The organism is Carnimonas bestiolae (genome assembly GCF_051251145.1).
GTDB classification, from domain to species: domain Bacteria; phylum Pseudomonadota; class Gammaproteobacteria; order Pseudomonadales; family Halomonadaceae; genus Carnimonas; species Carnimonas bestiolae.
Map to the genome: position 1 here is coordinate 1 of NZ_JBPCZK010000009.1, position 103,137 is coordinate 103,137.

89 protein-coding genes, 2 tRNA genes and 1 rRNA gene are annotated in these 103,137 nt (G+C 56.0%); 43 read left to right on the forward strand and 49 right to left on the reverse strand.

Annotated elements, in window-relative coordinates; all coding sequences use genetic code 11:
- Positions 1–336 precede the first annotated feature (336 nt).
- Positions 337–452: ribosomal RNA gene (gene rrf / locus R84865_RS10785) — 5S ribosomal RNA — on the forward strand.
- A 560-nt stretch (positions 453–1,012) separates the two neighbouring features.
- Positions 1,013–1,729: a Bax inhibitor-1/YccA family protein gene (locus tag R84865_RS10790; protein ID WP_435632314.1), complete on the forward strand. Its 717-nt coding sequence runs from the start codon at positions 1,013–1,015 to the stop codon at positions 1,727–1,729.
- Positions 1,730–1,805: 76 nt separating this feature from the next.
- Here the strand turns inward: R84865_RS10790 and R84865_RS10795 are convergent, their stop codons facing one another.
- The 3 genes from R84865_RS10795 to R84865_RS10805 all read right to left on the reverse strand — a co-directional run bounded on the left by R84865_RS10795 (position 1,806) and on the right by R84865_RS10805 (position 4,231).
- Positions 1,806–2,645: a 4'-phosphopantetheinyl transferase family protein gene (locus R84865_RS10795; protein ID WP_435639671.1), complete on the reverse strand. Its 840-nt coding sequence runs from the start codon at positions 2,643–2,645 to the stop codon at positions 1,806–1,808.
- Complete coding sequence (gene lpxO, locus R84865_RS10800; RefSeq protein WP_435632316.1) at positions 2,588–3,508, reverse strand: lipid A hydroxylase LpxO; 921 nt, start codon at positions 3,506–3,508, stop codon at positions 2,588–2,590. Before lpxO ends, R84865_RS10795 begins: the two co-directional genes overlap by 58 nt.
- Positions 3,509–3,643: 135 nt before the next feature.
- Positions 3,644–4,231, reverse strand: a complete 588-nt coding sequence (locus R84865_RS10805; protein ID WP_435637659.1) for a hypothetical protein — start codon at positions 4,229–4,231, stop codon at positions 3,644–3,646.
- Between the two features lie 66 nt (positions 4,232–4,297).
- Here R84865_RS10805 and R84865_RS10810 point away from each other — a divergent pair.
- Positions 4,298–4,374 (forward strand) — tRNA-Ile (locus tag R84865_RS10810).
- A 237-nt stretch (positions 4,375–4,611) separates the two neighbouring features.
- Here R84865_RS10810 and R84865_RS10815 read toward each other — a convergent pair.
- Positions 4,612–6,759 carry a TonB-dependent siderophore receptor gene (locus R84865_RS10815; protein WP_435632318.1) on the reverse strand — a complete coding sequence of 716 codons (2,148 nt, stop codon included), beginning with the start codon at positions 6,757–6,759 and terminating at the stop codon, positions 4,612–4,614.
- 481 nt (positions 6,760–7,240) lie between these two features.
- On the opposite strand from R84865_RS10815, the gene R84865_RS10820 reads away from it, so the two are divergent.
- Positions 7,241–7,498, forward strand: coding sequence for a hypothetical protein (locus R84865_RS10820; RefSeq protein WP_435639672.1), 258 nt, complete (start codon positions 7,241–7,243; stop codon positions 7,496–7,498).
- A gap of 92 nt (positions 7,499–7,590) precedes the next feature.
- Here the strand turns inward: R84865_RS10820 and R84865_RS10825 are convergent, their stop codons facing one another.
- Positions 7,591–7,938, reverse strand: coding sequence for a hypothetical protein (locus tag R84865_RS10825; RefSeq protein WP_435639673.1), 348 nt, complete (start codon positions 7,936–7,938; stop codon positions 7,591–7,593).
- A gap of 224 nt (positions 7,939–8,162) precedes the next feature.
- On the opposite strand from R84865_RS10825, the gene R84865_RS10830 reads away from it, so the two are divergent.
- Positions 8,163–8,588, forward strand: coding sequence for a copper resistance protein NlpE N-terminal domain-containing protein (locus R84865_RS10830; RefSeq protein ID WP_435632320.1), 426 nt, complete (start codon positions 8,163–8,165; stop codon positions 8,586–8,588).
- Positions 8,589–8,737: 149 nt separating this feature from the next.
- Here the strand turns inward: R84865_RS10830 and R84865_RS10835 are convergent, their stop codons facing one another.
- Together R84865_RS10835 and R84865_RS10840 are read right to left on the reverse strand one after the other, a co-directional pair.
- Entirely contained in the window at positions 8,738–10,252 is a 1,515-nt protein-coding gene (locus tag R84865_RS10835; RefSeq protein ID WP_435639674.1) for a peptidoglycan DD-metalloendopeptidase family protein, read from the reverse strand.
- 562 nt (positions 10,253–10,814) lie between these two features.
- A complete protein-coding gene (locus R84865_RS10840) occupies positions 10,815–11,267 on the reverse strand; it encodes a YaiI/YqxD family protein (protein WP_435639675.1) in 453 nt (150 codons plus the stop codon).
- A gap of 454 nt (positions 11,268–11,721) precedes the next feature.
- Between R84865_RS10840 and R84865_RS10845 the strand changes: the two genes are divergently transcribed.
- The 3 genes from R84865_RS10845 to R84865_RS10855 all read left to right on the forward strand — a co-directional run bounded on the left by R84865_RS10845 (position 11,722) and on the right by R84865_RS10855 (position 15,787).
- The gene (locus R84865_RS10845) at positions 11,722–13,428 is read left to right on the forward strand and encodes a DEAD/DEAH box helicase (RefSeq protein WP_435637665.1); all 1,707 of its coding nucleotides are present in this window, start codon (positions 11,722–11,724) and stop codon (positions 13,426–13,428) included.
- A gap of 300 nt (positions 13,429–13,728) precedes the next feature.
- On the forward strand, positions 13,729–14,301 hold the full coding sequence (locus R84865_RS10850; RefSeq protein WP_435632324.1) for a hypothetical protein: 573 nt from the start codon (positions 13,729–13,731) through the stop codon (positions 14,299–14,301).
- A gap of 202 nt (positions 14,302–14,503) precedes the next feature.
- Entirely contained in the window at positions 14,504–15,787 is a 1,284-nt protein-coding gene (locus R84865_RS10855; protein WP_435632325.1) for a carbohydrate porin, read from the forward strand.
- A gap of 114 nt (positions 15,788–15,901) precedes the next feature.
- Here R84865_RS10855 and cydC read toward each other — a convergent pair whose 3' ends face one another.
- From cydC to gltA, 4 genes are all read right to left on the reverse strand, one after another.
- Complete coding sequence (cydC, locus tag R84865_RS10860; RefSeq protein WP_435637667.1) at positions 15,902–17,641, reverse strand: thiol reductant ABC exporter subunit CydC; 1,740 nt, start codon at positions 17,639–17,641, stop codon at positions 15,902–15,904.
- Positions 17,638–19,464: a thiol reductant ABC exporter subunit CydD gene (gene cydD / locus R84865_RS10865; RefSeq protein ID WP_435639676.1), complete on the reverse strand. Its 1,827-nt coding sequence runs from the start codon at positions 19,462–19,464 to the stop codon at positions 17,638–17,640. The genes cydC and cydD overlap by 4 nt, the downstream gene beginning before the upstream one ends.
- A 591-nt stretch (positions 19,465–20,055) precedes the next feature.
- A complete protein-coding gene (gene gltX, locus R84865_RS10870; RefSeq protein ID WP_435632328.1) occupies positions 20,056–21,546 on the reverse strand; it encodes a glutamate--tRNA ligase in 1,491 nt (496 codons plus the stop codon).
- Between the two features lie 196 nt (positions 21,547–21,742).
- Entirely contained in the window at positions 21,743–23,035 is a 1,293-nt protein-coding gene (gene gltA / locus R84865_RS10875) for a citrate synthase (protein ID WP_435637669.1), read from the reverse strand.
- A gap of 465 nt (positions 23,036–23,500) precedes the next feature.
- Between gltA and sdhC the strand changes: the two genes are divergently transcribed.
- The 13 genes from sdhC (at position 23,501) to pcsA (ending at position 39,539) form a co-directional block, all read left to right on the forward strand.
- A complete protein-coding gene (gene sdhC / locus R84865_RS10880; RefSeq protein ID WP_435632330.1) occupies positions 23,501–24,004 on the forward strand; it encodes a succinate dehydrogenase, cytochrome b556 subunit in 504 nt (167 codons plus the stop codon).
- Positions 23,998–24,345 carry a succinate dehydrogenase, hydrophobic membrane anchor protein gene (gene sdhD / locus R84865_RS10885; RefSeq protein WP_435632331.1) on the forward strand — a complete coding sequence of 116 codons (348 nt, stop codon included), beginning with the start codon at positions 23,998–24,000 and terminating at the stop codon, positions 24,343–24,345. The genes sdhC and sdhD overlap by 7 nt, the downstream gene beginning before the upstream one ends.
- A gap of 5 nt (positions 24,346–24,350) precedes the next feature.
- On the forward strand, positions 24,351–26,123 hold the full coding sequence (gene sdhA, locus R84865_RS10890) for a succinate dehydrogenase flavoprotein subunit (RefSeq protein ID WP_435639677.1): 1,773 nt from the start codon (positions 24,351–24,353) through the stop codon (positions 26,121–26,123).
- 21 nt (positions 26,124–26,144) lie between these two features.
- Positions 26,145–26,855, forward strand: a complete 711-nt coding sequence (locus R84865_RS10895) for a succinate dehydrogenase iron-sulfur subunit (RefSeq protein WP_435632333.1) — start codon at positions 26,145–26,147, stop codon at positions 26,853–26,855.
- A gap of 173 nt (positions 26,856–27,028) precedes the next feature.
- Positions 27,029–29,866 (forward strand): 2-oxoglutarate dehydrogenase E1 component, encoded by a 2,838-nt coding sequence (locus tag R84865_RS10900; RefSeq protein ID WP_435639678.1) that lies wholly within the window; start codon positions 27,029–27,031, stop codon positions 29,864–29,866.
- A gap of 91 nt (positions 29,867–29,957) precedes the next feature.
- Positions 29,958–31,568, forward strand: a complete 1,611-nt coding sequence (odhB, locus tag R84865_RS10905; RefSeq protein WP_435639679.1) for a 2-oxoglutarate dehydrogenase complex dihydrolipoyllysine-residue succinyltransferase — start codon at positions 29,958–29,960, stop codon at positions 31,566–31,568.
- Between the two features lie 177 nt (positions 31,569–31,745).
- The gene (lpdA, locus tag R84865_RS10910) at positions 31,746–33,185 is read left to right on the forward strand and encodes a dihydrolipoyl dehydrogenase (RefSeq protein ID WP_435632336.1); all 1,440 of its coding nucleotides are present in this window, start codon (positions 31,746–31,748) and stop codon (positions 33,183–33,185) included.
- Positions 33,186–33,407: 222 nt separating this feature from the next.
- On the forward strand, positions 33,408–34,580 hold the full coding sequence (sucC, locus tag R84865_RS10915; protein WP_435639680.1) for an ADP-forming succinate--CoA ligase subunit beta: 1,173 nt from the start codon (positions 33,408–33,410) through the stop codon (positions 34,578–34,580).
- Positions 34,577–35,449, forward strand: a complete 873-nt coding sequence (sucD, locus tag R84865_RS10920; protein WP_435639681.1) for a succinate--CoA ligase subunit alpha — start codon at positions 34,577–34,579, stop codon at positions 35,447–35,449. The genes sucC and sucD overlap by 4 nt, the downstream gene beginning before the upstream one ends.
- A 279-nt stretch (positions 35,450–35,728) precedes the next feature.
- A complete protein-coding gene (locus R84865_RS10925; RefSeq protein WP_435637674.1) occupies positions 35,729–36,838 on the forward strand; it encodes an S-(hydroxymethyl)glutathione dehydrogenase/class III alcohol dehydrogenase in 1,110 nt (369 codons plus the stop codon).
- A gap of 190 nt (positions 36,839–37,028) precedes the next feature.
- Entirely contained in the window at positions 37,029–37,901 is an 873-nt protein-coding gene (gene fghA, locus R84865_RS10930; protein WP_435632340.1) for an S-formylglutathione hydrolase, read from the forward strand.
- A 96-nt stretch (positions 37,902–37,997) separates the two neighbouring features.
- On the forward strand, positions 37,998–38,714 hold the full coding sequence (gene mtgA / locus R84865_RS10935) for a monofunctional biosynthetic peptidoglycan transglycosylase (protein WP_435637675.1): 717 nt from the start codon (positions 37,998–38,000) through the stop codon (positions 38,712–38,714).
- A gap of 54 nt (positions 38,715–38,768) precedes the next feature.
- Positions 38,769–39,539, forward strand: coding sequence for a phosphatidylcholine synthase (gene pcsA / locus R84865_RS10940; protein ID WP_435632342.1), 771 nt, complete (start codon positions 38,769–38,771; stop codon positions 39,537–39,539).
- Between the two features lie 83 nt (positions 39,540–39,622).
- On the opposite strand, the gene R84865_RS10945 is transcribed toward pcsA, so the two are convergent.
- Both R84865_RS10945 and pyrB read right to left on the reverse strand, forming a co-directional pair.
- Complete coding sequence (locus R84865_RS10945; RefSeq protein ID WP_435639682.1) at positions 39,623–40,402, reverse strand: TSUP family transporter; 780 nt, start codon at positions 40,400–40,402, stop codon at positions 39,623–39,625.
- 117 nt (positions 40,403–40,519) lie between these two features.
- Entirely contained in the window at positions 40,520–41,551 is a 1,032-nt protein-coding gene (pyrB, locus tag R84865_RS10950) for an aspartate carbamoyltransferase (RefSeq protein WP_435639683.1), read from the reverse strand.
- Positions 41,552–41,928: 377 nt separating this feature from the next.
- Here pyrB and R84865_RS10955 point away from each other — a divergent pair, with 377 nt between their 5' ends.
- The 3 genes from R84865_RS10955 (at position 41,929) to tusA (ending at position 43,921) form a co-directional block, all read left to right on the forward strand.
- Positions 41,929–42,324 (forward strand): DUF4168 domain-containing protein, encoded by a 396-nt coding sequence (locus tag R84865_RS10955; protein ID WP_435637678.1) that lies wholly within the window; start codon positions 41,929–41,931, stop codon positions 42,322–42,324.
- A gap of 166 nt (positions 42,325–42,490) precedes the next feature.
- On the forward strand, positions 42,491–43,585 hold the full coding sequence (gene rlmM / locus R84865_RS10960; RefSeq protein WP_435637679.1) for a 23S rRNA (cytidine(2498)-2'-O)-methyltransferase RlmM: 1,095 nt from the start codon (positions 42,491–42,493) through the stop codon (positions 43,583–43,585).
- A 96-nt stretch (positions 43,586–43,681) separates the two neighbouring features.
- The gene (tusA, locus tag R84865_RS10965; protein ID WP_435632350.1) at positions 43,682–43,921 is read left to right on the forward strand and encodes a sulfurtransferase TusA; all 240 of its coding nucleotides are present in this window, start codon (positions 43,682–43,684) and stop codon (positions 43,919–43,921) included.
- Between the two features lie 60 nt (positions 43,922–43,981).
- Here tusA and R84865_RS10970 read toward each other — a convergent pair whose 3' ends face one another.
- Positions 43,982–44,671, reverse strand: coding sequence for a hypothetical protein (locus tag R84865_RS10970; protein WP_435632351.1), 690 nt, complete (start codon positions 44,669–44,671; stop codon positions 43,982–43,984).
- Between the two features lie 322 nt (positions 44,672–44,993).
- Positions 44,994–46,421 carry an MATE family efflux transporter gene (locus R84865_RS10975; protein ID WP_435639684.1) on the reverse strand — a complete coding sequence of 476 codons (1,428 nt, stop codon included), beginning with the start codon at positions 46,419–46,421 and terminating at the stop codon, positions 44,994–44,996.
- Between the two features lie 191 nt (positions 46,422–46,612).
- Here R84865_RS10975 and R84865_RS10980 point away from each other — a divergent pair, with 191 nt between their 5' ends.
- Positions 46,613–47,197 (forward strand): elongation factor P hydroxylase, encoded by a 585-nt coding sequence (locus tag R84865_RS10980; RefSeq protein WP_435639685.1) that lies wholly within the window; start codon positions 46,613–46,615, stop codon positions 47,195–47,197.
- 42 nt (positions 47,198–47,239) lie between these two features.
- Here R84865_RS10980 and R84865_RS10985 read toward each other — a convergent pair whose 3' ends face one another.
- Both R84865_RS10985 and R84865_RS10990 read right to left on the reverse strand, forming a co-directional pair.
- Positions 47,240–47,758 (reverse strand): hypothetical protein, encoded by a 519-nt coding sequence (locus R84865_RS10985; protein ID WP_435637683.1) that lies wholly within the window; start codon positions 47,756–47,758, stop codon positions 47,240–47,242.
- Positions 47,759–48,002: 244 nt separating this feature from the next.
- Entirely contained in the window at positions 48,003–48,848 is an 846-nt protein-coding gene (locus tag R84865_RS10990; RefSeq protein WP_435639686.1) for a TatD family hydrolase, read from the reverse strand.
- 166 nt (positions 48,849–49,014) lie between these two features.
- Here R84865_RS10990 and R84865_RS10995 point away from each other — a divergent pair, with 166 nt between their 5' ends.
- The gene (locus R84865_RS10995; RefSeq protein ID WP_435639687.1) at positions 49,015–50,976 is read left to right on the forward strand and encodes an ATP-binding cassette domain-containing protein; all 1,962 of its coding nucleotides are present in this window, start codon (positions 49,015–49,017) and stop codon (positions 50,974–50,976) included.
- 98 nt (positions 50,977–51,074) lie between these two features.
- Here the strand turns inward: R84865_RS10995 and R84865_RS11000 are convergent, their stop codons facing one another.
- The 11 genes from R84865_RS11000 to miaB form a co-directional block, all read right to left on the reverse strand.
- Positions 51,075–51,533 carry a universal stress protein gene (locus R84865_RS11000; protein WP_435639688.1) on the reverse strand — a complete coding sequence of 153 codons (459 nt, stop codon included), beginning with the start codon at positions 51,531–51,533 and terminating at the stop codon, positions 51,075–51,077.
- Between the two features lie 125 nt (positions 51,534–51,658).
- On the reverse strand, positions 51,659–52,126 hold the full coding sequence (slyA, locus tag R84865_RS11005) for a transcriptional regulator SlyA (RefSeq protein WP_435639689.1): 468 nt from the start codon (positions 52,124–52,126) through the stop codon (positions 51,659–51,661).
- Between the two features lie 293 nt (positions 52,127–52,419).
- A complete protein-coding gene (holA, locus tag R84865_RS11010; protein ID WP_435639690.1) occupies positions 52,420–53,484 on the reverse strand; it encodes a DNA polymerase III subunit delta in 1,065 nt (354 codons plus the stop codon).
- Entirely contained in the window at positions 53,481–54,077 is a 597-nt protein-coding gene (locus tag R84865_RS11015; RefSeq protein WP_435632362.1) for an LPS-assembly lipoprotein LptE, read from the reverse strand. The genes holA and R84865_RS11015 overlap by 4 nt, the downstream gene beginning before the upstream one ends.
- A 105-nt stretch (positions 54,078–54,182) precedes the next feature.
- Positions 54,183–56,762, reverse strand: a complete 2,580-nt coding sequence (leuS, locus tag R84865_RS11020) for a leucine--tRNA ligase (RefSeq protein WP_435639691.1) — start codon at positions 56,760–56,762, stop codon at positions 54,183–54,185.
- A gap of 266 nt (positions 56,763–57,028) precedes the next feature.
- Positions 57,029–57,766, reverse strand: a complete 738-nt coding sequence (locus R84865_RS11025) for a YdcF family protein (protein ID WP_435639692.1) — start codon at positions 57,764–57,766, stop codon at positions 57,029–57,031.
- The gene (gene lnt, locus R84865_RS11030) at positions 57,763–59,310 is read right to left on the reverse strand and encodes an apolipoprotein N-acyltransferase (protein WP_435639693.1); all 1,548 of its coding nucleotides are present in this window, start codon (positions 59,308–59,310) and stop codon (positions 57,763–57,765) included. The genes R84865_RS11025 and lnt overlap by 4 nt, the downstream gene beginning before the upstream one ends.
- A gap of 143 nt (positions 59,311–59,453) precedes the next feature.
- On the reverse strand, positions 59,454–60,320 hold the full coding sequence (locus R84865_RS11035; RefSeq protein WP_435639694.1) for a CorC family transporter: 867 nt from the start codon (positions 60,318–60,320) through the stop codon (positions 59,454–59,456).
- Positions 60,321–60,407: 87 nt separating this feature from the next.
- On the reverse strand, positions 60,408–60,857 hold the full coding sequence (gene ybeY / locus R84865_RS11040) for an rRNA maturation RNase YbeY (protein ID WP_435632471.1): 450 nt from the start codon (positions 60,855–60,857) through the stop codon (positions 60,408–60,410).
- A gap of 29 nt (positions 60,858–60,886) precedes the next feature.
- Entirely contained in the window at positions 60,887–61,882 is a 996-nt protein-coding gene (locus R84865_RS11045; RefSeq protein WP_435632367.1) for a PhoH family protein, read from the reverse strand.
- A gap of 182 nt (positions 61,883–62,064) precedes the next feature.
- Complete coding sequence (gene miaB / locus R84865_RS11050; RefSeq protein WP_435639695.1) at positions 62,065–63,423, reverse strand: tRNA (N6-isopentenyl adenosine(37)-C2)-methylthiotransferase MiaB; 1,359 nt, start codon at positions 63,421–63,423, stop codon at positions 62,065–62,067.
- A gap of 488 nt (positions 63,424–63,911) precedes the next feature.
- Here miaB and R84865_RS11055 point away from each other — a divergent pair, with 488 nt between their 5' ends.
- The 6 genes from R84865_RS11055 to R84865_RS11080 all read left to right on the forward strand — a co-directional run bounded on the left by R84865_RS11055 (position 63,912) and on the right by R84865_RS11080 (position 69,832).
- Complete coding sequence (locus R84865_RS11055; RefSeq protein ID WP_435632369.1) at positions 63,912–64,244, forward strand: DUF1820 family protein; 333 nt, start codon at positions 63,912–63,914, stop codon at positions 64,242–64,244.
- 519 nt (positions 64,245–64,763) lie between these two features.
- Entirely contained in the window at positions 64,764–65,414 is a 651-nt protein-coding gene (locus tag R84865_RS11060; protein WP_435632370.1) for a TIGR04211 family SH3 domain-containing protein, read from the forward strand.
- Between the two features lie 440 nt (positions 65,415–65,854).
- On the forward strand, positions 65,855–67,348 hold the full coding sequence (locus tag R84865_RS11065; RefSeq protein WP_435632371.1) for an aspartate ammonia-lyase: 1,494 nt from the start codon (positions 65,855–65,857) through the stop codon (positions 67,346–67,348).
- Between the two features lie 403 nt (positions 67,349–67,751).
- Positions 67,752–68,732: an asparaginase gene (locus R84865_RS11070; protein WP_435639696.1), complete on the forward strand. Its 981-nt coding sequence runs from the start codon at positions 67,752–67,754 to the stop codon at positions 68,730–68,732.
- Positions 68,733–68,826: 94 nt separating this feature from the next.
- Complete coding sequence (gene rpe, locus R84865_RS11075) at positions 68,827–69,534, forward strand: ribulose-phosphate 3-epimerase (protein ID WP_435632373.1); 708 nt, start codon at positions 68,827–68,829, stop codon at positions 69,532–69,534.
- Positions 69,527–69,832 (forward strand): GIY-YIG nuclease family protein, encoded by a 306-nt coding sequence (locus tag R84865_RS11080; protein ID WP_435632374.1) that lies wholly within the window; start codon positions 69,527–69,529, stop codon positions 69,830–69,832. Before rpe ends, R84865_RS11080 begins: the two co-directional genes overlap by 8 nt.
- Before the next feature lie 40 nt (positions 69,833–69,872).
- Here the strand turns inward: R84865_RS11080 and gpgF are convergent, their stop codons facing one another.
- The 4 genes from gpgF to R84865_RS11100 all read right to left on the reverse strand — a co-directional run bounded on the left by gpgF (position 69,873) and on the right by R84865_RS11100 (position 75,050).
- Positions 69,873–70,907, reverse strand: a complete 1,035-nt coding sequence (gene gpgF / locus R84865_RS11085) for a glucosaminyl phosphatidylglycerol flippase (protein WP_435639697.1) — start codon at positions 70,905–70,907, stop codon at positions 69,873–69,875.
- A 77-nt stretch (positions 70,908–70,984) separates the two neighbouring features.
- Positions 70,985–71,755, reverse strand: coding sequence for an N-acetylglucosaminyl phosphatidylglycerol deacetylase (gene gpgD / locus R84865_RS11090; RefSeq protein WP_435639698.1), 771 nt, complete (start codon positions 71,753–71,755; stop codon positions 70,985–70,987).
- Complete coding sequence (gene gpgS / locus R84865_RS11095) at positions 71,752–72,885, reverse strand: N-acetylglucosaminyl phosphatidylglycerol synthase (protein ID WP_435632377.1); 1,134 nt, start codon at positions 72,883–72,885, stop codon at positions 71,752–71,754. Before gpgS ends, gpgD begins: the two co-directional genes overlap by 4 nt.
- A gap of 212 nt (positions 72,886–73,097) precedes the next feature.
- Entirely contained in the window at positions 73,098–75,050 is a 1,953-nt protein-coding gene (locus tag R84865_RS11100) for an exoribonuclease II (RefSeq protein ID WP_435637695.1), read from the reverse strand.
- A gap of 249 nt (positions 75,051–75,299) precedes the next feature.
- On the opposite strand from R84865_RS11100, the gene R84865_RS11105 reads away from it, so the two are divergent.
- Complete coding sequence (locus R84865_RS11105; protein ID WP_435639699.1) at positions 75,300–76,106, forward strand: Cof-type HAD-IIB family hydrolase; 807 nt, start codon at positions 75,300–75,302, stop codon at positions 76,104–76,106.
- A gap of 97 nt (positions 76,107–76,203) precedes the next feature.
- Here the strand turns inward: R84865_RS11105 and coaA are convergent, their stop codons facing one another.
- Positions 76,204–77,151, reverse strand: a complete 948-nt coding sequence (coaA, locus tag R84865_RS11110; RefSeq protein ID WP_435632380.1) for a type I pantothenate kinase — start codon at positions 77,149–77,151, stop codon at positions 76,204–76,206.
- Between the two features lie 338 nt (positions 77,152–77,489).
- On the opposite strand from coaA, the gene R84865_RS11115 reads away from it, so the two are divergent.
- From R84865_RS11115 to R84865_RS11135, 5 genes are all read left to right on the forward strand, one after another.
- A complete protein-coding gene (locus tag R84865_RS11115; RefSeq protein ID WP_435632381.1) occupies positions 77,490–77,741 on the forward strand; it encodes a GlsB/YeaQ/YmgE family stress response membrane protein in 252 nt (83 codons plus the stop codon).
- 168 nt (positions 77,742–77,909) lie between these two features.
- On the forward strand, positions 77,910–80,375 hold the full coding sequence (locus R84865_RS11120) for a heavy metal translocating P-type ATPase (RefSeq protein WP_435639700.1): 2,466 nt from the start codon (positions 77,910–77,912) through the stop codon (positions 80,373–80,375).
- A 535-nt stretch (positions 80,376–80,910) separates the two neighbouring features.
- Positions 80,911–82,287 carry an acyltransferase family protein gene (locus R84865_RS11125; protein ID WP_435637698.1) on the forward strand — a complete coding sequence of 459 codons (1,377 nt, stop codon included), beginning with the start codon at positions 80,911–80,913 and terminating at the stop codon, positions 82,285–82,287.
- Positions 82,288–82,308: 21 nt separating this feature from the next.
- A complete protein-coding gene (locus tag R84865_RS11130) occupies positions 82,309–84,591 on the forward strand; it encodes a DUF1266 domain-containing protein (protein ID WP_435639701.1) in 2,283 nt (760 codons plus the stop codon).
- Positions 84,592–84,828: 237 nt separating this feature from the next.
- Entirely contained in the window at positions 84,829–85,497 is a 669-nt protein-coding gene (locus R84865_RS11135; RefSeq protein ID WP_435632385.1) for an NlpC/P60 family protein, read from the forward strand.
- 273 nt (positions 85,498–85,770) lie between these two features.
- Here R84865_RS11135 and R84865_RS11140 read toward each other — a convergent pair whose 3' ends face one another.
- A complete protein-coding gene (locus tag R84865_RS11140; RefSeq protein ID WP_435632386.1) occupies positions 85,771–86,253 on the reverse strand; it encodes an FKBP-type peptidyl-prolyl cis-trans isomerase in 483 nt (160 codons plus the stop codon).
- A gap of 278 nt (positions 86,254–86,531) precedes the next feature.
- Here R84865_RS11140 and R84865_RS11145 point away from each other — a divergent pair, with 278 nt between their 5' ends.
- Both R84865_RS11145 and R84865_RS11150 read left to right on the forward strand, forming a co-directional pair.
- The gene (locus tag R84865_RS11145; RefSeq protein ID WP_435639702.1) at positions 86,532–87,170 is read left to right on the forward strand and encodes an MBL fold metallo-hydrolase; all 639 of its coding nucleotides are present in this window, start codon (positions 86,532–86,534) and stop codon (positions 87,168–87,170) included.
- Positions 87,171–87,280: 110 nt separating this feature from the next.
- Entirely contained in the window at positions 87,281–87,568 is a 288-nt protein-coding gene (locus R84865_RS11150) for a hypothetical protein (protein WP_435632388.1), read from the forward strand.
- Positions 87,569–87,758: 190 nt separating this feature from the next.
- On the opposite strand, the gene proP is transcribed toward R84865_RS11150, so the two are convergent.
- From proP to R84865_RS11175, 5 genes are all read right to left on the reverse strand, one after another.
- Entirely contained in the window at positions 87,759–89,261 is a 1,503-nt protein-coding gene (proP, locus tag R84865_RS11155) for a glycine betaine/L-proline transporter ProP (protein WP_435632389.1), read from the reverse strand.
- A 297-nt stretch (positions 89,262–89,558) separates the two neighbouring features.
- Entirely contained in the window at positions 89,559–90,443 is an 885-nt protein-coding gene (galU, locus tag R84865_RS11160; RefSeq protein WP_435639703.1) for a UTP--glucose-1-phosphate uridylyltransferase GalU, read from the reverse strand.
- A gap of 274 nt (positions 90,444–90,717) precedes the next feature.
- Complete coding sequence (gene scpC, locus R84865_RS11165) at positions 90,718–92,229, reverse strand: succinyl-CoA:acetate CoA-transferase ScpC (protein WP_435639704.1); 1,512 nt, start codon at positions 92,227–92,229, stop codon at positions 90,718–90,720.
- A 150-nt stretch (positions 92,230–92,379) separates the two neighbouring features.
- Complete coding sequence (locus tag R84865_RS11170; RefSeq protein WP_435632392.1) at positions 92,380–92,868, reverse strand: transcriptional activator RfaH; 489 nt, start codon at positions 92,866–92,868, stop codon at positions 92,380–92,382.
- A 96-nt stretch (positions 92,869–92,964) separates the two neighbouring features.
- On the reverse strand, positions 92,965–94,542 hold the full coding sequence (locus R84865_RS11175; protein WP_435639705.1) for a TerC family protein: 1,578 nt from the start codon (positions 94,540–94,542) through the stop codon (positions 92,965–92,967).
- A gap of 530 nt (positions 94,543–95,072) precedes the next feature.
- Here R84865_RS11175 and R84865_RS11180 point away from each other — a divergent pair.
- The 3 genes from R84865_RS11180 to R84865_RS11190 all read left to right on the forward strand — a co-directional run bounded on the left by R84865_RS11180 (position 95,073) and on the right by R84865_RS11190 (position 97,039).
- Positions 95,073–95,447 (forward strand): hypothetical protein, encoded by a 375-nt coding sequence (locus R84865_RS11180; protein ID WP_435637703.1) that lies wholly within the window; start codon positions 95,073–95,075, stop codon positions 95,445–95,447.
- Positions 95,448–95,553: 106 nt separating this feature from the next.
- A tRNA-Gly gene (locus tag R84865_RS11185) sits at positions 95,554–95,629 on the forward strand.
- Between the two features lie 159 nt (positions 95,630–95,788).
- Positions 95,789–97,039, forward strand: coding sequence for a tyrosine-type recombinase/integrase (locus tag R84865_RS11190; RefSeq protein WP_435639706.1), 1,251 nt, complete (start codon positions 95,789–95,791; stop codon positions 97,037–97,039).
- Between the two features lie 316 nt (positions 97,040–97,355).
- Here the strand turns inward: R84865_RS11190 and R84865_RS11195 are convergent, their stop codons facing one another.
- From R84865_RS11195 to R84865_RS11240, 10 genes are all read right to left on the reverse strand, one after another.
- Positions 97,356–97,661 (reverse strand): hypothetical protein, encoded by a 306-nt coding sequence (locus R84865_RS11195; protein WP_435639707.1) that lies wholly within the window; start codon positions 97,659–97,661, stop codon positions 97,356–97,358.
- Positions 97,662–97,729: 68 nt separating this feature from the next.
- Complete coding sequence (locus R84865_RS11200; RefSeq protein ID WP_435639708.1) at positions 97,730–97,930, reverse strand: DUF551 domain-containing protein; 201 nt, start codon at positions 97,928–97,930, stop codon at positions 97,730–97,732.
- Positions 97,927–98,349, reverse strand: a complete 423-nt coding sequence (locus tag R84865_RS11205) for a DUF7448 domain-containing protein (protein ID WP_435639709.1) — start codon at positions 98,347–98,349, stop codon at positions 97,927–97,929. Before R84865_RS11205 ends, R84865_RS11200 begins: the two co-directional genes overlap by 4 nt.
- A gap of 524 nt (positions 98,350–98,873) precedes the next feature.
- Positions 98,874–99,095, reverse strand: a complete 222-nt coding sequence (locus R84865_RS11210) for a hypothetical protein (RefSeq protein WP_435639710.1) — start codon at positions 99,093–99,095, stop codon at positions 98,874–98,876.
- 201 nt (positions 99,096–99,296) lie between these two features.
- Positions 99,297–99,602, reverse strand: a complete 306-nt coding sequence (locus R84865_RS11215; protein WP_435639711.1) for a hypothetical protein — start codon at positions 99,600–99,602, stop codon at positions 99,297–99,299.
- On the reverse strand, positions 99,599–99,835 hold the full coding sequence (locus R84865_RS11220) for a hypothetical protein (RefSeq protein WP_435639712.1): 237 nt from the start codon (positions 99,833–99,835) through the stop codon (positions 99,599–99,601). The genes R84865_RS11215 and R84865_RS11220 overlap by 4 nt, the downstream gene beginning before the upstream one ends.
- Before the next feature lie 120 nt (positions 99,836–99,955).
- Positions 99,956–100,792 (reverse strand): phage antirepressor N-terminal domain-containing protein, encoded by an 837-nt coding sequence (locus R84865_RS11225; protein ID WP_435639713.1) that lies wholly within the window; start codon positions 100,790–100,792, stop codon positions 99,956–99,958.
- A 601-nt stretch (positions 100,793–101,393) separates the two neighbouring features.
- Positions 101,394–101,906: a hypothetical protein gene (locus R84865_RS11230; RefSeq protein ID WP_435639714.1), complete on the reverse strand. Its 513-nt coding sequence runs from the start codon at positions 101,904–101,906 to the stop codon at positions 101,394–101,396.
- 64 nt (positions 101,907–101,970) lie between these two features.
- Positions 101,971–102,519 carry a single-stranded DNA-binding protein gene (gene ssb / locus R84865_RS11235; RefSeq protein ID WP_435639715.1) on the reverse strand — a complete coding sequence of 183 codons (549 nt, stop codon included), beginning with the start codon at positions 102,517–102,519 and terminating at the stop codon, positions 101,971–101,973.
- Positions 102,520–102,539: 20 nt separating this feature from the next.
- A partial coding sequence (locus R84865_RS11240) for a lambda exonuclease family protein (protein WP_435639716.1) occupies positions 102,540–103,137 on the reverse strand: 598 nt, incomplete at its 5' end.

Below are 103,137 nucleotides of genomic sequence, written 5' to 3' on the forward strand. Positions count from 1 at the left end.
GTAGAAGCGCTGCAAGGCGTTAAGCTAACGTGTACTAATGGTCCGTGAGGCTTGACCATATAACCCCAAGTGGTTATGTCGAGCCGATGAAAGCGAGTTAATCCGGATACGGAGAGACGCATCTCGCTCAGCATGATTTACCGAATTCGCTATTCCCCCTTTCACTGCTGGCAAGAACGCAGAGGGAGAGGAAAGGCTGTCGAGTGCAGTTGAGACAAGGCGGAGCAAGCCGAGAGCGCGGAGTTTAGCCAGACTAAATGAGCACTTGAGGCGACGCGACAACGCCGTATCAACAAACGCAGGCGATCTTTCCGCGGGGAATGGCAACCAGCTTTGCCTGACGACCACAGCAAGCGGGCACCACCTGATCCCATGCCGAACTCAGAAGTGAAACCGCTTAGCGCCGATGGTAGTGTGGGGATTCCCCATGTGAGAGTAGGTCATCGTCAGGCATTTATTCCGAACCCTCGATTGGTTAACACCGGTCGAGGGTTTTTCTTTGGCTAGAGGAAAGGCCGTACAGCGCGGAGGCTGGCTGGCGTTATTTACCTTTCGCCCCCCGACGGATGGCCGCCCCAATCATCGTCAGGCATTTATTCCAAACCCTCGATTGGTTAACACCAGTCGAGGGTTTTTCTTTGGCTGAAGGAAAGGCCGGAGAGCGCAGAAGCCGGCTGGCGAAGCGGCCACCACCGACCGGGGCCATTCTTCCTAAACTGCTAGAGCACCGAGGCGTGCGTGAGTACCTGGCACGCTCCACGGCTCACTCTAAAGACTCCGTCAACGTCACTCGCCACGGTCGGCGAGCAAAAGCCGAGCAGGGAACTTCTAACAGTTGCATGTGATCCTAACAGCAACACTGATAACAGCTTCGCTGGTATACACTAAAGCACTGTTGCTCAATAACGCTTGCGCTTTGGCCGATAAGAGTGAAAGCTTAACAACTGCCTAATATTGTTGACGATACGATATGGTATCCTGAGCTCAGTAAAATCCAACAGGAGTAGACTAAATGCCCAGGTTTGATTCTTCGCAAACACTGAGTAACCAACAATCCTCTGCCATCCAGAGTTTCATGACCCATGTATACGCTTGGATGTGCGGTGGCCTGGCCATTACTGCAGTTGTTGCGTTTTGGCTGGCCCAAAACCCGCAGCTGGTAGCTTCGATGGTAGGTAGCACCGGCGGAATTCTGGTACTAGCGGTTATCCAGCTCGGACTTGTCTTCGTGCTCTCCGGCATGGCGCACAAGCTATCTGCGCCGGTCGCCACAGCGATGTTCGTTGTTTACTGCGCGGTGACCGGCATAACGTTCTCCAGCATCTTTCTGGCATTCACCATGTCTTCGATTGCTAGCGTATTTGCTATTAGTGCCGGGATGTTTGGCGCCATGAGCCTCTACGGGATGACCACCAAGAAGGATCTGAGCGGCTGGGGCAGCTTCCTGTTCATGGGGCTTATCGGTGTGGTGATCGCATCTTTGGTCAACATTTGGTTGAAGTCAGAAGCGCTGATGTGGGTCGTTAGCTTCATCGGTGTGGTCGTCTTTACAGGCCTTACCGCCTACGACACCCAGAAAATCAAGCAGCTTGCTGTTGCTGGCGAAACCTCCTCCTCCAATGTCGGCATTAGCCGTCATAATGCGATTATCGTGGGCGCACTCACGCTTTATCTCGACTTCATTAACCTTTTCATTATGCTGTTGCGCATCTTCGGCGACCGCCGCTGATCGACAGACAGTCGAGACACAAGAAAGGGGCTTCGGCCCCTTTTTTATTGGTCACAGAACTAGCGACATCCAGCCGCTAGCGCGAGTCTTCAGCAGGCAGAGCGATTAGCGTTACCGCCATTTCATGTAACGATAAAGAGCGCGCTGAGCATATAAATCCTCGCGATAGTTCGTCGGATAGGTCGATTTCCAATCGCATCTTGAACCGCTCGGGACGTGCTTCATCGTAGATAACGCTCGCATCGTGGAAGTAGAAAGGCTTCCGAACCAGCGGGTATAGCGCTTTATAAAGACTTTCCTTGGCAGAAAATATGCGCGTCAACCACTGGCCGCGACTCTCCGGGCTTTCAATAGAATGCCAATAAGCCAACTCTTCTTCTCTAAGAATTGCCGGCGCTAGACGCTCCGCGCGTTGAGCAGCAATCCATCCCTCAATATCGATACCCACTGCGTTTAGTTCGGTGCCTCGCGCGATTGCGGCCGCTGCGATGCCATCGCTGTGGGTCAATGATCCCAGCCAACCTTCTGGCCAACACGGGCAGCGCTCTTCCGGCAACATCCATGGCAAAGACGCGACGCGGTGCCGCTGCAGTGCTGTTTTAGCACACAGCCGGGCGGCTAAATACTCGGCCTTGCGTTTGGCTACGGCTTTGCCGAAATGATCGGGTAGAGGAATGCCGTAGCGTGCGAAATCACTGGTATTGAACGAATCAACCGAAAAGTAAGTGGCGCTAAGCGTAATCGGTAGACGACCGATCAATTGTTGGGAGAGCGCGTTAAGCAGTTGCGTAGGCAGGGGGGAGATAAAGCTCTCGCCAACCGGAGCGGAAGGCGAGAGGGCAGCTAACGGCTGCATGCTTAGATAAGCCAGATAATGAAGATAAACAGCGCCAGCGGGATAAGAAAGATGATCCATTTGACCAACTGGTACAGCGGTTGGTTGAACTTCTTGAGCTCTTTGCCCTTGCCGCGAATTTTATAAAGATATTTGAACGCACGGTTAATACCGCCGGTACGATCGCTATCGTCGTTCGGCGAAGCGGCGGCCTTCATTACCGTGTTGCTGAACCAGTGGTTGAAGGCAGCGGCCCAGCGATATTTCATCGGGCGTTCCACGTCACAGAAGAAGATCAATCGATCACTCTCTGCCTTGTTTTCTGCCCAATGGATATAGGTTTCATCGAAAAATACCGCCTCGCCGTCACGCCAGCTATAAGGCATGCCATCGACATTGATGAAGCAGCGGTCATCGTTCGGGGTACGTAGCCCAAGGTGATAACGAATCGACCCCGCGTAAGGATCGCGATGCTTCATCAATTTACTGCCGACCGGAAGTTCTGTGAACATGGCCGCTTTAATGGAAGGAATCTTGCTCACGATTTCCGTGGTAACCGGGCACAGTTCCTTGGCGGAAGGGTGGGCATCGTCGTACCACTTCAGATAGAAACGCTTCCAGCCGCGACGGAAGAAGGAGTTGAATCCAGCGTCGTCTTTCTTGTCAGAGCCCTTGATGTGATTTTCGAGCGCTTCTGCTTCGGCCCGGATTTCTTCCCAGCGGCGAGTGACCTCTTCGAGTTCAGGAAACTCACTGGCGGGATGAAAAGGACGATCAGGTACCCGCGAAAACAGGTACATAATCATGTTAATGGGCGCCAAAAAGCTGGAATGGTCGGACAGCTGGCGGGTAAACCGGTGGCGAATTCGGCCGCGTGTATGCACATAGAGAATACTGGCGGCGATATACCCCAGTACCACGATGACAATAATCCACTTGATCATGCGAAAGTCCTGAATGGCGTGATGCGAAACCCACCATGTGGGGCGCAGTGCTCAACCCTATGGGGGAACGACAATAGTGTCGCACTAGGTGTTGATACACTGCAAGGTAGGTGCCCCAGTTGGTGGGGTCAGAGGTTATTTTTCCGTGTTCACAGTGGCGTCGAAGTTAAGCGGAATATTGTCGGCGAGGTTTTGGAAGCCGACAGCTTGCAATATTGGCTGCGCGTACTGCTGCTTCAGCAAGTCGTTGGTATGCAGAGACAGCGGTTTAGCCGTCTCGATGTGATAGCTGGAATTACCGGTCCGCTGCATTTTCAGCGGTACGGTGTCGCTGCTCGAATGGTGTTTGCTGGTAATCGTCAGCTTCACATCACGAGTAATCGACTTGCCTTCGGCAATATCAAACCACTTGGGATCGACGTCGCCAGTTATTTCCGCTTTTTGCTCGCCAAGCATACCCGTCAGCCATGCGGGTACCTGTTGCAGCAAATCCAGCTGCGACAGCTCGAGCGGAAGGCTTAGATGGCCATCGTTGCTGATAGTGCCGGCAAGGCGGTTGATGTGATACACCGATTTTACATCGCCGGACGAGCGTTGATCGATAAAGGTAGCGCTGACGCGGCTCTGGTCGGGATCGAATTTCCACGCGGCCTGGCTACTCGCGCTGAAAAACAATGCCGCTCCGGCAACCAGCAATGGAGTGAAACGCATGGATATCGCCATTGGACTTCCTTGTAGAAATAGGTAGCTCATTGAAAACGCTTTAGTTATCATACGCGAATTGTGATCGGGCCTATAGCTCAGTTGGTCAGAGCAGTCGACTCATAATCGATTGGTCGCAGGTTCAAGTCCTGCTGGGCCCACCAATCATACCTCCTCCTGTTGGGTGCCAGCGATCCGAAATGGTTCCCATAGCGTTGCAAGGCAGCGCACGCCAGCTCCCGGTACATTCCCTTATTTTAGTAATATTTCTGCCATTCTGCCGCCTAGGTAGAACGATCGGTAATTCTGGTCTGTCAGGTTTCAGCCGAGATGAAAAACGGTCGATAGCTATCGACCGTTTTTGTATTTGCTCGCTAAAAGATGCCCGATCGATGAGTCGCTTAGAAGCTCACCTTACCGGTAAAGCGGAACGTACGTCCTTCGCCCCAGGTCAGTCGTTTTGTATTCTCGCCTGAGCTCACGAAGTATTCGTTATTGGTCAGGTTAGTGGCATTAATCTGGAACGACGTCTCTTTGCCCAGCAGTTGTGTCGTATTCCATGAAATGAAGGCATCGGCCGTTTCATAAGAAGGGATACTAAACGAGTTGGCAGCATCGCCAGCGCGCTTGCCAACATAGCGGCCTCCCGCACCGAAACGTAGATTGCCGCCCGCCACGGGGTGTGGCAGTTGATAAGTGGCAAACAGACCGGCAGCGTTATAGGGCACGTTTGGCTGGCGATTTCCCTTGTTTTCACCTTCCTTGTTATCGGTGTCGGTATAGGCGTAGCTTGCCAAGATGCTCAGGTTATCAGTTACGCGACCGGTAACGCTGGCTTCAATACCGCTTGATTCGACTTTTCCTGCCAACCGTTGCGCAGGGTCGCCCGCCTCATCCAGAACCGAATAGGGCACGTTCTTTTTCGTGATGTGGTAGAGCGCTACGTTCGAACTCCAGGTGCCATTGTCGTATTTAACGCCACCTTCGTATTGCCTGCCGGTTTGCGGCTTATAGGATGACTCGAGAGGATCGCTGCCGGACATCTCGTTAGGACGGAACGACTCGCTATAGTCAGCGTAAAGCGATACGTCGTTGGTTACTTTGTAAACGAAACCAACGAACGGCAGCACTCTACCGTCGTGCTCATCGGTATATTGCTCATAAGGGTGATTGGCGCCATTTTTCACTTCGAAGTATTGGAAGCGAACACCAGGCGCAAAAATCAGCCGGTCGGTCAGGTGAATGCTGTCTTTGACATAAGCCGAGGCTCCCTCGATATCCTCGCGCTCGTACTCGTTGCCCACTCGCTCAACGCGGGTGCGCTCGAGGTTTCCATAAACCGGATGGTAAGGATCGAAAAGGGGGCCTTCGGAGTCGCCCGGCACCTGCTGATCCTTGCCTTGGTAAAATTTTCCGGTGCGATTTTTATACTTCTCATAATCGGCACCCACCACTAAATCATGCCGCATGCCCCAAAGCTGTTGCTGCGAGATGTAATCCAATGCCGCGTACCAATGAGTTCGCTGCGCACTATCCTGGCTGCGATAACGGCGGGTTAACGCATGCTGGTCGGGGAAGTAGGAACGCGAATCCACCTGCTGATCGCTGTAATTATCCTGGTTCCACGCTGCTGTCAGGCGAAGGCGATTATTATCGTTGAAACGATATTCGGTGGTGGTGTTAACGGTGTGTCGGTGGCTGCTACTTTTGGAAAAGGGCTCATCCAAGCGTTTCTTGTGGCTGCCTAAGTAGTGGCCTTGGTAGTACATCGAACCACGATCGATAGGGTTTTCATCATCAAGATACTGATACGACGCATCGAAGGAGAGGTGAGCATCCTGATACGATAATTCGGGCTGAATGAAATCCTGCTTGGTTTTTCCGAAGTTGCGCCAGTAGTTTTCGTTCTTTTTCTGCCCAATCAAACGGAATGCCCAGCCTTTACCTAGCGGGCCTGTGATATCCAGATAGCTGGTGCCACCACCATGACTGCTGGCCTGAGTGCCTATGGTGCTGCTCCACTGATACTGCGGCTTTTTCGAGATCATATTGATCACGCCGCCCGGCTCTTGCATGCCATAAAGCAGTGAGGCGGGGCCTTTCAGCACTTCGATATGGTCGGTGGCGGCAGGCAGAAAATTAAGCCCAATAGGCGACTTAACGCCGTCCAATAGCACGCCGCCATCGTTGGTCCCGCCACTGAATCCACGCCTTATCAGCCCCTCTTGGGCGCCCCCAAAGTTATTGCCGATGGCGACTCCTGGGATATACCCAGTGGCTTGCTCGATGTTTTGCGGCGCGAAGTCGCTTAGCTGGCGAGCGGTAACGGTATTTGTCGTTTGCGTTTGTTCCAGGTAGGGCGTGGGCGTTTTGTCGGCTATCGAGCTTTGGCCTGCGTGATAGCTGTCGTCATCATCCGCGCTGCGTGCGCCTTGCACCGTCACTGTATCCAGCGACGAGACAGGGGCTTGCTGGGCAAGCGCTGAGTTGGCTACTGAGCCAAGAGCTCCACTGGAAAGCACCATCAGCGTGATTGAAACCGATTTCATTATTTGATTGTCCCTATGCATGACAGAAAAATTGCTGCGTTGCTCCGCAGGGAAGCTGCAGGCTCAGCGGTGCGCGAATTGTTCTTGGTGATGTCGGTGTTGGCTTGCCGAGCTAGAACGACATGATAATGAGAGTTTTTTTCATGTAAATTAAAATATCGCGTGCTGCTTGGTTTAATCAGGCATAGCGTTATCGCTTTGCTTGGACATCATCAGCTGAGCAGCACGCTTATCACGTGCGCAATTGGGAGAGAGGCGCAGGGAACCACGGGGTGATAACGAAAGGGGGCTTGGGCCAAAAAGGCTCGCTTAGCAGACTCTCCGGCGATGGCTTAATCATTAAGGTAGGAATAGAACTGTTGAGCTCGCTTGAGCCATCACACGCCATGACGGACGGCCGCGATCGCCTGGACAGCGCTACGTTAACAACTTCCTTCGAGACATTGAGGATAGGTAAGCGAATAACCGAGAGCATGCTGCGATGGAACTTAGCTTTACTTTCACTGAAGAGAAAGTAACGGGAACGAGCGTAGGGGATCAGAAAATAAAAGTAGAGGGGCGTGATAATGTGCTCATCCGTGAGCTTGGAGTGGCTCCTTCCTTGGCGCCACGCACTACCACGCAAAATGAGTTTAAATTGTTACAGCACATTGTCAATTATATTGGTTGTCTTTTTATTATCGAATGCAATATTTATGTCGCTGGGAATTCTAATTGTAAAGTAATGTATTTTAAGTAACTCTAGCGTAGCGCTGGATCCGGATCCCATCGCGTATTAATCAGTGCCGTCAGTTCGTGCATGGGTTTTCTTCGTTGGTAGTGCTTGCGTTGTTATTTCGACGGCTGGCGGCTCTCTGGCGTGGGTGAGGCAATATCTACCGTCTCTTTAGTAGTCGCTTGGCGTGGACGTCCAGGGCTGTAGCGCGCGTTGTTTGGTTTGACCGTCGCACGAGCATTGGCCTCTTCTTCCGATGCCCACACGATAGCGACACACAGTAAGACGGTGACCATCACACCTACCCATGCCCAACCACCGATGGTGATCAAACAGCCAGTGATGATGCCCAACCCTGCCAGCATAACGATGCGCATTAGATTAGGATGAATATCGAGACGTCGACCAATAAATGCGCACAGCGTGGCAGCAAGGGCAACCCACAGCAGTGAATTGATAAGCATGAGGTTCTCCATGTTTTGCTTAGCTAATAATTAAAATAGGTAATTACCCTTAATCAAGGATCTATCTTGAGGCGGGTAGGGTTTAACGGCCGCTAGTGTACTTGACTCTTTTTCCTAATAATGGATACTGTGCGACGCCTTGGAGCATAAATGATGCTTGCGATACATCGTTTTAGCATCAACAATGAGTCCTGTGAAGCAGACTCAATTAAAGGAGATTACTGATGCGACTCAAACTGTTGGCTGGTGTAAGTGCTGTAGCAGCTCTCACTGCTCTCGCTGGATGTTCTAGTGCCCCGCAATCCCAGTACGGTAAAGCGGCTGGTAATTACCAAGGCGTTTTGCCTTGCGCCGATTGCGCAGGTATCCGCACTGACCTGAAAATTACTAACGATGACGATATTTCCGGCTCTTTCAACCTTCGCAGCATTCGTGAAGGCAAGAGCGACAAAGTCCTCGAAACCAAAGGTAACCTCCAGGTTCAGGAAAACGCTGGTCCTCAGAACCTGCCGACCGTTTATGTCCTGAAAGGTTCTGATGGCAACACCATCTACAACCTGCGTCCGCTCGACAACGGCGACCTCCAGCTGCTGAAGCCTGATCAGTCTACTGCTGAAGGCAACGATGCAGTTGTGCTGAAACGTCGCTAATCGGCGTTTCAAGGTAGAAATAGTCTACCGCATCATGAAAAACCCCAGCCAATTGGCTGGGGTTTTTTTATGGAACCGTTAGCGGTGCGGCATCACCTTCGTTCAGATCATGTGGCAGCGTTTCGAATCACGCCACCACATGCGGCCCTTTAGCTATTATCGCCTTTGGGACGCTTCTGGGATTTTGTGCTGGCGTAGGCCTCTCCATGACGTGCGTCGTCAAGCTTGGCAAGCAGATGCTGGCTTTTCTGCTGGAAGGCCGCCAATTGAGTTTTCGACAGCGTGCCGCCCTGAGGTAGCTTTATGCGCATCGGGTTTACCGGGCGGTTATCGACCATGATCTCGTAGTGCAGGTGAGGACCGGTGACGCGGCCTGTGCTACCGGAAAGGGCTAGGCGTTGTCCTGCGCTGACCTGTTGACCTTCCTTGACCAGCGGACGCGATAGGTGAAGGTAGCGTGTCTTTAAGCCATCGCCGTGGTCGACGACAACCATTTTGCCGGCGAAGCGATTGTAGGCGACTTGTACGACGCGTCCCGCTGAAGGGGCACTGACCACAGTGCCGCTCGGCATTGCGAAATCGGTGCCGTAGTGGGGCGAGGTTCGGCCGGTGACCGGATGGTGGCGATGCAGGTTGAACGGGGAGCTAATGCGATAGCTGCCAATGAACGGATAGCGTTTGAACGAAGGCTCGAGGCTCTTGCCGTCCGAGGTATAAAAGCTGTCGTTGTAGCGCACTATCTTGAGATTGGCTTTTGCACCTTCATACTGCGCGGCCATTAACCGAGAGCTAACCGGAACACCCTCGACAACATCAGACTGCACCAATACCTGGAAATGGTCGCCATCGCGGGTTTGGCGGTGGAAGCTCATCTTCTTGGCGAGCACTTTGGTGAGTTCTGCGACTTCAGAGCTGGATAGCCCCGTTGACTGCGCGGATTCCCCAAAGTTGCCGTTTACCGTTCCAGCGAAGAGACGCTCGGTCTTCTCTACTTTCCCGCTGACATTGGTGAATGCGAAGTCGTTGCTGGCCTTGCTGCGTGTAAGCTCAACGCCTTTGATCGGGGAGTTCATGATGCGCAGCCCCACCAGATCGCCACTGTCGTTCAAGCGATAGGACAGCGTGGAGCCATCGTGAATGTTGGTCATTGTTGAGCGTGTTTTGGAATCCGGCGCCGACTTCAAGAGGCGCATTACTTCCGAGTATCCCATGCCAAGATTCGCGCTGACGATTCCGGTGAAGGAGTCGCCTGGCTGCACGGTGTAAACACGCCAATCGTCGGCGCTGCTGCCTTTGGCATCAATCTGGTCGGCCAGAGTAGCAGGGCTGTCCTTGCGCGAATCGTATTCAGGCTCGGAAAAATCGGCGTCAGTCGCGCTGTCGTCCTGAACAGAAGCGGCATCGCTGGAAACGCTTTGCACGGAGGCAATCAGTGCTTGTCTGTCGAGGTCAGTTGCCACCTGACGCGACTTGCCCTCAACAGAATTAATCAGTGCTACCGCGCTGGCCGCATTAACATCGCTGCCGCCGGGCGCGCTATCGACAGTGTCGGCATAGCTGTCAGGCACTAATTGTTTGATGGATTCTTCAATGGAGCGCTGCTGATCTGTCGAATCATCCTGCTGGGAAGAAGTGAAATGATGGACACCCAGCACTGCCGCCATTGTAGTAACCGGGATGATTAAAAGTACCTGTTTGCGAGGTAGTGATGAAAAAAGAGATGACATATAAATAAATACCAAAAAGAAAGAAAAAACGTACAAAATCCCGTTGTAATGATAGCGGAACAGTCGGCGTCATGCTAGAGCAGCTCGGCCTTCACGCCGGATAATTAATGAATATGGCAAGAGCCTAACAATGTTCCGGATAGGATAGCCAAACCTTATGGAACCATGACGCTCGGCAAGTACACGAAGGCAGTGGTGGGGAGCCGCAGAGGGCGAACTGAGCTAAATGCGTGCTATATGTTTATCGATACATTTCGCTGGCAGGGAATATTGAGCAATTAAGATAATATTATGGAAGCCGGGATTGCTTAGATGGAGTCACAGCTGCTTTCCATAATGTAGAAAAAAGCCACTTAACCCCATCATTGATATTATTACGCCGCTACTGCGCATAAACGGTAGCCGCTAATTTAAGCACTTACCCTTTGGCTATTAACGAGTCTTCCATAGCCAGACCGCGACATCGGGCTGGCCTGCATTACTTTAGGGGTGGCTATTTTTAGCGGCAGAGGCGCGCCAGAATACGGTCAAAGGCGTTGGCAAATTCCCGAATATCCCTTTCATGCAGGGCCTTCTGGCCGCTGGTATGTTCGCCGCTGGCGCGCAGCGTCTCGAAGAAGTCGCGCATACCGAGGCGCGCCTTGATATTGTCACGGTCGAGCGCTTCACCACGCGGCGTGATTACCAGCGCGCCTTTCTCGATGGCGTCGTGCGCCATCGGAAGATCTGCGGTAATAATTAGATCGCCCGGGCTGGCGCGTTCGACAATCAGCTGGTCGGCGGCATCAGCGCCTTGGGGAACACTCAGTGCCGAGACGTACGGCGAGCGCGGAATTGGCAATGCGTGATTAGCCACAAACGTAGCGCTGGTACCAGTGCGATTCGCCCCCTTAAGAATAATCTCACGGATTGCCCTTGGGCAGGCATCGGCGTCGATCCAAATAGCGGGCATCATCTTAAGCCTTGGCTGATTTTAACGCGTGCATGATAAACCATTCGTTGATAGAATACGCGCTCCTCACATGTGAAGACCTTTCCATCCCGGCCATTGCGTTCATTCCCTCGCGGAATTTTTCGCTCCGTTGATAGCGAGCAGTCGTATTGACGGTGCTCGAGCGGCTCGGAAGGTTGATAGTGCAGTCAGGCCGAAGGCGCTGAGCTGCATTATTGGCAAACTAGATGGATGCGAACAGCGTACACACTGTACGTTTGATTTGCTTGATGGTCGCCGCAGGTGCGCGTATCGAGCCTGTTTTTGGCAGGGTCTATGCCAGGTGCGACCTGTTGCAATCGCCATGAGCGGCGTTTGCAACCTCTCTCCCCCCGCTGTGAATGCTGCGTTCTATTTTGCTCTGTCACCTGGGAATGGTGTCCGCGCAGATCGCACAGCCTACTCAAGGTGTGAAATGACCTCGAATTCCGACGTCTCTCCGAATACTCAAATCGCCAGCTTTTCCGAACTTGAACTGCTGCCGTCTCTTTTAAAAGCACTGGACGAGCTGGGCTACGAAACGCCTTCTCCGATTCAGGCACAAACCATTCCATCGCTGTTGAAGGGCCGTGATCTTCTCGGACAAGCGCAAACCGGTACCGGTAAAACCGCCGCTTTCGCACTGCCGCTGCTCACGCGTATCAACCCCGAAGAGCGCAAGACCCAAGTGCTGGTGATGGCGCCCACCCGCGAACTCGCCCAGCAGGTCGCCGTCAATTTTGAGCGTTATGGCAAGCATCTTGGCAATTTGCAGGTGCTTACGGTTACCGGTGGTCAGGAATATCGCGATCAGTTGCGCGGTCTTCGCGGTGGTGCTCAGGTTGTGGTCGGCACGCCGGGACGTATCATCGACCACCTCGAACGTGGCTCGCTGAAGCTCGAAGACCTGCAGGCGCTGGTGCTCGATGAAGCCGACGAGATGCTGCGCATGGGATTCATCGACGACGTAGAGCGCGTGCTGCGCGATACGCCTGAATCCACCCAGCGCGTGTTCTTCTCGGCAACACTGCCGCGTGAGATCGAGAAAATTGTCAACCGCTATCTGGTCGATCCGGTCAAGGTACAGATCGAAACCAAAGCGGTCACCACAACGATCAAGCAGAAAATGTGCCGCGTAGAAGGCAATTCCAAGCTTGAGGCGCTGTCGCGCATCATCGAAGTTGAAGATGTCGATGCTGCAATCGTATTCGTTCGTACCCGTGCGGCCTGTACGACAGTCGTCGAGCAGCTCACCGCTCGTGGTGTTTCTGCAGCAGCGCTTTCTGGCGATCTCGACCAGAGCCTGCGTGAGCGCACCGTGGCACGCCTTAAACGTGGCAAGGTTGATGTCGTTGTGGCGACGGACGTAGCTGCTCGTGGTTTGGACGTTCCGCGCATCACTCACGTTATCAACTTCGATCTGCCTCACGACACCGAAGCTTACGTGCACCGTATTGGTCGTACCGGCCGTGCTGGTCGCGAAGGTACTGCGATCACGTTTGTTACCGGGCGTGAGATGCGTAAAGTGCAGTGGCTTGAACGCGCTACCGGCCAGCCTATCGAAACCATGCCGCTGCCCGACGAGCAGGCGGTGCGTGCTCATCGCGATGAACGCTTCAAAAAACGTGCTGAAGCAGCACTGGCCGAGCCTGACAACCGTCAGCGTCAGTTGGTCGATGCGCTGCTCGCTGAAGGATACGACGCCGCTGATCTCGCCGTTGTATTTGCTCAGTTGGCGCGTGCCGATGAGGCGCCGATCCACGCTATTCGCAGCAGTTCACCGCGTGATCGTCGCGACGGTGATCGTGATCGTCGTGATTCGCGTCCGCCGCGTCGCAATCGAGACAGCGCGCCACGCGAAGGCATGACGCGCTACCGCGTTGCGGTAGGGCATCGTGACGGCGTGAAGCCCGGCCAACTGGTGGGTGCACTCGCTAACGAGGGCGGTATTGAAGGTGCGCGCATCGGGCGTATTGATATTCGTCAATCGCATAGCTTGGTGGAACTTCCCAACAGCTTGCCTGCCAGTATCCTTGGCAAAATGGCACGTGCGCGTGTCGCCGGGCGTTCGCTCGAAATCAGCGAGGATTCGCAGCGTTTCGATCGTCGCAGCGAGGGCAACAGCAGTCGTCGCACCGGCTGATCACTGCTGCTAAGCACGCAGGCCCCATGACGTTTATCGTCGTGGGGCTTTTTTTTGATCAAACGCAGCCGATGGGAAACTACGCATGCGTAGTTTGGGGCAGCCGTGCTAAGTAGCTTAGACGACTACCTTCGCGCAGAAGTATCAGACATCCTGCATTGCGAGGCGGACAGCGAAGCCGAGATAAGGGAAAATGGGCGACTACGTTAATGTTGACGTAAAGTCGCATTACACTTGAGCGCTCGATGGCAAGCAATGCTACTCTAGAGCCAACCTAGAATTTCAACAAGGAGACTTCCCATGGTTGCCCATTCGCCAGACTACACCGTTGAAAAACCCGTAGAGCACCGCGGGCGTCGCATCGGTGAGTTTTTTTTCGAACTAGTGCTGTGGCTGTTGATCGGCATGCTGGTGCAGTGGCTGATGCCCGATAGCACTCATTTGGCGCTGGCAGGCGGGGGAGAGCCATCCTTTTGGAATGCCCTGGGGCTGGTAGCGCTGTTTTTCACCGTGCTGGCGTTTTTGCTGCGTGATTTTTCCGGCACCAATGCTGCCGCCACTGCGCTGAGCCTGGTGGCTACTCGTGTATTGGCAACCACCTTTGATCTGGGAATGTTCGCCTTCGGCGGCTATCTACTGACGGTTATTCTGGGGCAGAGCAGCGATACCACGCTATGGCAGCAGCTGTTCTTCTCCAACATCATCGTCTTTGTTGTCAGCCTGGTGGTGCTAGGGCTGCTGCTTTTGGTACTGCGCTGCACCAATGTGTCGCTGCTGTCGCTTTCACCGCTGGAATACAAGCCGCTAGCGAGGTTTGGCATCTATGTTTTAATTCTCGTGGTACTGGTGCTGATCGCGCTGTTTTTAGTTTAAAACTTAAGTGTTCAATAAGTGTTTTGAACGAAGAGAGCCCTAGTGGCTCTCTTCTGCTATCTACATTGCGACTTTAGTCATAAAAACTCTATTTTAGTCTTTCGCTTAATACTTTCCCGGCGATTCTAAGTGTACGCTTGGCGTCCCTGTTTGAGCCCTTGCTCATAATAAATTTCGGGCTCTATTTTGAGGTGATCATTCCATGGGAAAATTTATCGTGGCGTGCGCCGGTGTGCTGTGCGTCGGTTGTTCTGCTGTATCTTCAAATGTATTGGCATACTCCGCATTCGATCCTGATTCTGAGTACATGTTTGGCGATTGGGGCGGGGAGCGCACGCGTCTGGAAGAATCGGGCATCTTCTTTGATCTGGACTTCACTGGTGAAGGTGCGCGCAACATCGGCGGCGGGGATCGATCCAGCAGTACCACCAAGTTCGCCGACCAATTTGGCGCAGGGGTAGGCTTCGACCTTGAGAAACTGCTCGGTGTGTCGGGCGCTGACGTCTACATGAGTATCACCAACCGAAATGGTCATAACATCGGTTCCCGATTGAATTCCCCCGATTCTCTGGTATCAGGCTCTTCCACTCAGGAAGTCGAGGGCCGTGGTCCCGTTACTCGTCTGACCTCATTTTGGTGGCACCAGCGACTGTTCAATGACGCACTGGAGTTGAAACTTGGGCGCATCCCAGCAGGCGATGATTTCGGCGTTATCATCAACCATTTCCAGAACCTGGCGTTTGGCGGTAACCAGGCAGGTAACTGGGGCAATAATATTTATAATTCGCCTATTGCCCAGTGGGCAGCAATCGTTCGCTATAACTTTGCTCCCGAGGCGTATTTCCAGGTAGGCGCGTTTAACGTTAACGACAGTAACCTTGAAAACGGGCACGGTTTCAATCTGACCACCAACGGCTCACAAGGCACCCATTATCCTATCGAGGTGGGGTATACACCCAAGATTAATGGGCTACAGGGGACGTATCGCTTCGGTTACTACTATAACAACGCTGACTCCCGCAGTTGGGGCGCTCGTGAGTCGTCAACCAACGACTCAAACTCCGGCCTTTATTATGTCGCTCAGCAGCAGGTAACTCGCCAGAATAATGATGATAACCGTGGGCTGACGCTGTTCAGTTTGGGGAATATCAACCACGGCGATACTGCCGGTGTCGATCGCTATATCTCCGGTGGTTTGACCTATAAAGGGTTGTTTGACGCACGTCCCAAGGACGATATGGGTATTGGTGTTGCTTACTTACACTTCAATAACGACGTTAACGACTTCGTTGATTGGTCCAATAGCCAACATGGCACCCACTATCTGCGTCAGGGGCACGAAATCGATGCGGAAATTTACTATGGCTTCCAGCTCACCAATTATCTGAGCATTCGCCCAAATATTCAGTATGTCGTGAATCCATCTGGCGCAAGCTCGGTAGATGATGGCTGGGTATTGGGCAGCCGTATCGAAGCTACCTTTTAAATCGCCGGCGCAAAGCATCGCATGAGATGCGCAACGCAAGGCTAGTAAGCGAAAGGGGAAGTCGTCGGACTTCCCCTTTTGTCGTTGTACGACACTGCTTTGCTGCTGTGTTTCTTAAAGGCTCATGTGATGCAGGTAACGGCTATTCGTCGCTTCAGCAGTGAGACCTTGCTCGATGATGGAACCGCCGTCCATTACGGCGTAGTGGTCGAACCACTGCAGGTCAGAGGCGCGATGACTAATCGCCAGCAGGGTTTTGCCTTGGCAGCGTTGCTTCACGAAGGTCATTACCTGCCGCTGAGTTTCAGCATCCAGTCCTTCGCTGGGCTCGTCGAGCAGTACTACCGGAGATTCCTTGAGCAGCGCTCGGGCAATTCCGAAACGCCGTAGCTGTCCTCCGGAGAGCGAAGCGCCGGACTCGTCGGGCCAACTGTCGAGCCCTTCGGGTAACGACTTAAGCCATGCCGTAAGCCCTAGTCCCTCCAGAACCTCGACAATGTCGTTATCGCTAATGCTGTTTCGTCCCATGCGCAAGTTATCACGGAAGTTGGCATTAAATACCTGCACCTGCTGGGGCGACACACTGAATAACTGTCGCAGCGTTGCTTCGTTTAGCGTGGTGATGTCGACACCACCGATACGAATCACACCGGCATCAGGATCGATGAAACGCACCAAACTGTTAAGCAGGGTAGTTTTACCGGTGCCGGAAGGGCCGCTCAATAACCAATGCTCGTTCTCACCGATACCGAGGCTTAGTTGATCGAGCGCGCGATTGCCTTGGAACGCCACCGTCAAACGTTCAATATCCACTCGATAGTGAGTGACCGGCGCAGCATCATGCTCAGGAAACCGAGTGCTTGGTACATTTTCCTGCAACTCGTTCAAGCGGCGCGCTGCGCGCTGAACCTTGCCTAGCTGTTGCCATGCCTGCGGCAGCATCATGATAGCTTCGAAGGTCGCTACCACCGTAAGCACAATCGCCGCTACCAGCGTGGCGGCCAAGCCATGATGGGTTGCTTGATAGGCCGCCAGTATAGCGGCGCCGGTAACGCTAACGCTCAGTAACACCAGCGATAGCCACAGCGCATCCCCCCATTGGCGGGCCAGCTTGAGCTGCTGTTGATCGCGCTCGTGCTGTTGCCTCAGCAGTGATTCACACTCCTGCTGCCACTGACCGTACAGAGACAATTCGGCAAACGCATCGAGGCGCTCGATCGTTTGTGCTCGTAGCGCTGTATCGAGCTGCTGATAGCGCGATGAGTGACGCCGGCCGCGATACCACGCGATCCAGGGGCCCATTGCGCCAGCAAACCCCAGTGACAGCGCGACAAAAAGGCCAATAGCGGGATCGAACAGCCCGATCAATACGCCGCTGGCGATGATGCTCAGCAGCGCCACGATAGAGGGCACCAGCACTCGTACGTAAAGCGCATCCAAGGCATCGATATCAGCCGTTAGGCGAGTGCTGAGCTCGCTGCTGCCGTAGTGCTGCAGTGCCGGCGGCGATAGCGGTTCGATTAACAGATAGGTACGTTTTCGCAGCTGCGATAGCAGCTTGAAAGTCCCCTGGTGAGTAATAACGCGTTCACCGTAGCGGGTGATCGTTCTTGAGACGGCGAAAAAGCGAACCCCCGATGACGGCAGCATATAGTTGAATGCCAACGCAGTAGCGACGCTGGCACCTGCAAGTGCAGAAGCGTTAAGAAACCAGCTCGAAACGGCCACCAGACCAATGCTTGAGAGCATCGCGAACAGGTTGAGCACCAGCCCCACAGCGAGTAGCGGTAGGTAGGGTTTCATCATCGCCAGATAGGGGGTGAGATCGCGCCATGATTCACGGCCAGACTTCATGGTGCACCTCCTGTTACGTTGCGCGCTGGATGTAGCGGGCCGCCTTCAGCGCTGAGCTCAGTGAAACTGCCTTGTGCAGTAATGTGTCCGTCGTCGAGCATCACGATGTGATCCGCCAGTTTGAGCAGCTCTAAACGGTGGGTCAGAATCACCAGTGAACGCTGCTGCTTGAGCGCTCGCAATGCATCAATGACCAAGCGTTCACTATCGGCATCCAGGCTGGCCGTCGGCTCGTCCAGCAGCGTTAGCGGTGCGTTTCTGATCAGCGCCCGCGCCACCGATAGCCGACGTGCCTGACCACCAGAAATGGGTTGGCCGCCTTCGCCAATAGGGGTGTCGAGCTGATGGGGAAGGCTCTCTACCCAGGCCTTCAAGTGCACCTTCTCAAGCGCGTCCCACAACATTTCCTTCTCAATGCTTGCGTGAGCGCCCATGCAAAGATTGTCCGCCAGCGATCCTTTGATGATCGCCGAATGTTGACCTACCCAGCCTAATGAGCGATGCCATTGGTCGCGGGGCAGCTGTGCGAGCGATTGTTGGTTGCAGCGTATTTCGCCCTTGGTCAGCGGCAGAAATCCCATCAGCGCAGATAAAAGAGTGCTTTTACCCGCACCACTCGGGCCTATAACAGCGAGTGTCTGTCCAGCCTCGAGGGCGAATGAGACGTCCTCCAAGGCGGCCTTGGCGCGGTTGGGATAGTGGGCAGTCACGCCGTTGAATGAAATGGATACCGGCGCTTGAGAGTTCCAATCAGACGTTGAGGACGACACGCTCTCGGTATGCTCGTTGGCATCGCTCTCGATGGGCATTAGCACCTCAGCAGAAGCCTCTGCCGCCGCCTTGGCATGATAGTGGGTGCCCAGATCACGTAATGGCTGATAGAACTCTGGTGCCAAAATCAGGATAAACAAGCCGGCTTGCAGGCTGAGCGAGCCGCCCCAGTTACCGAAGTGAAATTGTCCGAGATAAACGAAGCCAATGTATATCGCGAGGATGGCGATAGAAACAGAGGAAAAAAATTCCAACGCGGTAGAGGAGAGAAATGCCAGCTTCAGCACCTTCATTGAGCGTTTGCGGAAATCCTCCGATACGCGCTCTACGCTGCGCGCCTGGCGCTTTCCCAATCCAAATAGCTTGAGCGTGGGCAGGCAGCGAACCGTGTCGAGAAAGTGACGGCTCAATCTTCCCATCTCGACAATCTGGGCCTGCTGCAAGTTCTTCGCGCCCATGCCCACCATTGCCATATTGAGCGGAATCATCGGGCCGGTAATCAGAAGAATTACCCCAGCGGCCCAGTTGAGCGGCATGACCGCAACAATGATGATAAGGGGAATAATGCCGCACAAGTACATTTGCGGCACATAGTCAGCGTAGTAGCCATCCAGGGCATCAACGTCGTTGCACAAGTGGCTGCCGAGCGTGGCGCTGTGCTGGCTGCGCACCCACATCGGACTGCGCGTGGCGATACTGGACAGCAGCTCTGCGCGTACCGCTTGGCGAACCTGAATACCCGCGCGTGCACTGGCGATGGTCTTGAAGCGCAGGCAAAGTCCGCGCAGCACCATTGCCGCAGGCAGCAAGACAAAAAGGGAATAAAGGTGTGCAAATGGTGCTCGCTCAATCACCAACTGCTGGGCAATGGTCGCGATGGCATATGCCTGTACCAGCAACAGCACAGTTGAAAGCGACCCCATTGCAACCGCCGTTTTGGGCCATCTGCCCGCATGGTCAAGCTTACTGCGCAGCCACGTCTTGGCAGTGTAACGGGGTGGCGAATGGGTAGAGGTTGGTTCAGCAGCACGGTCAGTTACGGATGTTGTCATAGAAACTCCCCATCAGGCTGACCAGTGTAAAGGATAGTTTCGCCAAGTGGGCGAGACGATCTGTCGCACGAGCGGATAATTCGGGGTAATCGACGAGAGAAAAGTCGGCTGTTTATCCACTGGTAAAATCTGATTTATAGCTTGACTTTCAGGCTCGAGCCTAAATTTTCCGAGCGATTTGCCGTTGTCCACACTTTCTGTGGATAACCTTGTGAAAAACCTCCTTCCGCCGCCGCCTAATCTGCATCAATCAAGGGGTATCAGCGAATTGTGTATTTTTTAACCATATTTAAGTTGCTGATTTATAAGAAAATAGTGCTAAGTTGTTGATCTTTTATGACGGTGGGATGCGAGTTTTCTGAAAATGTTTAAAAAGGGTGCACGCAGTGGAAAAGTATCGGGTTGTCAAGCTCAACCAAGCAAAAAATTGATCTCGGAGGATTTTGGTAGCATCGTCCTTGATCGTGCGTAAAAGCGTCGGTTTAAGTTCGTTATCAACGAAAAAAAATGGCACCGACATCAGCCAAGCTGTCGGTGCCATTTCATCGCTGGTTGCGCTAAGCGTGCTGTTACTCGTTGGCGAGAGTGCAATCAGGCGTCAAATTCGATGCCCTTGTACTCCTTCTCCAATGCTTTGGCCTTTTTCTTCGAAACGCCGCCCAATATATCAATCGCGTTGCGCAGTCGCGCGCGAGTGATGTCGGAGCCGAGTATGGCCATGGCGTCCAGCACTGACGTTGAGCTCAGCTGGCCGGTAATCGCGACGAATACCGGGGCCAGTATCACCTTCATCTTGAGCTCGAAGTGAGCCGCCAATTGCTGGACCTGGTGCATGATCGACGCTTTGTTCCATTCCGGAAGCTGTTCCAAACGCCAGATCAAAAACTGCAGCAGTGCCACCTGACGATCCTGATCGATGTTGATGGCCTCAAAATCGTCGGCTTCGAGTGTTGGGATACCGGCAAAAAAGTGGCCCGCAAGCGGCATAACGTCGGACAGAAGCTGAACGCGTGGCCTGATCTCTGGCAGCAGCTGCTGAATGTAGTCGCTGTTGAACGCCCATTGCTGCATGGCGTTGATGAACTGTGCGTCGTCGAGATCGTCGCGTAGATAGACGCTGTTCAGCCAGCTTAACTTATCAAGATCGAATACCGGCCCGCCCAGCGATACGCGCTGAATGTCGAATTCGGCCTGCATCTCCTCAAGCGTGAATTTTTCGCGTTCATCGGGCATCGACCAGCCCATCCGACCCAGATAGTTGAGCACTGCCTGGGGCAGGAAGCCCATCTTGCGGTAGTAGTTAATTGAAGTGGGGTTTTTGCGTTTGGAAAGCTTGGTCTTGTCCGGGTTGCGCAACAGCGGCAGGTGACACAGCACCGGCATGTCCCAGCCAAAGTAGTCGTACAGCAGCTGGTGCTTGGACGCTGAGTTGATCCACTCTTCACCGCGCAGCACGTGAGTGATTTCCATTAAATGGTCGTCGACCACGTTAGCCAGATGGTAGGTGGGAAGGCCGTCCGATTTCATCAGGATTTGCGCATCGACCTGCGCCCAGTCGAGCTCGATGTCGCCGCGCAGCATGTCCTTGACGATACAGGTACCTTCAGTGGGTACCTTCATGCGCACCACGTAGGGCGCGCCGGCCGCTTCGCGTCGCGCGATTTCAGCTTCATCCAGCAGCAGGTCGTCCTGTTTCAGTGCGCTGAAGTTGCCTTCTGCCTTACGCTGCTCGCGCAGCTCATTGAGCTCTTCGGTAGTGCGGTAGCACTTGAAGGCATGGCCATCATCCAGCAGTTGCTGAACGTAGCGCTGGTAGATGTCGGCGCGCTCGCTCTGGCGGTAGGGGGCGTGGGGACCGCCTACGTCAGGACCTTCGCTCCATTCGATACCCAGCCACCGCAGTGAATCAAAAATCATTTGCTCGGAGGCGCGAGTCGAGCGGGTTTGATCGGTATCTTCGATGCGCAGGATGAATTCACCCTGATGCTGTTTGGCGAAGCACAGGTTGAACAGCGCCACATAGGCAGTACCTACGTGCGGATCGCCTGTTGGGGAAGGGGCTATGCGAGTGCGAACGGTCATGGAGCAGAACCTTGATGATAACGATAGAAACTAAGTGCTTCTTAAAAGAAGGTGATCGCGACGTATCCGATCCACTGCAAATGGTGGTAGAGCGGCGCGTCGGTGAAGTGTCGCTATTTTGGCATGATTGCCAATTGTCTGAAACTAAAAGCGCCAGCTCGAGGCTGGCGCTTTTGGGCATGCAGAGCGTGCAGGCTTATTTATCGGCGGGGTAGTGGCGGAAGTCGGAACCCACATAAAGCTGACGCGGACGACCGATTTTGACACTGCCGGGGCTGACCATTTCGTTCCAGTGAGAAATCCAGCCGATGGTACGAGCCATGGCGAAAATTACCGTGAACATATTGCTGGGAATACCAATCGCTCGCAGGATGATGCCGGAATAAAAGTCGACGTTGGGGTAGAGCTTACGTTCTACAAAGTAGTCGTCTTCGAGAGCGATCTGCTCAAGGCGCTTGGCTATCTTCAGTTTGGGATCGTCGGCAACGCCGAGCTCACTCAACACTTCGTCGCAGGTCTCCTTCATGACCTTGGCGCGCGGATCGAAGTTGCGATACACGCGGTGTCCAAAGCCCATCAGACGGAAGGGGTCTTCCTTGTCTTTGGCGCGATCGACGAAACGCTGAATGTTTTCTTCCGAGTCGTCGCCAATTTCATCGAGCATTGCCAGTACGGCTTCATTGGCGCCGCCGTGTGCAGGTCCCCATAGGGCAGCGATGCCAGCACTTATACAGGCGAACGGATTGGCGCCGGTGGAGCCAACCAAACGCACGGTGGAGGTGGAGGCATTCTGCTCATGGTCAGCGTGCAGCATGAAGATGCGGTCCATCGCCCGCGCCAGCACCGGATTCACCTTGTATTCCTCACACGGCGTACTGAACATCATGTGCAGGAAATTGGCGGCGTAATCGAGATCGTTACGCGGGTAGGAGAACGGCTGACCAATGCTGTACTTGTAGGTCATGGCTGCCAGCGTTGGCATTTTTGCCACAAGGCGATGGGCCGCCACCTTGCGATCGTGTTCGCTGCTGGCTTCAAGGCTGTCGTGATAAAAGCCTGCCAGCGCGCCGACGGTACCGCACATGATGGCCATCGGGTGAGCGTCGCGGCGGAACCCCTTGAAGAAGTTGTGAACCTGCTCGTGAACCAGCGTGTGATAGCGAATGATATTCGCAAACTGCTCGTACTGTTCCTTGGTGGGGAGTTCGCCGTAAAACAGCAGGTAACCGAGCTCCAGATAGTTGGAGTGTTTCGCGAGCTCATCAATCGGATAGCCGCGGTGCAACAGCATGCCTTTGGCACCATCGATGTAGGTAATGGCGGAGTTACACGCGGCTGTCGATACAAAGCCTGGATCATAAGTGAAGTAGCCGACTTTGCTCAGCGCTCTGACATCGATGACACGCGGGCCGACGGTGCCTGAGTAAACTGGCAACTCGATGCTTTCGTCGGTGCCTTCCAAGCTTAAATGGACAGTATTGTCAGCCATGTCGAACTCCTCATCTTTTAGTCTTTGGCGTGATTCCGCGCGCTAAACGGGCGTGCTGCTAGCACTGAAAAATAATGGGGCGTGCCGAATTACCAGCGCGGCAATCATGTTCGTTACTGCCCGCAAGGAATCACTTCTCTCTCGTATTCGAAGGCTAGTGTAACGCTGGTAGCCTCGTTTGTGTGCAACTCCTCCACTTTAGTCTTATGTCCAAGTGGCTGCATGCCATCTTATTTACACGTTTGCGCCCTAAACGACGCTGATGGCGTTGATGAAATGCAATATCTGCCATGTCTTCGCGTGCAGCGCTACCAAAGTAACTCATGGGCGCGGCGATGCATTCTCGTGTCGGGCGATAGCAATTTGTCATCCTGCCTTAGCAGGCATATACTTTTCGTCCGTCAAATAAAGACTTTGGGCTGCCTCTCGCTTCCCGGTCAATCGGCAGTTTGCCAGTGGTTTGGCGTGTCTCTCGATCTGTGGCTGCGAGTGCAGAACCTAAAAAGCAGTAAATCAACGCTAACCCTCACCGTCGCGCCGTGCGATGGTCAGGTCGAGAGAGTGATCACCGTGACTAGCAAAAAGCCTATAAAGGCTGCTAAACGTCCAGTCAATCTGGATCTTGGTACTATAAAGCAGCCGCTCCCCGCCCTTGTTTCCATTACCCACCGCGTGACTGGCGTCATGCTTTTCGTTGGACTCATCTTCGCGCTATGGGCGTTCGATGCGTCGCTGTCGTCCCAACAAGGGTTCGACGCGGTCAAGCACGCTCTTGAACACAACTTCTTTGCCAAACTGGTTGCCTGGGGCTTGCTCTCAGCGCTGGCGTGGCACTTCGTTGCGGGTGTTCGTCACCTGGCAATGGACCTTCACTACGCTGACGATCGCGAAGGCGGTATGCGTACTTCCAAAATCGTCGTTGTCGTAGCGGTTGTTGTCATTGTGCTAGCGGGGGTGTGGGTATGGTAACTGTCATTACAAATCTTGGACGCAGCGGTCTTTCCGACTGGCTGGTGCAGCGCATTTCGGCCGTGGTGCTGGCGCTTTATTCGCTGTTCCTCGTGGCCTATGTGTTGTTTCATCCCGAGCTCGATTACTCCACCTGGTCTGCGCTGTTCCAGGGCACCGGCATGCGTATCTTCACGCTTGCTGCGCTGCTCTCTATTGCTGCGCACGCCTGGATAGGTTTGTGGACAATCTTCACCGATTACGTCAAGTGCACCCGCCTGCGTCTCGTGCTTCAGGTGGTGGTTATTCTTGCGCTGTTTACCTTCGTAATCTGGTCCGTACAAGTGCTCTGGGGGGCATGATCTAAATGTCTGATCTTCATGAAATGAGTTTTGATGCCATCATCATTGGCGGTGGTGGCTCAGGCCTGCGCGCAGGCCTCGAACTTGCCAAATCTGGCAAGAATACCGCAGTGCTTTCCAAGGTGTTTCCTACGCGCTCTCACACTGTGTCTGCGCAGGGCGGCATCACCTGTGCCATTCAAAGCGCTGATCCCAACGACGATTGGCGCTGGCACATGTACGACACCGTCAAGGGCTCCGACTTCATCGGTGACCAGGAAGCGATCGAGTACATGTGTATGGAAGGCCCCAAGGCGGTGTTCGAGTTGGAACACATGGGCCTGCCGTTTTCGCGTTTCGACAATGGTCGAATTTATCAGCGCCCGTTCGGTGGTCAGTCGAAGGACTTCGGCAAGGGCGGTCAGGCTGCCCGTACCTGCGCCGCTGCCGACCGTACCGGTCACGCGCTGCTGCATACGCTCTATCAGAACAACCTGAAAAACGGCACCGTCTTTCTGGATGAGTGGTATGCCGTTGATCTGGTGAAAAATGCCAGCGGCGATATCGTGGGTGTGATTGCCTTCAGCATGGAAACCGGTGAAACCTGCCTGATCAAATCCAAGGCAGTGGTACTCGCCACCGGCGGCGCGGGCCGTATCTACGCTTCTACCACCAATGCCCTGATCAACACTGGCGATGGTGTTGGCATGGCGCTGCGCGCGGGCCTTCCAGTGCAGGACATGGAAATGTGGCAGTTCCACCCAACCGGTATCTACGGTGCTGGCTGTCTGGTCACCGAGGGCTGTCGTGGTGAAGGTGGCTACCTGATTAACGCTGATGGCGAGCGTTTTATGGAGCGCTACGCGCCCAACTTCAAGGATTTGGCAGGCCGCGATGTTGTTGCTCGTTCGATGGCTATCGAGATTCTCGAAGGACGTGGCTGTGGCCCCAACAAGGACCACATCCTGCTGAAGCTCGACCACCTTGGTCCAGAAGTGCTGCACAAGCGTCTGCCCGGCATTATCGAAATGTCGAAAACCTTCGCTCACGTCGATCCCGTGCAAGAGCCGATTCCCGTGGTGCCGACCTGCCACTACATGATGGGTGGTTTGCCCACCAACGTGCATGGTCAGGTGCTTACGCAAGACAAGGACGGCAACGATCAGATCGTTAACGGCCTGTTTGCCTGTGGTGAAGTGGCGTGTGTGTCGGTACACGGCGGTAACCGCCTCGGCGGCAACTCGCTGCTTGACCTAGTGGTGTTTGGCCGCGCAGCGGGCATGTACATCGAAGATGCGCTTAACCAGGGCGTTGAGCAGCTTGAGCCGACTGAATCCGACGTCGAACAGGCGCTCAAGCGTCTTAATCGCTGGAACGAGTCGACCGACGGCGAATCGGTGCCCGAGCTCAAACGTGAACTGCAAAGCATCATGCAGAACAACTTCGGCGTGTTCCGCAAAGAAGAGAACATGCAGAAAGGCCTTGATCAACTCGACGCCATGCGTGAGCGCATCGCCAATGCTTACCTGCCCGACAAGAGCACCACGTTCAACACGGCGCGCGTCGAAGCACTCGAGCTCGACAACCTGTTTGAGGTTGCGGAAGCAACTGCCTTTGCCGCGCTCAACCGTCGCGAGAGCCGCGGGGCGCATTCCCGTCCTGATTACCCCGATCGAGATGATGAAAACTGGCTGAAGCATTCGCTCTATTTCCCGCAGGAAAAAGAGCTGCGCAAGCGTGATGTCAACATGGCGCCGCGCACGATGGATCACTTCAAGCCTGTTGAACGTCACTATTAAAAAAGAGTGGGGAGACCGACAATGACTATGCTGACCGTTTCGGTATACCGCTATAACCCGGATACCGACGACAAACCTTACATGCAGGACTTTCAGGTCGACACCGAAGGGCGTGATCTGATGGTGCTGAACGTCATCATGATGATTCAGGAGCAGGACGCCAGCGTTGTGTTCCGTCGCAGCTGCCGCGAGGGCGTGTGCGGCTCTGATGGCGTTAACATGAATGGCCGTAATGGCCTGACCTGCATTACGCCGCTTTCGCAGGTGGTCAAGAATAACAAGCTGGTACTGCGTCCGTTGCCAGGACTGCCGGTTATTCGCGACCTGATCGTAGACATGCAAATGTTCTACCGTCAGTACGAAAGCATCCAGCCGTACCTGCAAAACGACACCACGCCGCCCGCCATCGAGCGTCTTCAGTCTCCTGAGGATCGTGACAAGCTCGACGGACTGTACGAGTGCATTCTGTGCGCCTGTTGCTCGACCTCGTGCCCGTCGTTTTGGTGGAACCCCGACAAGTTTGTGGGGCCAGCCGGGCTGCTGCAGGCGTACCGTTTCCTGGCCGACAGCCGTGATGAACACACCAAAGAACGATTGGCGCGTCTGGATGATCCGTTTAGTGTCTTCCGCTGCCGTGGCATCATGAACTGCGTTAGCGTATGTCCGAAGGGACTAAACCCAACGCATGCGATCGGTAAGATTCGTGAAATGCTGATGACTCAGGCAACCTAAGCTCAGCGTCATTTGGCGCGTTACCAGCGCCTTGTTCGGCACTGCTGCATGCAGACGGGCTGTCAGCAGCGGTGCAGTTCAATCAGCTGTAAGTCGAGAGAGTTGCTGCGAAGGCGAAGTATCTCCGCCGCAGCCCGAACAATAGCCCGTCACAGGATTTAGGGTAGATAACCATGTCACAAGGCACCATGGATTTGATGTGGCGAACGTCGCACATGAGTGGGGCGAATGTTCATTACGTTGAGGAGCTTTACGAGCAGTACCTTAACGACGCTTCATCGGTCCCCGATGAGTGGCGCCGCTATTTTGATACGCTGCCCACCTACGACGGGGGGCCTGCACAGGATGTGCCGTTGGCTCCCGTACGAGACGACTTCGAGCGTCTTGGCCGTCAGGGGCAGCGTACCAAAGCCGCCGGTGGAGGTTCTTCCGACGAAGAGTTCCGCCGTCAGGTACGCGTTCTGCAACTCATCAACGCCTACCGCTTCCGCGGTCATCAGCACGCCAACCTCGACCCACTCGGGTTGCGTAAAACAGAATCGGTGCCTGATCTGGATCTCGCTTTCCATCAGCTCTCCGACTCTGACATGAACACCGAATTTCAGACTGGCTCGCTTTTTATTGGTAAAGAGCGAGCCAAACTGTCTGAGATTGTCGCAGCGCTGAAGAATACCTACTGCCGTTCGATTGGCTGCGAGTTCATGCACATCGTTAACACCGATGAAAAGCGCTGGCTGGAAGAGCGCTTTGAATCGGTGCAGGGCAATCCCGGTTATTCGACCACTCAGCGCGAGCACATTCTTGAGCGTCTGACGGCGGCAGAAGGGCTCGAAAATTATCTGGCCAGCCGTTATCCCGGCACCAAGCGCTTCGGTCTTGAGGGCGGTGAATCCTTCATCCCCATGGTCGACGAGATGATCCAGCGTGCCGGCAGCTATGGCACCAAGGAAGTGGTCATCGGCATGGCGCACCGTGGTCGTCTTAACCTGATGGTCAACATCCTGGGCAAAAGCCCCGCCGATCTGATTGATGAGTTCGATGGCAAGCATCCCGAGCACAGCGGTCAGGGCGATGTGAAGTACCACAAGGGCTATAGCTCCAATGTCATGACACCGGGCGGTGAAATTCACCTGGCGTTGGCATTCAACCCTTCGCACCTCGAGATTGTTGGGCCGGTCGTCGAAGGCTCGGTGCGGGCGCGTCAGGATCGTCGCCGCGATGAAAGCGGTGATCTGGTGCTACCAATCTCGGTGCACGGTGACGCTGCCTTTGCCGGTCAGGGCGTGGTGATGGAAACCTTCCAGATGTCACAGACCCGCGGTTTTAAAACCGGCGGTACCGTGCACATCGTCATCAATAACCAGGTCGGCTTTACTACCTCGCGCCGCGAAGATGCGCGCTCGACTGAATACTGCACCGATATCGCCAAGATGGTGCAGGCGCCGATCTTCCACGTGAACGGTGACGATCCCGAAGCCGTTCAGTTGGTAACCCAAATCGCTATCGATTATCGCCGTCAGTTCCACAAGGACGTCGTTATCGATCTAGTGTGCTATCGCCGGCGCGGTCATAACGAAGCAGACGAGCCTTCCGGCACGCAGCCTTCCATGTACGCGGCCATCAAGCAGCACAAGAGCACGCGTGCGCTTTACGCCGATTATCTGGTCAAGGAAGGCGTTATCAGTGAAGCCCAGGCCAAGGGCATGGTCGATACCTACCGCACTCAGATCGACGAAGGCGATCAGGTGGTCAACGCCTTGGTGAAAGAGCCCAACACCGCGCTGTTCGTCGATTGGAGTCCATATGTGGGGCAGCGCTGGAGCGATGACGCTGATACCTCGTTCGATGCCAAGCGCCTTGCCGAACTGGCCGACAGCATGTGCACCATCCCGTCGGATGTGAGCGTGCAGCGTCAGGTGGCCAAGGTATACGAAGATCGCCGCAAGATGATTACCGGTGAGCTCCCCATGAACTGGGGCTTCGCCGAAACACTTGCTTACGCGACGCTGCTTGATGAAGGTCACTTCGTGCGTATTAGCGGTGAAGACAGCGGCCGCGGCACCTTCTCACACCGTCATGCGGTAGTGCATAACCAGAACGACGACTCGACCTGGATTCCTCTGCAGCATCTCAAGGAAGGGCAGCCGGACTTCTGGATTTACGATTCACTGCTGTCCGAAGAAGCGGTGCTGGCCTTTGAATATGGCTACGCCAACACTGCTCCTGATGGATTGGTGGCCTGGGAAGCGCAGTTTGGCGACTTTGCCAACGGCGCTCAGGTGGTGATTGATCAGTTTATCTCGTCAGGCGAAACCAAGTGGGAGCGCCTGTGCGGGCTAACGCTGCTGTTGCCACACGGTTATGAAGGTCAGGGCGCTGAGCACTCTTCTGCGCGTTTGGAGCGCTTCCTGCAGCTGTCGGCAGAGAACAACATGCAGGTAGTGCAGCCCACCACGCCAGCGCAAATGTACCATTTGCTGCGTCGTCAGGTGGTGCGTCCGCTGCGTAAACCGCTGGTGGTCATGCAGCCGAAAAGCCTGCTGCGTCACAAGGCGGCAATTTCCTCAATGGAAGAGCTGTCGAACGGCCAGTTCATGAGCCTGATTGATGATCAGGGCGGGCAGCCGCCGAGTGACATTCGTCGCGTTATCCTTTGCTCCGGTAAGGTGTACTACGATTTGGCGGCCTATCGCGAAGAGCAGCAGCGCAACGACGTTGCCATTATTCGTCTGGAGCAGCTTTATCCGTTCCCCGCCGACAAGCTGGAAGCGGCGCTGGCGCGCTTCGAGCAGCTTGAAAGCGTATGCTGGTGTCAGGATGAGCCGCGTAACCAAGGGGCATGGTTCATGATCAAGGATGAGCTCGAAGACGCTATCGTCAACAGTCATCCGGCGCTGGATCGCGTGCTTTCCTATGCTGGGCGTGCTTCTTCAGCTGCACCGGCGGCAGGCTACATGGCCGACCATCTGGCGCAGCAGAAAACGCTGATTAACGACGCATTCAACAACTAAAGGGGCGCTGCTGTAGTAAGCGCAGGAGCGCTCCTTTGAGGAACGCTCCACACCGACTGTCACAGACACGAGTGTTAAGGAACCAAATAACATGTCTACCGAGATTAAAGCGCCCAGTTTTCCTGAATCCGTAGCGGAAGGAACGGTCGCTGCCTGGCACAAGCAGCCCGGAGATAGCGTTGAGCGCGATGAGCTCATCGTTGAAATCGAAACCGATAAGGTGGTGCTTGAAGTAGTGGCCCCCGACTCCGGCGTACTGAGCGATATCAAGGTTCAGGAAGGCGAAACCTGTGATTCAGAGCAGGTGCTGGGTGTTTTGGGCGCAGCGCAGGAAGGCGGTGAAAGCGCAGCAAGTACAGAAACGCCGGCAAGCAGCGCTGATGCAGCCCCTGCGGCAGAAGCGCAGAGCGCTGACTCCTCTGCGCAGAGCACGGCAGCTCCGGCAGCCGCTGGTGGCGCTACGCATGAGGTGAAGGCACCGTCGTTCCCTGAATCAGTGGCCGAGGGCACCGTTTCCACGTGGCACAAGCAGCCCGGCGAGCAAGTGGCGCGAGATGAGCTGCTGGTCGACATCGAAACCGACAAAGTCGTGCTCGAAGTCGTCGCGCCCGCCGACGGCGCGATCAGCGAGATCAAGGCCAATGAGGGCGACCAGGTTACCTCTGAACAGGTGCTGGCAATCTTCACCGAAGGTGCAGGCGCGGCCGCTTCCGCAGCCAGCGACGCTCCGGCAGCCACCAGCGAGGCATCTTCCGGCGAGGCGCAAAGCGAAGAAGACGGCGCGTCTCAGGTAGGCAGCAAGTGGTTGTCGCCGGCAGCACGTCCGCTAGCAGCCGAGCATGATCTGGATGTCGAGAAAATTGCCGGCAGCGGTCGTAACGGCGTTATTCTCAAGGAAGACGTGCAGAAGGCCATCCAGTCGGGTAGCGCCGCTAAATCCAGCGCTGCCAGCAAGGCTTCTGCTCCGGCCGCCGCGAAAAGCGCTGAGCTGCCGCAGGGTGATCGCCCCGAACAGCGCGTGCCAATGAGCCGTCTGCGCCAAACCATCGCCAAGCGTCTGGTGAATGCGCAGCAAACCGCTGCCATGCTGACCACCTACAACGAAGTCGACATGAGCGCGGTGATGGGCCTGCGCAGCCAGTATCGTGACGTGTTCCAGAAGAAACACGACATCAAGCTGGGCTTTATGGGCTTCTTCGTCAAAGCCTGTACCGAAGCGCTCAAACGCTTCCCTGACGTTAATGCGTCGATCGACGGTACTGATATCGTCTATCACGGTTATCAGGACATCGGCGTAGCGGTATCTACTCCGCGCGGGCTGGTGGTGCCGGTTATCCGCGATACCGATACGCTGAAAGTGGCAGACGTTGAGAAGCAGATTGCTGACTTCGGCAAGCGTGGCCGCGACGGCAAATTGGGCATCGAAGACATGACCGGCGGTACTTTCACCATCACCAATGGCGGTATCTTCGGCTCGATGCTGTCGACGCCGATCCTGAATCCGCCGCAGACCGCCATCCTGGGCATGCATAACATTCAGCAGCGCCCGGTGGCCGTTGACGGCGAAGTGGTTATCCGGCCGATGATGTATCTGGCGCTGTCATATGATCACCGCATGATCGATGGCAAGGACGCGGTTCAGTTCCTGGTAGCCGTAAAAGAGCTGCTGGAAGATCCTGCTCGCTTCTTGCTGGACGTGTAAACAGCGCGTGACATAGCGCTCCGCCGGGCGGCCCTTGGGGGCGGCCCGGCCTTCATTCTTTTGGCACAGGCCAGGGTTATCGTTAAGGCCTCGGCAGCGATGCGGCGAGACGCCGTTCTGTCAGGCAGTTAATTTAGCTTGTGCCACACCTTTTCTTCTAACGACTGGAAAGATTTTATGGCCGATAAATTCGATGTAATCGTCATTGGTGCTGGCCCCGGTGGATACGTCGCTGCCATTAGAGCAGCGCAGCTTGGGCTCAAAACTGCCTGCGTCGAAAAGTGGGTGAACAAGGAAGGCAAAACCGTTCATGGTGGTACCTGCCTCAACGTTGGCTGTATTCCTTCCAAGGCGCTGCTTGAAAGCTCGCATAAATTTGTGGAAGCACGCGATCATTTCGCTGAGGTAGGTATCGAGGTCGGCGATATCTCGACCAATGTCAGCAAAATGCTCGAATTCAAACAGTCGGTGATCGCCAAGAATACGGGCGGCATCTCGATGCTGTTCAAGGCCAATGGCGTGACCGCTCTGGAAGGCTCCGGCAAGCTGCTGGCGGGTAAAAAGGTGGAAGTTACCGGCCACGACGGCGCTAGCGAAACCTATGAAGCCGACAACGTGATCATTGCGTCAGGCTCAGTACCGGTCAATATTCCGCCGGCACCGCTCACCGACGACATTATTGTCGATTCCACCGGTGCGTTGGAGTTCACCGAAGCGCCCAAGCGTCTTGGCGTTATCGGCGCGGGCGTGATCGGGCTCGAGCTGGGCTCAGTGTGGAGCCGCCTTGGCAGCGAAGTGACCGTGCTTGAAGCGCTCGATAGCTTCCTGCCGATGGTGGATGCACAGGTTGCCAAGGAAGCGCAGAAACTGCTGGGCAAACAGGGCCTTGATATCAAACTGGGTGCCAAGGTAACCGGCTCTAATATCAGCAACGGTGAAGTTGAAGTTAGCTACACCGATAGCGAAGGTGAGAAAACGCAAACCTTCGATAAGCTGATCGTAGCGGTTGGTCGCAAGCCTTATACCGAGAAGCTGCTGGCCGACGATGCTGGCATCGCGCTGGGCGAACGTGGCTTCATTACCGTTGATGACCAGTGCCGCACCAACGTCGATGGTGTTTACGCTATTGGTGATGTCGTGCGCGGCCCAATGCTGGCTCACAAGGCTTCCGAAGAAGGCGTAATGGTGGCTGACATTATCGCCGGTCACAGCAAGGCGCAGATGAATTACGACGCTATTCCTAGCGTTATCTACACCGCGCCGGAAGTGGCCTTCGTCGGCAAGACCGAGCAGCAGCTCAAGGAAGAGGGCGTCGAATACAAAACCGGCTCCTTCCCGTTCTCGGCCAACGGTCGTGCGCTTGCCAACAATGCGCCGGAAGGTATCGCCAAGGTCATTGCCGATGCCAACACCGATCGCATTCTGGGCGTTCATATTCTGTCGCAGCATGCTGGTGAGTTGATCGCGCAAGCGGTAACCGCAATGGAGTTTGGCGCCAGTGCCGAAGACATCGGCCTGATCTGCTTCGCGCACCCGACTACCTCAGAGGCTATCCACGAGGCTGCGCTGGCGGTAGACGGTCACGCTATTCATATGGCAAACCGCAAAAAACGCTGAGACTATTCTTAGGTTGAATACTCGGCAGGGGCCTTTGGAAGTAAAATTTTCGAGGGCCCTGCACTAAGCAGGGCGATGTGAAAACATCGCCCTGTTTGCGTTTGGGGGAGTTAAAACTCCAGAGCCGCATCGTCAAGCGGGACCGGTGGCGAGGTGGGTGGCATTATCGCTACCGGCCGAGCCTTGGCGACACAGACCTGGTTTGCTTGTGGAGTGGTTGCCATGCTGCTGCATGAATACCAAAGTAAGCAGTTGTTCAAGGAATATGGCCTGCCGGTACTCAATGGCCGCGCCATTGAATCTCCTCTCGAAGTCGCGGATGCATGCCGCGCGTTGGGAGGCAGCCGGTGGGTTGTCAAAGCACAAGTCCATGCCGGTGGCAGGGGCAAGGCGGGTGGCGTAACGATCGCCCAATCGCCGCAGGAGGCAGAGCAATTTGCCGAACGCTGGCTGGGCAAGCGATTGGTTACTCACCAAACCGGTGCTGAAGGTCAGCCGGTCAATCGTATTCTGATTGAGCCAGCCGCTGCCATAGACCGCGAACTCTATCTTGGCGCGGTCATCGATCGTTCCAGCCAGCGGGTGGTGTTCATGGCCTCTTCGGAGGGCGGCATGGACATCGAGGAAGTTGCGCGCGAGCGCCCCGAGCGTATCTTTACCGCGACCATCGATCCGCTAAGCGGCGCTCAGCCTTGGCAGGCAAGGGCGCTTGGCTATCAGCTTGGTCTGAACAAGGATCAGCTCAAGCAGTTTTGTCAGATATTCATCGCGCTGGCGCAGCTGTTCGTTGAACGCGATCTCTCGCTTGTTGAGATAAACCCGCTGGTAATCTCCAATGAAGGCAAGTTGTGCTGCCTTGATGCCAAGATCAACGTTGATAGCAACGCGCTATTCCGCCAGCCCGATATCGAGGCCATGAACGACACCTCCCAGGAAGATGAGCGCGAAGTGCGTGCCGCCGAGTGGTCGCTCAACTATGTGGCGCTCGAAGGCAATATTGGCTGCATGGTCAATGGTGCCGGGCTGGCGATGGGCGTCATGGACATCATCAAGCTTAACGGTGGTCGTCCTGCCAATTTCCTCGATGTCGGCGGTGGTACCACCCGCGAGCGTGTTGCCGAAGCCTTCAAGATTATTCTCTCCGATCAATCGGTCAAGGTGGTGCTGGTCAACATCTTTGGCGGCATTGTGCGCTGTGACCTGATTGCCGAAGGCATTATTGGCGCGATCAAGGAGATCGACGTTAAGGTCCCGGTAATCGTGCGCCTTGAGGGTACCCACGCCGCCGAGGGCAAGCGCCTTCTTGATCAAAGTGGCTTGGACATCATTGCCGCCCAGGGGTTGGAAGATGCAGCGCAGCGCGCTGTTGCATTGGCGGGGGGAAGCAGCGAATGAGTATTTTGATTGATCGTTCCACACGCGTTATCTGTCAGGGCATTACCGGTAGCCAGGGCAGCTTTCACTCCAAGCAGGCACTCGACTACGGCACCCAACTGCTGGGCGGCGTAACGCCGGGCAAGGGCGGCGAGCTGCATCTGGGGCTGCCGGTGTTTAACACCGTCGCTGATGCCGTTGCCGATACCCATGCCGATGCGACGCTGATTTTCGTGCCTGCACCGCTTTGCAAGGACTCGATTCTCGAGGCTGCCAACGCGGGAATCAAGCTGATCGTGTGCATTACGGAAGGTATTCCCACCCTCGATATGCTGGTGTGCAAAATCCGCTGCGATGAGCTGGGCGTGCGTCTGATTGGCCCTAACTGCCCGGGTATCATTACTCCCGGCGAGTGCAAGATGGGCATCATGCCGGCCAGTATTCATCAGCCCGGCAAGGTAGGCATCGTGTCGCGCTCGGGTACCTTGACCTATGAGGCCGTGAAGCAAACCACCGATTATGGATTTGGTCAGTCGACCTGCGTGGGCATTGGCGGCGATCCGATTCCCGGCACCAGCTTTATCGATATCCTGACGCTGTTCGAGCAGGACCCAGCCACTGAGGCGATCGTGATGATCGGCGAGATCGGCGGTACAGCGGAGGAGGAAGCCGCTGAATTCATTCGTCACCACGTCAGCAAACCAGTGGTGTCCTATATCGCGGGCGTTACTGCGCCGAAAGGTAAGCGAATGGGCCATGCCGGCGCGATTATCTCTGGAGGCAAGGGCACCGCGGAAGGCAAGTACGCGGCGCTGGAAGCCGCTGGCGTTGTCACGGTACGCTCGCTGGCTGATATTGGCGAAGGGCTGAAGCGTGCGACTGGCTGGTAACCGACGGCGCTCGCCGTAGGCTTCCGTTGATAGGCCATAACGCCGGGCGTGCTCCCGGCGTTTTTTTGTTCCGTATATACGTACGTTATTACATAACAAACAAGGGCTTATCAGGGATTTATGCGTGCGCCAGCCTTCTCTTCACTCTCCTTGGGCGTTAAGCTCTCGCTATAAAGCAGCGTCGTACCTTATCCATCCGGCTATCGGTTATCGCCGCGCCATCTTGGCGAGGGGCCGCATAGAGCGACGCTGACATTCCTAATGCGCTTGGAGAGCCCAATGAAATCACGTGCTGCTGTTGCGTGGGAGGCGGGCAAGCCGCTTTCCATTGAAGAAATCGACGTTGCAGGCCCTAAGGCGGGCGAGGTATTGGTGCGCATTGTTGCCACTGGCGTGTGTCATACCGACGCCTTTACGCTGTCGGGCGCTGACCCCGAAGGACTGTTTCCCTCCGTGCTCGGACACGAAGGTGCCGGTATCGTCGAGGAAGTGGGCGAGGGCGTTACGTCAGTAAAACCCGGCGATCACGTTATTCCGCTCTACACCGCTGAGTGTGGCAAATGTAAGTTCTGTCTATCCGGTAAAACCAACCTGTGTAGCGCGGTGCGTGCAACGCAAGGTAAAGGCGTAATGCCCGACGGCACCTCTCGCTTTTCGTTCGAAGGCAAGCCGCTCTATCACTACATGGGCACCTCAACGTTCTCTGAATACACCGTGGTGTCGGAATATTCGCTGGCTAAAGTGAGCCCCGATGCGCCGCTCGATCGCGTGTGCCTGCTAGGGTGCGGCATTACCACCGGCATCGGCGCGGTGTTTAACACTGCTAAGGTAGAGGAAGGCGCCACGGTCGCGGTATTCGGGCTAGGAGCGATTGGCCTCTCGGTCATTCAGGGAGCCAAGCTGGCCAATGCGGGGCGCATTATTGCGATTGATCTCAATCCGCAGAAGTTCGACTTCGCGCGTCAGTTAGGTGCCACCGACTGTGTTAACCCTGCCGATTACGATGCGCCGCTGCAGGACGTTATCGTTGATCTGACCGACGGTGGTGTCGACTACTCGTTCGAATGTATCGGCAACGTTAACGTCATGCGCCAAGCCTTGGAGTGCTGCCACAAAGGGTGGGGCGAGTCGATCATCATCGGTGTCGCAGGTGCCGGTGAGGAAATTTCGACGCGTCCCTTCCAGCTGGTGACCGGGCGCGTCTGGCGCGGTAGCGCCTTTGGTGGTGTGAAGGGGCGCACGCAGCTGCCGGGCTATGTATCGCGCTACATGGACGGCAAAATCAATATCGATGATTTTGTCACCTACGATCTTAAGCTCGAGCAGATCAATGAAGCCTTCGAGCTGATGCATGAAGGCAAGTCGATTCGGAGCGTGCTGCACTTTTAACGCCGCCAATCCACTCGTACACGGGCCTGCCTGGGAAGGAACGGCGGGTTGCTAGCGCTGTCTATGCTACGGCGGGCCCGTTGAGTAAATGTCATGGACGCGGAACGGTACGCTCTTATCCATGCCACTGCGGCGCTGTGCTGATGGGCCCAGCGTCGCTGTCGTTTCAATTCAAGGAGTGCTTCACGCGATGAGCAGTCGTCAGCCTTCCCATATCGAGATGGTGTCGTCTCACCGGAGTTTCGGCGGTTCGTATCGGCGCTATCGACACTATTCGCAGGTGCTCGATTGCGAGATGACCTTTGGTATCTTTTTGCCTGACGAGCGCAAGCATCCTGCGCCCAATCTGCTGTGGTGGCTGTCGGGACTAACCTGCAACGATGAGAACTTCATGCAGAAAGCAGGGGGGCAGCGGTTGGCCAGTGAGTTGGGCCTCGCCATTGTGTGTCCCGATACCAGCCCGCGAGGCACTGATTTACCGCACGAGCATGATAGCTATGATCTTGGCTCAGGTGCCGGTTTTTATCTGAACGCGACGCGCGCTCCGTGGAGCCAGCACTATCGCATGTACGACTACGTGGTAGACGAACTGCCCAAGGTGGTACGCCACAACTTCTCACTTGGCGAACGTGAATCCATTTTCGGCCATTCGATGGGCGGGCACGGTGCGCTGGTGCTGGCGTTGCGCAACGCGCAGCGCTATGCCTCGGTATCGGCCTTCGCGCCGATTGTGAATCCGTCGCAGGTGGCCTGGGGCGAGAAAGCCTTCTCGCACTATCTCGGCGACAACCGCGATGATTGGCAACAGTACGATGCGGTGGCGCTGGTGGCGGCGCAAGCACCCGGCAGTACCGGTATTCCGATGCTGGTCGATCAGGGCGACGCCGACAATTTCCTTGAGGAAGGGCAGCTCACACCGCAGCGTTTGGAGGAAGCATGTCGGCAGCAAGGTATTCCGCTCGAGCTGCGGATGCAGCCGGGCTACGACCATAGCTACTTCTTCATTGCCAGCTTCATCGATGATCATCTTAGGTTTCATGCGCACCATCTGGCGCAGCAATAAGCGGTAGCCTGTCGCCCGGGTGGCAGCGCGTCGACCTAGCGCTGCTATACTGGTGCTCCCTTATATCCATTAGCGCCTGAGTCTCGATAATTACCTATGTCTTCACCGTTCTCCAACACTGTGCGCGTGGCACGCAAAGTTGTCGCGATAGCGATCGTTGTGTTCGTGCTGCTGTCAGTGCTAACGGTGCTGCTATTTCGCTGGGTGCCTATTCCGGTGTCGTCGGTGATGGTCGAGCGGCAGATCGAGGCAGCGGTAGCGGGGCGCAGTACCGGTTATCGCTATCAGTGGGTAAGCTACGAAGACATTTCGCCGCAGCTCAAGCTCGCGGTTATCGCTAGCGAAGATCAACGCTTTCCTTATCATCACGGTTTCGATGAGCACCAAATGGCGCTGGCGTGGCGTAATTGGCGCGCTGGTGAAGCGCTGCGCGGTGCTAGTACCATCAGCCAGCAAACGGCCAAGAACGTGTGGCTGTGGACCCATTCCGACCTTGCGCGTAAAGGTGTTGAAGCGTGGTTTACGCTGTTGATTGAAAACCTATGGTCGAAACAGCGTATTCTCGAGGTGTATCTCAATCTGGCGGAATGGGGCGATGGAGTTTACGGCGCCCAGGCAGCAGCGCGCTATTACTTCCACACCGATGCCAACGCGCTTAGTGCACAGCAGGCGGCGCTGCTTGCGTCTGTCTTGCCTGCGCCGCGACACTGGAGCGCTAGCCGTCCCAACGCACGGGTGGCCAATCATTCACGGTGGGTGTTGCGCCAGATGAGACAGTTGGGCGGAACTCGATATCTTGATACTCTTCATTGATATAACGATGTCTCGTTTGCCGTTCTGATGTTTTTGCAGGTGAGGTATCGTTAAATGAGCAACGAACACAACGAGCGGGAATTCTCCCGCCATAAAGGAGTTGACGTGACGCAATCGATGACGCCTTCCGCCGGATCGCGCGTATCAGTGCTACGGGCCTGGGGCATCCACGCGTTTACCGCCAGTGGCGTGGTATTTGCCATGCTGGCCTTGATGGCCTTGCTGAACAGTAACGTAGTGGCGTGTCTTTTGTGGCTGGGCGCCGCCATGATGATAGATGGCGTCGACGGTAATCTCGCCCGCAAGTACGAAATCAAATCGGTGCTGCCCAACTTCGATGGCGTGATTCTCGATGTGATGGTGGATTACCTTACCTGGTCGTTTATTCCTGCCATCTTTATTTTCCAGTTCATTCCGCTACCGCCGTATCTGAGCGCGCTGTCAGTGGCGATCATTTTGCTGTCGTCGATGTTCTGCTACTGCAACGTCAACGAGAAAAGTGAAGATGCCTATTTCGTTGGGTTTCCTGCCGCGTGGAACATCGTGGCGGCCTATTTTTACGTATTCCAACTGCCGCCCTGGGTATCGTTTGCCGTTATTCTAGTGATGGCAGGGCTGACCATGACCCAAATCAAGTTCCTCCACCCGTTCCGCGTTAAGCTGCTGATGCCGATCAATATCGCGGTCACCGTGGCATGGTGCGTCTGCATGACAGCGCTTATCCTGTCGAGCCCGATGCATGCAAGCTGGGCAGTGTGGGGACTGGTGGCAAGCTCTATCTATTTTGCCGCCATGTGCATCGCGCGTACCATTCGCGGACACTAATCCCCGCTAATAGCGCGATAAACAAAAAGGGCGTCGTTGGTTTTCCAACGACGCCCTTTTTTGGCCTGGCAGAAATTCACTCTTTACCACCAGCCGCTAAAAAGGCCGTTCTGCCATGCGTAGCGTATCAGCATCGCGATACACACCACCACGATTAACGGACGAATGATGCGCGCACCTGCACCCAGCACCACCAGCGATCCCAAATAGGCCCCGATCAGCTGCGCCAGCAGCATCACGATGCCGGCTGTCCAAAGCACGTGGCCGCCAATGATGAACACCACTAGCGACGCGATATTACTCGCCAGATTCAGCACCTTGGCGGTGGCGGTGGCCTGAATCAGTTGGCGGCCGCGCAGCGCAACTTCCGAGAGAGAAAAGAACGAGCCTGTGCCCGGGCCGAAGAATCCATCGTAGAAGCCAATCAGCGGCACCACCGTGGCATCGTACAGCCGCGCGCTTAAGCGTGGAGTTCGCTCTACCTTGCCAGCGCTAGGCACTAACAGGAAATAGAGCGCAATCACGGTCAGCACTATGGGCACCAATACTTGCAGCGCATCGGTGTTAATCCGCTGCACCAGTAAGGTACCCAATACCGCGCCGATCAGCGCAAATACGAAGGGCTTCTTGATCGCCGAGAACGAGAGGTGTCCGCGTCGCCAGAAGGTAAGCGATGAGGCGAGGGTGCCAAAGCTGCCTTGTAGCTTGTTGGTTGCCAGCGCCTGTACCGGTGGGATTTGTGCCAGCATCAAGGTGGGCACGGTAATCAATCCGCCGCCGCCCGCGATGGTGTCGATAAAACCGGCACACAGTGCAGCAATCCCGAGCATTGCCAGGGTACTTCCGTCAAGCATGAACTCCATAACAGCATTCCTTCATTATTATTGGTGTGTAATGGCCTGGTTGCTCAGCCAAAGACGCTGTTAGCCACCGCGCCCTCGCAACGCGACGGCTGCCCTTGCAGCGCGGTGCAGCGGTGATCAGAAGGTCGTGTCATTCACGCCATACTGAGCAGGCACGCGCCAGCTTACCGGCGCAAGGTGCTTGTCGAAGTCGCTGCTAATGTCCATCAGATCGGCAAAAATCGCCATGCGCACAGGGATGCCGTTATCGGTTTGGCGGAAGATGGCCAAGCGAGGGTCCTGATTCAGGTCGGGGCTCAAATCGTTGGCGCCGGGGCGGCTATCGCGCGGCAGTGGGTGCATTACGATGGTGTCAGGCGTGCAGCGCTGGTCGAGAAAGGCCTTGTTCACGCGGTACTCATCGGTAACGCCGGCGAAGTTCTCGACCATCTCTTCGGTGAAACGCTCTTTCTGAATGCGGGTCGCGTATACCACATCGATCGGTTCGAAGTTTTCGTGCAGCGTGGCGCGCAGCTCTATCTTATGGCCACGATCTTCAGCCAGGCTCAGTAGATAGGTGGGCATTTCCAGCCCTGCGGGTGCTACCAGAGTGATATGCAGCGGGGGATAGAGCGTCAGCAGCTTGATCAGCGAATGGACGGTACGTCCGTATTTCAGGTCACCCGTCATCAGAATATGGGCACCTTCCAGCGGGCGTCCTACGCGCTTGAATTCCTTCTGAATGGTGTACAGATCCAGCAACGCCTGGCTGGGATGCTCGCCGGGGCCATCGCCGCCGTTGATAACCGGCACATTGATAGCACTGGCAAATTCGCTGACCGAACCAAGATCAGGATGACGCATCACGATCGCGTCGCAGTAGCCCGCCAGCACTCGCGCCGTGTCGGTCAGGGTTTCGCCTTTGGCCATCGAGGAGAAGGTGAATCCGGTGGTATCACAGACCGAGCCGCCCAAGCGTGAGAAGGCGGTATGGAAGCTGACGCGGGTACGCGTGCTGGCTTCGAAGAAAAGGTTGCCGAGCACTGCGCCTTCCAGCACACGACACACTTTCTCGCGCCGAGCGATAGGCTCCATGCGCTGAGCAAGCGAGAACAATGTACTAATGCGATCAAGGTCGAGTTGATCGACGGACAGTAAGTGGGGTGACATGGACAACCTCCGGCAGATAAAAGAGCGTCAGCGAGTCTACCACTCTCTTTAAGGAAGAGAGAGTGTCAGTTGTTGGCGCGAAAATGTTAGAGAAGGTTATCAAACGCATTATTGCGTTAATGGTGTCTTGTTCAGTTGCAAGGCGTTACATGCGGCGGTTTTTTTTATTTGCCTGGGGTTGAAAAGAATCAGGTACGCCAGCAGGTTAAGGGGTGTGGCGAAGGGCGGAACAAGTTTCTACGCTATAGAGGAAACTTGCCTATACCGTGAAAGGTATCCACGGCTTTTTCGCCTTCCGACCGAAGGGTCGGGAACTAAACGAATTTCGTGTTGACCAAGATTGGTACACTCAAAAAAGCGACTCCTCGGAGGAATTAATGAAACGGACTACCGCTATTATCTCAGCTGCCCTGGTTTCTACTGGCATGATCGCATCTCCTGCCGTATTCGCGCAGAGCGCAGCATCTCAGCAGGGTGGTGCTCAAGCGTCGTCCGCCAGTGCACAGAATTTCAGCGATGCTCAGCTGAAAAACTTCGCTAACGCCTCTCAGAGTATTGCTGGCATTTCTCAGGATTACACCAAAAAGCTTCAGGCTGCTGGCGAAGACAGCAACAAGGTCAACAGCATCCGTCAGGAAGCTAACGGTAAAATGGTCAAAGCCGTTCAGGACAACAACCTGAAAGTGGACGAATTCAACAAGATTGGTCAGTCTCTGCAGCAGAACCCTGATCTTCTGAAACGCGTTCAGTCGATGGTTCAGCAGCAAAAATAAGCCGTTTGCCGTAACACCACGGCAGGCCAAGGCTTAATCGGAACGGCGTATCGTACATGACGATACGCCGTTTTTTTGCGCGCTGACGGTGGCCTCGCTATGGCCCCGCAGGGGGATGCGATACACTGGAGCGCATTTTCGCGTCTTCAGCAATAGCAGGTGGTTCATGTCCGATCAGCGCTCCTCTCTTCTTGCCAGTGAATGGCTCCTGTACTGTCGTCCTGGGCTTGAATCAGACCTTGCTGCTGAATTGGCCGATCGTATCGCGACCGCTGGTATTACCATCGATGTTGAAATCGACGAGCTTCCCCACGGCGGCTACGTCCGCGTGATTGCTCCTGAAGGGCAAGCACTGAACGACTTGCAGCGCCAGGTCAGTCTTGCATCACTGGTATTCGCCCGACAATCGCTGGTGGCGCTGCCGCCGCTCAACGAGCTGGAGCGTAGCGATCGCTTGGCCCCGATCCTCGATCAACTTGATGCGGCGGGGTGGAGCGCTGAAGAGGTGGTGTTCGAAGCGCCCGATACCAACGAGGGCAAGGCGCTGACGTCTCTCGCCAAAGCGCTCGAACGGCCGCTGAATAGCCAGCTAAAACGGCGCAAGGTACTCCGCAGGCGCGCCGGTGCGCGTCGGCTTCACGTATTCATGACCAGCGGCCACAGTTTGCAGCTTGGGCTTAGCTTTCGCGGTAATCGCAGTGAGCATCCCAACGGTATTCAGCGCCTGCGTTTCCCGCACGGGGCGCCTAGTCGCTCGACGCTGAAACTGGAGGAAGCCTGGCATCAGTTCCTGCCCGCCGAGCGCTGGGACGAGGTGCTGGCACCTGGCAGCACCGCCGCAGATTTGGGTGCGGCGCCCGGTGGCTGGAGTTGGCAGTTGGTCAATAAGGGCATGCAGGTATACGCCATCGACAACGGGCCGATGGACAAGGGCCTGATGCGCAGCGGTATGGTCGAGCATCTGCAAGAGGATGGCCTTAAGTGGTTGCCACCCTGGCCGCTCGATTGGCTAGTGTGCGACATGGTTGAGCGGCCATCGAGGGTCATTGACACCATCGCGATGTGGCTGATTGGCGGGCACTGCCGCTTCACCGTATTCAATCTGAAATTGCCAATGAAGCGGCGCTGGCAGGAAGTGGCCGAATGTCTGTCTCTGCTGCGCCAACTACTCGACGACGCAGGTATTCGCTATCAGCTGCGCTGTCGTCAGCTTTACCACGACCGTGAGGAAGTGACCGTATTCGTGGAAGCGTTGCGCTGAACATCGCCTGATGCGAGCAGGCACGGGCGGTGACATGCCATTTCCCGTGCGGCGCACTGCTCGCGCTGTTTATTGGCATCTGCACAGGAACACCCCATGAGTGATACCCCAACGCCGCACGATGTGCTCGATACCCAAGGGCTTTATTGCCCCGAGCCCATCATGATGATGCATAACAAGGTACGCGAGCTGCAGTCTGGGCAGTGGCTGGAAGTCGTGGCGACCGATCCCGCTACCCAGCGCGATATTCCGCAATTTTGCGCGTTCCTAGGGCACCGGCTGGCTAACCAGACAGAACAGGATGGGGTGTTTCGCTACCTGATTGAAATCGGCTAACAGAAGGGAAGATACCCCGGCTTCTTAGTGTGGCCGCCGGGGTATGGGCTTGAGAGGGGATCAGTCGTCGTTAACCATCATTGCCAATGCTTCGAGCGTTTCAGGGTCCTGGCGCTTGATACGATTGGCAATGCTGCGTTGGAAGAAGTACAGCGCGCTGTGGTGCTGGCTGCCCGAATAGAGGCAGTCGTCGCCTGGCAACACCGGCGTATCGATCATCTTTTCTTCGTCCAGTAGCAGCACATCAATGCTGCCATCGCTGAATAAACGCCAACCGTATACCTGTTTGAGCAGCCAAGGGCTTTCTGCGTCGTTCATGCACAGCGCGTGAGTGCCGAGAGTATCGGGCAATTGCTGAATCAGGGTCGCTTCCGCGGTGGCCTCGTAGTCGAAATAGTGCGCCGCATGCTCAAGCTCCTGCACCTTGTGCTCGGGAGGTTCAGGCAGCAGTTCCTCGGTTTCGGGATCACGGTAGCCAACAAAGGTGCCATGCTCAGGATCGTCGAGTTCATGGCAGGGCGTCAGCTTGTTCATCCATGGCACCATGCCGACGACATCACCGCTTTGCTTTAGAGCCCAGGCCAGCACCGGCATGGCGTAAAGCGATTCATCGTCAGATGCAATTCGATAGATCATTTCGATGCCATCGTGCTCGGGCGCCATGCGAATAACGCGCTGGTTGGCTCGGAATCTATCGCGGACGCTGGAAAAATCGATGATCTTGGCAGTGCGGGGAAGTGGGGTGCCCATGAAAGCCCTCCTCGACGGTGTCGAACGATATGCTTGCCGATGATCAGACCGTAATGCGCAAGGCAACTTGCTGCATCACGCCTGATGCGAGTGAGCAACGGGCATCAGTCGAAGGCTGCGGGCGTACAACTCGGTGCGCTCTGTTCCGCATTGGCCAAGCGCTGTAGCTACAACGCTGACCGCGGTGTCATGGCTCCGTGCTGCAGGCTCGAGCTCCTTGAGCGGTTGCGCGTTGGCCACGATAGTGCGGGGAGTTTCAGCACATGGCCAGTTTCCCCACACGTCACTATTAACACACCTTTAGCGTGGCGCACAGAGGGATTTACAGTTTTGTTTGAGGATAGCTATGGGGCGCGGGTGTTTCCTTGAGCAGCCAAGAGGGCGGCGCGTGGCGACGTGCAACGCGGTGCAAGCGCATCGCTAGCAGCACCGCCGCCGAAGTAAGGCTGATAATAAAGCCGGTCCAGAAGCCATATATACCAAAGCCTTCGAAGGCATCGCCAACGCCGTAGCCCAGCACCACGCCGCTACCGATACCAATCGGCCAGTAAGCGGTGAGGGTGATCAGCATGACCGCACGGGTATCCTTGTAGCCACGCAGGGCACCTGCCAAACCCGCTTGCAGCGAGTCGGAAAGCTGGAAGATCATGGTCAGGTGCAGCAGATTAAGCGCCAGCGCCATAACGTCAGCGTTGCTGGTGTAGATCGCCAGAATTTGGCGGGCAAACAACCAAATGATCAGGGCGTTGATCAGTGCGCCCAGCACCGCCAGCAGCATGCCGTTCCAGGCTTCCTTGCGCGCGGTGCGGGGCAGCTGTTCACCGAGCCGTGTACCCACACGGATGGTCAGCGCAATGCCCAGCGACATTGGCACCATAAACAGTACGCCGGTGATATTGAGCGCTAGTTCGTGAGCCGCAATGGTGATGGTGCCGTATACCGAGATCAGCAGCGCAATCACTGAAAACATGGTGACTTCTGAAAACACCGCGACGCCAATTGGCAGTCCTACCTTCAGCAACGCCATGATGCTCGAAAGGCGCGGCGGCTGCAGGCCATTCTTCCATACCTCAACCGGGCGATAGACCTTCGCTTTGGCGACGTAGCGCCACATGCACAGGGCGCTCACCCACATCGATACCGCACTGGCCAGACCACAGCCCACGGCACCGAGGCGTGGCAAGCCCGCAATCCCGGGCACCAATAGCACGCCCACCGCAATACTGGCAGCAAGGCCCAGCAGGCTGATCCACAGCCCGGGCTTGGTGTGATTGAGGCCATCCGACCAGGAGCGCAGCGCGAAGTAGAACGCTAGTCCCGGCATCCCGAACGCCATCACTTCCAAATAGCGCGTAGCGGCCTGCTGCACGTCATCGGGCACCGACATCAGTGCCAGCAGTGACGGCGCCACCAGGTAGATCAAAACGGCAGCGATTATCCCGCAGCACAGCGCAATCCAGCAGTTTTGCTGTACCGGATCAGCCATGTCGGCAAACCGTCTGGCGCCAAACAGCTGAGCGATCACCGGCGTCAGCCCCATCAGGATACCGTTCATCAGCACCAGCAGCGGTACCCACAGGCTAGCGCCGAGGGAGACCGCCGCAAGATCGACCGTCGATGAGTGTCCCGCAAGAATGACATTGCCGGTGCTAATGCCCATCTGTGCGAGCTGTCCCACCAAAATGGGCATACTCATGCGAATCAGCGATGCGCTGGCTGATTTACGATTGAATTCCGGAAGTGCTGACATGAAAAGGATCCAACAAATTGCAGGAGCGGCAGTGTACCAGAGCCGCTGCTCATTAGTGCGACTAAACGTTAGGCTAAACCGGCGCGAAACCCCGCATTACGCCGTCGATTTCGTTGGGCATCTGGATTGCCATGTGAGAAGCGAGCGAGGTTCGCTATACTGCTGCGCCGTGAAAGCAGCAGGAGTGGCACATGAGCACTGACCCCCATGATGAGCGCGAAGAAGTAGCGCAGCTGATCGCGTTGTTCGACGCGATTTTCGCTGAGCGCTATCGCACTCGGCTGGTGCGCGGCGATGACGAACCGATCTATTTGCCCGCCGATGCGCTTAACGATTATCACCGGATCGTCTTTGCGCACGGCTACTTCGCTAGCGCGCTGCATGAGATCAGCCATTGGTGTATAGCGGGGCCTGCGCGCCGCCAGCAGGAAGATTTCGGCTATTGGTATATTCCCGATGGACGCAGCCAGCAGCAGCAAGGGGCATTTGAGCAAGCAGAAGTAGAGCCGCAAGCGATCGAACTGCTCCTGACCCACGCCTGCGGCCGACGCTTCAACATTAGCGTCGATAACCTGAACCCCAATGTCGAAGTAGACCGTGAGGCCTTTTTTGCCAAGGTAAAAGCGCGCGCTGCCCAGCGGCTGGAAAACGAGCTTCCGGTCAGAGTGGCGGTGCTGTGTGAAGCGCTGAAGCTGCGCTTTGCCGAACAGTGCAGCGAAGCACAGGCGGTGCAGGCCGCTGAGGCAATTTTTGCTCAGCGGGGCACGCCGCCATGATTGGGGGTTAGTGGTGGGAGCGATCGCTACGCTGTGAGGGCGTTAGTAGTGATCGCGCGGCGGGGCGTCTTCGGGCCATTCGTCGGCGAAGCGCTGATGCAGAAAAAGCATCGCCTCGACTTCGTGCTCGGGGCTCATGGGGGTAAGGCCGCGCTCTTCGAACAGCTCGCGACGTTCGTCTTCCCACTGCTCGCGATCAAGCTGCGAATAGAGCTGCCAGGCATTCGCCAGTTCGACCACCGGGTTCAGCCCGTACTCAGCGTAGATGCGTTCCAGCGCGCCTTCTTCATCGCTGGTACCAGTAACATACAGCGTCTCGCTATCGTGATCCATTTCCAGTTCACGAATCACATCCAGCGGGCTCACGCCCATGCCATACAGATTCGATTCATCGAAGCCTTCCAGCCCGATATTCTCCTCTTCAAGCCAGCTTTCCAGCGGCTGAATCAAGGTGTGTTTGATCCGGCCATCCTTCAAGCTCCATGCAATGGCAACCGGCAGGGCACCGTCGCCCGTGACGATATGAAGAAAACCGGGCAGTCCTGAACGGCTAGCGGGCATGGTCAAATCCTTCGATAGCGTGAAAAGTAAGTGTGGCGTTGTCACGATAGCAGCGATGGTAGCCGCAGTGATAAAGCGCGAACGTCACACTGGATAAGGGTCGATGGCTCATCTGAATAAACGCTTTATCGCTTGGTTAGCTTGATTAAAGGCCTTGCGTCATCGGCGCTGGGTCGAATGAACGCAGAGTCGGACTTGCGTTGACCGATTTCAGACCACGTTAGGCGATCCAGCGTGGATTACCTTACGCCTTCGATGGCAATGCAAAGAACTCGCTAGCCGTGGCAGTAGTAGAGAGCGCCAACGCTTGTTCGGACACGCCTCGCAATTGCGCGGCTTCGCGGCAAATCCACGGCAGCAGCGCGGGCTCGTGGCGGCGGCCTTTTATCTTGCCGGGCAAATGGCGCGGCAGTAGATAGGGGCAATCGGTCTCGATCATCAGGCGGTGGGTCGGTATTTCCGGCAGCGCATCGCGCAGATCGCTGCCGCGCCGTTCATCGCACAGCCAGCCTGTTACGCCGACATAAAGGTCGAGATCAAGGTAGCGGTAAAGGATCGATCGATCACCAGTGAAGCAGTGAATCACCGCGCGCGGAATATCGTCGCGCCACTGCTTCAGCATATCGAGCATCTGGCTGCTGGCATCGCGCTCGTGCAGGAACAGCGGCAGCTGAAGCTCAGCCGCTATCTGCAGCTGTGCTTCGAAGGCGTTGCGCTGCGCTTGCTCGCTACTATAGTTGCGGTTGAAATCGAGCCCGCATTCGCCCACCGCAAGAACGCCTGGCTGGGTCAGCGCGTCGTGAATCTGGCGCTCTAGTGCAGGCGTCCAATCACTGGCGTGATGAGGGTGAACGCCGGCTGTCGAATAGAGCGCGACGTCACTGTTGGAAAATTGCTCACGCAGCGCGATAGCGGCATCGATGCTAGCGGCGTCGGTGCCGGTCAGGATGAGTGTCTCGACACGCGCGGCGTGGGCGCGCTCGAGCACCGCGTCGATATCCTTGCTGAAGCTCTCATGGGTGAGATTGGCACCAATGTCGATCAAGGGGGCGGGTGACACAATGCAATTTTCCTCGGCGAGCGGTGACATAAGACTCCTTGATAGACGGCAGCAATGGCTTCGAACGAGCATCGTTAAGCGAGAAAATGCTCGCGCACTTCTGTGCAGGCCACGATTCTACACCTTACGGTTCGGCTTAGGGACGTGATCAGGTACAATCTGGGCCCTTTACCACGATTCAAGAGGAACGCTCGCGATGAGCCTGCTCCAACTCGATGCGGTGCATCTTGCCTACGGCCCCGATGTATTGCTTGATAACGCTGCCCTGACCATTGAGCGCGGCGAGCGGCTGGCATTGATTGGCCGCAATGGGGCCGGCAAGTCGACATTAATGTCATTGATCGACGGCACCATCCAACCCGACGACGGGCTGGTACGGCGCAGCGCCGAGCTGCGTGTCGGGGTGCTGGCGCAGGACCTGCCCGCAGCGGAGGGGCGGCGTATCTTCGATGTGGTGGCTGAGGGGCTGCCTGAAGTAGGGCGTTTGCTCAGCGAATACGATCAGCTGGTGGCCGCTGCCGAGCCTGATATGTCGCGCTTGGCGGTGCTGCAAGAGCGCCTGGAGGCGCTCGATGGCTGGTCGTTCCATCAGCGCATCGATAACGTGCTGGAGCGCCTTGGGCTACCTGGTGCTGCGATGATGGAGGGGCTGTCCGGCGGTTGGCGGCGGCGTGTCGCGTTGGCGCGTGCACTGGTGGCCGAGCCTGATTTACTGCTGTTGGACGAGCCGACCAACCACCTTGATCTCGACACCATCGTGTGGCTTGAAGAACAGCTGCAAGCGTTTCGCGGCGCGGTGCTGTTTGTCACCCACGATCGCGCTTTCCTGAATCGTGTGGCGACCGCTATCCTGGAGCTTGATCGCGGTCAGCTCAGACGCTACCCAGGCGACTTCGATACCTACCAGCAGACTCGCGCACACGAGCTGGAAATAGAAGCGCGTGAGCAGGCCCAGTTCGACAAGAAACTGGCGCAGGAAGAAGCCTGGATTCGGCAGGGTATCAAGGCGCGCCGTACCCGTAACGAGGGCAGGGTGCGCGCGCTCAAGCAACTGCGCGAGGAGCGCTCACAGCGTCGCGAGCGTCAGGGCACGGCAAAAATCGAAGTCGACAGCGGAGAGCGCAGCGGCAAGCGTGTCGTCGAGCTGCAGCATGTTAGCTTCCGGGTGCCGGGGCGCAGCGAAGGCGAGTACGTGATTCGCGATGTCAGCCTTGAAGTACAGCGCGGTGATCGTATCGGTCTGATTGGGCGTAACGGTGCCGGTAAAACGACGTTGCTCAAGGTCATGCTGGGGCAACTGGCGCCTAGCGAGGGCACGGTGCAGTTGGGTACCAAGATGTCGGTCGCCTATTTCGATCAGCTGCGCGCGGGCCTCGACATGCAGGCCACGGTGTACGACAACTTGGCGCAGGGCAGCGATCACGTGACGGTAGGCGGTCGCCAGCGCCATGTGATGAGCTATTTGCAGGACTTCCTGTTCAGCCCGCAGCGTGCACGTCAGCCGGTACATGCGCTGTCAGGCGGTGAGTCGAACCGCTTGCTGTTGGCCAAGCTGTTTACCCAGCCGGCCAACGTGCTGGTGCTTGACGAGCCGACCAACGATCTCGATGTTGAAACGCTCGAGCTGCTGGAAGAGCTGCTGCTCAACTTCGACGGCACGCTGCTACTGGTCAGCCACGACCGCGCCTTCATGGATAACGTGGTAACCAGCGTGTTGGCCTTCGAGGGTGATGGCGTCGTGCGTGATTACGTGGGCGGTTTCAGCGATTGGCAACGCCAGGGCGGACGTCTTCCGCCAGCGCCTGGCGATCTGGGTAGTGGTAAAACTTCAGCGGATGCGGCACTTACTACCAGCAAAGGACGCGAAGACAATACGGCTGCACCAGCTTCGAATGGTGGCGGCACGTCCACTGCCTCCAAACCGCGCAAGCTGTCGTATAAGCTTCAGCGCGAGTTGGACGGCCTTCCTGCTGAAATCGAGTCGCTCGAAACAGAGATTGCTGAGTTGGAAGAGCGTATTGGGTCCGCTGATTTTTATCAGAACGATCAGGAAACCGTACAAGCGACGCTCGCAACCCTGAGTGAGCGCCAGACTCATCTTGAAACGCGCATGGAGCGTTGGATGGCATTGGAAGAGATGAGCAACTCAGAACAATAGAGGCGCTATACGCAGGCAGGGCGCGAGTTCCAGATGGTAGCTCGCGCCCTGTTTTTTGTATCTGATTGAAGACGGCGTTATGCGCAGCGATCGATCCGTTAATCGACCGGCTCCTGGTCAATGCCTCTTACCTTGACGGCCAGCACGTCGCATTTTGCGTTGCGCAATACCTCGGCACTGGTGGAGCCCAGCATTAGCGCTAATCCAGTACGCCCGTGTGATCCCACCACAATCAGATCGGCCTGATACTCGGTGGCGAAGGCGTTGATCGCGGCGTCGGCCTGACCGCTGAGAATATGCAATTGAGCACTATCAATGCCGTAGGGCTCAGCCAGCTCCTTCAGCCGCGCGGAAGCATGTTCGGTAAGCTGCTGCCGCAGTGTATCCACATCGACGGCGACATCGCCCCCATAGGTGGCGCTGACTTCGCCAAGGGTGTGTACCACGGACAGTTTGGCACCGCTGCGCTGCACAATGGGCAACGCTCGGTCGATGACATAGCGCGACTCATCGGTAAGGTCGACGGCAACGGCAACATGTTGATAGAGAGAGGTCATGGACGTTTTTCCATCCGCTGCAGGAAGCTGATTTATCGCTGCCAGACCCGCCTTGGCAGGTGGCCCCGCGCCGATCTGCTGGAACCGCCGGCGCTGACAGCGCCATGCGGCTGCTGACTTGCCGACTAGCGCTTTTGATCCAAAAGCAGCGAGCAGTTGTGGTCGAGTTTATCGAGGATGTTGATCAGGATATCGATATCCTTCTCGTCGACCCCTTGTAGAAGCTCCATACGCGTTTTGCGCACGATGGTTTCCATCTTCTTGATCAAGGGCGTGGCGTTGGCGGTCAGATAGACACGTTTGGAGCGCCGGTCGTCGCCGCACTGGCGCCGCTCGATCAGGCCCTGTTCGGCAAGCTGGTCGAGCGTGCGCACCAGCGAAGGTGCTTCGACACCGATAGTGGAGGCTAACTCGCGCTGAACGGCACCTTCTCCACCCTTGGCGAGGCAATAAAGCGTTACCCAGCGCGTTTGGGTTAGCCCAAGCGGAGCCAGTCGATCATCCAATACGGCACGCCAATGGCGAGGGAAGCGAGCGATGTGTTGGCCAATTTTTTCCGCTTTGGCGGCGCGGCTATCGTGAGAACTGGTCATAATCCATGTGCGTCAAGGATAGTAAAACTTGGGTATGTGTCTTGATTCTAGTTGTTGTTTAAAGGTCTGTCAGAAGCGCTTAATATTCACGTTTAGGGCTGTTCAGCTTGCTTCCCACACCTTTCAAGACACTGCGAAATTGGAAGTGGCAAGGTGCCTCACTCTCGGTACGCTGCCCTTCGAGAACCTGCGCGGCCCTTGGAGGGCCGCGAAGTGTGCCACCACGACAGTTTTCGTAATGGTTTATTAATATTACTGCGTTTCGCTGCTGAGTGAACAGCCCGCGGGAAATGTTATCCGGTGCTTCGATAAGCATCGCGCCATTCGCAAAGCAGCCCGCGGCCGCCTGCCAAGGTAAGCGAGACATCGGCCAGTCCATCCCACAGTGGGATAGATATGGCGCCTTTCACTGCAAGATCAAGGCGTTGGCAGAAGGTTAACAGCCGGTGCAAGCGCGCTCGCGGCAAGCGCTTCAGCGCGCTTTGATAGGCAGGACGACGGCGCTCGATAATCAGCGGTTTATGCTGTTTGCAGACATGCTCGAAACTTTGCCCCTGATCGATGTGCTGACGCAATGACAGCAGCGTGCGCAGCTCTCGGGTGAGCGCCCATAGCACTACCGGCGCTTCGATACCTTCAGCACGCAGACCGGCGACAATGCGCAGCGCGCGGGCGCGATCGCCAGCGATACAGGCATCGGTCAAGGTGAACACATCAAAACGCGCGCCGTCGCCGGTATCGCCCTCAATCTGCTCAAGACTTAGACGACTGTGCGGAGGATACAGCAGTTGCAGCTTGATTAACGACTGATCGAGTGCCAGCAGGTTGCCTTCATAGCGCTCGGCAAGCGAGTGGCAGGCTTCATTGTCGAGCTCCAACTGGTAGCGCCGCGCGCGATCGGCAATCCAGTAGTGCAGGCGCTTGAAATCGATTGGCCACACCGGCACGAAGACGCCCTGTGCATCCAGCGTCTTGAACCATTTGCTTTGCTGGGTGCGGTAGTCGAGTCGCGCCGCGCTGATCAACAGCACGTCGTCGCTCTGCTTGGCGTTGGCGGCATATGCCTCCAGCGCCTTGGCGCCTTCCTGCCCCGGCGATTGAGAACCCAACCGTAGCTCAATCAGACGCTTGGAAGAAAACAGCGATAGCGACTGTGAGGTTTCTACCAGTTGCCCCCAATTGAAACCTGGCTCGACCTCAAGGATTTCACGCTCATCGGCACCGTTGTCTCGCGCAGCGCGGCGTATGGCATCACAGGCTTCCATATGCAACAGCGGCTCGTCACCGGCAACGATAAATACCGGTGAGAGCCGTTGGTTGGCGAGCTGATCGCCAAGTTTGTCAGGGAATACCTTCATTGGGCCTCGGAAGTGGAGGAGGCAGAGCTTGAAGGTGTACCTGGTGACAAAATATCAGCGTTCGAGCTGGCTGAGGCTGCCCGCAGACGTTCGACTAGCTGGCTGGCAGCTTCGCGCGACAAGCGGCGCTGCAATTGATCGCGCTCCTGATCACGCTGTAGCAGCTGACTGGTACTGGTGTTGTAAGTACCGTTCACTTGCACGACCTGTCCGTCAATTACATAAGCGCCGTCTGTCGTACGCTGTACCGAGAAGGGCACGCGCAGCGATATGTTGCGTTCCTGATTGCCGCCGGAGCCACCGTAGCCCACCTGGCTTTCGTCGTACTCGGGAGCGCCCACATTAAGCTCAAGACTGGCTGAGCTATCAACGCTTACACCGGCAGTTTCCAAACGCTGACGTAGCTCGCGTGCGACCGCGTTTTGCGGGGTATCCCCCTGGATATTGAGCTGCAGATGCTGAACGATTGGGCGTGATTCGTTATCGATGCCGCGTAGCTGGAAGCCGCAGCCGCTCAGCGTCAGCGCGCACAGTGAGCCTGCCAGTAGCGTGGCCAGCAGAGGGCTGCGGCGATGTTGGGTTGCGCGAGTCAAGCGATATCTCCTTGAATGTTGCCGGCGGGCGCACTGGGGTGAGGCGACCGCCGAGAATAGCATTGCACAAAGCGTTAAGGCTGAGTGGCCGTTCGCACGCTGGCGTTAGCTAGCGACGATATTGACCAGCTTGCCGGGAATGACAATCACCTTGTTAATGCTTTTGCCCTCTACGTGACGGCGCACGTTTTCGTTGGATAGTGCCTCACATTCGATAGTAACCTGATCGGCATCAGCGGGCAGCTCCAGCTTGGCGCGCAGCTTGCCGTTGACCTGCACGGCCAGCGTCATCGAGTCGCGTTTCAGCGCTTTCTCGTCGACTTCCGGCCATGGTGTATCGATCAGCGCGGTGTCGTGCCCAAGCTCCTGCCACAGCGAGTGGCAAATATGCGGAGTAATGGGCGACAGCAGTATAACGCAGGCTTCGACGGCTTCACGCGATACCGCCAAGCCTTGAAGGGTATCGTCGCTGAATTTGCCGAGCGCGTTGGTCAGCTCCATCACCGCAGCAATGGCGGTGTTGAAGGTGGTGCGGCGACCAATATCATCGGTGCACTTCTTGATGGTCTCGTGGGTTTTACGCCGCAGTTCACGCTGTGCATCGTTCAGTTCGGCAGAAACAATGTGGCCCGGTTCACCTTGCTCGATATGATCGAAGGTGATCTTCCATAGGCGCTTGAGGAAGCGGTGAGCACCTTCGACGCCTGAATCAGACCATTCGAGCGACTGTTCGGGAGGGGCGGCGAACATGATGAACAGCCGCACGGTGTCGGCGCCAAAGCGATCGATCAGCGATTGAGGATCGACGCCGTTGTTTTTCGATTTCGACATCTTTTCGATGCCGCCCACGTTAACCAGCCCACCGTCGGATTCCAGCGTGGCGCGCGTTACGTTGCCTTTCTCGTCACGCTCAACAACGACATCGAGCGGGTTGAACCACTCCTTGCTGCCGTCTTCATTGTCGCGATAGAAGGTTTCGGCGATCACCATGCCTTGAGTGAGTAGGCGCTGGAAGGGCTCGTCGCTTTCGACCATGCCGAAATCGCGCATCAGCTTGTGGAAGAAGCGGGCGTAGAGCAGGTGCAAAATGGCGTGCTCGATGCCGCCAATATAGATATCGACCGGCAGCCAGTAGTTAGCGCGACCGTCGAGCATCGCTTCCTTGTTATCGGAGCAGCAGAAGCGCGCGTAATACCAGGACGACTCCATGAAGGTATCGAAGGTGTCGGTTTCGCGTGTCCAGCCTTCGCCCATCTCGTAGAAGGTGCGCATTTTCTTCAGCGGTGAACCACTGGCATCGATCTCGACTTCGGTGGGCAGCGCCACCGGCAGTTCGGCATCGGTCAAGGGGACGGTTTCACCTTCAGCACCGTATTTGATCGGAATAGGGGCGCCCCAGTAGCGCTGACGGGCAACGCCCCAGTCGCGCAGGCGGAAGTTGATGCGAACGCGGCCTTTTTCTTCCTTGTCGAGCTGACGGGAAATGGCAGTGAAGGCCTCGTCGAACAGCATGTCGTCAAATTCGCCCGAATTGATCAACTGACCGTGCTCGGTATAGGCACCTTCGCTAACGTCAGGCTCGTTGCCGTCAAGGTCGGCGATAACCGGAGTGATGGGCAGGTCGTATTTGTTGGCGAATTCCCAATCGCGCTGGTCGTGGGCGGGCACTGCCATTACCGCGCCGGTGCCATATTCCATCAGTACGAAGTTGGCGATGTAGATGGGAACTTCGTCACCGGTAATAGGATGCCGAGCGACATAGCCGGTATCCATACCGCGTTTTTCCATGGTCGCCAGATCAGCTTCAGAGGTGCCGCCAGAACGGCACTCCTTACAGAATTCCATAATTGCTGGATCGATTTCGCTGGCGCGCTTGGCAATCGGATGGTCGGCGGAAATGCCCACATAGGTAACGCCCATCAGGGTGTCAGGACGGGTGGTGAAGACCGTCAGACGGCGCAGCTCTTCGCCTACCTCAGGGACTTCAAAGTCGAGCTCGATCCCCTTCGATTTACCGATCCAGTTGCGCTGCATGGTCTTGACCTGTTCAGGCCACTCGACCTTGTCGAGATCCGCCAGCAGCTCTTCGGCGTAATCGGTGATTTTCAAAAACCACAGCGGAATTTCGCGACGCTCAACCTTGGCGCCTGAGCGCCAGCCGCGACCGTCGATTACCTGCTCGTTGGCCAGTACGGTTTGATCGACCGGGTCCCAGTTAACGGTAGAGTTCTTTTTATAGACCAGACCTTTTTCGACCAGCTTGGTGAAGAACCACTGTTCCCAGCGGTAATAGTCGAGGTCACAGGTGGCGAATTCACGATCCCAGTCGTAGCCAAAGCCCAGCGCCTTGAGCTGATCGCGCATATCGGCAATGTTCGAGTAAGTCCATTTGGCGGGGGCTACCTGATGCTTGATAGCGGCGTTTTCGGCAGGCATGCCGAATGCGTCCCATCCCATTGGTTGCAGTACGTTTTTGCCCTGCATACGTTGGAAGCGGGCAATAACATCGCCGAGGGTGTAATTGCGAACGTGGCCAATGTGCAGTTTGCCGCTGGGATAGGGGAACATGCACAAGCAGTAGTATTTTTCGCGGTTGGCGTCTTCGATCGCTTTAAAACAGCGGTTCTTTTCCCAAAATTGCTGCGCCGTACGCTCAACGTTGGCAGGTGAATACTGTGCTTCCATTGCGTGATTTCTACACCGTGAAGTTGTTGTCGCAAACCGCGCTGCAATGCACGGCTGCCATGGGTCGATCGTCGCTCGCTGGTGGGGGCGATTGGACAGATGGCTGGCTGCCGTCCAATGACGCTCCGCCATATAGGCCGCGAACGATTAAAAATTCCAGTGCCGCTAGCATACCTTACCGAGACGGCGACAGATAGCGCTTGCCGCGTTGCCGCCTGTGGCTAATGGAAGGAGACTATAACGCGCCCTGCTGATGCGAAATGCGCCTAGCGTCCGACCAGCCAGCCAATAGCCTCATGCAGTGCACGCTGACTTTGCGCCAGGCCAAGCGTTGAAGGAAGCCAACCCAACACGCCCGGCGGCGCGCTGGAGAATCCTGTGGGGGCTGCGATCACGTGGATTCCCGCGCGCTCAAAATCACGCTGTGCACGCGCCATATGGAAAGCGGTGGTCACCAACACTACCGTGTCGATGCCGTTCTCTTTCAATATCGTGGCACTGTAGCGGGCATTTTCAGCGGTGTTGCGGCTGTCGTTTTCCAGCCAGCGTGGCTGCTGCGCGAAGCTTTGGTCAAGCGCCTGCGCCATTAGCTGTGCTTCCGAGCGGCGCTCGCCGCCTGGCGCACCTCCGGTCAACAGTAAAGGAAGCTTGGTCGCACGTGCGATTCGCGCTGCTTCAGCCACTCGAGCAAAGCTGTCCAGATTAAGCCGCTCGGATTCCTTGGAAGAGGCGGCAGCGCGCCCACCCCCAAGCACCACAATCGCACCGGCCCGGTTCCACTGTGCAGGGGCGGCGGCGCTAACGCGCTCGATTGGAGCGCTTAGCCACAGGCTAACGCGTGGTATGCACAGCAGCAGAAACACCACACCAATCACTACCGCCATTGCGGCGCCTACGCGCGGCCACCCGCGCGCGAGCAGGGCCGCGACCGCTAGCCCGACCACCACGCCGCCGGGCGGAAACAGCAGTGCCTTTAACAGCGACAGCAGGGTAGTGCTGGTCATTGGGGCGAGGCTTCATCGTGCTGCGCGCGCTGATCGCGGGCGCGGCGGTAGCGTGATGCCAATGCCCCGGCGGCAGCCAGCACGATGCTGATCAGAATGATCGGCAGGCTACCGGTGCGGGTAAATAGCGTTTCGCCGAGCATCGGGTGCACCTGTGCATTCAGTACGCCGGGCTCGAAGCGCGGTATGTCGCTGAGCAGTTTGCCATCGGGCCCAATAACGCCAGTCCAGCCGTTGCTGGTATCACGCAGTAGGTAGCGGTTGTTTTCCAGTGCGCGCATCTGTGCCATCTGCATATGCTGCAACGGCCCGATGGAGTGCCCGAACCAGCTGTCATTGGAAATGGTCATCAGCACATTGGCGTGGCGCGCTTGATCGCGAACCAGATCGGGGTAGGCAATTTCATAGCAAATTGCCATACCTATGCGCAGCGCGTCGGCGTGCAACGGCGGTTGGTCGGCGGGCCCCTGAATCACATAGGGGGCGGGCAGTCCCAGCAGTTGGATGATCGGCTGCAGCAGCCCGGGCAGAGGTACGTATTCACCAAAGGGCACCAGCCGGTGCTTGGCATACGCGGTGCGCAGCTGTCCTTGCGGAGCGCTTTGATCGTAGGCCACTGCACTGTTGAAGGTGCCAGTGGACTGACGAGTCAGAATGCCGCTGATCAGGGTCGAGTGCGGGCGCATGGTCGATTGAGCGGTGGCAAAGATAGGGCGCGCCTCACCTTCGGTAAGCGGCAGTGCCACTTCAGGCCATACCACCAATTCTGCATCGCTGGCGTGTTCTCGCGTCAGATCGAGATAACGATTCACCGCATTCTGCACGCCGCCCACGCTCCACTTCATGGTTTGCGGCAGGTCGCCTTGTACTAGTGCCACTGAAAGCGCGCGCGGCTCAGCGTCGAGCCAGCGCGTTGGCAGTATCAGCCCAATCACCCATAGTGCGATCAGAGGAGCCGCCAGCCAATAGTGGCGGCGGGTGAACAGCTGCCATAACAGCGCGCCGCTGAGCGCGATAACAAAGCTGATCAGGAAAACACCGCCGATCGGCGCATAGCCAGCCAGCGGACCCTCCACTTGCGACGTTCCCAGCAGCAGCCAGGGGAAGCCGGTCAGGAACCAGCCACGAAACACCTCACCCAGTGTCCAGGCGGCGGCAAAAGTGAGCGGCTCGAGCACCGACGCGCGTGGTGATAGCAGCCGATAGAAGGCACCGACGATCAAATAGAACAGCGCTAGCCCAGCGACAAAGAGGGCGGTCATGACCAGCGCCAGCGGCATCGGAGAACCGCCTATGTCATGGATGGACACATAGACCCATGAGGCGCCGCTGGTGAAAAGCCCGAGGCCGTAGCAGTAGCCCAATAGCATGCCGCGCTTCACCGTGGTGCCGCGCAGTAGCCCAAACAGTGGCGCGCAGAGTAGCGGTGCTAGCCACCATAGCCCAAATGGGGCGAAGGTGAGCGTGGTCAGCGCGCCCAGCAGCAGCGCTGCCAGACAGCACGCCCAGCGGCAGCGGCAGAGAGAGGTGCATAACCGAGCCATGTACTGCTCCTCGTTGATGGCAGTCATGCCATGTGGGTAGTTAAAAAGGGTGCCGCCCCATCACCGGCTGCGTCCGCTAGGCGGGGCAAGCAGTGACAGGACGGTGAATAAGGCAGGGCGGCGCGACGGCCGCCGGAATATTGTCAGGCGCTTTGAGTGGCGCTGCGCGATACCTTCAGCCAGTGCAGGCGACGATTATCGACATTGGTCACGGCAAAGTGCCAGCCGTCGAGCACGGTGGATTCGCCCCGCTCGGGCAGGTGGCCGAAGCTTTGCATTACCAGTCCGCCAACGGTATCGAATTCTTCATCGGGGAAGGCAGTGCCAAAGCGTTCGTTGAAATCTTCGATGCTAAGAATCGCTTTGACCGCATAAACGTCGCTGCCCAATTCGCGAACTTCATCGTCATCGTCGATATCGTGCTCGTCTTCGATATCGCCAACAATCTGCTCGAGAATGTCTTCGATGGTTATGATACCGGCAGTGCCACCGTATTCGTCGACCACAATCGCCATGTGCGAACGGGTGTCGCGGAATTCCTTGAGCAGACTGTTAAGCCGCTTGGATTCGGGAATGAAAATGGCGGGGCGCAGGATATCGCTTAAGTTAAAGTTGTCGCGTTCCGCCTGCGACTTGTTGATCAGCGGCAGCAAATCCTTGACCAGCAGGATACCGATAACGTCATCAAGGTCTTCGTCGACGACCGGATAGCGCGAATGGCCTGAGTCGAGAATCATCGACAGATAATCGTCGACGCTTTGATTGGCGCGAATCACCTCGATCTGCGAGCGCTGGATCATGACATCGCGCACCTGCTGATCGGTGATGGCAAATGCGCCCTCGATAATTGCCAGGCCATCGCCATCGAGATCGAACCTGGGTCCTGTCTCACGCAGGAATTCCAGCAGTTCAGCGCGGCTAGTGGGCTCGTCGGAGTCGTTGGAAAACGCTTGGATTACGCGTTCAAGCCAGTTTTTACTGCTGTGGTCAGCCGATCGGTCGTCGCTCATGACGGCGGTCTCTTGTCCTCTTTATCAGGGATGGTGCGCTTGGGTAAGTAGCTTATGCAGCGCAGAGTATAGCCCTTTGCCAAGGGGTTAGGGTGCATCCAGTGCGTAAGGATCAGGAATATCGAGCTGGGCCAGCAGTTGGCGCTCGAGTGCTTCCATTTCCTCTGCTTCGTCATCTTCAATATGGTCATAGCCCATCAAATGCAAGGTGCCATGGATGACCATGTGCGCAAAGTGATTGATCAGCGGCTTGTGCTGCTCAAGGGCCTCGCGTTCGACCACGTGGGGGCTGATGATCAGATCGCCCAGTAAGGGTAGCGGCACGCCGGGAGGTGCTTCGAACGGGAAGGAGAGCACGTTGGTAGATGAGTCCTTGCCGCGATAGGTGTGATTCAGCGTGCGGCTTTCGTCCTCTTCGACAAAGCGCACCGTCATTTCGGTGCGTTGATCGTTAGGATGGGCCGCCAGCACGACGCTGAACCATTGTTCGAGCTGGCTTGGTTTGGGCAGCGGTGAAAATTCCACCGCTACCTGCATATCGATTTCGCCAGTAATAGGGGGGTGACTCACGATTCGGCTTCACTCTCACTTTCAAAACGGTCGTAGGCATCGATGATGCGCTGTACCAGCGGGTGGCGCACCACGTCCTTCGACAGAAAGCGGGTGATGCTGATGCCCGGCACATTGTCGAGCACGCCCAGCACGTGAGTGAGCCCCGATTTTGACCCGCGCGGCAAGTCAATCTGGGTGATATCGCCGGTAATCACCGCGGTCGAGCCGAAGCCAATGCGGGTCAGGAACATTTTCATTTGTTCGCGGGTGGTGTTCTGGCTTTCATCAAGAATGATGAAGGCATTATTGAGGGTACGGCCACGCATGTAGGCCAGCGGCGCGATTTCAATTACCTGACGCTCAATCAGTTTGTTGACCTGCTCGAAGCCGATGGTCTCGTAGAGAGCATCGTAAAGAGGGCGCAGGTAGGGATCGATTTTTTGAGCCAGATCGCCCGGCAAAAAGCCCAGTTTCTCACCTGCCTCGACTGCTGGCCGCACCAGCAGAATACGCTGAACCTGCTGCTGGTTGAGTGCTTCGACCGCTGCCGCAACGGCAAGGTAGGTTTTGCCGGTGCCGGCCGGGCCAACGCCGAAGTTGATGTCATGCTGACGCACTGCTCGCACGTAGTCCTGCTGGTTCAAGCCGCGTGGTTTGATCATCAGCTTGGGGGTGCGAATGATGACATCGCCGCGCTGGTGCTCGTCGACGCCTTCTGCGCTTTCCATGCCTGATTCACGAATGAATAGATGCACGGTATCGGGCGTCAGATCGCCCCCTTCGGTCTCATGGTAAAGCTGCTCGAGAATGTTGGCAGCAGACTTCACCTGCTTGTTGGGGCCCGCCAGTTGGAAGGTGTTGCCGCGATTACGGATGGTCACCGCAAGGCCTTCCTCGACCAGTTTCAGGTTTTCGTCCTGCTGACCACTTAGCGTGGCAAGACGCATGGGATCGTTGGGTTCCAGAGCTAGCTGCAGAACACGATGGTTAGTGGCGGTATCCTGACTCAACGGTTAGTGTCTCCAAATCGAGGAAAACGGAGTATTCAGCGTGCTGCGTAGGTTCATGACGAACGCAGAAGGTTGGTACAAGATGAGTGTACACGTGCACTTGGTATGCTGCACAACCGCATTGCTACCAAGCAACGCGCACACCCCTGTAGATCTTTTGCCACAAGCTTGCCGAGGGGCTTTTAATAGCGCTCCGCCGACAGCAATTCGCCGCGCAATGAGTTGGCATAGGCCTCGGTAATTTCAACGTCAACAAAATAGCCGATCAGCTCGATGGGGTTGGCGGCTTTGAAGTTAACCACGCGGTTGTTTTCGGTACGGCCTGACAGCTCGCCGGGATCCTTGGGCGAAAAACCGGTGACGAGAATGCGCTCGGTATTGCCTACCATGCGGCGCGAAATCTGCTGCGACTGCAGGTTGATGGTTTTCTGCAGTCGCGCCAGGCGTGCTTTCTTGATCTCTTCTGAGGTGTCATCAGGCAGTGCCGAGGCGGGAGTGCCGGGACGTTTCGAATAAATGAAGCTGAACGACTGGTCGAAGCCAATGCGCTCGACCAAATCCATGGTCTGCTCGAAGTCGTCGTCGGTTTCGCCGGGGAAGCCAATAATGAAATCGGATGAGAAGCTGATATCGGGACGCAGCGCGCGAATGCGCTCGAGCTTATCGATGTACATGTCGCGTTCGTGGCCGCGTTTCATCGCCTTGAGGATGCGATTGGAGCCCGACTGCACCGGCAGGTGCAGGTGGCTGACCAACTCGGGCACTTCAGCGTAGGCCTGAATCAGACTTTCGCTGAATTCGACCGGATGCGAGGTGGTGAAGCGAATGCGATCAATGCCGTCGATGCCCGCTACCGTTGCAATCAGCTCGGCCAAATCTACCTCTTCGCCAAACTCATCAAGGCCGCGGTAGGCGTTAACGTTTTGTCCCAGTAGATTGATTTCGCGCACGCCCTGGCCGGCCAGATGGATGCACTCGTCGATGACGCTTTCGAACGGGCGCGAAATTTCTTCGCCGCGCGTGTAGGGCACTACACAGAACGAGCAATACTTCGAACAGCCTTCCATCACTGAAACGAACGCGCTGGCACCTTCGCTCTTCGGCGCCGGCAGGCGATCAAACTTTTCGATTTCAGGGAAGGTCACATCGACCACCTGAATACCGCCGCTGCCTGCGATGGGAGTGCTGCGGCTGTTGATCATGTCCGGCACGCGATGCAGGGTTTGCGGGCCGAATACCAGGTCGACGTGAGGTGCACGCTTTTGGATAGCGCTACCTTCCTGACTGGCCACACATCCCCCCACACCGATCACCAGATCGGGGTTCTTTTCCTTGAGCTTTTTCCAACGTCCAAGCTGGTGGAATACCTTCTCCTGCGCTTTTTCACGGATAGAGCAGGTATTCAGCAGAATGACATCCGCCTCGCTTTCGTCGTGCGTCAGTTCGAGCTTGTGTGATTCGCCAAGCAGGTCCGCCATGCGTGCCGAGTCGTACTCGTTCATCTGGCAGCCGTGGGTTTTGATGAAGAGTTTTTTTGCCATGCCGTTCGCCAATAAATGCCAAGCCAGAGCTATTCACGCCGGATAGGTGGGTGAATAGACGGTGAAAAAGTGGCCGCAAGTCGCAGCCCGGGAATGATGCGCCAGGCAGAGGCCATCACGTTGCGATGTGTCGCTAACTGACAGCGCCTGCTCTCGAATAGATGCCAACGTTGCTGTTGTTGGTGGGCGCCTCGCCACGAGCGGCAAAACTGCCTGCGGTTGCGCTGCTACTACGCCAGGGGGCGATATTATACGGTCATTATGCCTGTGCGACCAAACCCCGTGCCATGTTACGCTGTGCGCCGCTTGGCAGACACTTACAGAGTGTCGCCTGGAGCCAGCTGAACGCAGTCAGCGCTGCGTTAGCCGAACGCATGGTTAGCCTGTTGCAGAGGTATCATCGACAGCGCCAATCAGGCAATCGAGATAGGCTCGCTTGGGCGATCCGCAGCTGCGGTGCCTTCGACGTTAACCATGATGGAAAAAGCATGTCAGTAAAACCTGTTTACCGCGTTATCGTTCATCAGCAGGGTGAAGTATGGGAGCTCTACGCTCGCGAGATTTACCAAAGCGATCTGTGGGGCTTTCTGGAAGTAGAAGAATTTGTCTTCAGCGACACCGCTAAACTCGTTATCGATACGTCCACCGATAAACTTCGGCGCACCTTCGAAGACGTTAAGCGTAGCTATCTTCCCGTTAATATGATCGTGCGCATTGACGAAGTTGAGCGCGAAGGTGAAGCAAAAACCTTCAAAAGCGACGGCAAGATTGCCAGTTTTCCGCAGCCGGCCCAATGGCCGCGCAAGCCGTCGGACGATTGATTCAGAGCGGCGCGCAGCGGACCGCTTCCGTCGACTGTCTGGCCGTTCAAGCGCCACCATCAGCGTTAGCGCCGAATGGGAAGCGAGCATTATTCTGCCCTTGTTGTTCAGGCGCATAGGAAGCAACCGCTCGTACCCCCTTTGCTGCTACGTGAGCGCTGCGCTTGCGCCCGAATAACCGTTTTTTTTGAGACATATAGCGTGCCGCGCGCCTTGATCGCAACATCGGACACCTCAAGCCGCGCAGCCCGTCGAGGCTTGTTATAATAGATAGCGTTAATGTCGCAAGGATCGATACGCGGTACGATCAATATAGCGCGATCATCTTTTGCAAGCGCTAATCCGCAGATGAGGCATTGCCAGCCTTTATTGGTGGCTTTTTTTGCTGGGGTGTGTCGTGTGAGTGGTGCACCCTGTTTACGTTGTCACGCTAGTGCAAGTAGTCTTGTTTTTACGTGTATAAGTGACTGTTTAAAAAATCAAATTCCATATTAAGTTAGCATAATGTTCATGTCTGATATGTCGTCTTTTCAACGCACTAAGTCCGCCTTCTCCCGCTACGCAGCCGCCGCGCTTCTCACCGCCGCTGCGGCCGGTGTTGCCGGCGAAGCCTGCGCGGCCTCGTCTGACCGTTGGGTCACCGATAATCTGTCGACGTTTGTTCGCAGCGGGCCTACCGACGGCTATCGCATCGTTGGCAAGGTAAATGCGGGGCAACCGGTTACCGTACTGTCGAGCCAAAACGACTACACCCAAATTCGTACCGATAGCGGCGATAGCGTGTGGATTCCCAGCGACCAACTGCAAGAGAATGAAGGTGCCAGCGCCCGCGCGCCCAAGCTGGAGCAGCAGGTGGCGGAACTGACCAAGCGACTCGATGGTATCGACGATGAGTGGAAGAACAAGGTAGCGTCGATGCAGCAGAACATCGACGGTCAGAAGCAGTACATCGAGGAGTTGGAGGGCACCCGTAGTCGCCTTAACCAGCAGCTTGAAAGTGCGCAAGCCGATGCACGCGACGCCAAAGCTCAGGTGGGGAACGAGCGCCAGCAAGTACTAATGCGCTACTTCGCCTACGGCGGCAGCGTGGGTGGAATCGGCCTGCTGTTGGGGCTCGTATTGCCGAACATGATACCCAAGCGTAAGAAGCGCAAGGGCAACTGGTTCTAACTCCGCCTGGCCTGGTGTGCATGTTGTCTACGCTCGGCGCACCTAACGCTTGAGCGCTTGCCATGCGTATCGGCTAATCGAAGCGCTTGCCACTCGGTGAGCGCTTTTTTTACGCCCGTTGGTAGCCATAGCTTAATTGGTGCTGAGATGCGCCGGAGTGACACCCTGCTGGCAGCAGCAGGTGTTGACGCCGGTTAGGCCACTTTTTATCTCGTGCAAACGCCTTGCTCAACGAGATAGCGAGACGGGAGACTAGGCGCTGGCGCAGGGAAATGTGCGCTATTAGTTTCCCAAGCGTGCGGGGGAGACGATGCCGGTTGCGCATAGCGTAACTCAATCCCGCATTGGGCAGGCTGTCAGGCTGGCGTTACGCTCTGTGTCGACTCTTTCATCACCGTTCAGTGAGACGGTGATTCCCTCCTAACTAGAAAGTGGATGCCATGGTAGACGTTAACGATCAATCCTTGCAGGAAATGACCCGGCCCGGTGCTGATGTGCTCGACGATAGCGAACAACCGGCTGCAACGCCCGAGGCTTTCCGCCGCGAGCACGATTTGTTGGGTGAACTGGATGTGCCCGATGGCGTCTATTACGGCATTCAAACGCTGCGCGCGATGCGTAACTTCAAGCTATCAGGCGTAACGCTGTCGCATCATCCGCGCCTTATCGTGGCGTTGGGCATGGTTAAGCTGGCGGCTGCTGAAGCTAACCATCAGTTGGGCGATCTGGATGATCGCCGCTATGAGGCCATCCGCTACGCGTGCGAGCAATTGATCGAAGGGCGCTATCACGACCAGTTTGTGGTGGACATGATTCAAGGGGGCGCAGGTACCTCCACCAATATGAACGCCAACGAGGTCATCGCCAATATTGGCCTTGAATACTTGGGGCACGCCAAGGGTGAGTACACGCACCTGCATCCCAATAATCACGTTAACATGGCGCAGTCCACCAACGATGCCTATCCCAGCGCCATCCGTCTGGGGCTGCTGCTGGGTCAGCAGGGGCTGTGGAAAAGCCTTGAGCAGTTGAGCGATTCATTTGCCGCCAAAGGGGAAGAATTTGCCGGTGTGGTGAAAATGGGCCGCACTCAGCTGCAGGACGCGGTGCCGATGACGCTCGGGCAGGAGTTCCATGCCTTCGCTACCACGCTGCGTGAAGATCTTGAGCGCATGAAACGCCAGGCGCCCGAGCTGTTCGTCGAAGTCAATCTGGGCGGTACCGCCATTGGCACCGGTATTAATGCGTCTGATGGCTATCAGAAGCTTGCTGTCGAGGCGCTGGCGCGTATCAGCAAACAGCCGGTGGTTCCCGCAGCCGATCTGATCGAAGCCACTTGGGACATGGGTGCGTTCGTGCTGTATTCGGGCTCATTGAAGCGCCTGGCCGTGAAGCTGTCGAAAATCTGTAACGACCTGCGGTTGCTCTCCAGCGGTCCGCGTACCGGTATCAATGAGATCAACCTGCCGCCGCGTCAGCCAGGCAGCTCGATTATGCCTGGCAAGGTGAATCCGGTTATTCCTGAAGCGGTCAACCAGGTAGCCTTCGAGGTGATCGGTAACGATACGGCGATTACCATGGCCGCCGAGGCAGGGCAGTTGCAGCTCAACGTGATGGAGCCATTGATCGCGTACAAAATGTTCGATTCGGTACGCTCGCTGGGACGTGCCATGGACATGCTGCGCAGTAGCTGCATCGACGGCATCACCGCAAATGCTGATCACTGCCATCACCTGGTCGAAAATTCGATTGGGTTGGTGACGGCGCTCAATCCCTATATTGGCTATGAAAACGCGACCCGGCTTGCGAAGCGAGCGCTGCACGAAAATCGCAGCGTGCTCGATCTGGTGAAAGAAGAGCAACTGCTTGATGATGCCCAATTGAGCCGGATCATGAGCCCCGAGAACATGGTCAATCCTCACGCCAAAGGCTGAGCCGTCGCAGGTTATTCGGCGATACGCCTTCTAGCGCAGGTGACAAACTGATCACCAGTGCGACGCGCGCCCATTCGATGCTTTCGGATGGGCGTTTTTGATGAGCTGTCGGCGAGTATGGATATTGCCGGATAGCGGCCAATGCGCTGCCGAAACGCACGCGACAAGCAGCTCTCGAAAGCACCTATCGAAAGCCTGCCGTGCGCATCGACCACCGCATTCGGTACCGCGTGTGCGTTATACTAAGCGCGCCTTCGCAGCATCAGCCAAGCGCTTCGCCCAGCTATTCATGGTGCTATCGACGCGCTGCTGAAACGGCCAGCCTGCGGGGCTGCGCTACCTCAGCGGCATAGGGCAATAATAGATTCACGATAATAGCAATTAGCACGTATAGGCAGTTGATATGATTCACATTCTCTACACGGGCGGCACCATTGGCATGCAGCCCAGTGCCGATGGGTTGGCGCCCGCTTCGGGATTCGAGGCGTTAGCACGTGCGGCGCAGGCCCAGCGCAGTGACGCGCCGCAGATGCCCGAGTGGCAGCTGAAAGAGTTGGCACCGTTAATCGATAGCGCCAACATGACTCAGCCGCAGTGGCAGCGGTTGGCACAAGAGTGCTGGGAAGCTCGACGGCAGGGCGCATCAGGGGTAGTGATTCTGCACGGCACCGATACCCTGGCCTTTACCTCCGGTGCGTTGGCCTTTCTGCTGGCAACGCTCGATATTCCGGTGATTATTACCGGTTCGATGCTGCCCGCCGGTGCGCCACAAAGTGATGCCTGGGAGAATTTCTTTGGCGCGCTGACTGCATTCGAGCAAATCTCGACGCCGGTCGTTGAAGTGTTCTTTCACGACATCTGTATGGCTGCATGGAACTGCCGCAAGGTGAGAAGCACAGGGCGTCACGCCTTCGTACCGGCGTGGGAGGATACGCACGCATCTGCGAACACGCAGTTAGCGAAATTAGGCAACCTCAGGATCAACGCCGATGCATCGCCACAGGTTGCCACATTAACGCTGTTTCCGGGCATTCAGGCCGCCTACGCCGAGCCACTATTGCAGGCAGTCGATGGTCTGGTGATCGAGTGCTACGGCAGTGGCACGGCGCCGAGTGAGAACAGCGCACTGATGGCGGCATTCGAGCGAGCGGCAGAGCGCGGGGTGCTGTTACTGGCAATTTCACAATGTGCACAGGGCAATGTGGTTTTCGATACCTATGCAGCAGGTTCTCGGCTCGCCAAGGCAGGCGTTATCGGGGCTGGCCGAATGACACGTGAAGCAGCCCTTGGCAAGCTCTACTGGTGCTGCAGCGCCGAGCTTGATGCCGAACAGCGCCGCTATTGGCTGCGACAAAACGTGCTAGGCGAGCACGGCAGCGTCTGATCCAGTAAACTAACCCAATCAGTGATGGCGATATTGCGCGCCAATACGTCGCCATCCCTATGGCAATTCAACTACCTAGCTTGGAGAGGCTCTGATGGCCGCAGCTACTTCCTATCGTATTGCTCCTTCCATTTTGTCAGCCGACTTCGCGCGGCTTGGAGATGAAGTCGAAGCGGTAATCAAAAGCGGGGCTGATCTTATCCATTTCGACGTAATGGATAACCACTATGTTCCCAACCTGACCATCGGTCCTTCAGTGTGCGCGGCGCTTAAAAAGCACATGGAGCGTACAGGCGTTGAGCTACCCATCGATGTGCATTTGATGGTTAGCCCGGTGGACGGCTTGATTGAAGCCTTCATCGAAGCTGGCGCTAGCCACATCAGCTTTCATCCGGAAGCCACCGAGCACATCGATCGCTCTCTGCAGCTTATCAAAGAGGGCGGCCTGACCGCCGGGCTGGTGTTCAACCCTGCCACGCCGCTGCACTATCTCGACTACGTGCTCGATAAAATCGACATGATCCTGATCATGAGTGTTAATCCGGGCTTCGGTGGTCAGGCGTTTATTCCTGAAATGCTCGAAAAACTGAAGCAGACCCGAGAACTCGTTAACCGCAGCGGTAAGGATATTCACATCGAAGTGGATGGCGGGGTGAAGCTCGACAACATTGCTGACATTGCTGCAGCGGGCGCCGACACCTTCGTGGCGGGCTCGGCCATTTTCAGCGCGCATTCCGACGCCGATGCGCACGGCTACGACAGCATTATCGGTGAGCTCAAGGCAAAACTGGCGAATGTCTGAGCGGGCGACAGCCACCGGCGAGTGGTGGCTGTACGTCATTGAAACGGCGGCTGGTAGGCTTTACACCGGTATCACCACCGATGTTGAGCGGCGTTTCAACGAGCACTGTGAAGGCAAGCGCGGTGCCCGTGCGCTGCGTGGAAAAGGGCCGCTAACGCTGCGTTTTTCGGTACCGGTAGGCGATCGCTCGATGGCCCTCAAGCGCGAGTATGCGTTCAAGCAGCTCGCGCGGGCTGACAAGCTAGCGGTGGTAGAAGGGCGGCAGTGGCTGGAAAAAGCGCTGGCGTTAGACGACTAAGTCTACTTTCAGCACAGTGGATGCTTGCTCGACGCGGGCACTAGCGCTGCTTTTCCAACGGCGGATTTTCGGATTGTTTATCCTTGCCGAACTTGAATACGCGGTGGATCAGCGGCTTGCCCGCCAGCATCAGAAAGACCGGTGCGCCAGCAATCAGATAGAAGTAGTAGGTAACTGCCCGCCAAATCAAGATGGCGGCAGCGGCCACGTGCTGCCCCACCAGCGGCGACAGCATCGCTAGCGAGCTGAGCTCGGCACCGCCCGCACCGCCAGGCAGCAGGGTTAACTGGCCGGCTGCCATTGATAGCATCTGTACCAGGAAGGTCCAGCCCCAGTCCAACGGCTTGCCCAAGCCCACCAGTGTGAAATAAAGCACGCTGTAGCGCACGATCCAGTGCAGCACCCCAAAGATAAACGCCGATAGCAGCAGGTGGCGGGGCATGCGCAAGGTTTCTCTCAACGCATCGCGAAATACCAGCAAACGCCGTAGCAGCCGACGACGGCGATCTTCGCGCATTCTCAGCCGCTGCAACAGCCATGCAATACCGCGAATCACCCTGGTTTGATAGCGCGCCAGCAGCACCAGCAGGGTAAGGCCGGTAGCCATCAGGATGACCGGCATGCCAAGCATCCAGCCGAACTCAACATTGATCGCGCGAATGGTGATGTAAATCAGCATCGCCGTCATGGAGGTGAAGAAGAACAGCAGGTCAATCATCTGATCGACGGCAAATACCGCGGTGGTTTGCGCAGGGCGCATGCCGCGCTGCTTCATTAGCGCGATCAGCGTAAGGGGGCCGCCAGCGCCGCCTGGCGTCGCACAGATGGCAAACTCGGTCGCCATCACCACGCCCATCGCTTCACGGTGAGTAAGATGGCCCGAGCGGCCCGCCAGCAATACCTTGAGCTTGGCTGCATTCAAGAACCAGCACACGAAGATCATGGCTACCATCAGCGCCAGCATGTCGAGCGGGAAGTTCACGAGCTCGTGCCAAAGCTGGCCGCCGCCGAGTATCAGCGGAATGCTGATAACCAGCACTAGTCCAGCGAGCAGCAGCCATAGTGTGCGATGCATGCAGATCCTATTCGCAGTAAAAAAACGATCAAATAACGGGCGAGGTCATGGGGTAACGCTGATGTTGCTTACAAACGTCATGCTGTAGAACGCTTACCGATGTTGCGATCAAACCAATCGCGCTTGGTTTCACTCACATAGCCCTTGTTAAGCAACTGCTCGACACAGCGATGCCAGTATTCGCGCGAAGAATCAAAACGCATATCGATAGGGTGCAGCCCCATCCGAATGGTAGGAAGCTGCCGGTACTGCCATTTTGATACGTCGTTAACAACTTTCGACATCGCCCGGCGCCACGCGGCGCGTGCGCTCCACACTAGCGTCGGGACTCGATGCGCGGTAAATGACGGCAGCTCGTAGAAGTGCCCCGGGTCGCTGGTGTAGCGAAACGGCAGCTCTTTCAGCGCCTTGCGAGTACCTTCGCCCATCAGCCAAGCGGGAGCCACAAAACCGTCAAGTGGCCAGCGACGCTGAGCGAAGAGTTCGATGCCACGCTCAAGCCGCTCGCGTGCCTGCTGCTCGTCAATCGGATAAAACTCACCTTCGTAGGTATAGAGCCTACGCATGTAATAGTCACGCACTGTTTTGGGCGCTGGCGCGTCGTCGCAATGATAGTAGCCATGCAGCACCAGTTCGTCGCCTTTAGCGAGGCGGCTTTCGAGCAGATCAAGAAACGCGGGATCTTCGAAGGTGGCACTTTGGTGATGAAAATCGGGCACTACCAGCCAACTCATGCGCACGTTGCCGAGCGCGTCCATGCGGTCCACGAAGGGACGATAATCCTGCCAGGTTTGCGGCGCGATATCGTGCAGCGCGACGATGAAGGACTGCTGTGAGGAAGTGCTCATGAGTTAAAGGCCTCTTGCAGCGGCGGCGCTTCGCTAATGCCCAGTGCGTCGCGGTATTGATGCATGACGCTATCAACCACCGCCGACCAGTCGTGATGGCGTTCCACCTCGAGGCGGGCCTGACGGCCCAGCTCCGCGGCATCGTGAGCAAATAAATCTGCTACCGCGGCGGCCATGTCGACAGCATCGTGCGGACGACTCAGCCTGCCAAAGCGCTCGGTCACGTTTTCCTGCAGTGCACCCGCTCGCGCTACGACTACCGGCAGTCCACTGGCCATTGCCTCTAATACAATCAGACCGAAGGTCTCGTTGGTGCCGGCATGCAGCAGCGCGTCGGCACTGGCGAAATAGCGTGCCAGTTCTTGCTGCGGTACGAAGTGATTGATTACCGATACATTGTCGGGCACTTGTGATGGCATATTGGAGCCGATCATCAGCAGATGATAGCCGCTGCCGAGATGACGCATGGTGTCGAGCAGTACTGGCAGATTTTTCTCGTGCGAACCGCGTCCGGCGAAAATCAGCAGGCGGGTGTCGGGCGCAAGCTCGAGCGCTTCGCGGATGCGCGGATCACGCTTGCTCGGGCAGTAGAGGCTGGAATCGACGCCAAGCGGCTGTACATGGACATTGCGCACCCCCATATCGGAAAGGGTGTCGGCCATCACCTGGCTAGGTGCTAGCACCCGTTCAAAGCGGTTATAGAGGTTGTTCACGTACCCCTGAAGCTTGCGGCGGGCAAAGTTGCCAAAACGGCTACCGATCATCTCGGGCAGGTCGGAATGGTAAAAACCAATCACCGGAATATCCAGCTTGCGTCCGGCCTCCAAACAGGCCCAGCCGGCAACGTAAGGGTCGGCTGCTTCGATGATGGACGGCTGCAGATTAACCAGACGTTCGATCCAGGGGCCGCGACGTAGCGGGAAGCGATAGCCATTGCTGAACGGCAGCGGTGCGGAAGGAACGCGGATGACGTCATCGGACGACGAGGAGGCGGTGCCCTCAGTAAGGGGCACTACCAAGGTATGCCGCACGCCTTCCAGCTGCTTGAGCCGTTGGCGCTTGGCATCCAGATAGGTACGCACGCCGCCGCTCGACGGGGCGTAAAACATGGTTACATCGGCAATATGCACGCTGCCGCTACCTCCTGCAGGCACGCGGAAATCGCGCGCCGGGTCCTGTTGCCTCGACGCCCGTCATAGGGCGGCGAGCGCGGTGTTCATATAACGGTGTCAATTTGACGACAGCCAATTATATAGAGACATATAGCTGTCGCCAGATTGACGTTCGGTGTGATACACGAAGGGCGCCTTTCCTAGAGGAAAAGCGCCCTTGCCACCTAACGCTATTCGGCGGCGTCAGGTCGCGCGATCAGTGACCGCGTGTCCTCACGTGCTTCTACCAATACTACCTTGACGGTATCGCCCAGGCGGTAGCGCTGTTCGCCCTGAATAGCGATAGTGCCTTCTTTGTCATCGATGGCCAGCCCACTGCGATCAGCGTGCAGGAAGGAGGCGGGGATGAACGCTGAAGCGCCATTATCGACCAGGCGTACGCGCATGCCGCCGCGGCGAATATCCACCACCTCGCCGGTGAAGGAGGTGGCAGCCTCGACCGCGGGCGTTAGGTAGCGTACGTAGAGCCAATCCTTCACATCGCGCTCTGCCATGCGATTGAGACGCCGACGATCCGACAGGTGCGCAGTGAGCGCATCGGTATCGGTCAATGGGTGCTGGCGATCGAGCAGCAGCGCCTTGATCAGCCGGTGGTTGATCATGTCGCCGTACTTACGGATCGGCGACGTCCAGGTGGCGTAAGCCGCCAGGCCCATGCCGAAATGGGGCCCGGGGGTCATTTCCATGACCGTATAGCCCTGTAAGCGGCGTATCCGCGCCTCGAACCAGGGATCTTCTTCGCGCTGATCTAGACGCTGACGCAGTTCGCGCCAACCATCGATCTCGGTGAGCTGCTCGCGGCTAACGTCGATGTCGTGCTGAGCAAAGAACGCCAATGCCTGATCGAGCTTCTCTTGCGCTACGCCGCGATGGATATTGAAGACGCCAAGACCCACTTTTTCGGACAGCAGTCGGGCACAGGCAACGTTGGCGATGATCATCGACTCTTCGATCATGCGGTTAGCGATGCGACGTGGCTCCACCTTGACGTTAAGCAGGTTGCCGGCTTCGTCGAGTTCGAACGCGTAGTCGGGGAAGTCCTTGAAGACGATCGCATTCTCAACTCGCCACTGATGGCGGGCGCGCGTGAAGTCGGCTAGTAGCGCTAGCTGCTGTTCGCCGTTTTCGAAGCTGGGCGTCCAGTCTCCTTGGCCTTCGACCCAATCTGAAACGTCGTCGTAGGCAAGTTGTGCGTGCGAGCGCACGGTGGCGGCATAGAAGTCGTAATCGAGCAGTTCACCGGTAGCGCTAATGTTGATGGTACAGGCGAGCGCTGCGCGATCTTCGCCTTCACGCAACGAACACAGGTCGTCGGCCAACTGTTCAGGCAGCATGGTCACGTTCTGACCGGGCAGGTAGACCGTGAAAGCGCGCTGTCTGGCTTCGTTATCGACAACGTCGCCTTGTTCGACGTAAGCGGTAGGATCGGCAATCGCTACCCGCAGGCGCCAGCCGCCTTCTTTGCGCGCTTCGATATGCAGCGCATCATCCATGTCGCGAGTGGTGCGACTATCGATGGTGAAAAACGGGAGTGCGGTAAGGTCGTGGCGTTCAAGCCCTTCGTCGCGCAGTGCAACGGGCGCATCCTCAACCGGTGAAGCGTATTCGAGGTGATGGCGTGCCAGCGTGACTCGCCACGGCACGCGCGGGTCGCCTGTCTGACTGATAAGCTCCTCAACCTGCACCAGGAAAGAACGGTCGTCAGGGCGCAAGGGGTGGCGTACCAGCGTGGCAACTACCCAGTCGCCATCCTTGAGATCGCTATCATTGATGCCGCGCTTGGCACGCGCGTTTAGCGTCAGGTTGATCGAGGGATGGTCAGGCGCAACACCCAGACGCCCATCGCGTCGTTTTATGCGGCCAATAAAACGCTCAAGCGATGGCTCGACCAGCGTTTCGGGTTCGACGCTCTGCTTCTCCCCTTGGGTGTGCAACGTCGCTTCGACCTTGTCACCGTGCACCACGCGTTTCATGGCGGGAGGCGGAATGAAGTAGGACTGGCCATCGTCGGTTTCGAGAAAGCCGAAGCTTTTGTCGGTGCCTTTGATGGAGCCGGTCACGCGGGGTGTTTCTTCGTGCAGCTGCTGTTTGAGCTGAGCGAGAAGGGGATTATCAGAGAACATTGAATTCTGTCAGTTGGCGAGTCGAGCCACACATCATAAGGACTCATTCCCGGTGGATAAAGAGTGAAGCAAGGAAAATGCGGCGGGTCGGCGCTAATCTGCTTGCCGTACGCGGGGTTGAAACAACCGGGATAGACCAAGGTATTACGTCGGCGGTCCTTCACCGAAGGCGCGTGCAACGACGCTGGAAGCATAATCGGGCATAATGTTGTTGGCGATTTATCTGTTTTTAAAGCTCAGCGAGGCTATATGGCTATTCAGCAACTGGTTGTCAGCGATCTTGATAACACTCTTCTCAACCGTAGCCATCAGCTTGATCCATTGACCATTACGACCTTTCAACAGCTCGAACAGTTGGGTGTTACGTTGGCCATTGCGTCAGGCCGCCATTTTCTCGATATTCAGCGGGTGCGGGCGCAGCTAGGCGTTAGCGCTAGCATCATCAGCTCCAACGGTGCCTGCTTGCACGATCCCGACGATCGTCTGGTGTTCGAGCATGTGCTTGATCCTTCCCTGGTAGCGCAATTAACCGGCATCGAGCGCCCCGATAGCGTGAGACTCAATCTATACACGCCGGATCAATGGCTGATAGACCGCGGCGATGCGCGCATCGAGGCCTTCCATCACAGCACCGGTTTCAAGTACCAGATAGATCCTTCCATTGCCGGTCACGCGCGCAGCGACGTGTGCAAGGTGCTGTATCTTGGACCGGCTGAGCAATTGGCAGAAATAGAAGCATTGATTCGTGCGCGCATGGGCAAACAGGTCCACCTGACCTATGCGTTGCCTAATTCGCTTGAAGTGATGGCGCTCAACGTCAATAAAGGCAGAGCACTGGAGCAGTTGCTGGAGCGCCTCGGCATGACGTCGGCACAATGCACGGCGTTTGGCGATAACCTTAACGATATCGAAATGCTCGAGGTGGCCGAAGGCGGCTGCATCATGGAAAACGCCAACCCGCTGCTGTTCGAAGCGCTGCCCGGTAGAGAAGTGATCGGCCATCACGATCAGGCCGGTGTGGCGAAGAAGCTGAGAGCACTGTTCGAGCTTGATTGAGCGCCGAAGAGAGCGTAGCGGAGTGCAAAAAAACGCAGCCTAGGCTGCGTTTTTCAGTATCTGGGGCGGAGTGACCGCGCCGCGGTGAGGAAGTGTGCTACTTGCGCAGCAAAATTTCCTCTACCTGATGGCCGGCACCCTTGGTAAGAATCAGGCTGGCGCGTTCGCGGGTGGGCTGAATGTTTTCACGCAGGTTGCGCTCGTTGATGCGATACCAGATATCCTGCGCGGTTGCGACGCTCTCTTCGTCGGTCATTTGAGCGTACTTGTGGAAGTAGGAATCCGGGTCCGAGAAAACGCTCTGGCGAAGCTTCATGAAGCGATGCACGTACCATTCGCGCAGACGCTCCAGCGGGGCATCGACGTAAATTGAGAAGTCGACGTAGTCCGATACGAAGTTGTGGTGGTGATCCTCAGGGTAATCGTTGGATCCTTGCAGCACGTTAAGCCCTTCAAGAATCACAATATCGGGCTGCTCAATCACCTTGCGTTCGCCTTCGACAATGTCGTACACCAGATGCGAGTAAAGCGGCACTTCGATACGTGGATAGCCCGCTTTCAGGCGCGCAACAAAATCGACCAGCTCGCGCATTTTGTAGGACGACGGAAAGCCCTTTTCCTGCATCAGCCCGCGATCGTTCAGCTCCTGATTGGGCCGCAAGAAGCCATCGGTGGTCACCAGCTCGACGTTACGACGCTCGGGCCAGCGGCTAAGCAGTGCTTGCAGCACCCTGGCGGTGGTGCTTTTGCCAACCGCCACGCTTCCCGCGATGCCAATCACATAAGGGGGGCGCTTTTCATGAATATGCAGGAAGCGATCGAGTACGTTGTCGCGCTGCAGATGAGCATTGAAGTAAAGGTTTAGAAGACGCGTCAGCGGCAGGTAAATGCGCGCTACCTCGTCGATCGACAAGTCTTCGTCGATGCCTTTAAGTGCTTTGACTTCATCGGCGCTTAGCGTCATTGGCACTGCGTTACGCAGCGCGGCCCACTGCTCGCGATCAAAGCGCATGAAAGGGCTGTGGGGAGTGGCTAAGGACTGCATGGGATGTCCAACTCGCTACGGGTCAAATCGTGGTTAGGAAGCCATGCGCGGGGACATTGCGACGCGCTTGATGGGCAAGCTTCTCGAGAAATAGCGCCGTTTGAAAAGCTGCGCGTGAGGCTAGCGCGAGCCGAGGCGTTGGTCTGTCGCTGCACACCCTGTCACAACCTGGATGTGAAGGGAAGCGGGCGAAAGTCTACACCCGCGTCGCTAAACAGTGCAGTCTTGAAATCAACGCATTCGTACTTATTATGAGTAATCATAAGGTATCATCGCGTTTATCAGCGCTACGGAATATCCGCGTGGCTCGCTTTTATACGCAGCTCGGGAGGAACGCCATGCAAATTCTACTTTGGGTCGTTATTGGTGGCCTGGCGGGCTGGATTGCAGGCAAGCTGATTCGTGGCGATAGTTTCGGCCTGCTGGGTAATCTGGTGCTTGGCGTTGCGGGCGGTGCCATCGGCGGACCGCTGTTGGGGCTAGTAGGGCTGAGCAACGATGGCGGCTTTATTGGCTCGTTGGTAACCGCGATTATCGGCGCAGTGATCATGCTGTGGTGCTTCGCGTTCTGCCGCGAGAAATTTGCCTAGTCGTAGCGCCGATTGCCGGCCGTTCCAACAAGTATTAGTCAGCGGGAGCGTCCAGCGCTCCCGCTGTTTGCGTTATCGACCCCCCATCGCTATTGGTGCGTTGCTTGTGGGTGCATGCCACGCTTCATTGACCGCCAGTAAGCAAGTGCTGGCAAGGACAGGTCTTCCATGAGTCACTCCTCACCTTCTCAACAATCTCAGCAGCCAAGCCTTTCCGTTACTTTCGACGTGGAAGGGATGCATTGTGCTTCCTGCGTTAAACGCATTGAGAGCGCGCTTGGTAACGTAGCTGACGTGGAAGAGGTGCGGGCCAATGTTGCCAATGGCCGGGTCAGCGTGTTCAGCCATACGCCTGTCGATAGCCGCAGCCTTAAAACGGCAATCGATGACGCGGGATTTAGCGCCAGCACTGAACGCATCGAGCTGGCTATCGAGGGAATGCACTGTGCATCCTGCGTGTCGCGCGTCGAAAAGGCGCTCGCCAGCCTTCCAGGCGTTATAACCGCGTCCGTTAATCTGGCGACAGAACGCGCTCAGGCAACGGTACTCAGCGGAGCCGTAAGTCGTGCGCAGCTTGCTAGTGCGGTGCGCAAGACCGGCTATCAGGTGGCGGCAGAGGCTCAAGGGCAGGGTAATCAGCGAGAACGCCAGCGTGCTGAGCGCGCCAAGCGACAGCAATGGCTGTTAGTGCTAGCGATAGCGCTTACCGTGCCGCTTTTCATTATCGCCATGAGCGATCACCTGGTGGCACCGTTTCATCACTGGCTGGTTGAGCATGGCGCGGTCTCTATTGTGGATTGGATTCAAGCAGTGTTGGCGACGCTGGTGCTGTTTGTGCCAGGAGCTGCTTTCTTCCGTTCAGGGCTAACCGCATTGCTGCGGCGTACTCCCGACATGAATTCGCTGGTGGCCGTCGGTGCAGGTACCGCATGGCTTTATTCGCTGGTGGTGCTGCTGTTTCCGCAGTGGCTGCCTGCTGCTAGCCGCCATCTGTACTTCGAGCCTGCCGCCATGATTGTGACGCTGGTGATGATCGGCCGCTTCTTTGAAGCGCGGGCCAAAGGTCGCAGCAGCTCCGCCGTGCGTGCGCTGGTGAATATGCAAGTGCCTGAAGCCACCGTGATAAGGGAAGGCGTCGAGCAGACACTGGCAATCGAGCAGATTGCGGTGGGTGATCTGTTAATCGCTCGGCCCGGCGAGCGGATCGCCGTCGATGGCACTGTCGAGCAGGGGGAGTCGTGGGTCGACGAGTCACTGCTGAGCGGCGAGTCAGCACCACAGCACAAGCAGGCAGGCAGCCGTGTGGTTGCGGCGACCATTAATGGTGCCGGTAGCTTTCGCTACCGCGCCACCCAGGTAGGCGACGATACCACGCTGGCGCATATCACCCGTATCGTTGAGCAGGCGCAGGCGGCCAAATTACCGATTCAGTCGCTGGTGGACCGCATTAGCGCGGTATTTGTGCCCGCGGTACTGGTGTTAGCAGTCATAGTGCTGGCAATTTGGTTATTCCTGGGCGCGACGCTATCGATGGCCATCAGCGTGGCGGTGGCGGTAGTGATTATCTCGTGCCCATGCGCAATGGGGTTGGCAACGCCGGTATCGATCATGGTCGCCAGCGGCAGGGCCGCGCGGCTTGGCATTCTGCTGCGTTCCGGTGAGGCATTACAGACTCTCGATGAAGTGAAGGTGGTGGCGCTGGATAAAACCGGCACCTTGACTGAAGGACACCCGTCGCTTAGCGGAATGTTCTGCGCACCCGACGTCGATAAACATCAGCTGTTGGGCCAGATGTCTGCGTTGGAAAAACACTCAGAGCACCCGCTGGCTGAAGCGATTGTGGCGGCGGCCCCTGAGCTGGCAGGCGTTCAGGTAGAACGTGTTCAGGTGCATGCCGGCGAGGGCATTAGCGGTCGGGTTGACGGTCATGCGCTGTCGATAGGCCGCGAGGCCTATATTTCCGCTCGCGCTAGCGGATTGGAGCAATTCGCGTCGCAGACCGAGCAGCAAGCGGGCGGTGGTGCCTCATTGCTGTACGTAGCGCTGGATGAGCAGGTGGTTGCGCTGTTGACCGTCGACGATGCGATCAAAAGCGACAGCCGCGCGACGGTAGCTGCGCTTAAGAAGCGCGGTATTCAGGTAGTGATGATAAGCGGTGATGCACACTCTACCGCGCATCACGTGGCGCGCCAGCTTGGCATTGATGAAATTCAGGCGCCGCTGCTTCCTGCGGAAAAAGCCAGTGCCATTGAGGCCCTGCATGAACGCTATGGTGCGGTGGCCTTTGTGGGCGACGGTATCAACGACGCGCCTGCGCTCGCGGCGGCGGATGTCGGGATAGCAATCGGCAGTGGCGCTGATGTTGCCATCGAAACCGCTGATATTGTGCTGGTGTCCGGCAACACCGAAGGCGTGCAGCGGGCGCTGGCGCTGGGGCACGCAACCCTGGTGAACATTCGCCAGAATTTGGCATGGGCATTTGGCTACAACCTATGCTTGATTCCACTGGCAGCAGGAGTGCTTTATCCCGCTTTCGGGATACTGCTGTCGCCAGTATTCGCTGCCTTGGCAATGACGCTATCGAGCCTTTTTGTCTTGTCCAATGCGCTACGACTACAGCGCTTCCAGCGTTAGCGCGGGGAGCGTGTTGGCTTGCTGTAGTAATTCTTAATGCCAGCGTGCAGCGCTGTATCCTGCCCTGTGCGCTGGTGTTTAGTCGTTAGGGCGGTAACACGGTAACCGACGGTTACCATTTCGACTTGCTTATTGTTGCGTAGATTTATAATGTCGCCTGTCGGTTAATTACGCGCCGCTCAACCGCCTGATTAGATCGGCTAGCTTGTGCTGTGTCGAGAGTGAAGGTTTTGTTCGAGCAGAGTATCGCGGTCATCCCGCACTGCGTTATGTCGAGGAAGTAAAAGGCTCGGCGTTACCAACGTCGTGGAGTAGAGTGTGCGCTTGTGCCATGGGTTCGCGTAGTAGTGAGCCATGTGTGTCGAGTATGCGCTGGAAAGTAAAAGGGCTTGCTGGGTTTTCGATGAATTATCTTCGCCAGTGAGCACTAAAATTAAATTATTCTTAAATAAATGACCGGCAGTCATTTCAAACAAGGGCGTGCAAAGATGCCTCTTGTTCGCGAAATAAACGAGTGCCGGCAGCGGAGTTTTGAATGGCGACACACGCCCATACCAGGGAAGAAGCGGCCGCGCTATCGCGCGCAGCAGGGGCTCGTAACGATGCCCCAGAAGGGCATGGCATCTCCGTTGGCAAGCCGCGGTTTGTTTCGTTGGAATGGATGCGCTTCTTGCTTGGTCTTTATATTGTTGTCTTCCATACCTTGCATCACTATAAAGATAGCGTGCCTTGGGCAGAGTACGTTTCTAACATTGGTTTTTTCTCGACCAGCACCTTTTTCATCTTGTCCGGATTTCTACTCGCCCATGTTTATCTGGATCCCGCACCTCATCACTCGTTCCGATTGCGTGAGTCAAAACTAAGTTTTTTGATCAAGCGCTTCGCTAACCTGTATCCCATCCATATTGGCGCCATCATTATCACGATGGTGGTGATTTTTGCGCTGCAAGCGCTGGTGATATTCCCGGAAGATGCGCACACCACCTCGATTCGCTACGTCATTATCGACTCGAACAATGACACGCCCATCGAACATTTGCGCATGTGGATGAACAACACTCAGCTTGTCTGGGCGACCATCACCAATCTGACTCTGACCCACGCGTGGAACCCGTATTACCTGACCTTTAACGCGCCGTCATGGTCGATTTCCGCGCTGTTCTTCTTTTATCTACTCTTTCCGTTTATTGCACCGGCGCTGCGCTCGGCCAAAGCGCCGATGAAAGCGCTCGCCATCATTAACATCTGCTATCTGATACCGGTGGTGCTGATTGTGCTGTTTACCCAGCACGGCGCGCCGGAAACCGGCATCCTGCACCGCAACCCGATTGTGCGCTTGCCTGAATTCATGGCGGGCATCGTGCTGTGTGGCGTGTATCACCGCTGGGCAGCGGCAGGCGGAAGACCGACCACAAAGCTGGTGCTGACGTTAATCGCACTGATTGTCGCTGAGCTTGCGATGGCCGAATACCTGATGTCGTTTGGCTATCACGGCGTGTGGTACTACCTGCTGCACGACGGCCTGCTGATGCCTGCCGAACTGGCGCTGTTGTTCCTGTGCGCCATCGTGCCTTACGATCCTTCGCCCAAATGGCGCAAGATTGCGGGGTATCTGGGCGGAGCTTCACTGCCCATGTTCGCGCTGCATGTGCCGCTTTACCTGATTTTCTCACGCGTAGAAGGCGTGCTCTCGGGACAGCCTGGGTTATGTGTAAGCGGCCAGTGGCGAGCCTGCTTCGACGCGGCGCAGCAGCCTTCCATCTACTTCTATCCGCTGTTCCTGCTGCTTACCGTGATGTTCTGCGTACTGTTCCAGCAGCAATTTGTGGTGAGGGTACGACGCTTCTTGATTGCTCACCTTACGCCGGCATCGGTAGCGACTAATAACAAGTCCGCTGCGAAGTCGTCATGACGGTGGAGAGGAAGTGCCGGCGTGGCTAAGGCGTTCCCCCATGATGCGGGCACGGAAGACAGCGCTACCGGTGCGTCTGGTGCTCAATCGCCAGCGATAGATCCCGATTCGCTGGCGTGGCAACTGCTGGTAGCAGCGGAGCTGTGTCTGGTTACCGCTAATCAACAACGTCGCGAGGCGTTGTGTCATCTTGACCGGCTACTGGACCAGGCTCGGCATAATCAACAGCTTTCCTGCGACGAAGTGGCGTTGTGGCAGCGGGTGGCGCAGGGCGAGCAGCTACCGGCGGTGGCGTTATGGGGCGGTCAGGCGCAATTGCCGTGGCGGTTGCGTGCAGGCATGGCACCGCTGACGACCACGCCCGGCGAACTACCGGAGCAGCGCTCGAGTATCCGCCAGCAGCTTGCACGCCAATGGGAGATAGACGATCGCCATTCGCTTATCGAGACGCTGCTGTGGCTCTCGGCTCAGGGGGATCGCTATAGCTGGGACATCGATGCGCGCGAACTCGAGCAATTGACCGCTGAGGATCGGCTAACCTGGCGCACGCGCAGGCTGATAGAAGAGCAGGCCAAAGGTATTGCAGCGGATCCGACCGAGACGCGCCGCACCGCGCTGTTGGTTGATTGGGTTGAAAGCCATCAGCCGCTGGAGTGGGCGGCGTGGGATTGGCTACGGCTGGCCGAACTTGCCTGCCAAGGAACGCGCTGCGGTTGGCTAAGTGAGGAAGAAGGGCGGCTATTCACCGTTCATGCGGTGCAGTTGATGCAGCAGCGCTATGACAGTTGGGAGGCGCTGGTCGCCGCCTATCAGCGCGGGCGCTGCCTGCTGCTGGGCCCGCCCGATGAAGCCGAACAAGAGCGTTGGCAGTTATTGCTGACCGCACGCGTGAGCCCCTGGCAAATGCCACTCGCTGAGTTGATTGATGAGCGCGATCGTCACGCTGCGCGTACCTTCATGCTGCAATTGCGCGGTCAGGCCTGGCAATTTGCCATGGCACTGGCCGCGATACGTGATCCAGGACTGGTCGCGCGCTGCGGTGCCCGCGGCGAGCGTTCACCCGAGCGTAGCGATGAAGCACGCCGCTATCTCGAAGAAATGCTCGAGTGGCGCCCGGAAGACGATGACCTGTGCCTCACTCGCTGCTGGCAGCCCGCGTTGGTGCACTGCCTTAATCAATGTGCCGCCGATGCCGTGCGCGGCGTCATGCCGCTGTGCACGACACCTTTTGGCAGCGCTGAGCCGCAAGAGATTGAGGAGCGTAACGCACTGGCAGCCTGTGCCTCCCATTCGGCGACCATTCATATGGCTGAGAAGTATGCCTTCCATCTGATCATGGCGTGGGATGCTAAAGCGCTCGACAGCGCACGCTTCGTGGCGCTGACAGAGGCGTTGCGCGCTACGCTGTGCTGTTTCTATGTCTCGGATCAACAGCTTCTTGATGCATGGCTCAGTTGGGAAACGGCGCTTTCCAGTACCACACAAGCATCGCTGGCGGCTGAGCTTGAGTGGCATCTTAACGACCCCGGCTCGGTACTCAAGTGGATGTCGTGGCAGGGGCGTGGCGCCTTCAGCGAGCCTGGCGAGCGTCCTTCGCTAAAGCAATTTACCGCGCTCGCGCTGATCGGCCCGCTGAATGCGGCGCAGTGGACGCTACCGGTGAAGGCTGGCAAGCGCGCGACAGCGACCCTGATTGAGTGGCTTGATAGTCACTACGGTATTGCCCAACCTGAAGCGCTGGTCGCTTTTCTCGACTTCCTGGCAGAGTCAGGCGACCGGCAGGAGTACCAGATCAACTACGCGCCTTACACGCTCAACCCTGTGCGTCTTGAGAGCGAGATAGCGATTCTGGAAAGTGCAGCGCGCAGCGAAAACGAGCAAGTGCATTTGGAGCGTTTGCGTCGTGTGATGGCTAACACTGAAGGCTGCAACGACTACGACCTCGCGGCCTGGGATATCGCGCAGTTGGTTGATCTCGCGTCGGCGGGCGTTAGCGTCGGCTGGTTAACACCTGACCAGCTTTCGCACTACCTGAAGCTTGCCGAAGGGCTTGCTTCACGCCACTACAGCGGTTGGCAGGAGTACGCGCATGGGTTGCTGGCGGGAGTGAGCTTTTTCATGGCCGGGGATAGCGAGCAGCAGGGTGTTGTTACCGAGATGAAACAAGCGCTGGTCGCATGGCTGTCGGGAGCGCCGCCGTTGTCGGGCAGTTGGAGCTGTTTGACGTTTCCGGGACAATCCGACGATCGATGGCCGTCGATGCACATCGACACCTTAGGTGGCGATCGATATACGCTCCACTAACGCAAACCAATGGGCGATAGCAGTGATTTCGCCGGGTTTTTACATTATTAAGCGTTAAATAATGCAAATACTGTGCAAAATAGGGAAACTATTGCATTAGAGTAGCATTCAGTTTGACCACATGGCTTCAATGGGTAATATTCTTTTCAGGTTAGGCGGCAACTGTCTTTCTACAGCGCACATGCCTCGCCACATCGCCACCCAACAAGCTTCGCCATAATAATCAGGAATCGCCCAATGCGCCGATTGACAGGCTGCTGCTGCGTGCTGTTATTGCTCTCGGGATGCGCCTCCCAGCAAACCAGCACTCGCGACACTGCAACCTACACACCCCACATTGATACGAGTTCTGCCCTGATTGTCGCCAAGATGGCCGCTAGTCAGCCTGTATCTTCCGTTAATGCTCAACAAATTGCTCGCTCATCCGAGTTCACCGAGCCCACGATTGCAACGCCTGCGGCGGTGCGCAAAGTGCTGATGAAGCAGTACGCTCAGTGGCAGGGCACGCGCTATCGGCTCGGCGGTGTTAGCCACCGTGGCATCGACTGTTCCGCGCTGATGCAGCATATCTTCCGCGATGGCTTCGACCACGATCTGCCGCGCACCACGGCATCGCAAGTGCTGGAAGGTGATCGCGTGTTGAAATCGCATCTACGGCCGGGTGATCTGGTGTTCTTCCGCCCGTATCGCGGTGATCGCCACGTGGGTGTTTACGTGGGCAACGGCTCCTTCATGCATGCGTCCACTTCCCGGGGCGTAATGATCTCGCGACTGGATAACGTCTATTGGGCGCGCCATTACTGGACAGCGCGACGTGCGCTGGATGACTCGCAACTCGCCGCGGTGCTGGGCGAACATGCAAGCGAGGGTAAAAGCCGCGGCTACATGAACTCCGCCGACTACTAAGGCAGCCGACTGGTTCTGTCTGCGCTTTATCAGCTTCAGGATGAATGACAAACACCCACCCTTACACGGTGGGTGTTTGCGTTTGGGTGTGTCTCTGGGCGCTAATTGGATGGCGACTATCAAGGGCGCAGTGGGGGCACACTACATTCGAGCTTAAAGGTGCTAACGGCACCTTTGCTGTTGGCTTACTTCGCTATGTGTACTCGGGTATTAAGCCAAAAAAAACCGGCGACGCTTATTGCGTCGCCGGTTGGCGTTGGGGCGAGCGCTTGATTAGTGCTCGTGGCCGCCTTCACCGTGAACATGGCCATGCTCGAGTTCTTCGTTGCTGGCTTCGCGAACGTTTTCAATCGCTACGTCGAAGTTGAGCGGCTGACCAGCAAGGGGATGGTTTCCATCAACGGTAACGGTGTCGCCTTCCACCTTAGTGACGGTGACTAGCAGCGGGCCGCCTTGGGTTTGCGCCTGAAACTGCATGCCGGCCTCGATGCTTTCAACGCCCTGGAAAGAAGCGCGCGGTACTTCCTGTACCAGCTGCGGCTGAACTTCACCGTAGCCTTCGCCTGGCTCGACGCGTACCTGGAGTTTTTCACCAGCTTCACGCCCTTCCAGCTGGCGCTCAAGGCCGGGGATGATGTTGCCTTTGCCTTGAAGATAGCTGAGCGGCTCGCGGCCTTCAGAGCTGTCGAGTACTTCACCTTCGTCGTTGGTCAAGGTGTAGTGAAACGACACGACTGAGTTAGGAGCGATCTGCATAGTAGATAACCTGTTTACTTGAAGTTGATCAATTCACCCTGGATAAACGCCGTTAAGGTGGCGCTTGTCAGCGGTGGGCGAGCGCTTTATTGCGCATCTGATAATAAGGGTGGGCACGCTACCGGTTGTTTTCAAGGTCGCGACCCAATTCTTTTTATCGATCTGTGCGAGAGCCCCCGCACAGCGCGAAGGGAACACGAAAAATTACCTCGCGCATCGAGATATGGCAGAATTACCTGCAATCACTGCTAAGCCGTTTGTCAACGCGGAGGCTTCGTTTGGAATTCTCGCTGATCACTGTTACTCCCTTTGCTCAGAACTGCACGCTGCTGGTGTGCCCCGACACCCGTCGAGCGGTGCTGGTCGACCCAGGCGGCGAGCCCGAGCGCCTCAAGACGGCCTGCGACGACGCCAATGTGAAGGTAGAAAAAATCCTGCTAACGCATGGTCATCTCGATCACGTCGGTGCCGCAGGAGACATGCAGCGCTATCTGGGCGTCGATATTGTTGGTCCTCATCGTGACGACCAGTTTTTGATCGAGATGGCACCAGAGTTTGCTCGCGCTTATGGCTTTGCGCCGCCACAATCCTTCACGCCCAGCAGCTGGCTTGAAGAAGGCGATGTCGTCACGTTTGGCAACCAGCGCCTGGATGTGCTGCATTGTCCTGGCCACGCGCCCGGCCACGTGGTGTTTGTTAATCATGCACAGAAGATTATCCAAATGGGTGATGTGCTGTTTAAAGGCTCGATAGGGCGCACGGATTTACCGGGCGGCGACATGCCCACTCTGATACAGTCAATTCGTACTAAACTGTGGCCGTTGGGGGATGACTATCAGTTTATTCCCGGCCATGGCCCGCTTTCGACCCTTGGGGATGAGCGGCGCAGCAATCCCTTTGTGGGAGAACAACGCTAGGCGATCGAGCGTGTTAGATGTGCAGCCGGTGCGACACGCATGACACGCATTGGCTTGCTTTGGTATAACTATAGGCAGTAAACAGTGGACGCTTTGAGGGAGACATAGCGATGTGGACGTTGATTTGGATTGTAGTATTTCTGGTCGTAGCGGGTTTCGGCTACAAAAGCTGGGATGGCTCCTTTGGCGAGCAAGTGAAGAAATATGTTCCTGAACCCATTAAGCCGGATGAAACTACGGCAGCCACCGATCGCTACTTGTGGCCTATTGTGGCGGGTATTCTGGTTGCCACGTTGGTTATCCACCCGATCTCTACCATTATTACCCTGGTACTGATCGCCGTTATCGCCTTCCTGGTGAAGTGGCTGCTGGGTGTGGTGCTGAGCAAGCTTCACTAAGCGTTTAAGCTCAGACGCAAAAGAGCCCCGAGGAACAACGCTTCCTCGGGGCTTTTTATTTGCCAGGCATTCATGGCAGCGATTTGAGAATTGGCGTTAAGCCTGTGTTGCTACTGAAGGCGGAGCGAACACCGCACGACCTGGCGCTGGTTCTTGACCATCAATGGTCGTGCCGGTGGCGCTGCTTTTATCAGTGGATGGAAGGGTGCTGATCAGCCAAATCCGCGCGAATCTTCTGTAGCTCGGCAATCTGACCATCGACATCACGAATGCGTTCTTCGATATCCCGGTGATGATCAGCCAGTAGCTCCTTCGCTTCCTCGCGGTCCGATGCAGCAGGCTTGGAGCCTTGCAGAGGCTTACGCGAGCTTTCCGCTGTGACCAGAATCACCGCCATACCCAACACAGCCACCACCATCATGTAGTAAGCGGGCATCATGTCGGAACCGGTCAGATCGATCAGGCCAGTGGAGACCAGCGGAGTGGTACCGCCAAATAGCGAGGTCGAGAAGTTCAGCGCAATGGCAATGGCGCCATAGCGAATGCTGGTCGAGAACAATGCCGGCAAGGTAGACGGCATGGCGCCCATAAAGCAGTTCTGGAAAACACCCAGCAGCAACAGCCCAAGGAATACCAACGCCAGACTATCGGAATGCAGCAGCCAAAACGCCGGAATCGAGAACACCAGAAACCCGAGACAGCCGGTAAAGATAACCGGACGGCGTCCCCACTTGTCGCTCGCCATGCCGGCAAACGGCTGGATAACCATCATGATGACCATCAGCGCAATCAGCAGGTAGTTGCCCATGTCGGCGGAGTGGCCGAGCTCCGAGGAGAGGTAGGTAGGCATGTAGGAGAGCACCATGTAGGTGCCCACCATGTACACGATCACCAAGCCAATGCACAGCAGCATGGGGCGCCAGTGACCAGAGACCATGGTTACCAACTCACGGGCGGCTGATTCTTCTACCTCAGCGTTTTTCTTGTGCTCTTCGAAGGCAGGCGTTTCTTCGAGCTTCATGCGCATGTAGAGGCCGATAATGCCGAGCGGTCCTGCCACGAAGAAAGGTACGCGCCAGCCCCAGTCGAGCAAAGCTTCGTCGCTTAGACTGGAAGTAAGCACCGCGGCCAGCAGTGCGGCAATCACGTAGCCGAACAGCGTGCCGAACTCGAGCCAGCTGCTTAAAAAACCACGAATGCGGTCGGGCGCATGCTCACCCAAGTAGGTCATTGCACCGCCAAATTCGCCGCCGGTCGAGAAGCCCTGCACCAGACGCAGCACCAGCAAGAGTATCGGCGCCCATACGCCAATGCTGCTATAGCTGGGAATCAGGCCGATACAGAAGGTACTGCAGGCCATCATGATCATGGTAAAGGCGAGCACTTTCTGACGGCCCAGCTTGTCACCCAACGGTCCCAAAATCAGCCCGCCAATTGGCCGCACCAAAAAGGCAGCGGCAAAGGCGCCAAAAGAGGCCATTAGCTGGACTGTCGGGTTGCCACCTGGGAAGAACACCCGTCCTATAATGGCGGCCAAATAGGCGTAAACGCCAAAATCGAACCATTCCATCGCGTTGCCGAGAGCGGTGGCGGCGATGGTGCGTTTAAGTGACTTTGTTTCTATTAGCGTTACGTCGTCGACTGTGAGTGCGCGTTTTTGACGAGTAGCGCTATTGGGGGAGGCACTGGCCATGTTGTTATCCTTCGAGGTCCAATTGCGTTGCGATCTAACGTTATTAATAGGTTGCGTATAACCGCTGAATCCTAGCACAAAGCATTAAGAATAAGTTATAGACCAATGCGTTATCGCGCGGATATTGCTGACACGCAGCGAAACGTCTTCTCATTGAATTACCTAACACGTTGCTCGCGGTTTCGGTAATACGAGCTGCTAGCTGTGAAGGATGAAACTTGAATAAAAAAGGCAGCTGCGCGCGAGCCCAGCTGCCAATTTGTGACTAATGAGCGAGAGATAATCCCTCAGCGCGTGTTAGTCGACGTATTTCTTGAGAATTTCCTTGAAGTCCTGACCCAGCGACTTATGACGCTTGGCGTACGAAATAGTGGCTTCCAGATAACCGAGTGCGAAACCGCAGTCGTAGGTGTCACCTTCCATGCGGTAAGCTTCGACTGGATGGCTACTGCGCAGCTCATCGATGGCATCGGTCAGTTGGATTTCGCCACCAGCGCCGGGTTTAGTTTCCGCCAGCAGCGGGAAAATGGATCCCGGCAGCAGATAACGGCCAATTACTGCAAGGGTAGAGGGCTCTTTGCCGCTTTTCGGTTTTTCGACCATGCCGTTGATTGGCGTGTGACGGCCGGCTTCGGGCGCGTCGCCTTCAAGCGATACGATACCGTACTTATAGGCCACTTCCTGCGGCACGTTCTCGACCATGATCTGCGCATTGCCAGTTTCGTCGTATGCCTTGATCATGCCGGCCAGGTCATTAGGCGTGCGGCCATCGGCGTCGACCAGTACATCTGGCAGCATCACGACGAAGGGATCATTGTCGCCAATAACCGAGCGTGCGCAGAGGATGGCGTGACCGAGGCCTTTTGCTTCTTCCTGACGTACCGAAATGATGGAAACGTCGCTAGGGATAATGTTGCGCAGTTCTTCCAGAAGCTCGGTTTTGCCTTTCGCTTCCAGCTGATGTTCCAGTTCGAAATGATGGTCGAAATGGTTCTCAATGGCGGCCTTGGCGGAATGGGTGACCAGGACGATCTCCTTGATGCCAGCGGCTACAGCTTCTTCCACCACATATTGGATTACCGGCTTATCAACGATGGTAATCATTTCCTTGGGAATAGCTTTAGAGGCGGGAAGGCAGCGAGTACCAAAACCCGCTACCGGAAGAACTGCTTTGCGAATCATCAAGTTTCTCTCTTGGTAAATAAAAAGTATCGCTATCGTGGCACCGCAATAAATAGCCGTGCGGCGCATTGGATGTGCGCCAGCATTTCGACAGCGAGGCAGATGGCGTTTATTTGAGCATTCCCTTAAGGGAGTTTCAATCGTCCCTTTAATGTATCTGATGAAGGGGACGCTGCGCCATGAGATTTGTCGCGCAAAAGGGTGTGTTTTTGTTACGGCGCATTACGGCATGTGCTGATAGGTGCGGTAATGCGCCGTTCGCCAGGGGATGGCGTTATGCAGGGCTGGAGGACTCGGTCAAATGGCGCATCGAGCCTGATTCGACAACAGCCTGATGCCAGGACAGTGCTTCCTCGAGAAGATGCGGTGTATGGCCTCCGCGCTCGCAAGCACGCTCGAAGTAATCGAGCAGAGCGGGGCGGTAGAGAGGATCAGCGCAATTTTCGATGATAATCAGCGCCCGCTCACGCGGTGCACGGCCGCGAAGATCGGCCAATCCATGCTCGGTCACCAGAATATCGACGTCGTGTTCGCAATGATCGACGTGGCTGACGAAGGGCACAATGCTCGATATATCGCCGTTTTTCGCCAGTGATTTGCTGATGAAAATCGACAGGTGAGCATTACGTGCGAAATCGCCCGAGCCACCGATGCCGTTCATCATGTTGGTACCACACACGTGAGTGGAGTTGACGTTACCGTAGATGTCGAACTCGAGCGCGGTGTTGATGCCAATGATACCAATGCGGCGGATGATTTCGGGTAGGTTCGAGATTTCCTGCGGACGCAGTAGGATACGATCCTTGTATTGCTCAACATTGGGCCAGAAGCGTTTGCCGACTTCTTCGCCAAGGGTAATCGAGGTGGCGGATGCGAAACGGAATGTACCGTTTTCGAGCAGCTTGATGGCGCTGTCCTGCAGTACTTCCGAGTACATGGTCAGCCCTTCAAAGCCCGCTGCGCCCAATCCTTCCAGCACCGCGTTCGCCATGCTGCCAATACCCGCCTGGAATGGCAGTAGCTGATTGCTCAAGCGACCGCTGGTCACCTCACTTTTGAAAAAGGCGATAAGGTGATCGGCGATGTGCTGAGTATCGGCATCGGCAGGAACGTTGGCGGAAGGCGAGTCGGGACGGTGAGTGAGTACGATGGCGGCAATCTTTTCAGGCGGAACCTGAATATAAGGGGTGCCAATGCGGGTGTCGGCGGCGGTAACCGCGATCGGCGTTCGTTCGGGACGCATTTCGGGAATATAGATGTCGTGCAGACCTTCCAGCGCCTCGGGCCAAATATCGTTGACTTCGATGATGACCTTGTCAGCGAGCCTGGCGAAGCTGGCAGAATTGCCTACCGACGCAGTGGGAACGATACCACCGTCCTCTGTGATAGCAGTCGCCTCGATGATCGCGATATCCATATGGCCAAGATGGCCATGGCGGGCCTGTTCGACCACTTCCGACAGGTGGATATCAGAAAATAGCACTTCACCCTTGTTAATGGCCTTGCGCAGCGTGCGATCTACCTGAAACGGCATGCGTCGTTCGAGTACGCCGGCATTAGTGAGCGATGCATCAACATCGTTGCCCAGCGAAGCGCCTGTTAGCAGGGTGATTTTAAGTGGTTCTTTTTTGGCGCGCTCGGCAAGCGCCAAGGGTACTTCTTTTGCCTCTCCCGCCCGGGTAAAACCGCTGGTGCCAATAATCATGCCGTCCTTGATCAAGGATGCGGCTTGTTCGGCACTCATTTTTTTGGATTCCCAGCCCGGTAGTCTACAGCGGTGTGACATTATGATTCTCCTCAACAAGACAGAGTCATCATACTCCTTTTTAAATGACCTGTTTTAGGGAGATTCTAATACCATCGTGGCGCTACTTCAGGTGGCAAGATTGCGCTACAGCGACTACAGCGACTACAGCGACTACAGCGACTACAGCGACTACAGCGTGTGCGGGTCGTGGATGCGGCTAATTATGTCGAGCAGGGCGATGACGCGTTCTTCGCCGCTGCGCTTGTCGAGCAGGCGGGTCAGGCGTGCGGCATCGCTATCGGGAATCGGCTGCAGGTGCGGTTTGAGTCCAATGTAGTGATTAATAGGATCGTCTTCGTAGCTGGTCGCGTGTTCTTTCAGCATATCGATCAGCGATACCGGCACCGCCACCGGCGTGTCGCCGAAGCTGACTAGTCGCAATACGCCGCGCGTCGAGCGAATAGGGCGCCAGTTACTCGCGACTGCACTCAGGCGAATAAACAGATAATAGGGGAATAGCGGCTCACGACGTGCCTTTTTATCGCTTTTAGCCACTATAGGGTGAAAGATTTCAAACCCTTGGCGGTGCAGGTTCTCGGCGGCTCTTAGCGATTCGCCGCCTTTGCACTGGATGGCATACCAGCGGTAAACAATTGGTTGTTCCAGATCGCCTGTCATAGGCGCACTTCCTTGCAGCCCGTCAGCTGCCTTCAAAAATGACGGCAGCACCCGCCGACCATAAGGCGCCGAGTGCTGCAAAGGTGTAAATAGTGTCTACGCGCGAGCGCTGTTGGAAACCGCTTGGCTTAACGTAAGACGTACGCGCTTGATGCGGTGGCGCTCAACATCGAGTACGCGGATGTCCCAACCGTCAATGCTGGTAGTAGCGCCGATGTAGGGCAACGATTCAAGGCAATAGAGCACTAGCCCGGCCAGCGTTGTGTAGTCACGACCAATAGGAAGCGGCTGCGGCAGCTCTTTATTGATGTCGTGAATGTCTTCGCTGGCATCAACGTCGAAGCTTTGCTCATTGACCTGAGTCACCACCGGCGCCTCTTCTTCGCCCTTGTTAGGCAGTTTGCCTGCAATTTCCTCGAGGATATCGTTAGTGGTGGCGATGCCGGTTAGCGTGCCGAACTCGTCGACCACAAATGCGATGCTATTACCCGAGTTGCGGAAGTGCTCCAACGCATTGATGACCGAAACATTTTCGAGCAGCACCAGCGGTTGCTCAATCCAACCCCGCAAATCTTCTGGGGGATGGGCGGCGATGAGCGGATCAAGCAAGCGTTTGGTATTGATTACGCCCAGCGGCTCATCACTATGGCCATCTTCGATCACCACGAGCCAGGAATGCTGACTTTTAGCGATGGCGGCCAGTTGCTCTTCTATGGGATCGTGCAAATCGATCGTTTCGATGTCTCGACGTAGCGTAATAATCGCTTCAATTGGCTTGTCTGCCAGCGACAGCACGCCTTCCACCATGCGGCGCTCGCTGGCGCCAAACAGCTCTTCAGCGGCGGCGCTTGAGGTGTGTCCATCGTTCAGCGATGCCTGTACCGACAGGTTATTACCGCCAATCATGCGCATTACCGCTGCTGTGGTTCTAGCACGACGGCTACTGTAGGGCGCATCGGCACGATTGCCGCGGCGGCGCAGCTCCTGCAATAGCTCCACCAGCAGCGAGAATACAATCGCGCCGTAGAGATAGCCCTTCGGAATTTCGATATGAACGGCTTCGCACACCAGACTTAGCCCGATCATCAGCAGGAAGCTGAGACACAGGATAACGATGGTGGGGTGCTTCGACACGAAAACGGTCAGCGGCTTACTTGCCCACATCATGATACATACCGCGATAACCACCGCGATCATCATGATTTCAAGCTGCTGCACCATACCCACGGCGGTAATCACCGAATCAATCGAGAACACTGCGTCGAGCACCACGATTTGCGCCACCACCATCGCCAGCGGCGAGAAACTTTGGCTATCACCACTGGAGTGATGGGTGGCGGGCGAAATGTGCTCGTGCAGTTCGCTGGTCGCCTTGTACATCAGGAACAAGCCGCCGGCGCACAGGATGAGATCGCGTAAGCTAACGCCCAAATCACCAATCGAGAAGAGCGGTTCGGTGAGGCTCATCAGCCACGACATGCTGGCCAGCAGCGCCATGCGCATTAGCAGCGCCAGCGCCAAACCGATTACCCGAGCGCGGTCACGCTGAGAGGGATGCACCTTGTCGGCAAGGATGGCGATGAACACCAGGTTATCGATGCCCAGCACCAGCTCTAGAACGATCAGCGTGACTAGACCTGCCCACGCGGTGGGATCAAGAAATATCTCAAGCACGGCGGCCGACCAAAGCGCAGATGTTCACGCAGCGGAAGGAGTTATTGGCACAGCGAAAAGCAGCGCTTTTCAGCGCTTGAAATGTGGGTGCGCAAGAAAGACAACAGGGTCCGTCAGCGGTGGTATTCAAGTGTTTGTCCATATCGTTGTGGAAAGCGGATTCTAAGACCTGATCGAAAGCTTGGCTAGGGCGCACTGGAAATAGGCAGACGCGAACCTGAATGGCGTTAGTTCAGCACAGCGCAGGCCGCTGCAGCGGCTTGCGCGCAATTCCGTTGTTGTATTGGCGTCAGGTTAGAAGATTGAGCGTTTATATGTAAGGCGCGAATCGGGGGCGCGCCACAAAAAACAGCGGTAGGGCATGGTATTGCCGATAGCTGTCAGGTGAAGTGTCCGGGGGCTCTTAAGGCGCAGCTCATGACTAAAAAGCTTCGATCAGCGTTTAGCTGTGATAGCATCGTCGGAAAGCGGCTCACGGCGTCATCTAAAGCATGCCGTGCGGGCGCATCAAGTTTTGTTGGAGAGACACCATGTTGAAATACGCTTTCGCTGCAGGTGCCATATTGATGGCAGGCTCAGTGCACGCAGCGCCTGCCTCCTCACAGGTCGATCACTATTTCTCGACCATGCAACTGTCGATTGATTCGGCCAACGACCTCGGTGCCAAGTGCAGTGAGGCAATCAAGCAAGGCAAACCAACCTCCAGCGGTATTTGCGTCTCCTTCGAGCAGTCGTACAGCATCGTGCTCGACCAGTCAGAGCGCTTGAATCAGGAACTGAAAGACGCCAATCAACAACTGCCGAAAAGCGACCCACGCTTAGCGAAGCTGCATTCCTCTGCCAAACAGCTGAATAAGTACGCTGATAGCTATTATGCCAAAGCGGGTGATAGTCAGAAGAAGTAGCGCAGTAGGGTAACAGGCTGCACAGTAGTGCAGCGGCGGCATGGATAAAGAGTTTTTCTTGCAGTAAGCAGTATTGCGGGAGCCACGCTCCCGCATTTCCCATCAGGCGGGCATAGCTCAGTTGGTAGAGCGCCAGCTTCCCAAGCTGGATGTCGAGGGTTCGAGTCCCTTTGCCCGCTCCATATCGAATAGCCAGCACTAGCCAATATGACCGCAAATACCGCGTGACTGCTGGCTTCCCTAAATTCCTATTAGACAGTATTAGCCATCATTAGCCAATATATCATTGAATAATATGTATGCCATTGTGTATGCTCACCGCTCACTCAGGGTTGGCATACATGAAACGTGATCAAATCAAGCGACGTCCGCTCGCAGATACCGTCATCAATGGGCTTGAGCCTGAAGCCACAGCATACCGAGTTCTTGATGGGAACGGCCTTTATCTGCGCGTAAAACCTGATGGTCGCAAATCGTGGGAGTTACGGTACAAAAAACCTGACGGCAAATGGTCGTGGCTTGGCCTTGGGCCGCTCAGCACGACGAATGGCAGGCAGGCTCGCCAGAAGGCGCGTGATGCGTTATCTCTGGATAACCCTGCGGCATACAACGAGCATACACCGGCGAAGCCACGGCATACATTCAGGGAGTCGGCAGAACGGTGGCTAAGCCACAAATCTGACCTTGGCCGCTCGCATAGCTCACTGCGACAAATGAGAATGTATCTCGATAATGATATCCTGCCCGTGCTAGGCGACATGGACATCACCCGAATTACACGCGCTGATTGCACTATGGTGCAGGATGCGATGGAGGCGCGGGGCGCTCTCAATGTTGCTGGAAAAGTGCGGTCATGGATGCGCCAGATATTTTCTCATGCAGTAGCTAGGGGGCTGATCGATTCCAACCCGGCATCGGAATTGCGCCACATAGCAAAGCCCGCTCCTGAATCAACCCAATATCCCCACTTGAAAGAATCTGAGCTACACGACTTCTTTGTCGCTCTCTCACGGTCTAACAGTCGCGCAGGCACAATCAATGCTGTTCGGATGATGGTTTATACCGCAGTACGTCCGGGCATGATTCGTGCTGCCGAATGGTCAGAGATTGACGTCGATATTTGGCGGGTACCTGCTGCCAAAATGAAAATGCGTCGAGACTACGTTACCCCGCTATCTGATCAGGTAATCGACCTGCTGACGAATCAGCGACAGCTCTCAGGTAGGAGCAGGTATATTTTCCCCGGCGATAGCTCAATGTACCCCACGCTATCTAATTCAGCCCTCAATAACGCGCTGAACCTCATAGGGTATAAAGGGCGGCTAGTGGGGCATGGCGCTCGCCACACGGCCTCCACACTGCTCAGGGAGCACGGATGGCATCGAGACTGGGTGGAAGTGCAGTTAGCCCACAAAGAATGCGGGGTGGCGGGGGTATATAATCAGGCTACCTATCTGGACGGGCGGCGGGCCATGATGCAGTGGCTTGCAGATTATTACGATGATCTATTTGAGGGGATGGGCGATGAGATGAGGGCGGTATACGATAGCATCGTTAACGTTATTCAATACGTTCGCCCGTCTCGATTCTGAGTGCATTGTATTCGTAAATGTCATGCTGCCTGAATAAAACCTTGGATTGCCTCAGCACACCCTCCTTGAACCCCTTTGGGCAGCGTGGGTCGCTGGCGCGGCGGCGGTCAAACTCGCGAATGCTCATGCCGCATATGCGCGCCGCTTCCTCTTTCCCGATAATGACATATCGCGGGTCTGGCTGTGTGTTCATAAATCCTCCGACAATAAAAAAGCCGCTCAGGGCGGCTGTTATCGTTTCTTCTCTCTGCGTTTTCTTTCTAATAGCTCCTTGGCTACTAAATCGCGCAACTCAGCGTCCCAGCTCGTGGTGCGCTTAGCCATGCTGACTGCCTTCAGCGTCTAGCCGGTCGATGGCCGCCGCGATAAGCGCCCCTGCTTTTTCGAGATTGCGGCGGGGGTCTTGGCCCGGCTTCCAGTGATGCTCATCCCACGGCCACGCAAGAGGGGAGTAAACCGGTGGCGCATAACCGACACTAGTGCGTCTCGCAGCGTGTATGTAACAGTATGAGGCGCTAATCAAATCGAAAGCGCTGACGTTCATGTCATGCTCAGCATCATAGCCGCGCACCACGATTTGCCGCTCGCGTTCCGCCGCGATTGCCTCGATTCCTGACGTCATTTTCCTATCTCCCAAAATAAACCGCCTCGCGGGCGGCAACATGTAACTATCGCTTGCAGGTTCAGCTATTAATCGTCGCTTGGCGGCTCGGGCAGGTGCTGCCAATGGGTTATTTCGATTTCGCTGTCTGGGCAGTTTTCCTCAATCATCTTGCCTCCACAGTTGTAGGCAAAAACGAAGCTCCCCCAACCTTCTTCATGCAGTCCATAACCCAATACTGTTTCCGTGCTGTCGGGCAGACAGTCTTCAACGCTCATTAACTCGCTCATTTCCTTTCCTCTTTATCCCATCCTCCCCGCCAATCGGTATATTCACACGTGCCCGGCAGGTATCTTTCAAAATCGACGGCTTCTGAGTAATATCCGTTCGACTCTCCAAGCCAACGCATCCAAACGTGACCTTTGTCGGTGTTGATTGTGTAGAAGGTCGCCGTCGCGCTTTCTTCGTAACCATTGGAGCTGCTCAGGTCTACCGCCGACTCAGTGATGCTGAGAACAGTTGCGTTAATCAGGTCACATGCCTCGCCGTCAAAATCTTCGAGCTGCACTTTCTCGCAGCAGTCTTGATCGTGATGGAATCTGTACAGCCTTCCCGATCTTGTTTTAAGCGTTACTTCATCGGAGTATTTTTCGAGGCCGATAAAGCTCTCAATTACTTCTCCTTGGATATCCTCTAGGGCCGTTATCATTTCCGCTCCTCAAACTCTGTGCATTTGACGGCAATAACGCCGTCAGGGTATCTAGTGATAGGGCGCATGCGGGCAAAATCCAGCTTGCTACAGTCGTCGCGATGGCGAGCGCACGCTAGGCACATGCTGCCCTTGGGCTGGTGTTTCATATCTTTTGCTTGATGATGCAATCGGCGTAGGTGTGGACGAACTTTCCCGTGTTAGCCGATTCGTAATAAACGCCTGACCCCGACTCGTCGGAGATAACCCTTCCCGTCGATAAATCATCGAGAACCAATCTGCCTCCGCTGTAGCAAGATACGTTTGCCGCACTTCCGTAAGAAAGCAACCGCGCTCTCTTGGCATCTGTACATCCTGAGATAAGAAGAATTGCAAGTGCTGTTATAAATAGTTTCTTCATTACTTGTCCTCCAAAAACGGCCACATAAACCACGTAAACGCAGGGCAGGCGAGCGCGTGATTTTGCAGCCAGTCGGGTATGTTGATAGGTAGGTCTAGCTGGGTGGCGGGTAAGTGCTCGTCGATCAAAACGAAAACCCTTTCTCCCTCGCCGCATCAAAGGCTTCGATATTTGCCTCCCGATTTTCTAGCAGCCATTCAGCTAGCCGCTTGTGACTTCTTTCTACCCACTCGGAAGCCTGCTTGGCTGCGCCAGTGCCTTTGGCTGTCTCGTCTCTCTCACAAACTCCCATAAATTCATGAGCATTGAGGACATCGATAAACAGCCTGTCTGGTATATGGGCCATGCTTCCCCCTTAATTCAGGCTATAAAAAACCGCATTCAAGCGGCCTTATACTCGGTTATATTTTGCTAGATTTAGAAGACCATCTGGCCTTCGGCGTTATGCTCTGGATAGCGCAGCCAGATTGATTCTACTAAATCGATCTGCATCATCAGCCGAAACCACGACTTCCAGCCAAGCGCAGAGTAGGGGCGGCATATCTGCTTACCGTTCGCGAACGTTATTACTATCTGGGGCATAGCGGCTCATTACATCCTGTACAATTTCGTCCATGTCTCTATATTCATTCAGAACTATTCCCATCGCATCTAACAGCATTTGCTCCACCTTCTCATTAGGCGTGGCGGTATCGGCGCGGAGATAAACAACGCCATACCCACTACCTATATTTGGGTCATGTTTTACCCAATCAAAGCGATGGGTTCCGTCAGGGTATTTACCGCTGTAATACGTAACTATCGCATTATGTGCAATTACGTCAGTGCTCGGGAATTTAACTGGCTTGGTCATTGTTCGCCCCTCGCTTTAGTCAAAAATTCTTTTGCATTTGAAAGCAGTTGTAACGCTGCTTGATCATTGCCATCAATTCCGTGGGGAAGAAAGGAGAAAACGTTCTGGTTGCTGTGAACCCATCTGCCCGGACGTTCTAGGTGGTAAATATTTACCTTATCGGGGGCGTCTTTGTGTTCTTCCAAAGCGCATATGCACATGGCCTGCGCCCTAGTAATTTCGATTACGCTCATAATTCCTCCAACAAAAAGCCCCGCGATGGCGGGGCGATGAACTTTCTCAATAAGTGGTTGTCATAAGAGATGTTCCCTTGTGCGGAAGCACTGTTTACCCAGCCATGCGCTGGGTATTTTTTATGTCATACGTAGCTGGTCATAGCGACTGGTGCCGCTAATCAACCGTTGTAGGTGATGCGACGGCGATGTGCCGTCTTTAATGTGGTCAATCATCTTGACGCCTACGGGGCTGCCAAGTGCTTTTGACGCTCCGTAAATATCGTATTCCCAGAATATGAGGTGTATCGCATCGAAGTGGCAGCACAAGCAGTGGATACGGTTGACGGCGATTCTATCCAGCCAAATACCGTCAGCATGCACTGGCTTCTCGCCATGGCCGATATACACGCCTTCCAACGGTGCTGACTCAACAGCCGCCAGCGCCTGCGTGTATTTCGATTCGGGAATATCCTTGTAGCTCGCTACGCCGAACCGGTCTTTCAGGTAGCGGTATATAGCGGGGAAGGCTTTGCGCTGATTCTCCTTGCTTACGCTGGCATATACCCGCTTGGCTACTTCGCGCTGCAAATCCCGTTGGTGCTGGTGGGTGAGGGTGCAGCTCTCTACCCGCCGCGGGTGGAAATGCTCGAACAGTACCTTGAAGCATTCACGCTGGTACATGAGCAACGTGTCGCGAATCTCTGGTTTAACCCGATTAGCGTCGATGCCGAATAGCCAGCCGTTTAGTAGCTCAAGTGGCAACGTGGTGTGCTGCTGGATACCTCCGTTCGAAGGTATGTCCATCATGGACACCCCTTGAGAAAGTACGGGATGGCGCTTGATTCTCTTGAGTTGTGCTTCCCATTGAAGACCGATGGCATCGGTAATGGGCTTCATAGCCACGCGAATGGTTTCACCATCGCGAACGGTTAGAAGTTTGTTGCCGTGGAATGAAACTACAGCAGGTGCTGTCATGGTGTGGCTCCTTGGAATCTCAGGGGCCGCCCATCTCGCTGTCAATCGAAGGGTGGGCGACAGTACGCAGGTTGACAGACCGGCTTCCAAGGATACCGGCAGGCCGAAGCCTCCCACGCACTGCCGCCCATAACTTGCGGGCACTAAAAAAGCGCCATTGCTATGGGGCGCTTGTGCGCCTCGGAATATTCGAGCTGTCAAACCCGACCGCTGATTTTGCAGCGGCAGGAGTAGAGTAGCCCGACACATGAGGCGCGTCAACGAATCGGATTTGCAATTAATTCAAAGTCTCCTATAGTCCATTTGAGTGAGTTAGATCACTACCTTCGTTATTTGACATTTGCCCAGTGCCCCCTACGCTGGGCTTTTTTTGATCAGTAACGTGTATTATGCTGGACAAGGGTCTGGCACATGCCCGCCCTGCGTTAAGCTTTTTCCGCCGGCTAAGGTCGCTACCCTAAGCAACGCAGACAAGCAAATGTGCAAGCCAGAGCATCATTGAGGCTCCTCACTAAGTTGGTAGCCCGCGCCAACGGCGACAGAGCGGGCATCTAAGGTGATTTAATTTCAATCCCGCGATGACGGGATGGAGGTACTTAACTTACGCAGCGGAATACTTTCGCGGCAGCGGCCCGTGGTCAGCGTTAGCCGCCTCACCGAATTTCGCGTGCCATTGATGATGACATGCTGGGCATAGCCATCGAACCTCGAGCTGCTTTAAATAGTCATCATGATGGGCATGTATTGGCTTGTCAGAACGTCCACATTGCTCACATGCGTGAGGCTTTGAGATATTTCCACGGACTAGTGCGTGGTTAACACGATTATGGGCTTGTTGTTTGATCGGGTTATTCCTCCTGTATTTCTTTGTCCCTCTGTAAATAGCCAATTTACCTTGTTCTGTTGCTTGATATTTTTCGCGAGCTTCAACTCGATGTGGAAGCATAGCTCTCTTTCTTTCATATTCCTTGTAATGCTCAATATTTTCTCGATAGTTTTTTCTAACCCGTTTCTTTCTACATTCTTTACATGATGAATCTCTGCCTGATAGCGAGTTATTCTTATAGAAATCCTCAACGGGCTTTTTGATGCCACACTTCTTACACACTCTCATGCGAGCCTCCTAGGCATAAAAAAGACCGCTTGTTAGCGGCCTGTCAGTTAAATAACTTATTGATTTAGAATGGTATTTCCGAATCAAAATCATCGAACGATGACGGATTAGGCGCGCCGTTTTGAGGCTGCTGCTGATACTGCTGGCGTTTGTGCTGATTTACGTCCGTATCGCCAGCACCGCCCGGACGGTACCCCATCTGGTAGCCCTGCGACGCCTGTTGCTGCTGGCGATGCGCATCTTGCGGCGGTGCCTGATACCCCTGCTGTTCGCGGTTCGGCGTGTCCAGCATCTGCATATCGTTGGCAACGATTTCGGTCGAGTATCGGTTCTGGCCGTCTTGCGCCTGCCATTGCCGTGTTTGCAGTCGGCCCTCGATGTACAGGCGCGAACCCTTCTTAACGTACTGCTGCGCTATTTCCGCTAGCTTGTTGAACAGCACAATCGAGTGCCATTCCGTTTTTTCCTGCCGCTGGCCTGATTGTTTATCTGTCCAACTTTCCGACGTGGCAATACGCAGGTTGCACACCGGATTGCCCGAAGGCATAAAGCGCACTTCGGGGTCTTGGCCAACATTTCCTATAATGATTGCTTTGTTCACACCGCGGGCCATATTGCCTCCTAAAAGGCCGCTCAGGCGGCCTTATTACGTAAAATGTTTTCGTAGTGATCTACCAGCTTGGCAAACTCGTTCATATCTCGCTCTAGCTGCTCGATATAATCGTCGTCGCGCTTAAACTCTCGCCACCATAGTTGTTTGCCGATAGGCTCTAGGGCAGGGCAGTAGAGCGCCATGTGCCAGTATTCTCGGCCGGTAATCCACATGCCGCCCTGCACCTGAGCTATCACGTCGCCGATATCGTTATCAATCCAGATTGATCTCAGCTTAGAGGCGTCGATGAAACATTTGTATTCAGCGCCGCCGTTGTCATCGATCAGGCCATCGGCGGATGCACCGAATAGCCCGTTATCGCTAAGCACAAGGCCAGCCTCTTCAACAATCAGACCTGTAGCTGCCTCGTGTTCGAATCGGGCCATAGGCTCTAACTCATGTCCTCGCCGCATCGCCCACGTCTCGAAACCTTCGGAAAGCGGCTCCCCGCTAATTCGCTCGACTGCGAGACGAAATGCGTAATCATTTGCCGCTGCGGTAGGCTGTCCCTTATTAGGGCCGCTCTTGAGCTTCTTGCGGGCTTCTTCGAACATACTTGCGGTGATTACACCTGCGCGT

Coding starts and splice junctions, on each gene's coding strand:
- R84865_RS10790 (WP_435632314.1), top strand. CDS start 1,013: ATGCCCAGGTTTGATTCTTCGCAAACACTGAGTAACCAACAATCCTCT.
- R84865_RS10795 (WP_435639671.1), bottom strand. CDS start 2,645: ATGGATCATCTTTCTTATCCCGCTGGCGCTGTTTATCTTCATTATCTG.
- lpxO (WP_435632316.1), bottom strand. CDS start 3,508: ATGATCAAGTGGATTATTGTCATCGTGGTACTGGGGTATATCGCCGCC.
- R84865_RS10805 (WP_435637659.1), bottom strand. CDS start 4,231: ATGGCGATATCCATGCGTTTCACTCCATTGCTGGTTGCCGGAGCGGCA.
- R84865_RS10815 (WP_435632318.1), bottom strand. CDS start 6,759: ATGAAATCGGTTTCAATCACGCTGATGGTGCTTTCCAGTGGAGCTCTT.
- R84865_RS10820 (WP_435639672.1), top strand. CDS start 7,241: ATGGAACTTAGCTTTACTTTCACTGAAGAGAAAGTAACGGGAACGAGC.
- R84865_RS10825 (WP_435639673.1), bottom strand. CDS start 7,938: ATGCTTATCAATTCACTGCTGTGGGTTGCCCTTGCTGCCACGCTGTGC.
- R84865_RS10830 (WP_435632320.1), top strand. CDS start 8,163: ATGCGACTCAAACTGTTGGCTGGTGTAAGTGCTGTAGCAGCTCTCACT.
- R84865_RS10835 (WP_435639674.1), bottom strand. CDS start 10,252: ATGGCGGCAGTGCTGGGTGTCCATCATTTCACTTCTTCCCAGCAGGAT.
- R84865_RS10840 (WP_435639675.1), bottom strand. CDS start 11,267: ATGCCCGCTATTTGGATCGACGCCGATGCCTGCCCAAGGGCAATCCGT.
- R84865_RS10845 (WP_435637665.1), top strand. CDS start 11,722: ATGACCTCGAATTCCGACGTCTCTCCGAATACTCAAATCGCCAGCTTT.
- R84865_RS10850 (WP_435632324.1), top strand. CDS start 13,729: ATGGTTGCCCATTCGCCAGACTACACCGTTGAAAAACCCGTAGAGCAC.
- R84865_RS10855 (WP_435632325.1), top strand. CDS start 14,504: ATGGGAAAATTTATCGTGGCGTGCGCCGGTGTGCTGTGCGTCGGTTGT.
- cydC (WP_435637667.1), bottom strand. CDS start 17,641: ATGAAGTCTGGCCGTGAATCATGGCGCGATCTCACCCCCTATCTGGCG.
- cydD (WP_435639676.1), bottom strand. CDS start 19,464: ATGACAACATCCGTAACTGACCGTGCTGCTGAACCAACCTCTACCCAT.
- gltX (WP_435632328.1), bottom strand. CDS start 21,546: ATGACCGTTCGCACTCGCATAGCCCCTTCCCCAACAGGCGATCCGCAC.
- gltA (WP_435637669.1), bottom strand. CDS start 23,035: ATGGCTGACAATACTGTCCATTTAAGCTTGGAAGGCACCGACGAAAGC.
- sdhD (WP_435632331.1), top strand. CDS start 23,998: ATGGTAACTGTCATTACAAATCTTGGACGCAGCGGTCTTTCCGACTGG.
- sdhA (WP_435639677.1), top strand. CDS start 24,351: ATGTCTGATCTTCATGAAATGAGTTTTGATGCCATCATCATTGGCGGT.
- R84865_RS10895 (WP_435632333.1), top strand. CDS start 26,145: ATGACTATGCTGACCGTTTCGGTATACCGCTATAACCCGGATACCGAC.
- R84865_RS10900 (WP_435639678.1), top strand. CDS start 27,029: ATGTCACAAGGCACCATGGATTTGATGTGGCGAACGTCGCACATGAGT.
- odhB (WP_435639679.1), top strand. CDS start 29,958: ATGTCTACCGAGATTAAAGCGCCCAGTTTTCCTGAATCCGTAGCGGAA.
- lpdA (WP_435632336.1), top strand. CDS start 31,746: ATGGCCGATAAATTCGATGTAATCGTCATTGGTGCTGGCCCCGGTGGA.
- sucC (WP_435639680.1), top strand. CDS start 33,408: ATGCTGCTGCATGAATACCAAAGTAAGCAGTTGTTCAAGGAATATGGC.
- sucD (WP_435639681.1), top strand. CDS start 34,577: ATGAGTATTTTGATTGATCGTTCCACACGCGTTATCTGTCAGGGCATT.
- R84865_RS10925 (WP_435637674.1), top strand. CDS start 35,729: ATGAAATCACGTGCTGCTGTTGCGTGGGAGGCGGGCAAGCCGCTTTCC.
- fghA (WP_435632340.1), top strand. CDS start 37,029: ATGAGCAGTCGTCAGCCTTCCCATATCGAGATGGTGTCGTCTCACCGG.
- mtgA (WP_435637675.1), top strand. CDS start 37,998: ATGTCTTCACCGTTCTCCAACACTGTGCGCGTGGCACGCAAAGTTGTC.
- pcsA (WP_435632342.1), top strand. CDS start 38,769: ATGAGCAACGAACACAACGAGCGGGAATTCTCCCGCCATAAAGGAGTT.
- R84865_RS10945 (WP_435639682.1), bottom strand. CDS start 40,402: ATGGAGTTCATGCTTGACGGAAGTACCCTGGCAATGCTCGGGATTGCT.
- pyrB (WP_435639683.1), bottom strand. CDS start 41,551: ATGTCACCCCACTTACTGTCCGTCGATCAACTCGACCTTGATCGCATT.
- R84865_RS10955 (WP_435637678.1), top strand. CDS start 41,929: ATGAAACGGACTACCGCTATTATCTCAGCTGCCCTGGTTTCTACTGGC.
- rlmM (WP_435637679.1), top strand. CDS start 42,491: ATGTCCGATCAGCGCTCCTCTCTTCTTGCCAGTGAATGGCTCCTGTAC.
- tusA (WP_435632350.1), top strand. CDS start 43,682: ATGAGTGATACCCCAACGCCGCACGATGTGCTCGATACCCAAGGGCTT.
- R84865_RS10970 (WP_435632351.1), bottom strand. CDS start 44,671: ATGGGCACCCCACTTCCCCGCACTGCCAAGATCATCGATTTTTCCAGC.
- R84865_RS10975 (WP_435639684.1), bottom strand. CDS start 46,421: ATGTCAGCACTTCCGGAATTCAATCGTAAATCAGCCAGCGCATCGCTG.
- R84865_RS10980 (WP_435639685.1), top strand. CDS start 46,613: ATGAGCACTGACCCCCATGATGAGCGCGAAGAAGTAGCGCAGCTGATC.
- R84865_RS10985 (WP_435637683.1), bottom strand. CDS start 47,758: ATGCCCGCTAGCCGTTCAGGACTGCCCGGTTTTCTTCATATCGTCACG.
- R84865_RS10990 (WP_435639686.1), bottom strand. CDS start 48,848: ATGTCACCGCTCGCCGAGGAAAATTGCATTGTGTCACCCGCCCCCTTG.
- R84865_RS10995 (WP_435639687.1), top strand. CDS start 49,015: ATGAGCCTGCTCCAACTCGATGCGGTGCATCTTGCCTACGGCCCCGAT.
- R84865_RS11000 (WP_435639688.1), bottom strand. CDS start 51,533: ATGACCTCTCTCTATCAACATGTTGCCGTTGCCGTCGACCTTACCGAT.
- slyA (WP_435639689.1), bottom strand. CDS start 52,126: ATGACCAGTTCTCACGATAGCCGCGCCGCCAAAGCGGAAAAAATTGGC.
- holA (WP_435639690.1), bottom strand. CDS start 53,484: ATGAAGGTATTCCCTGACAAACTTGGCGATCAGCTCGCCAACCAACGG.
- leuS (WP_435639691.1), bottom strand. CDS start 56,762: ATGGAAGCACAGTATTCACCTGCCAACGTTGAGCGTACGGCGCAGCAA.
- R84865_RS11025 (WP_435639692.1), bottom strand. CDS start 57,766: ATGACCAGCACTACCCTGCTGTCGCTGTTAAAGGCACTGCTGTTTCCG.
- lnt (WP_435639693.1), bottom strand. CDS start 59,310: ATGGCTCGGTTATGCACCTCTCTCTGCCGCTGCCGCTGGGCGTGCTGT.
- R84865_RS11035 (WP_435639694.1), bottom strand. CDS start 60,320: ATGAGCGACGACCGATCGGCTGACCACAGCAGTAAAAACTGGCTTGAA.
- ybeY (WP_435632471.1), bottom strand. CDS start 60,857: ATGCAGGTAGCGGTGGAATTTTCACCGCTGCCCAAACCAAGCCAGCTC.
- miaB (WP_435639695.1), bottom strand. CDS start 63,423: ATGGCAAAAAAACTCTTCATCAAAACCCACGGCTGCCAGATGAACGAG.
- R84865_RS11055 (WP_435632369.1), top strand. CDS start 63,912: ATGTCAGTAAAACCTGTTTACCGCGTTATCGTTCATCAGCAGGGTGAA.
- R84865_RS11060 (WP_435632370.1), top strand. CDS start 64,764: ATGTCGTCTTTTCAACGCACTAAGTCCGCCTTCTCCCGCTACGCAGCC.
- R84865_RS11065 (WP_435632371.1), top strand. CDS start 65,855: ATGGTAGACGTTAACGATCAATCCTTGCAGGAAATGACCCGGCCCGGT.
- R84865_RS11070 (WP_435639696.1), top strand. CDS start 67,752: ATGATTCACATTCTCTACACGGGCGGCACCATTGGCATGCAGCCCAGT.
- rpe (WP_435632373.1), top strand. CDS start 68,827: ATGGCCGCAGCTACTTCCTATCGTATTGCTCCTTCCATTTTGTCAGCC.
- R84865_RS11080 (WP_435632374.1), top strand. CDS start 69,527: ATGTCTGAGCGGGCGACAGCCACCGGCGAGTGGTGGCTGTACGTCATT.
- gpgF (WP_435639697.1), bottom strand. CDS start 70,907: ATGCATCGCACACTATGGCTGCTGCTCGCTGGACTAGTGCTGGTTATC.
- gpgD (WP_435639698.1), bottom strand. CDS start 71,755: ATGAGCACTTCCTCACAGCAGTCCTTCATCGTCGCGCTGCACGATATC.
- R84865_RS11100 (WP_435637695.1), bottom strand. CDS start 75,050: ATGTTCTCTGATAATCCCCTTCTCGCTCAGCTCAAACAGCAGCTGCAC.
- R84865_RS11105 (WP_435639699.1), top strand. CDS start 75,300: ATGGCTATTCAGCAACTGGTTGTCAGCGATCTTGATAACACTCTTCTC.
- coaA (WP_435632380.1), bottom strand. CDS start 77,151: ATGCAGTCCTTAGCCACTCCCCACAGCCCTTTCATGCGCTTTGATCGC.
- R84865_RS11115 (WP_435632381.1), top strand. CDS start 77,490: ATGCAAATTCTACTTTGGGTCGTTATTGGTGGCCTGGCGGGCTGGATT.
- R84865_RS11120 (WP_435639700.1), top strand. CDS start 77,910: ATGAGTCACTCCTCACCTTCTCAACAATCTCAGCAGCCAAGCCTTTCC.
- R84865_RS11125 (WP_435637698.1), top strand. CDS start 80,911: ATGGCGACACACGCCCATACCAGGGAAGAAGCGGCCGCGCTATCGCGC.
- R84865_RS11135 (WP_435632385.1), top strand. CDS start 84,829: ATGCGCCGATTGACAGGCTGCTGCTGCGTGCTGTTATTGCTCTCGGGA.
- R84865_RS11140 (WP_435632386.1), bottom strand. CDS start 86,253: ATGCAGATCGCTCCTAACTCAGTCGTGTCGTTTCACTACACCTTGACC.
- R84865_RS11150 (WP_435632388.1), top strand. CDS start 87,281: ATGTGGACGTTGATTTGGATTGTAGTATTTCTGGTCGTAGCGGGTTTC.
- proP (WP_435632389.1), bottom strand. CDS start 89,261: ATGGCCAGTGCCTCCCCCAATAGCGCTACTCGTCAAAAACGCGCACTC.
- galU (WP_435639703.1), bottom strand. CDS start 90,443: ATGATTCGCAAAGCAGTTCTTCCGGTAGCGGGTTTTGGTACTCGCTGC.
- scpC (WP_435639704.1), bottom strand. CDS start 92,229: ATGTCACACCGCTGTAGACTACCGGGCTGGGAATCCAAAAAAATGAGT.
- R84865_RS11170 (WP_435632392.1), bottom strand. CDS start 92,868: ATGACAGGCGATCTGGAACAACCAATTGTTTACCGCTGGTATGCCATC.
- R84865_RS11180 (WP_435637703.1), top strand. CDS start 95,073: ATGTTGAAATACGCTTTCGCTGCAGGTGCCATATTGATGGCAGGCTCA.
- R84865_RS11190 (WP_435639706.1), top strand. CDS start 95,789: ATGAAACGTGATCAAATCAAGCGACGTCCGCTCGCAGATACCGTCATC.
- R84865_RS11195 (WP_435639707.1), bottom strand. CDS start 97,661: ATGACGTCAGGAATCGAGGCAATCGCGGCGGAACGCGAGCGGCAAATC.
- R84865_RS11200 (WP_435639708.1), bottom strand. CDS start 97,930: ATGAGCGAGTTAATGAGCGTTGAAGACTGTCTGCCCGACAGCACGGAA.
- R84865_RS11205 (WP_435639709.1), bottom strand. CDS start 98,349: ATGATAACGGCCCTAGAGGATATCCAAGGAGAAGTAATTGAGAGCTTT.
- R84865_RS11210 (WP_435639710.1), bottom strand. CDS start 99,095: ATGGCCCATATACCAGACAGGCTGTTTATCGATGTCCTCAATGCTCAT.
- R84865_RS11215 (WP_435639711.1), bottom strand. CDS start 99,602: ATGACCAAGCCAGTTAAATTCCCGAGCACTGACGTAATTGCACATAAT.
- R84865_RS11220 (WP_435639712.1), bottom strand. CDS start 99,835: ATGAGCGTAATCGAAATTACTAGGGCGCAGGCCATGTGCATATGCGCT.
- R84865_RS11225 (WP_435639713.1), bottom strand. CDS start 100,792: ATGACAGCACCTGCTGTAGTTTCATTCCACGGCAACAAACTTCTAACC.
- R84865_RS11230 (WP_435639714.1), bottom strand. CDS start 101,906: ATGAGAGTGTGTAAGAAGTGTGGCATCAAAAAGCCCGTTGAGGATTTC.
- ssb (WP_435639715.1), bottom strand. CDS start 102,519: ATGGCCCGCGGTGTGAACAAAGCAATCATTATAGGAAATGTTGGCCAA.